Source organism: Halorubrum marinum, assembly GCF_048381195.1.
GTDB lineage: Archaea > Halobacteriota > Halobacteria > Halobacteriales > Haloferacaceae > Halorubrum.
On the sequence record NZ_JBLWMM010000003.1, the window covers coordinates 113,526 to 222,917 of the forward strand.

The following is a 109,392-nucleotide window of genomic DNA, read 5'->3' on the forward strand; positions in this document are numbered from 1 at the left end:
AGAGCCGAACGTGTACGGCGGGCTCGCGGTCGCGTCCGCGCTGTCGACCCATCGCGAGCGGAAGTTCGGTGAGATCATGGGCGAACTGCTCTTCTGGCTCGGTGAGGACCGGCTCCTGTTCGGCTCCGACTACGCCCTGTGGAACCCCGACTGGCTCGTCGACCAGCTGATGAACGCGGAGCTCACCGACGAGCAGAGAGACGAGTACGGCGTCGAGCTCGACGTCGACACGATGAAGAAGGTTATGGGCGAGAACGCCGCGGAGCTGTACGACATCGACATCGAGGAGAAGAAGCGGCAGTTCCGCGACGACGACATCACCCGGGAGTTCGACCTGGCCGACCACTACGGCGGCGACGCGGGGGCCGCGGCGGACTGATGTCTGGGAGCCGAACAGACGCGGGCGGCGACCCGACCGGCCGGTCGGCGGTCCGCGATCGACTCGACCGGGTGGAGGACCCGGAGCTGGCCCGCTCCATCGTCGAGCTCGACTACATCGACGCGATCGAGATCGAGGGCGGACGCGTCGACGTGCAGTTCACGCTGCCCACGGCGTGGTGCTCGCCCGCGTTCGCGTGGATGATGGCGACCGACGCCCGCGACGAGGTGGAGGGACTCGACTGGGTGCGGGAGGCCCGGATCGAGCTGTGCGATCACATGCACGGCGAGGAGATCACGACCGGCGTCACCGCCCGCGACACCTTCGGCGAGACGTTCCCGGACGCCGACGGCGACGTCGCGGCGGTCCGCGCCGCCATCGCCGACAAGGCCCGCGTCTCGCGACAGCGCGAGGCGGTCGCAACGCTGCTCGACGCGGGCGTCGACCCCGAACAGGTCGTGTCGCTCGACCGTTCGGACCTGACGGTCGCCGGGGACGAGGCGCACGTCGACGTCGGCGGGCTCTCGATCGTCGTCGACGCCGCACCGATCGCCGACTACCTCGACCGCGCCGCGACGAGCGGCCACGTGACGGCGGGGGAGGACCCGCTGTTCCTGACTCCGGAGGGCGACTCGATCCCGGCGGACCAACTGGACGTGGTTCAGAAGCGGTCCCGGCTCGCCACGGTGAACATGGGCGGGCAGGGCGCGGTGTGTGACGCGCTTCACCGGGCACGCCACGGGCCGAACGGGCCCGACGGATCCGGTCCGTCGTCCGATCGGGCGTCGTCCGACCGGTCGACGTACGACGGCGACGTCGACGAGTTCACCTCGACGTGGACGGTCACCACCGACGACTGAGCCTCGGCCGATCGCTTCGTCTCCTCTCCGTCGCGTGGTCCCGACCTCAGCGGATCGGACCGAGTCCGCCGATACCGCCGCCGCCGACCCCGCCCGAACTGCCGTCCTCCTCGGGCTCGCCGTGTCCCTCCTTCTCCAGTCCGTGTCGCCCCTGAGCGGCCCACTCACTGCGACGCCAGCCGCACTCGGGACACTCGTCGTCCTCCAATCGAACGGCTCGCCGCAGCCGAGACAGGCGGTGTCCGTGTTCACGGCTCACAGTAGTCGCGATCCGACATAAGCGTTCACAACAGCCCGCGGCACTCGCCGAGCGGTGGGAACCGCAGGGGCTCGCGGCCTACCGAATCGCCGCTCCCCGCGTCGTACACGATCGGCGCGAGCCGATCTGCGTCGGTGACGAGCGGAGAGGCGAACGCCGCCGTGCGCATGCCGTTGACGACGACGCCGGGAGCGAGCCGCGTGAAGGCGGGCAAGACGAGGAGGTCGCCCGCGCGGTAGACGCCGTCGCCGCGCAGGAAACACGGGTGCCGCGCGCCCTCGATCTCGATCGTCGGGTGAACGTGGCCGATCACGTACCGCTCCGCCGGAATCGACGGCCGCTCGTGCCCGTGACAGACCACGGTCCGGCGGGCGTCGGGGGCCGCCGTATCCTCCGGGTCGAGAACCACGGCCTCGTGGACCGGTCCGTCCCACGCGTTCGGGAGGGTCGTGTCGTGGTTGCCAGCGACGAGTTCGAGCGCGGTGCCGTTCGCTTCGCACGTCTCGCGAATCGCGTCGAGCGCGTCCCGACTCCGGTCGCTCACGCGGTCGAAGGTGTGTACCACGTCGCCTGCGACGACGAGCGTCTCGGGGTCGAACCGCGACAGCAGTCGGGTGAGCCGGTCGACGAGATCCTCGCGCTCGCCGAGCGGGAACGAGACCGCGGAGGCCTCCGCGCGGCCGACGTGGGTATCGGCGACGACGAGCGCGTCGTACGCGCCCAGATAGACCGCGCGCTCGGCGAAGGCGACGCGGCTCACCGGCCGAAGCCGGTCGGGGGCGACGAGCGCTCTGTCCCGTCGATACGGTCCCCCGGGGGAGACCCCTCGCTAGCGTGATTCTGCGCCGTCGCGTACGCTTCGCGGACGCGACGGAACGCCTCCTCGTCGCCGCCCTGATCGGGGTGCGTCTCTTTCGCGCGCTCGCGATAGGCCCGTTTCACCTCGCCGGCGTCGGCGTCGCGAGCGACGTCGAGCTCGGCGAACGCCGCGGCGACGGGGTCAGGTCCGAGCCCACCGGTCGACCGGCCGTGGGACGGTCCCCAGTCCGGTTCGTCGACGTCGAACGGGAGCCGACGGCCGAGCCCGCGGCCGGGCATCTCGTGCTCACAGAGGACCGTGTAGATCCCCTCGCCCTCCAGCTGGAAGTAGTCGTGCGCGTCGAAGGTGATGGCGACCTCGCGATCGGGTAGGTAAAAGGGGACGGTCACCCCGTCGAACGCGTGGTTCTCGCGGAATCGCTCGTCGATCGCCGTCAGATACTCGCGGATCTCGCCCCGGCGCCGCTCGTCGCCCGCGGACTCCCATCGCCCGTCGGATTCGGGGCCGCCCGGCCCGAGGAAGTGGTCCCCGAGGTAGAAGGCGAGTGCGACGAGCGCCGACGCGACGGCTCCGAGGGCGACGCCCAAGAGAATCCACGGCGGCACGAGACTGATCAGATCGGCGACCACGACGACCATTGCGGTTCCGAACCTATCAACCCCTCGGCGACCCGGCGGCTCCTCGCTGGACACGCGTCTCCTCGGCGAGTACGTCACTTCCGAAACATAGCGGATCGAGATGAGAGGCCGCGTACCGAGCTCAGATCATGCCTTTCGCTTCGAGCCCGTCGAGGATGTCGTCGACGAGTGAGTCGGCATCGTCGTACGGGAACTCCTGTTCGCTGCCGAGCTTCGCGGCGAGCTCCATCGCCGTGAGGCTCACGTCACCGGCCTCGAACTTCGTCGCCGGGCCGTCCGGGAGCGCGGGGACCAGGTCCATCTGGTTTTCGACGGGGTAGTCGGCGCCGCCGAACGCGTCCATGAACTGTTCGCGGAGTTCAGCTCGTACGTCACTCATACACTCACATCCCGTGAGTGGCCGCAAAAGCGTTGCGGAACAACGGTAAACTTCGGTCGAATTTATCGCAGGCGATGACGGTTCCGGAACCTGCGGACCTTTGTCGCTGGGGCCGCCAGCACGACCCATGTCGTTCGACTTCGACTACGACCTGCTGTGTGAGTTGACCGAGGCGCGCGGCGTTCCCGGCTACGAGGACGACGTGCGAGAGATCGTTCGCCGCGAGTTCGCCGAGCGCGTCGACCGCGTGCGCACCGACGCGATGGGCAACGTCGTCGGGACGATCGAGGGCGACTCGGCGTACTCCGTCGCCGTCGCTGCCCACATGGACGAGATCGGATTCATGGTCCGGCACGTCACCGACGAGGGGTTCGTGCAGGTCGATCCGCTCGGGGGGTTCGACGCCCGAGTGTTGCGCGCCCAGCGCGTCACCCTCCACGGCGACGAGGACCTCACCGGCGTCATCGGCTCCGTCCCGCCGCACACGCTCACGGACGAACAGAAGGAGACGGCCGACGAGGTGAAAGACGTCTACATCGACCTCGGACGGAATGCCGAAGAAGTGGACGAGCTCGTGAGCGTCGGCGATCTGGTCACGCTCGACCAGACGACGACCCGCATGGGCGACCGGATCACGGGGAAGGCGCTCGACGACCGGGTCTGTCTGTTCGCGATGCTCGAAGCGGCCGACCGCATCGACGATCCCGACGTGACGGTCCACCTCGCGGCGACCGTCCAAGAGGAGGTCGGCCTTCGCGGGGCGCAGGCGCTCGGCGTCGACATCGACCCCGACCTCGCCGTCGCCCTCGACGTCACCGTCGCAAACGACGTGCCCCAGATCGGCGAGGCGGCCGATGCCGTGACGGAACTGGGCGAGGGAACCGCGATCAAGCTCAAAGACTCCTCGGTGATCACCAGTCCGAAGGTCCACCGACGACTGACCGATCTGGCCGAGACCGAGGGGATCGACCACCAGCACGAGGTGTTGCCCGCGGGCGGCACCGACACCGCGGGGTTCCAGAACACCGCCGGCGCGAAGCCGGTCGGCGCGATCTCGATCCCGACGCGGTACCTCCACACCGTCACCGAGACCGCCGACGGCGACGACGTGGCCGCCACCATCGACCTGCTGACGGCGTTCTTGGAATCAGAAACGGGCGAACACGACTATACCTTATAAACTGAGTCGACTCTATCGAGAAAATCCGCTATGGGGCGTTACCACGACCGTTGCTACCGGCGCACACCGAGCGGGTTCTTACAGTTTTTACAGAGAAAGAGGTCCTTGTTCTCGAAGAGGTTGAACCCGCCGTCCTCCTCCTCGAACTCTGGGACTTCGTGTTTGTGCGCCTCGTTGAGTTCCTCCATCGATTCGGCCGTGTCACCGCATTCCGAGCATGTGATTGTGTCACTCATACACGTGAAATACGCCGGGAAACCATATAAGAATGGTCACGCGGTACGGGCCGGATACGCACAGCGTGACACGCCGAATCCGTGTCCGACCGGCATCTTGAACGCCCCGACTACCCCGACCTAATCGTGCCGGAAGCAGCGCGATCCGGTGAACGCCATCGCCATGTCGCTCTCGTCGGCGGCGGCGATCACGTCCTCGTCGTTGACGGAGCCGCCGGGCTGGATCACGGCCTCGATCCCGGCCTCTGCGGCCTCCTCGATCGCGTCCGGGAACGGGAAGAAGGCGTCCGAGGCCATCACGGCGCCCTCGGCGGACTTCCCCTCGGCGTCCTTCTCGGCTTTCATCGCCGCGAGGGTCACGGCGTCGACGCGTGACACCTGGCCCATCCCGACGCCGACCGTCTCGGTGCCGGTCGCGAACAGGATTCCGTTCGATTTGACGTGTTTGAGCGTCTTCCAGGCGAACAGCATCGTCTCGATCTGCTCGTCGGTCGGCTCGCGCTCGGTGACGACCTCGAGGTCCGCCGGAGTCGGCGACTGCCGGTCGCGCTCCTGCACGAGTCGCCCGCCGACGATCGGCTTCTCGGTGAATCGCTCCGAAAAGCGGTCGTCGCCCTCGCCGAGCGGGCCGACGTCGAGCACGCGGAGGTTCTTCTTCTCGCGGAGCACGTCGAGCGCGCTGTCGGTGTAGCCGGGCGCGACGACGACCTCCTTGAACGAGTCGACGATCGCGTCGGCGGTGTCGGCGTCGCACTCGCGGTTCAGCGCGACGATCCCGCCGAACGCGGACTTCGCGTCGGTGCGGAGCGCGCTGTCGTACGCGTCCGCGAGCGAGTCCGCCGTCGCGCACCCGGCCGGGTTCGTGTGCTTGATCACGGCGGCCGCGGGCTCGTCGAACTCCTTGACCAGATCGAGGGCGCCGTCCGCGTCGTTGTAGTTGTTGTAGCCCATCCCCTTCGCGCCGGGATTCAGCTGGGCCGCCCCGACGACGCTCGCCTCCTCGCAGCCGTCGTCGGCGTAAAGCGCGGCGTCTTGGTGGGGGTTCTCTCCGTACCGGAGCGTCTCGGTTCGCTCCTCGGAGACGAACCGTCGCTCGGGGAACTCCCCGCCGGTGTCGCCGTCGACCGCGACCCCGGTTGCCGCGCCGTCGGCGTCCCGCTCGACGGTCACGCGGTCCTCGGCGAACCACCGCACCGCCCGCGGGTACGCCGTGAACTCGGCGTCATAGAGCACGCGAGATTTCAGCGCGTCGGCGTCGTCGTCGGCGTAGACGGGCACCGGCTCCTGGGTCACGATGGGGCCGTCGTCGACGGCCTCGGTAACGACGTGCACCGTGCAGCCGGTAGTGCGAACTCCCGATTCCAGCACCTGTTCGTGAGCGTCCATCCCGGGGAACGACGGCAGCAGCGACGGGTGAACGTTCAGCGTCGTCGGGGCCGCATCGAGGAACTCGGTAGTCAACACGCGCATGTACCCGTCCAGACAGACCAGGTCGAAGTCGTAACCGGCGAGTCGGTCGAGGATCCGGCGTTCGTGGGCCGCGCGTGACTCGCCCGTTTCGCGCTCGACGACCTCGGTCGGAATCCGGCGTTCCGTCGCCGCCTCCAACACGGGCGCGCTCTCCCGGTTCGTCAGGACGACCGACAGCTCCGCGCCGCCCGGCGCGACGTCGGCGATGTGTCTGAGGTTCCGTCCCCGGTTGCTCGCGAGTCCGGCGATCTTCATACACGGTGACACCGACCGATCGGGTATATCGATTGCGGTCCGTCGCGGGGATGGATCCATGTTTGCGGATACAATCTCGGTATCGCCCCCGACACAAGGCCATACATATCCACACCCGTGCAACTTCTCATCGACACGCTTTTGCCGATTCCGAGGGCAGTCGCGAGCATGACGGACGACTCCGCGTCGACGGTCGCCGCGATCGACGGGCTCTCTCGGTCGGACCCGCTCGCGGCGGTCTCGCCGCTCGACGGTCGATACGCCTCCCGGACCGCGCCGCTGTCGCCGTACGCGAGCGAGGCCGCGCTCATGCGCGCCCGGACCCGCGTCGAGGTCGAGTACCTGATCGAACTCGCCGCGCTCGACGCGACCCCCTTCGTGCTCGACGACGAGACTGCGGCCGCCCTGCGGGCGATATATGCGGATTTCGACGCCGAGGACGCCCGACTCGTCAAGGCGCTGGAGGTCGAGGGCGCGGCGGGGTACGCCGCGACCAACCACGACGTGAAGGCGGTCGAGTACTTCCTCCGCGTGCGTCTGGACGAACTGGCCGACGCGGGGACGATCGCGGACGGCTCGGGAACGGTCGCGGACGCCGAGGCGCTCTACCCGTGGATCCACTTCGGGCTCACGAGCGAGGACGTGAACAACCTCGCGAACCGCCTGCTGGTCAAACCCGCCGTGAGCGAGGTGATACTCCCCGCGGCCCGCGAGGTCCGCGACGCCCTCGTCGACCTGGCACAGGAGCACCGCGACACGCCGATGCTCGCGCGGACCCACGGGCAGCCGGCGACGCCGACGACGTTCGGGAAGGAGATGGCGGTGTACGCCGCCCGGCTCGGTCGCGCGCTCGGCCGCGTCGCCGTCGCGAACGGCGACCTCTCCGGGAAGCTCGCCGGGGCCTCGGGTACCTACGCCGCCCACGAGGCTGCGTACCCCGACGTCGACTGGCAGGCGTTCTCGGCGTCGTTCGTGCGCGGGCTCGATCTGGAGCACACCCCGCTCGCGACGCAGGTGAACCCCTGTGACGACCTCTCGGCGCTGTTCGACGCGCTCCGCGGCGTCAACAACGTCCTCCTCGATTTAGACGTGGACGCGTGGCTCTACGTCTCCGACCGCTATCTCGGCCAGGAGGCGGTCGAGGGCGAGACCGGCTCCTCGACGATGCCGCACAAGGTGAACCCGATCGACTTCGAGAACAGCGAGGGGAACCTCTCGAAGGCGAACAGCGACCTCGCGTTCCTCGGCGACTACGTGACGAGCTCCCGGCTCCAGCGCGACCTCTCCGACTCGACGGTCAAGCGCAACGTCGGCGCCGCGCTGGCGCACTGCCTCATCGGCTACGGGAAGGCCGAGAACGGCCTCGCGAAGGTCGTTCCGAACGAGACCGTCATGCGCGAGGAGCTGGCGGCGACGCCCGAGGTCATCGGCGAGGCCGTCCAGACGATCCTCCGCCGCGAGGGCGACACCGACGCCTACGAGCGCGTGAAGGAGCTCACCCGCGGACGCTCGGTCACCCTCGACGACTTCCGTGACCTCTTCGACGAACTCGACGTCGACGAGGACGTTCGCGAGGAGCTGAAGGCGTTGACGCCCGCGGGGTACACCGGCGTCGCCGACGAGCTCGTCGACGATATCGACGAGTAGGGTCACGCGGGGTGCGGTTGACGTTTTCAGTTTTTCGAGCCGAAGTTCCGGAACTCGTAGGTCTCCGAATCGGAGTCGTCTGGTCGGCGATCAGCCGCTCCCTGTCTACCCTCGGTGACGACGTACGTGTCTGCGAAGATATCGAAGTTTCGCTGACGGAGATCGGTCGTCACCATCGCCCAGAGCGCTGCGAAGATCCCTAGCGTCCCCGCGATTGGGAAGCCTGCTGGGACGTTCCGAATCAGCGCCTCTTTGAGCGACGGATCGGCCCCGTCCCGGTCGACGACTCTAATACCAGTGACTCGTTTTCCGATCGTCTGGCCGTTCCAGTACGCTTCGAAGAGCGTGTTGTACGCCAGGTACGATAGAACAATAGGAGCCGTTATCCATACCGAGTCTCTCGCGGGGTTCACCGCCAGAACATATGTGTAAAGAACAGGGAATATTACGATAAACGAAGCGAAATAATCGATCAGATGTGCGATTCCTCTGGCGACAACTACATCGGTTGTCTCTTCGGTCGGCTCGATCTTCCCACCGACATCCATACTAAGATACATCGAGGTCGATCCGTTAATGCTGTTGAAGTCCTATAGAGTCGACACTGGGACCGATATTGTTCTCCACGTTCTTTGCGGGTCCCATGTACCACTGCTTCTCAGGAAACCGAAAGACGTGACGTGGGTTTTAACAGAGCCGCCACAGCCCGATCCGCCACAAGAAGTTTATCAGTCGCGAACGCACCGACGACCGATGCCCTCCGACGACACCGAGTACTCCGTGTTCGGCAACGACGCGGCCAACGATCTCGACGAATCGCCAGGTGACTCCCGAACCGATCCCGACAAAGTAGGTTCCGGAGCCGGTGAATCGGGCCTCGGCTCCGACGACAACGGCTGTCCGAAGTGCGGCGGGACTGCGACCGAGACGGACGAGATCGCGACGAGCGGCACCGGACTGACGAAGCTGTTCGACGTCCAGAACCGTAAGTTCGTCGTCGTCTCGTGTGCGAACTGCGGCTACTCCGAGCTGTATAAGGGGCAGTCGACGGGGAACGCGATCGACTTCTTCATCGGGTAAAACCGACACCGTTGCGGTCCGAGTACCGTCGGCAGCTCCGTCGATGACGACCGATTTATGTCGACGGCACAACTCGTGTCGAGCGCGTATGGTCTCCCTTCGACCCCTCTCTGACCTCCCGGTCGTCGGCGTCCTCGTCGACGGTCGAACGTATCGGCACCTCCTGTACGTCCTGCTCGCGATCCCGCTCGGGTTCATCTACTCGGCGCTGTTCTCGTTCGGGGTCGCCTTCGGGCTCCTGCTGTCGGTCGTGCTGGTCGGTCTCGTGGTCCTGTTCGCGACGCTTCTCGGTGCACGCCTCCTCGCGGGGTTCGAGCGCTGGCTCGCCAACCGGCTGTTGGCCGCCGATCTCGACCCGTACGACGACCTGCCAACGGACCTCGACGGAAGGCTCGCGGGCGTGCGGAAGTACGTCGACGCGGCCTCGACGTGGCGGGGCGTCGGGTTCCTCTCGGTGAAATTCGCGGTCACGGTCGCCGCGCTCGTTCCCCTGTTCGCGCTCGCGAACGGGCTCCCGCTGGTGGCCGCGCCGCTCCGGTACCCGTTCGTGGCGGAGTTCGGCGAGTCGAACGGCGAGCCGGTGACGTGGGCGATCGAGACGCTCCCGGAGGCGCTGCTCGCGGTTCCGATCGGGATCGTCGGCGTCTTAGTGGCGTTACACCTCACGAATTTCATCGCGTACGTCTCCCGGCAGATGGCGGCCGCGCTGCTCGGCGTCCCGGCGGGCGTCGATGTCGACGGCGCCGACGATAACGACTCACCTGCACCGTCGCACGATCCGATCGCAGCCGACGGAGAACGGGGAGACGAGGCGGTCCGCTCTGACGCGTCGGACGCGGCGAGGTCTCCGTCGGAATCGACCGGCTCCGGCGACACCGACCCGTTCGTTCCGGCCGACGCCGTCGAGCCGAAGTCGAGAGACGGGCGCGATTCGGGTCACGACTTCGACCGCTGACCCCGGAGCGCTTATTCTCGTGGACGCGTCAGGGTCGATATGGCCCCGACGCTGGTCAACGCCGCCGTCGGCGCGATACTCGCGGCGGCCCTGCTGGGCGCGGCGTTCGACCGGCGCTCGGTCGCGATCGTCGTCGCCGCCGCGATGCTCCCCGATCTCGACGCGGTCGCGAGCCTCGCGATTTCCGGCGCGACGAACGCGCTCTTTCACGCGGTCTGGATTCCCCTGTTCGTCGGCGCGGCGCTGTACTGGGACACCGCAGTTCGGGAGACATCGTGGCTCTACGAGCGAACCGGCTGGTACGGGGCCCGAGTCGCGTGGGTCGCGCTGGCGGCGTTCGTCGTCGCGGGCGTCGGCCCGGAGCTGTTCGGTCGCGAGGGCGTGAATCTCCTGTACCCGGTCCACGACGCGTACTACCACGTCCGCGGGCGGCTCGTCTTCTCGACGCAGGAGGGCGTCGTCCAGACGTTCGTCGCCCTGTCCGCGCAGGGTCCGGGGATACTCCCGCTGCAGAGCCCCGGCACGACCGCCTCGTACGCGATCCCGACGTGGGTGAACCCCGACGGTCGCCCCGGCCTCTCGCTCGACGCGGACCGGGAGCTGTACCTCGTTCGGCGCGGCTGGCAGCTGGTCGTCGTCGCCGCGGCGACGGCCCTGCTCGCGGTGCGATTCGCGCGGCTTCGTCGCGGGGGTGCCGGAAGCGTCGACGGCGACACCGCCGACGGCGACGCCGCCGAGAGCGACCAGACGGAGGTGACCCGATAGATGGTCTCGACGATCGTCCACGCGGGGTTCGCGCTCGCGCTCGCGGTCGGGCTGCTCGGCGACCACTACGACCGTCGGGCGCTCGCGGTTATCCTCGCGATCGTCGTGCTGCCGGAGGTCGACAGCTTCCTCGGCCCGATCATGCCGGGAGCACACCGGACGGTCGGTCACAACCTCGTGATTCCCGCGGCGGTCGCGGTGCTCCTCTACTACGACACGCGGCTGCGGGACCGGTCGGCGCTGCGCGGCCTGCTCGCCGACCGGTTCTCGGAGCGCGGCGCGGAGCGGTGGATCGCGGTCGCGTGGGTCGGGCTGTTCGTGCACGTGTTCGCGCACGTCGCGCTCGACTGGACCCACCTCGACGGGGTGAACGCGCTCTGGCCGCTCCGCGACCGCTTCTACGCCCTGAGCGGCGAGATATTCTTCTCGTCGGCGGACGGGTTCGTTCAGACGTTCGTCGACGTCCAGATCGACCCGGAGACGGGGGGCCGGCGGGTCGACGCGGGCGAGGGCGGCACCACGGAGACGGTCCACGTGAACAATCCGGTCGAGCCGCGCGACCCGCGGGAGGTCACCGACGAGCCGATCGAGAGGCGGTTTCCGATCGCGAACGCGGGCTGGCGGCTGTACCTGATCGGGCTTGGGCTGTTCACGCTCGGGGCTCGTCGGCTGCAAGGGGCGGACCCGCGTCAGTAGTACTGAAACCGCGTTAAATGTCGGGAGAGGGAGATACCAACATAGTATGGTGCGGGAGTAAACGCCTCTGAGCCCGTACCGTCGACCGATGAGCACCACGCCACGCGACGAGCGTCGCTTCCCCGACGATGCCCTCGCAGACGGGACCATCGCGATCGTCGGCGCGGGGTTCGGCGGACTCTCCGCGGCCTGTTACCTCGCCGACGCCGGCGCCGACGTGACGGTGTTCGAGCGCAACGCGCACCCCGGCGGATACGCGGGGCGGATCGAGCGCGACGGGTTCCGAATCGACACCGGCCCCTCGTGGTACCTCATGCCCGAGGTGTTCGACCGTTTTTTCCACCACTTCGGACGCTCGACCGACGAGTTCTACGAGCTGACGGAGCTGGATCCGCTGTACGAGCTGATCTGGAAGGACGGCGACCGCGCGACGATGCCCGCGGACCGCGCCGGACAGAAGGAGCTGTTCGAATCGTACGAGGCGGGTGCGGGCGACCGCCTCGACGATTACCTCGCCGACGCTGCGGAGGCGTACGAGCTGGGGATGGACCGGTTCGTCTACCCGAGTCGGTCGCGGCTGCGGGACATGGTCGATACCGACGTGCTGCGGTCGGCCCGCGCGCTGCCGAAGCTCCGGTCGATGGACGACTACGTCGGCGACTACTTCGACCACGAGAAGCTGCGGCAGATCGCCGAGTACAAGCTCGTCTTCCTCGGTGGCTCGCCGTACAACACCCCCGCGATCTACACGCTGATGAGCCACGTCGACATGAACCTCGGCGTCTACCACCCCCTCGGCGGGATCGCGAGCGTCGTCGACGGGATGGCGGAACTCGCGACCGACCTCGGGGTCGAGATCCGCACGAACGCGCCGGTGACCGCGATCGAACCCTCCATCGCGGCGGCGACGTCGGCGTTCGAGGTACGAGTGAGCGAGGGCGCGGGCGCAAACGGAAACGCCGACGCGACCGACCTCGGCGGGCGATTCGATCGCGTCGTCGCCAACGCGGCGCCCCCCCACGTCGAACGCGACCTCCTCCCGGACGAGTACGCTCGCCGCGAGTCGTACTGGGAGTCGCGGACGTACGCCCCCTCCGCGTTCCTGCTGTACGCGGGCGTGAAAGGCGATGTCGACCTGGACCACCACGCGCTCGTTCTCCCGACCGACTGGCGCCCGCACTTCGAGACGATCTTCGATGAGCCGGCGTGGCCCGACGACCCCGCCTACTACGTCCACGTCCCGTCGAAGACCGACCCGGAGGCGGCGCCCGAGGGCCACGAAGCGGTGTTCGTCCTCGTCCCGCTCGCGGCCGGGATCGACGACGACCCGGAGACCCGCGAGCGGTTCCGCGAGCAGGTGCTGGACGACCTCGCCGAACAGACGGGGGTCGACTTCCGCGACCGGATCGCCTTCGAGGAATCGGCGTGCGTCTCCAACTTCAAGCGGCACTTCAACGCACCGAGGGGAACCGCCCTCGCGCTCTCGCACACGCTCGATCAGACCGGTCCGCTCCGTCCCGCCCACCGCGCGCCGGGCGTCGACGGGCTCTATTACGTCGGCGCGTACACGAACCCCGGAATCGGGATGCCGATGTGTCTGCTCAGCGGGGAGCACGTCGCCGAGGCCGTCGTCGAGGACGCGACCGGTGGGGGGATCGTTCCCTCCGTCGTTCCCACGTCGACGTGGCGGTGAGCCCGGTCGTGAAACCGGGGACAGTCAGTCGATCAGTCGGTCGATCGGACAGCCGGCTCCCTCGACCGGATCCTGCACGGCGGCCCAGTGGGTGACCGTCCCGTCCACGCCGGGAAGCGGGCGGAGCGAGACGCGGTTTAAAAAGGGCGTCCCGTCGCGTCGGTGGTTCCACACCTCGACGGTGACGGGCTCCCAGATGGACACCGCCTCGCGCAGCTTCGCGACGGCCTCCGAGCCGGTTCGGGGGCCCTGGAGCAACCGTGGGTTGCGGCCGCGGAGTTCGTCGGTCGAGTAGCCCGTGACCTCGCGAAACGTCCGGTTCGCGTACAGTATCGGCGTGTCGCGGTACGCCGGACCGCACAGCGTGACGCCGACGGGGGCGGTGTCGAGGAGGCGAACCCGGTCGACGAGGCGGCGACCGCGGTCGGTGAGTTCCGGACGATCGCTCCGATCCGCGCGGTCGGTCTCGGCGGAGACGCCGCGGTGCGACGCGAATTCGTCGAACCGGGTGCGAACGGCCTCGTCGTCATCGGCGTCAGCGTCGTTACACGCGAGGAAGTCGAGCACGTCTGCCCTGAGGCCCATATGACGACCGATCGGAGTGCCCGCCGCGACAAGTGGCTGTCGCCCGCACTCGCGCTCGCGATGGCGACGTAGTCGGGCGACTCTCCGACCGACTGACAACCGTACAGGAGATTTATTTACGTCAATCGTGGTCTCGCATACGATGTACGTCACTGTTGCCTGCAGACGACGAGAACGCGGTGTCCCGATGGACGGTCCCGTCGGGCGTCGTGAACCGCCGTTGGCACCGACGGGTCGGACGCGCGCGAACTCGCGTCGGATCGAGCCGCGTCCGAACGGACCGTGTCGGCACGGGGTGTGTCGATGACGCTCTCGGCGAGCGCACCGCTGGCGCTCGTCCCGCTGATCGTCGTCGCCGCGCTGCTGGTCGGGCTGCTGTGGCCCGCCTCACGGGCGATGCCCGTCGCGTGGCTGGCGGCCGCCGCCGTCGCGTTCCTCGCTTGGGACATGCCAGCGACGTGGATCCTCGCGGCGTCGATCGACGGGGCGATGGCGGCGGTCGAGATCCTCTGGATCGTTCTCGGCGCGCTCGTGTTGTTGTACACGCTGATGAACTCCGGGGCCGTCGATCGGATCAACGCGGGGTTCGCCTCGATCAGCGACGACCGTCGAGTGCAAGTCGTCTTACTCGGGTTCTTCCTCGCGACGTTCATCGAGGGAGTCGCCGGGTTCGGCACTCCCGCGGCGGTGGTCGCCCCGCTCCTTCTGGCGCTCGGGTTCCCGGCGCTGGCGGCGGTCGTCGCCGCGCTCGTCGGGCACGCGGTCGCGACGGTGTTCGGCGCGGTCGGTACCCCCGTCATCGTGGGGTTCGAACAACCCTTGGAGGCCGTCGCCGACCCCATCGCCGCAGGCGGATTCGAGTCGGTCGCGGCCTATGCGAGTGCGGCCGGCGCGTGGAGCGCGGTCCTCAACGGGATTCTCGGGACGCTGATGCCGCTCTTCGCCGTGGGGATGGTCGTGTATTTCTTCGGCGACGCGAAGCCGAGCGAGCGATCTCTCGCGGGACTCCGTCCGGTGGTCCCGCTCTGTCTGTTCGCGGGGGTCGCGTTCGCGGTGCCGTACGTCGCCGCGGCGTGGCTGGTCGGACCGGAGCTCCCGTCGCTCATCGCGGCCATGGTCGGCGGCGGAGTCGTCGTCGCGACGCTCAAAGCGGGGTACCTCCTGCCCGAGGAGGAGTGGGAGTTCCCGCCGCGTGAGGACTGGCCCGATCACTGGGTCGGGAGTATCGAGCCCGGCAGCACGGACGCGGGTCCCGGCGGCGCGGACGGCGCTCCCTCGATGTCGCTGGTTCGGGCGTGGTCGCCCTACCTCGTGCTCGTCGCCCTGCTCGTCGGGACGCGGGTGATCGATCCCGTCGCGACGTTCCTTCAGGATGGGCCGGGTATGACGCTCGCGTGGACCGGCATCGCCGGCACCGACATCGGCGGTGCGATCGGGTGGGCGTACGTGCCCGGGACGTGGCTGATCGCGAGCGCGTTGCTCGCGGTGCCGATCTTCGGGATGCCCGCGACCGAGGTGACGGCCGCGTGGCGCGAGGCGGGCGCGAAGATCGTCTCGCCGGCGGTCGCGTTGGTCTTCGTCATCGCGATGGTGGAGATCATGTTGCAGACCGCGGCGCATCCGGGTGCGGCCGTCGAAGGGAGCATGATCGTCGTGCTCGCGAGCGCGACGGCGTCGCTGCTCGGCGCGGCGTACCCCTTCTTCGCTCCGGTCGTCGGCGCGCTCGGGGCGTTCATCGCCGGGTCGATCACCGTGAGCAACATCACGTTCACGGCGTTCCAGTTCGAGATCGCTCAGGAGCTCGGGCTGTCGACGCAGCTGATCGTCGGCGCCCAAACCGTCGGCGCGTCGATCGGGAACGTGATGGCGATCCACAACGTGATCGCGGCGCTGGCGACGGTCGGACTCGTCGGGGAGGCCGGGCGCGTGATCCGGCTGAACCTCCTCCCGCTGACGTACTACCTCGTCGGCGGCGGGCTGGTGACGTCGGCGTTCGTGTACGTCGTGTTCCCCGGCGTGTTCTGATCGCGGCGGGGGCGAGAAGTAGGTCGCCCGAGTCGACCGGGACGCCTTACTTCGCTGCCCCGATCGCCACGAGATGGTTGGTAGCGATATCGGTCCGGCGGTCGTCGCCGACCGATGTCGCACAACGTGTGAAACCCAACAATACGGTCATCTGTTGCCCAAACCCTTCTTTTGCTCTCATCACGCACGGTACACGTGGTGGCCACGTCGACGAGAGACGGTGACGACCACGGAGGACGAGATCGTTCGGCACGGACCTTGTACGTGAACGTATCACCGGAAGCGACCGGGTATTGCGTTACGTTCGGCACCCCCTCGACCGGATTCGGGACGGGAACTCCATGCCAGTGAATCGTCGTCTCCTCTCGGAGGTCGTTCGTTAGTTCGACGCTGAGCACGTCACCCTCCTGAACGCGTAGCTCCGGTCCCGGAAATTGACCCTCGTACATCCAGTTGGTCGTCGACGTCTCGGGGCTGGTCGAATACTCCCGGACGCCGCAGTGAGGCTGACGGCTGTATCTGGCTCGGCCGTAACTGGTGAGCGGGGCGTCACCTCACGATTCCCACCGTCGTCGGAGCCCGGTAGCTGACCGGCACAGCCCGCGAGTGCGCCGAGGCTGGTCGCTCCCGTCAACTGGAGGAGTCTGCGACGGGAGAGCGGGCGCTGTCCGCTAGGCGGCACAGTTGTTCGGTCCCAGTTCGAGTTCAGTCGCCTCGCTTTCGTCGCCGACGGTCTCTTTGCCGGTGTTGATGGCGATAACGGTCTCGTAGTTCGGGGGTTTCTCCGGCGCGTCTTCGGTCAACCGCTCCACGAACGCGTCGCGGTCGAGTCCGAGGAAGTCGAGCTCGTCGCGGAGGTCCCCGAGCCGGGCCTCGAGGGGGTCGCCCGGCGAGCCGTTCTCGTAGCGGCCGTCGCTCGTGACGGTGAGGTGGCCCGGAAGGATCGTCGTGTCGTCCGGGAGGTCGAGGATCCTCTCGTGGAGCGAGTCGTACAGCAGTTCCGCTCCGCGGGAGGCGTCGTCCTCGCCGAACTGGAGTTCCGTCCGCCCGACGGAGTCGACGAACAGCGTATCGCCCGTCAACAGGAGCTCGCCGTCGACGAGGTAGTTCATCATCTCCGAGGTGTGGCCGGGCGTGTGGAGCGCCTCGATCTCGACGTCGCCGACGTCGATGACGTCTCCGTCCGACAGCGGTTCGTACTCGTACTCGACACCGCGCTCGCTGGCTGTGTCGCCGAGGTGGTAGGACACGCCGACCTCGTCGGCGAGTGTCGGACTGCCCGAGATGTGGTCGGCGTGGACGTGCGTATCGAACACGCGCGCTATGGAGAGCCCGGCGTCCTGAGCAGCGACTTTGAACTGGTCGGTCTGTCTGGTCGCATCGACCACGACGGCCTCCTCCGCTCCCTTCGAGCCGACGACGTAGCCGAGACAGCCCTTCGCTCGGCGCTGGACCTGCCGAACGACGAGGTCGTCGCTGGACGTCTCGATGGGGACGACCTCGTAGAGTTTGCTCCACGCCTCCATCCCGCCAGTGATGACCGAGACGTCGTCGTAGCCGTGCTCTTCGAGGTCGAACGCGAACGGCGTCGACGAGATACCGCTCCCGCAGATAGCGGCGACCGGCCCCCCGTCGACCAGCGTGTTCACCTCGTTCAGTTGGTCCTCGCTCAACCCCTCGTCAGGGTCATACAGAACGTTCTCCGCGTCGCGCACGTGCCAGGCCTCGAAGCTGTCTTCGGGACGCACGTCGATGAGCGTGAACTGTTCGTCGTCGTCGATCTTCTCCGCGAGTTGTTCCGCAGTGATGTTGTTAACCATTGTATCTGACCTGTGTGATGCCGTGTTGATTGTTGTTCGTCGGCTCTGTCGTCGTTCGTCGTCGACTAACGCTTTCGATTACGCCCTTCTTCGGGGAACGCGTTCCCGCGCGGAATCATGGACGTCTCGCAGTACGCCTCGCCGGCCGTGTAGTCGACGCCGGGCTGGATGAAGGGATACGGCCCGTCTGCGGGCGTGTTCTGGACTCGGCCGCCGTCGTCGCCGGTCTCGATCAGCCCCGTCACCTCGTAGTCGACCGGCGAGTGCTCCTCGAGGTACTCGACGATGACGTCGACCGGTATCGTCTCGTCGTCGACCTCGACGTCCTGGAACGGGAACCCGCAGTTGCCGAGGTCGCGTTCGGGATCGCCGGGGCGGCGGAACGTCGCCACCGAGTACGTCTCCTCCGGGTCGACCGTCTCGCCGTCGATGTGCATCTCGACGAGGCGACGGCCGCGCTTGGCCGTTGGGTCGACGGCCACCTCGACGTTTGAGGAGAAGTTGCGGACGCGACCGTCCTCTTGATCGTAGGGGTAGGGAGTGAAGTTGTCCTCGAGGAACCGCTCCATGTGGCTCGTGAGTTGCTGGCCGTAGGCGACGCCGCGAGCGACGGGCGTCGCCATCGGGAAGAACGTGTACAGTTCACCGAGCGTGATCGCTCCGGGCGGGATAGCTGTCCCGTACCGGAACCCGTGCGAGACCGCGAGGTCCGTGTCGAAGTGCGCCTGAAGCGCGTCGTTGAACAGCGTGTTCCACGCACTTTCGAGGAACGACTGCCGGTAGAGTGGTTCTTCTGTCCGGCCGACGACCGTATCGAGGGACTTCCCGAGCGTACCGGCCCCTCGCTCGAACCCCGGGTTATCCTCGAAGAAGGGCGCACGCACGGATTCGACCGTCTCCGCCGCGTCGGCGTTCGGTTCCGGCGTGTGCTCGCCGTCCTCGGTCAGACAGTAGAGGTGGTGGCGGAACTGTAGTTCCCCGTCCTGAACGCGGAGGTCCACGCGGCCGAGCGCCTCGCCCATGCCGGACTCGACGACGACCGTCTCGGTTTCCTCGACGACGATCGGGTCGTAGGTGTACTCGTGGGTGTGTGCGCTGAACATCAGGTCCACGCTCGCACAGTCCTTGGCGGCCTGGACCATCCACCGCAGGCCGATCTCGGTGACCGCGACCACGACCTCCGCGCCGTCCTCGCGGGCGACCTGTGCGGACTCCTCGAGGAGCGAGGGATGCTTGCCGAAGCGGTACTTCCCCTCGGAGAACGCGGGCGCCATCCGGTCGACGTAGACGTTCGTCATCCCGACGACGCCCACGGAGAGCCCGCCGACGTCGAGGATCCGATAGGCGTCGTACAGTCGCTCGTCAGTCTCCCAGTCGTAGAGGTTGTTCGCGAGGACGGGCGCGTCGAGTGCGTCCATCAGTTCCACGAAGCTGCCGTCCTCGGCGGCCTCGTTCGAGTAGTCCCAGTTCCCCGGGACGTAGATATCGGGCGCGACGTGGTCGTTGACGGGGTCGAGCATCGCTCGTCCGTCGGTGTAGGTGGTCACGGCGGAGCCGTGGAACGTGTCCCCGCTCATGAGCGTACACACGTCGTGGTCCTCGCGGAGTTTGTCGAGTTTCGCTGCGAGTAGGGGAATTCCGCCGCCGCGCTCGATGACGCGGTCGTCGTCTCCGAAGTCGAAGTCCGGCTTCGACGTCGGGTTGTCGTAGTAGACCTGGTAGCGCGGCGTCAGCTGCCCGTGGAGGTCGCTGACGTGGGCGAAGACGGCGTCGGCGTCGCCGTCTCCGACAGGGGCGCCGTCGAGGGACCGCCACTCGCCGATACCCGTATCATGCTCGTTCATCGTGATGTGACTGTCGTTACATATCTCGAATACCCGGTTATAATTACTAAGACAATAATTAAAATATAGGGTTCACTTACTGTTTCAGAGTTGAGTATCACGATACGGGATGCAGTCGATGTGTCGCCATTCAGACGCGTGATCTCCGGGGGAATGGAGGTAGTACCGCTGACGAGCGACTGGGTAACGACGGGGCTGTCTGCGGTCGTTATCCTCGTCGCGTCAGTCATTCACGGCGTTTCTGAGTTCGGCCTCACGCAGGTATCGATGAGCATAACCCCGCTGTTTCGGTCGCCCTCGAGCGCGCGGTACAGAGTTTCTACCGTGTATTTGAGATTGACATCCTCTCGCGCCTGAAGACGCGGGAATCCCCCGGCACCGCACCGCTGAATTAAGATATGACGGTTCGCGGTTCACGACCTGTTCTCGCGGGGCGAAACTGCCCTCGCTACGGTCGAACAGGCGAGCCGCTGGCTGTGCCAACCAGTCGTCATCCCTATCTCCATCTCCAGAACGCTTCGCGTTCCGGTGTGCGGACGAGACACTATGCGTCTCGTCAACGCCATCCGTGGCGAGACTTGGGAGCACCTCTTGCCGAATATTCTCCCAACGAACGGGACCACGCGAGAGAACGAGACGAACGAAGTGAGTGAAGAAGTGGACTCGCGGGGATTTGAACCCCGGGCCTTCCCCGTGCCAGGGGGATGATCTACCACTGATCTACGAGCCCTCGTACGCATCCCATCGTTCCCGGCTGGATATATTAAGGCCTTCGACTCAGCGACGATAGCGGTACCGACTCACAGCGACGATCGCGTGCTCAGATCCGTTCGGAATCGACGTACACGTCGAGGTCGACGTCGCGCGTCGATCCTTCCAAGTCACGGACCGCGCGTTCGACGACCCGTTCGGCCTCCTTCCTGATGAGCGGGACGGCCTTTTTTACCACCCAGTCGAAGGAGACGAGCCGCGGGATGTTGAGCGCGTCGGGGCTGGCCGACCCCGGATCGAACTCGACTTCGAGTGCGACCTCACACGTCGGAGTCTCCTCTTCTCCGCCGTCGGTCTCGACGGGCGTCACTCGCCAACACCCGCCGGCGTCGATGTCCTTCGTGATCTCCCAGTCGATCCGCTCCGGCGGCTCGACCCCGGTCACCCGCGAGTGAGCGGTGTAGGTGATCTTCCACCACGCGAACGTCAGCGCGTACCGGGTTCCGGGACCGCCTTCACCCTCCAGCGTCCGCACCTCGCGGAGGTACTCCGAGTAGCGCGCGTACCGCGGGAAATCGAGTAGAAACGCGTACACCTCCTCGGGGTCGGCGTACACCTTCGTGCTCACGACGAGTTCGTCCACGCGGTCAGATTTGGGCGGCGCCTAATAAGCGGTCCGGCGAGGCGTTCGTTGCGCTGGCGGCCACCGTCTTCCCGACGGCTCACTCCGCAGGATCGACTTCCAGCCGCAGGGTCATCGGTGCGCCGTCGGCGAGGGCGGCCACGAGGTCGCGATCGAGGTCGGCGGCCGCGCCGTCCCCGTCGACGAGGATCGTCCGCTCGTCGTCGGTGTACGCGCTCGTCCGCCCGACCATCGAGCGGTCGTCGAGGAGAGTGAGGTCGGGATCGCCGCGGCCGACGATCTCCGCCGTGTGCTCGGCGTCGGCCCCGTCGCCATCGACACTTCCATCGGCGCCTCCCACCGCGATCGTCGCCGTGATCGTCGCGCTTGCGTCTCGACACGCCTCGCGAAAGGCCGCGCCGAAGTCGCGAGGCGTGCGGTCGGCCTCGGTCCCGACGATACAGTCGCCTGCGGGGGTGAGCCAGTCGTCGGTCGTGATCTCAACGGTGCTCGCGTGCTCGGCGGTGACGTGCTCGTGGCCGACCGCGTGCACGACTTCGACGAGGGGGTCGTCGGCGTCGGAACCGGCTGCGGTGTCCGTCTCGCCGTCGCTCGTGTTCGGCGCCTCAACGTCGCTCATATCCGATGTCTCGACGGCGGCAAGGCAAGTGGCCGTCGGTTCAGACGTCGGCGCCCTCGGCGAGCGCCGGAATCAGCCGCGCCGGGTTCTTCGCGAACACGCGCCGCATCAGGTCCTCGGAGACGTCGAGGGTGAGCACCTCCATCACGCCGACGTTCGGGTGCACGTCGGGCGCGCCGGAGCCGAAGAGGACCCGATCGGGGTGTTCTAACACGCCGCGTTCGAGCACCTCGCGGTAGCGCACCGCGCTCGTGTCGACGTACAGGCGGTCGTACTCGTCGAGCAGGTCGAGCGTCTGATTCATCAGGTCGGCATCGAGCGGGTAGCCGCCGAAGCTCGCGAGCACGACCGGGAGGTCGTACTGGAGCAGCTCGCGCTCGACCGCCTCCGGCGGGAACCGTCTGCCGGCGTGAACGATGAGGGGGAGATCGGCGTCCTCCAACCGTGAGAGCACGTCTTCGTTCGGGAGACCGTCCGCGTGCGGGACCAGCGTGAACCCGTGGAACCGGTCGTCGTAGGAGTACTGCTCGACGTCGTCCGGTCGGGCGTGGTGGTCGTCGCGCTCGGCACGGATGTTGCGGACCGCGGCGACCGGTCCCGTTCCCGGATCGCGGGGGCCGTTGAGCCGGGCGAACGCGACGAACGGGCGGTCGATAGAGAGGCGCGCGACCGCGTTGTTCGCCCGGAGGTAGCTCTGTCCCGAGGCGCGCCGGCCGGGGCTCGCGACCGCTCGGACGACACCGGCTTGGAGCATCTCCCGCTCCAGTCGCTCGGGGGAGATGTCTCGGCCGTGAGTAGCGACGGAGGACTCGTCGGGATCGAGCGTCGCGCGGGTGTCGACGATCCGGAAGTCGTGTTCGAGCCCCAGCATCTACCGGCTCGTCTCAGGCGACCCGCATGTGCCTATCGGTCGGTGTTCGATCGACTCTACCGCGGGCGGAAGGGCTCACGGCCCCGCGGTCGAGACGATCTTGACGACGTCGCCCTCGCTCAATTCGCGGCTCTCGCCGATGCGCCGCGACGCCCGCGCGTCGACCGCGTGGAGGTACCCGTCGCCGATGTCGGTGTGGACCGCGTACGCCATATCGGGAGGCGTCGAGCCCGCGGGGAGGAGAAACGCGTCCGGAAGCACGTTGCCGGTGCCGTCGGTCCACTTCGAGGCGTCCTGTACCGGGTACACCGTGATCCGGTCGAGGAGGTCGTACACCGCCGCGTTCAGCGCGGTTTGAACCCCCGTTCCGCCGTGTGTCGTCATCACGTCGCGGATCGCGTCGAGGCCCGCGCGCTGTCCGTCCGACACCTCGCCGAGGATCTCGAAGTCGGCGTCGCCGGGGTCGTAGTCGACGACGCCCGCTTCCGCCGCGCGACGCAGGCCGAGTTCGCCGTCGGCGGTCGCCGGAATCACCGGTTTGTCCGTCCCCTCGCGGATCCGATCGAGCGCTCCCTCCGGTGCGGCGTCGATCTTGTTGGCGACAACGACGAACGGCTTGGTCCGTCGGCGGATCGCTCGCGCCAGCGCCTCGCGGTCGGCGTCGGTCCACGCCTGCGGGTCGTCCGGGTACTCCAGCTCGCGGAGGACCGCGGTCACGTCGTGTTCGCTCGCGCCGAACCCCGTCAGCAGGTCGGTGACAGCGGCCTCCAAGTCGAAGTCGGGCGAGCGCGACTGGCGTTCGACGCCCTCCCAGTTGCGGTCGACGATCCCCGTGAGCCACAGGTCCATCTCCTCCTCGATGAAGTCCACGTCGTCGAGGGGGTCGTGGCTCCCTCGCTCCACCGGTTCGCCCTCGGCGTTCGTCGCGCCCGAGGCGTCGACGACGTTCAACACCACGTCCGCGTTCGTCAGTTCGTCGAGGAACTGATTTCCCAGTCCCTTCCCCTCGTGAGCGCCCGGGACGAGCCCGGCCACGTCGAGGAGTTCGACGGGGACGTAGCGCTTGCCGCCTCGACAGTTCTCCGCCCCGCAGCGCTCGTCGCGGTCGAGACAGGGGCACTCGGTCCGGACGTGTGTCACTCCGCGGTTCGCGTCGATGGTCGTGAACGGGTAGTTCGCGACGTCGACGTCGGCCATCGTGGCGGCGGTATAAAAGGTGGACTTGCCGGCGTTCGGCTTGCCCGCGAGCGCGACCGTGATCATACGCGAGGGTCACGCCGCGCCGAAAAGCGCCTTTCGGTCGGACTCGGTGAGGCGTGGGAGACGCGAGGAAGAGGGTCCGCCATAGAGACGATGCAGTGGCGCACGCCTCCGAGCGTCCGAAGGGCGCGAGGAGCCCGTGCGAGGGAGTCGGTGGTCCGGAGCGAAGCGGAGGACCACCGACGAGGCTGGGGAGGCGTGAGGCTGTGGTTGCGGTGCGGGGCTTTGACGGTGTTCACCGCGGTATCAACGAGTTATAAGCGAGCGGCTGGGGATTTGGAGGAGTTCACCGCGAGGTTACTGGCAACAACTTATAAACTCACTTTCGCGCGACGATACGAAGAACGTCCTCGTCAGCCAATTCATGGCTCTTCCCGACCTGTTGATCGTCGTGTTTCGCGCTCGGGCCCGAGACGCGCGCGAACTTGAACCGCTCCTCGAACTCGCCGCCGATCTTCGTGCACGCGTCGCCGACGGTGTCGCCCTCGAAGAGGATCAGCGGCTCCTCGTAGTCGACGCCGCGTCCCGGCTTGTCCATGTAGATACGGATCACGCCGAGCTCCTTCCAGAGCCGCTCTTTGAGCCCGTCGAGGCCGAGCTCCTCCTCCGCGGACATGAAGATGACGTCGTCCGGGTCGAGGCCGCGCTCGCGCAGTTCCCCCTTGACCGTCGGGAGATAGCTCTTGTCGATGAGGTCCGCCTTGTTGACGGTGACCATCGACGGGAGGTACACCCGGTTGTCCATGACGGCGTCGACCAGCTCGTCGATCGTGAGGTCGTGCGGGATCGTCACCTTGGCGTTGACGTAGCCGTACTCGCGGAGCACCTGCTTGACGGTGTTCTCGTCCAGGCTCACGTCGTCGCTCATCGTCACCCCGATCCCGTCTTTGTGCGTCTTCCGGACGTTGATGTTCGGCGGATCGGTGTCGAGTCGGATGTTCGTGTTGTACAGCTCCTCGCGGAGCCGATCGTACTGCTCGATTTCGAAGACGGAGAGCATGAACACGACGAGATCCGCCGTTCGCACGACCGAGAGCACTTCCTTCCCGCCGCCGCGGCCGCCCGCGGCCCCCTCGATCAGCCCCGGCACGTCGAGGATCTGGATGTTCGCGCCGCGGTACTTCAGCATTCCCGGGTTGACGTCGAGCGTGGTGAACTCGTAGGAGCCGACCTTGCTGTCGGCGTTCGTGAGCGCGTTGATGAGGGTCGACTTGCCGACGCTCGGGAACCCGACGAGCGCGACGGTGGCGTCGCCGTGTTTCTCCACGGCGTATCCGTGGCCGCCGCCGGCGGAGGACTGGTTCTCCAGTTTCTCCTTTTTTTCCGCGAGCTTCGCCTTCAGACGCCCGATGTGGGCCTCTGTGGCCTTATTGTAAGGCGTGCTGGAGATCTCCTCGCGGAGGTCGTCTATCTCTTCCTCCAGTCCCATTGGCGTACAGTCGGCCGTTCGGCTCGTTAAAGGTGTTCCTTCGAACCGACCGCGACTCTGACCGTCGATCGCTCGATCTCGACGCTGGAGAGCCTGGTTGAGCGATACGCTCCCGGGCAGTCGCCAACGCGGTCCCCGAAGACTCGCCGCCGCTCCCTGGAGACTCGCCGCCGCTCCCCGGAGACTCGCCGCCGCTCCCGGTACCACCACCGACACGTCCCAGCGCGGACGCCCTGTTGGCACTTCGACATCATTAAATTCCGGGTCGCGTGATCGAATGTACGTCGTATGCCTGACCCGTCGAGGCTCCGTGACAGCACACAGATCGTTCTCCCGTGTCACGTGCTCGATAGTCTCCACGATCGGATTCACGACCGGTTCACGGTGACGGTCGTCGAGAGTGACGGGTACTATCGCATCATCGGGAGTCCGGTCGAAATCAAGGCCGCGAGCGACTACCTGGCTCGGAACGGCGTCGCGGTCGACTGACGTGGAGAGCGTTCGATCAGACCGTTTTCGCGCTACCCGATGACGCCGACGAGCAGCTGCACCGCGATGAGGACGAGGAACAAGAGTCCGGCCGCGAAGGATCCGGCTGCAACTCCGTGGGCGTTACCGAGGCCGCGCCCGCGGGCGGCGAGATAGGCGCCGAGAAAGACGAAGCTCGTCAACAGCAGGGCAACTGCGGCGTACGCAACGGTGAGCAGCGTTCCAGAGAGCCCTTCCGGGAGGCCGAAATCTCCGACCGCCAGGACAGCCACGCCGGTGACGCCGAGCGCGATGACGATGAATCCGACGGCCCAGACGACGGGTTTTTGCGAGATATCACGTAGGGACGCGGTGACTGCGGTGTACGCGTCCGCCGACCCCTCCTGACCGGGTGCAACGCGCTTTCCGCCGATCTGTGCGACAGCGACGAAGGTGGCCACGACGAGCAGCCCCATTAGTGCCGTGCTCAAGAGCGTGAGTGAGACCATGATGGGTTCGTTATTAGCCGGTCCGTTCGCGTGCACAAATAGCCTTCGTATACGCGTCCGATACATTCCTTCCAGGCGCGCCTAGGTCCAACCTTCCAAGCGCACCCAGGTCCAACCTTCCAAGCGCGTCCGGGGCTCGCTACCGCACGCGCGCCCGAAATACTCACGATATCCTCCGCCATGGACTCAAATCCCGCGATGTAGCCCTCGAAATACGCATGTACGGTTCGATATCGTATCGCCTGTGACGCCCTCAGTTCGGACACGCCGTGGGTTGCTTTTTCGACCCGCTACACAAGAGCTAAGTGCGCCTTCGCTAAGGAGGATACAAGAGCAGAGTGACGAACATGATAGATTCACTTATCCTGCAACAAGGGAGCGGCTGGCGCGCGCAGGCGGAGGTCTTCGACGAGATTTTCTTCGTCTTTCTCGCGCTGGGTACGCTCGTCGGAACCATCGTCGTCGCGTACATGCTGTGGAACGTGTACAAGTACCGCGACGACGGCAGCGAACCCAAAGAGAGCTTCGACGCGCCGACGGTCGGCGAGCTCCCGACGGGACAGGGCGGTCCAAAAGCGAAGAAGCTCTTCCTCTCGTTCGGGTTGAGCGCGATCGTCGTCATTAGTCTCGTCGTGTACGCGTACGGGCTCCTCCTCTACGTTGAGGACGGTCCGGATACCGGCGACGAAGGCGACATCGAAATTCTCGTCGAGGGATACCAGTACGGCTGGGACTACGAGTATCCGAACGGCCACTCCGAAACTGGCGAGCTGATCGTACCCGCTGACCAGCGCATCGACATTCAGGTGACTTCACGAGACGTATGGCATAACTTCGGATCCTCAGAGTTACGGATAAAATCCGATGCGATCCCCGGAGAGACATCTACCAACTGGTTCTCCGTGAGCTCCGAGGAAGTCGAAGCACAGGGGGGCGAAGCGACGTTCCTCGTGGAGTGTTTCGAACTCTGTGGATCCGGCCACTCGGCGATGAAGGGACAGATCACGGTCATCCCGCAGGACGAGTGGGAGGAGTGGTACGAGAACACCGAGGGTGACGACGCCGCCAGCGTCGATGGCGGTGCCGCCAGTCTCGACGCGACCGCTATCGGAGGTGTCACCGCATGAGCGAACTCCCGCCGACGACCTCGGTCAAACGGTGGCTCGTCACGACGAACCACAAGGACATCGGTATTCTGTACACGATTACCGCGTTGTTCTTCCTGCTGTTCGGCGGTGTGCTGGCACTGCTGATTCGCCTGCAACTGTGGGACCCGACGAGCCACGTGCTCTCCGGGCTGGCGTACAACGAAGCCGTCACCGCACACGGGCTGATAATGGTGTTCTGGTTCCTCTCACCGTTCGCCTTCGGCTTCGCGAACTACTTCGTCCCGCTTCAGATCGGAGCTGACGACCTCGCGTTCCCGCGGCTGAACGCGCTCTCGTACTGGATGTACCTGTTCTCCGGCGTGTTGCTCGGGATCAGCTTCTTCCAGGGCGGCACGCTCGACGCCGGCTGGACGATGTACGCGCCGCTCAACGTCCCGATGTACACGCCGAGTATCGGGTCGACCGGTGCGGTACTGGCGCTGTTCATGTTCGTCGTCGGCGTCACCGCGTCGACGGTGAACTTCCTCACGTCCATCCATCACTCCCGCGCCGAAGGGATGGGAATCATGGACATGCCGATGTTCACCTGGTCCATGCTCGCGACGGTGTGGATGATGCTGTTCGCGTTCGCGGCGCTGCTCGCCGTCGGACTCATACTCGCGTCTGACCGCGTTCTCGGGAGCGTCTACTTCTCGGCGACCGAGGGCGGCTCGCTGCTATGGGGACACCTCTTCTGGTTCTTCGGCCACCCGGAGGTGTACATCGTGTTCTTCCCCGCGCTCGGGGTCATGCTCGAGCTGTTCCAGACGTTCTCCGGACGGCGACTGGTCGGTCGGAAGTGGGTGATTATCTCTATCTGTCTGATCGCGGTTCAGTCGTTCCTCGTGTGGATGCACCACATGTTCCTGACGACGATCAACCTGGAGATCAAGACGCTGATGATGGCGACTACCATCGGCATCTCGCTTCCGTTCGACCTCGTCGTCTTCGCGCTTATCTACACCCTGATCAAGGGCCGGATCCAGTTCACGACGCCGTTCCTCTTCGCGTTCGGCGCGTTGCTACTGTTCATCCTCGGCGGCATCACCGGCGTGTTCCTCGGCGCGATCGTTCTCGATTACGAGTTCCGTGGCACGTACTGGGTTGTCGCTCACTTCCACTACGTCATGTTCGGGGGCGCGACCGCGTTGTTCGGCGGGGCGTACTACTGGTTCCCGAAGATGACGGGGAAGATGTACGACGAGTTCCTCGGGAAGGTTCACTTCGTGATCTTCTTCATCAGCTTCAATCTGGTGTACTTCTCGATGTTCCTCGCGTGGGAGACCCCGCGCCGGGTGTTCGAGTACAACCCCGCGTTCCAAGGCATGCACCAGGCGGGGACTATCGGGGCGTTCATCCTCGGGTTCTCGTTTTTCATCATGTTCTACAACTTCGCCAAGTCGTACGTCTCAGGGCCGGATGCCGGCGACAACCCGTGGGATTACTCGCGGACGGCGGAGTGGGCGACTTCCTCCCCACCGCCGCTTGAGAACTGGCCGAACCGCCCCTCGTACGCGTCCGGGAAACTCGAGTTCGTGAAAGACTACGTGCCGGACGGCGGCCCGGCAGTCAAGACCGACGAGAACGGTGACGCCGTCACCGACGGCGGTGACAGCCACTCCGACCACATCCGCAGCTACCCGTACTGGGACAAACACCCGAGCCACGCGAGCATCTGGCCGTTCGCCCTTTCGCTCGCGACCGGCCTGATGCTGCTCGGGCTGTCCGGGTTCAACGACTCGATGGAGTTCTCCATCGGTGAGACGCTTGCGGCGACGACCGTCACGGTCGCGAACCCGGTGTACCCGGTGCTCGCCGTGCTTGGGCTCCTCGGATTGGTCTGGACCGGTGTGAAGTGGGGGCTCGAAGACTTCTACGCCCCGCCGAGCGAGTTCGCCGAGCGGTGGCCCTTCGAGGGCATCGAGAAGGTGAAGCTGGGGATGTGGTTCTTCCTCGCGTCCGACGTGATCGTCTTCGGAGCGTTCATCTCGGCGGCCGTGTTCATCCGATACAACGCCGGCTGGATGTCGTGGCAGCCCCTCGCGGACTCGCTGCCCGGGCTCATTAACACGTTCGTGCTGCTCACCTCCTCGTTCACGGTGATTCTCGCGCTCGTGGCTGCTCACCGGAATAGCCGTCAGGGTGTGCTCGCGTCGCTCGGTGCGACGATCCTGCTCGGCCTGACCTTCCTCGGGATCAAGATGTGGGAGTGGCACCACGAGATCTACGATGTCGGCGTGACGCTGTCACAGAACGCGTACGGCGACCCGATCCAGGCGTCGATCTACTACGTGACGACCGGACTGCACGGAATCCACGTCGTCGGTGGACTGCTGATCGCCGGGTTCCTGTTCTACCGGGCGTACCAGGGTCACTACTTAGACGACGAGCGGCCGATCGAGTACTTCGGCCTCTATTGGCACTTCGTCGACATCGTCTGGGTGTTCATCTTCCCGCTGTTCTACCTCTTCTGAGGAAGGACGGCGGTCGGTGTTTTTTCCCTAATCGATCAGCCGTGGGTGGGTGTTTCCTCGTCGAGCGGCGCCGCACACCGCTCACTCGTCGAGCGGCGCCGCACACCACTCACTCGTCGAGCGGCGCCGCACACCACTCACTCGTCGAGCGGCGCCGCACACCACTCACTCGTCGAGCGGCGCCGCACACCACTGACAGAAGTCGAGTTCCGAGTCGACATCGCGACCGCACTCCGGGCAGGTGGCGGCGTCAGCCGTGTTCTTCGCGTCGGGCGCTGTCTCCTGTGTAGCCGCGCTCGATAGCGTGTTCGCCCCCGCTTCTCTCTCGGCCGTTTTCTTTTGTGCGGCGACGTCGACCGCCGCGGCCCCCTCCGGTGCGTTGTGATCGGCCGTCTCGCGCTCGTATGCACGATTATTCCGGAGCGCGAGGACGTACGCGTCGATAACGCTGGCTGCGACGACGAGGAGCACCGGTGCGAGGTCGATGAGTGGCGGACGATCGCCGGCAAACAGGCTGTCGACCGCCGCGTCAGGAACGAGGAGGACGACAGTTGCGGTGATCAGAACGTACCAGCCAAGGGCACGCGCCCAGCGCCGCAGATACGCGTGGCCGAGCCCGGATATCACGAGCGCGAGCACGGCTGCGAGCCACGGTCGCCGTCGACTGCGGTCGGTCATGGCTCGTCGTACGACCTCCGGGATTGAGTAACTGCCCCCTCGCTCGGAGCGCTTATTTGTTTGAGCCGCGGACTAACTGTATGCTCGGCATCGGATCCGTAGACCTCCTCACGGGAATCGGATACGGCCTCGTCGGTGTCGCCGTCTGGGTGGTCCCGTTTCTTATCGCGTACTACCTCCACGAACGGTGGCGCGGCGACGGGCCGCGCGGAGAGAACTGAGCGTCGACGGCCGAACCGTCTCGCCTGACGCGGAACGCGTCGAACTGCCGCGCCCGCCGCGGGGCGCGCCGTGCCGCTTCGGTCACGCTTTTGGCTGTGGTGTACCGATGACCGATATGACCCACACGGCGCTCGTTATTGGCGGCACGAGATTTATCGGCCGCCACACTGTCACAGAACTGCTCGCGAACGACTACGAGGTCGCGATGGTGAACCGGGGGAACCACGAGAATCCCTTCGCCGACGACGACCGGGTGACCCGCATCGAGGGCGACCGTAAGGACAGACAGACCCTCCGAACGGCGAAGCTCTCGGTCGATCCCGATATCGTTATCGACTGCGTGGCCTACCAGCCGATCGACGTGGAGACGGCGACCGAGGTGTTCGCGGACGTCGACGGCTACGTCTACATCTCGTCGGGCTCCAGTTACAGTGCCGAAGCGATCCCGAAACGCGAGGGCGAGACGCCGCTGTGTCCCTGCACGCCAGCGCAGGCGACTGACGACTCCGCGGAGACCTACGGGAACCGCAAAGCCGAGGGCGATCGCGCGGTCTTTGCTGCTGCCGAGGACGGAGTCAACGCGATGGCGGTCCGCCCCTGTATCGTCTACGGCCCGCACGACTACACGGAACGGCTCGACTACTGGATCGACCGCGTGCTCTCACACGATCGGGTCGTCGTTCCGGGCGACGGGCAGAACCTCTGGCAACGGGCGTACGTCGAGGACGTCGCAAGCGCGCTCCGGATCGTCGCGGAGCGCGGCGAGCCCGGGGCGGCGTACAACGTTGGAGACCGCCGGGCGCTGACGCTGGCTGAGACCGTCGAGACGATCGCGCACGCCGTCGACACCGACTGCACGGTCGTGACCGCTTCCGACGACGCGCTCGCGGCTGGTGACCTGTCTCCGGACGACTTCGTGCTGTACCGCGAGTATCCGCACCTGCTCGACACCTGTGCGCTCGCCGACCTTGGATGGGAGTCCACGCCCGTCGAGGAGGCGATGGGGAAAACGGTGGCCGAACACCGCGAATCGGACCGAGACGGAAGCGAGTGGGATCCGGGACGCGAGGCGGAAGAGCGCGTGATCGGTATTAAAGAGACGCTGTAAGTCGATTGCGTTGGTCGGTCCGGTCGCCTCTTTCTAGTACGCGGCGTCCCACCGCGACGGCTTCCGTCGGTTTCCGCAGTCGCCGCACTCCATCCGGTCCATCGTGTCGATAGCGATGTTGGTCCCCTCGCAGTTCCCACAGAAGTAGCCGTAGCGCCGTTCGCGGTCGGGGTCGCTGTACGCGACGTAGAAGGGCGCCCGCGACCCCCGCTCGACCTCGTCGAAGGCGACGTAGACGGTCTCGCCGGTCTCGGTTTCGACGGTTCCGTCGGAGATGCCGGTCAGTCGACTGATCTGCTTTCGGTACGCGAGCTCATCGAACGTCTCGTCGCCGATGTCGACCGTGCGCTCGCCGATCAGCTCGTACCCCTCCGCCTCGTAGAACGCGGTACCGGCCTCGTTGGCGACGAGCACGCGCGCTTCGATGCGGTCGACGTCCGCGGAGCGAAGCTCCGCCTCGACGTGTGCCAGCAGCGCGGAGCCGATCCCCGACCCGCGGTGGTCCGGATGCACGTGAAGCCAGTCGATCTCGCCGACGCGTTCGCGCCGACCGACGATGTAGCTCTCGGCGAAGCCGACGACTGTCCCGTCGACGACGGCGACGGGACACACGGTCTCCGCGTCGTCGATATCCGCGGCGAGATCGGCGGGATCGTACCACTCGTCGACCGCCGCCTCGAGCAGCGCCTCGTCGACGGCGTGCCCGTAGGAGGCGATCAGCGACTCGTGTGCGACCGATCGGATCGCATCGATATCGTCGGCGGCTGCGGCTCGGAGTTCCATGGCTGTACGTTTACCCGAGACTACAAAAAAACACAGCAGAATCGTCGCGGTGAGGGCAGCGGAGAACGAGAGGCGAGCGGGAGGCGAGCGAGAGGCGAGCGGGAGGCGGGCGAGAGGCGGGTGAAACGATCAGAGCAGACTACGAAATGGAGTACGTCGCGGCCGCCATCAGGAGCATCGCGAGTCCGAGCGCGAGCGCCATCACGTAGGTAAGCGAACGGTTCTCCCACCGGAGGTGCTGGTAGTAGCCGACGATCAGGGCGGACTTGATCGCTGCGGCGATCATCGTTCCGGCGAACGCCTGCTCGTAGGTAAAGAACTGGTCGAACTCGAAGAAGATGAACTTCGAGGCCGCCAGTCCGAGAAGCGCGACGTAGATCGCGCCGTACAGTTTGACGGAGTCGGACGCCATTGCTGAGTGTACCTTCGTTCGCGTGCTTAAAGAACTAACCATCTGAAGGGGGTCTCCCCAGCGGTGTCGAGGGCCGACCGGAGCCCCGGCGTCGAAACGCCTATGGCCGTGACCGGCCGAGTTCGGGGCAGTCAGAGACCCTGACGGACTGACCCGTGGATCCGCTCGAACCGACGGAAGACCTGCTCGAATCGCTGTACGTCGTCAACAAGGTCGCAAAGCGGCTCGCCGACGAGGCGACCGCCGCGTACGATCGCGGCGACGTCACGGAGAGTAACGTACAGTCAGCGCGAAAGGACGCGCTGTACCGAACGAAGACGGCGGTCCTCTCTCGGATCGTCGCGAACGATCCGACGAGCGTGGTCGGCGAGTACCACTCGGTCCACGGCGACACGTGGCTTCTGCTTACGGTGAACGGGTGGGAGTTCCATCAGCCGCCGTACGCCTTCGGGAGCGAACTCACGGATCGGATCGAGACGGCGAACGACCGCGAGAATCCGCGGGATGTCCCGTACGTTCGCGACGCTGCGGTCGAACGCTCGGACCGGTCACTCGAGGAGGCGCTCGTCGACCTCGCGGACCGAGGAGTGAACGCCAACGACCACCTCGCCCGCCCGACCGTCAGCGGCGCGCGCGATCAGCTCGTCGACGTGCGTTGGTCGTGTCTCCGCTGATAGCGGACCACTCGCTCCCGCGCTGAATCCGGCCGCTACTCGGCCGCTGGGGTCGCCGTCTCCAACTCGGGGAGGCCCGCTTCGATCTCCTCACGACGCCCTTCGAGCCACTCCGGGAGCACGAGCGACTCGCCGAGCGACGACTGCGGCTCGTCGACGTCGTAGCCGGGTTCCGCCGTAGCGAACTCGAAGAGCACGCCGCCGGGGGTCCGCGCGTACACCGAGCGGAACCATTTCCGGTCGATCACTTGGCTCGGGCGAAGCCCGCGCGATTGAAGGAGCTCGCGCCACGACTCCTGTTCCGCGTCCGTAACGCGATAGGCGACGTGGTGGACGGTGCCCGCACCGGGCGTCCCCTGGGGCGTCGCGGGGTCGGACACGACGTCGACGACGAAGCCGACGTCGCCGTCGGTCTCGAACCGGCTCCGGTGGTTAGCCTCGTCGGACGCCGTCTGCTCGTACCCCATCTCCCGCAGCAGATCGACCGTGGAGCCCGGCTCGGACAGCGACAGTTCGACGGCGAAGAAACCGCGGATCGCGTGCGCCTCCGGCACCGGTCCCGCGGGCGGGTCACCGGCGGGTGCGTCCTCGCGCGCGACGAGTTCGAGCGGGAGTCCATCGGGGTCCGCGAAGGCGACGACCGCGTCGCCGAACCGCTCGAACGTCTCGACGTCGAGCCCGCGGTCCGTCAGCCGATCGGTCCAGTAGTCGAGTGAGCCGGCGGGGACGGTGAACGAGACGGTCGACGCCTGCCCGTCACCGACGCGGCCGGGTCGCGCCCCCACGTACGGGAAGAAGGTCACGCTCGTACCGGGCGTGCCTTGGTCGTCGGCGTAGAAGAGGTGGTAGACGCCGACGTCGTCTTGATTGACGCTGCGCTTGACCATGCGGAGTCCGAGCGTTTCGGTGTAAAACGCGTGGTTGGCGCTCGGGTCGCTCGCGATGGCCGTCACGTGGTGGAGCCCGGGCGTACCGAGTGAGTTCGACATGCCCGAACGGACGCGTCACAGCTACTTGTACCCGCGCGAACACGAACGGCACCGGCTGACACGAGTGTTACCGGTCTGGTGAAACTGTTAGGATCCGCTCGTGTGCGGACGGTATTCGGCGATTACTCGACGACTTCGATCGCGCCGAGCATCCCGTTCGCTTCGTGGGGAGTACAGAGGTACAGCTGGATCCCGGCGTCGTCGAAGGACTGCTCGAACGTCTCGTCGGGGTCGTCGACCGGTTCTCCGCTGCTGAAGTCGGACGCGGAGCCCTCGGCGGACTCGACGTTGTGGGCGCCGCCCTCGCCGGTCCACTCCCAGCGAACGGTCGTTCCGGCGTCGATCCGGATCGCGGCCGGCTCGAACGCGAAGCCGATGTCGCCGGCGCCGACGTCGACGACGACCTCGTCCGCTCCCGTGTAGTCCGCGATCGTTCCGTCGTACCCGTCGGCGTCCGCGAGGTAGTCGTCGATCTCCTCCGGCACGTCGTCGGAAGGGGCCCCGGGGGTACTGCCGCCGTTGCCGCCGTCGTCGCCGCCATTGCCGCCGTCGTCGCCGCCATTGCCGCCGTCGTCCATGCCGTCGTCGCCACTCCCACCGTCGTCGTCAGCGCAGCCAGCGAGCGCGCCGAGCGCAACTGCGGCTCCGGCTCCGACGATGTACCGCCGTCTGGACAGTCTTTGAGACATCAATATCTCGTAGGGGCTCTACACTTACAAACCCCTTGACGAATGGATATATATGAGAATAATCTCGCCGGAGTCCGTCGGATCTGTATGATAAATGATCCAGAAAGAAACCATCCCGCCACCTATTTTGGTCCCGTTTCGAGACGCTGTTGCTTTCGCTGATGTCGTTCCTCGTCGCCACCGCGAACATGTGTGATGTAGAATTTCACGAAGATTTATACAGTGTCCGCCGAACGGATCGATACCACCCAATGACAGGGGATCTCACACATGTACGACGCACATGACGATCCGCAAGACGGCACGGACCGACCCGGGGGAGACCGCAACGCGTACGCTGGCAAGCGAACGGTCCGCCGGCGAACGGTTCTCGGGGGACTCGCCGGGCTCGGTGTACTCGGTGCAGCCGGCGGGGCAGGCGAGGCGGGCGCGACGACCGATGGGGAGCCCGACCCGCGACGGCAGACGACTGACCGAACGCCGACGGGAACGGGCTCGTACCACCCCGGACAGCCGCTGTTCGTCTCCGTCGGCGAACGGCTCTGGAACACCGCGTGGGTCGGCCCCGAGTACATCGGCGACCGCGACAACCTCGCGCCCGGAGTCCCGGAACCCGACGCGGACCCCGAGAACTACGCCGCGGACGACTTCGCGTGGCGGGTCGTCGACGCGCCCGCCGACAGCGACGTCGCCCTGACGTACGCCTCCTCGCTGTTCGAGGACCGTCCGCGCTACGACGAGGGCCGGGAGAACGTCGCGGAGTTCGAGGCCGACGTCCCCGGGACCTACGCGCTCCAACTCGACGCTCCCGACGGCACGCACCGACTCACGATCGAGGCGCTCCCCGACGACGAGGACGGGTCGGCCGGGCCGCCGCGGCTCGAACTCGACGGGACACACGAGCACGGGCGCTTCGAGATCGACGCCGACGCGCGGCCGGCGCCCGACGCCGCGGTCTCGGCGGACGACCTTCGGCTCCACGTGCTCGTCGACGACCGCGACGCCCTCGACGCGGCCGACGTCAACGTGGACGGGACGACGGCGACCGTCGACGACGCGGTGCTCGGCGGCGAGTCGGCCCGCGTGCACGCGGTCGTCCACGACGGCCGACGCCGATCGGTCGCCGACGTGATCGAACTCCATCCGGACGGCGAGGTCTCCCTACCGAACCGCGCGCCGGAGTGGATCGAAGAAGGCGTCATGTATCAGATATTCACCCGATCGTGGGCCGGAGAGCGCGGTGCGACGACGTTCGACACGCTGATCGACGGGACCGTCGAGGGCGACGGTGGCGACGACAGCGAACGCTCGACCAACGCGCGAGCGGCCCGAGGCGTCGACTACCTCGACGAGCTCGGGATCGACGTCGTCTGGCTCACGCCGATCCATCCGGCGGTGAGCGCGGAGCGAACGTTCCCCGGCGGCGGCCCGCACGGGTACGACATCACCGACTACTTCGGCGTCGCCGAAGATCTCGCTCCCGACGGGACAGAGCCGCTGGAGGCGTACGAGGCGTTCGTCGACGCGTGCCACGAGCGCGACATCCGCGTCTGTCTCGACCTCGTCGTCAACCACGGCGGGCGGTCGATGCGGGAGTTCCAAGACACGATCGCGAGCCGGACCGACGAGCCGGAGTACTGGCCGATCGTCGAGGCGTGGGACCGCGACTCGAAGCACTTCGACTGGTTCGACCGGATCGAGGCCGAGCGGACGTGGGACGGACGGACGCTGGAGCCGGAGCCGTTCGTCACCGGCTTCTGGAACCTGCAGCTCCATCCGAACTTCAACTTCGACAACGTCGCGCTCCGCGAGTACATGCTCGCCGTCGCCGACTTCTGGTCCGGCGTCGTCGGCGTCGACGGCTTCCGGTGTGACATCGCGTGGGGCGTTCCGCACAGCTTCTGGAAGGACGTCCGCGAGGTGTGTCGAGCGAACGACAGCGAGTTCCTGCTCCTCGACGAGGCCATCCCGAACGACCCGGCGTTCTCCGAGAGCGAGTTCGACATGCACTTCGACACGGAGGGATTCACCGTGCCCGCCCACGGCGTCGCGAACGGGGACACGTCCCCCGACGAGCTGTTCGACTCGGTCCGCGCGCGGGCTGAACAGGGGTTCCCGGACTACTCGCTGATCCTCAACGCGATCGAGAACCACGACGAGGAGCGCACGCTCAACCAAGCGCTCGACGGCACGCGCGGCGACCCCCGGAAGGCGCAGCGCGCGACCTGGGCCGCCGGCGTGACGCTGCCGGGCGTGCCGCACGTGTACTACGGGCAGGAGCGCGCGATCTCCGCGTTCGGCGAGGGGCGACACCGCGGCGAGGACGACCCGCGCGACGAGGGCGACGTGAACCCCGGCGGCAGACAGCGGGCGTTCATGAACTGGGAGGCGTACGACGCCGAGCACCTGGCGTTCTACCGCGAGCTTATCGACGCGTACCACGAGCTCGACGCGCTCAAGCCGCGAGCGGCACTCTCCGGCGCGTGGCACAACGCCGTCTCCGGCGACCTCCTCGTGTTCGGCCGCGACGCCTCGGCCCTCGACGACGTCGCGGGACCGGAGCGCGTGGTCGTCGCGATCAACGTCGACCCCGGTACCGCGGAGGTGTACCTCCGTCCGGGCGTCGGCGGCACCGACCTGATCTCGGGCGACGACGTGAGCTTCGAGACGCCGTCGAACGCTCGCGCGGTCGAGGTCGACACGGTCGCCGTGCTGGAGGCGCCCGACCTCCTCGAGATCGGGTCGCCGGTCGCCGAGTTCGACGCCGACAGCAACACCGACCACGGCCCCGGCGGGTACGTGTACCCGACCGACGACGCCTACGCCGACGGGGCGTTCGACCTCTCGGCGTTCTCGATCCACGAGACGCCGACCGACGTGCAGTTCCGCGCGCGGATCGACGGCGACCTCGAGAACCCGTGGGACCTCCCCGAGGGGTTCTCCGTGCAACACCTGCAGGTGTACATGCGCGAGGACGGTGGTGACGGCGAAGACTCCGACGCTGGCGGCCCGAGTTCGACGGAGCCCCGCCCCGGCGTCAACGCCGCTCTCGCGGAGCCGCACACCCATCGACTCGTCGTCGACGGCGAGAACGGTGCCCGCGTCGAGGACGCCGACGGCTCGGTCGTCACCGAGGGCACCGTGCGAGTCAACGAGGTGACCGACGCGATCATCGCGGAGGTTCCGAAGGGAGCGTTCCCGATCGACCTCGAAGGTGCCTCGGTCGCCCCTCTTCTGCTCGGCTACGCGCCCGACCGCCCCGGGAACGCCACTCCGGTCGACGCCGAGGCGGGCGCTCACGCGTTCGGCGGCGGCCGCGACGACGACGCGAACCCGAACGTGATCGACCTGCTCGTCGACGCCACCGTCGACCGCGACGAGGCGCTCGCGTACGACGCGGACGGGCCCGCCGAGATCGGGTACGTCCCGCTCGTCACCCCGTACGCGGAGGTCGCGGCCTTCGACGCGCCGACCGGCGAGGCGCCCGGGCCGGGGACCTACGAGACGCCCCTGTCCGACGACTACTACGAGGGGGCGTGGGACCTCGACGGACTCACCGTTCACCAGTCGCGGGACCGGGTCCGGTTCGAGTATCACTTCGCCGAGCCCTTACAGAACCCGTGGGGATTCGACCCCGGATTCAGCCACCAGCTCCCGCAGATCTACGTCAACGACCCGGCGACGGACGACCCCGAGACGACGGCCGGCCGCACCGGCACCAACGTCGCCTTCGAGGCGCCGTACAACTACCGCGTCAACGTCAACCCCGAGACGGGATCCGGTATCGAGGACGCGAATGGCGACGCGGTGTCGCGCGACGTCGAAGTCGACGGGGACGGCGACACGATCACGGTCAGCGTGCCGCGGCGGGCGATCGGCTGGAACGCGGAGCGAGGCGTCGCGTTCGCCGCCGTGGTCTGCCCGTTCGACGGGTTCGGCGACGGGGGACTCCGCACGATCGAGGCCGAGGCCGACGAGCACGTCATCGGCGGCGGCAACGACGGCGACTGGGACCCGCGGGTGATGGACATGATCACGCCGGAGGGGATCGACAGAGCCGAGACGCTCGCCGCGTACGACGAGGAGTCGCCCGCGGTGCTCCCGTACGTCACGATCGGGGACCTCTCGCGCGACGACCTCGAGACCGACGAGACGGACGGTGGCGACGACAGAAGCGGTAACGACGGCACAGACGACGGCGACACGGCCGACGGCGACGACGGAGGTGTCGAGAGCACCACGGACGACAGCGTCCCCGGACTCGGCGTCGCCGCCGGTGCGGTCGGCGTCGGCGGCGCGGCGCTCGCGGCGAAACGACTCGCCGACGAGACGGACACGGTCGACGAGACGGACGTGACCGACGACCGGCCGTAACGAGCGCGGAGCAGCCGGCGGTCGGCGACTTTATTCGCGACCCCGCCCGTGTTCCGCCATATGCGGGAAGACGAGCTGGCGACGCGCGTCGTCGACCACTACGCGGCCGTCCACGACGACCCGGAGATTCGGCTCGAAGAGCCGTACGACGCCGAGGGACGGCGGGGTATCGTCGACGTCTACGTCCGGCTCCGAGCGCGCCATCGCGTCGATCACGTCATCGAACTCAAGGGCGACGCGGCCGTCCGCGGCGCGACCGGCGCGAACGAGATCCTCCGCCAGTACCGGCGGATGGAGCGGTACTTCCACGCCGATTCGGCCCACGCGCTTCGACCGAAGCTGGGGCGGACGGAGCCCGGCGCACGCTTCCTGCTGTGTTTCGCGCCCACGCCGACGTGCGTGTACCACGTCGCGACCCACCGCTCGCTGTACGGCTCCGTCGAGTCGGCGGCGCGCGTCGACGACGTGCCCGCGGTCCGGACCGTGGCGTTTCTGACCGGGCTCGACGCCCACCCCCGCGACCTCGGGATGGTCTCCGTGAACGGTGACGCGCCGTTCGGCTCTCCGTCCTTTTTGAACGCCGTTCCCGACGGCTCCCGGCTGGCCGAGAGCCTTCGCCGCGTGGACGACGACCTCGTGGAGTTCTGACGCGAGCTATCGACTGACGCCCGTTGCTGGCGTCGAGAGCTATAACCCCAGTTCGCGCCCGAGCACGACGTGCTGGATCTCGCTCGTTCCCTCGCCGATCTCCATCAGTTTCGCGTCGCGGTAGAAGCGCTGCGGCGCGAAGTCGGTGGTGTATCCGTAGCCACCGAGCGTCTGGACCGCCTCCTCGGCGACCTCGCGGGCCGCTTCGCTGGCGTCGAGCTTCGCGAGCGCGGACTCGCGAGTGACGGACTCACCGGCGTCGTACGTCGTGGCCGCCTTATGAGTGAGCAGCCGGGCTCGCTCCGTCTGTCGGTGCATGTGGACGACCTTGTCGCGGATCGCGTCGAACTTCGCGATCGGCTTGCCGAACTGCTCGCGCTCGCCGGCGTACTCCTTCGCGGCCTCGTACGCGCCCTGCGCCAGTCCGACCGAGAGCGCGGCGATCGAGATCCGGCCGCCGTCTAGGGTCTTCATCGTCTGCGTCCACCCGTCGCCCTCCTGACCGAGCAGCCGGGTTTCAGGGATCCGCACGTCGTCAAGCGCAATCTCGCAGGTCGGCGAGCAGTTGAGTCCCATCTTGTCCCAGACGGTGGTTACCTCGAACCCGTCGTCCGCGTCCGGGTCGACGATGAACGTCGAGATGCCGCCGTAGCCCGCTTCCGAGTCGGTGACGGCCTTCACCAGCACGCTATTGGCGACGTTGGCGTTCGTGATGAACTGCTTCGTGCCGTTCAGCACGTACTCACCGGCGTCGGCGTCGTACTCGGCGGTGGTGTCCATGTTGGAGGCGTCCGAACCGCTGCTCGGTTCGGTGAGCGCCCACGCGCCGATCTCTCCGCCCGCCGCGAGCGGGCGGAGCCACTCCTCCTTCTGTTCGGGAGTACCGAACAGCTCTATCGGCTTCGCCCCGAGCGAGGTGTGTGCGGCGTACGAGAGCCCGATACCGCCGGAGACCCGACCCAGCTCCTCGGTGACGAGGGCGTACATGAGCTGATCGCCGCCGAGCCCGCCGTACTCCTCCGAGAGCGGGACGCCCATCACGTCGAGGTCGTTCAGCTCCGCGAACACCTCGTCGGGGAAGCGGTGGTCGTCCTCGATCTCCTGTGCGATGGGCCGGATCTCCTCTTCACAGAACTCCCGGACCGTGTCGCGTATCATCCGGTGTTCGGCGGGCAGCTCGAAGTCCATGGGCAAGAATTGCGACCCGCGAGCATAAACGATGCGAACGACCGTGAGGGTTCCGCGCGAGGAGCGCAGTCGGCCGACCGGTCGACACCGTTCCGTTTCGCGAGGATATCACTTATGAGTCATCGCCGCGTTCGACCGGTACATGGAACTCCGTCAGCTCGTCCGCGGCCGCGTGGACTGGTCCGACATCGAACGGGTCGTCCGCGAGCTGGCGGACCGCTACGACCGGGAGACGATGCGAGTGCGGTTTCTCGACGCCGACAACTGGCTGTCGACGCCGATGGTGATCGACGACGACCTCTTCGTGAAGGTGATCACTCGGCAGAACACGCTCGTCCACACGCTGTTCACCACCGGGCGGAACCTCGGCGCCTTCTCGGCCGGGACGGAGGGCTTTTTCGAGCGGTACGAGACGCCCTACGAGATGGCCCGCCACGAGCTGGAGGCGACTCGAAAGGTCCGCGAACTCGGCGTCAACGCTCCGGAGCCGATCGAGGCGCTGGAGGTGGGCGGCCTCGGCGTCGTCGTGTTGGAGTACCTCCCCGAGTTCCGGACGCTCGACGACCTCCCCCGCGAGGACGTCGAGGCGCTTGCCCCCGCGCTGTTCTCGACGCTCCGGACGGTCCACGACGCCGGGCTCGCCCACGGCGATCTCCGCGCCGAGAACGTCCTCGTCCGCGACGGCGACCTCTACGTCATCGACGCGACGAGCGTGAGCGAGGACGGCCGCGAGGCCGCACGCTCGTACGATCTCGCGAGCGCGCTCGCGGCGCTTGAGCCCCTCATCGGCCCCGCAGAAACGGTGTGTGCCGCGCTCACGAGCTATTCGACGGACGAGCTGTTGGGCGCGCGCCACTTCCTCGATTTCGTCGCGATCCGTCCGGACCACGAGTTCGACGCCACCGGACTCAAAGGCGAATTGGAGAAGCGAGCGACCTGAGGCGAGAGCGCAGCCGACGTCGGGCGCCGGTCCTGCGCCGAGGCTGGATCCCCCTACCCGCCGAGGTACAGCTGCGAGACTTCGTCGTCGTTCAACAGCGCCTCGGGAGTGCCCTCGAACCGGACGGTCCCCTGGTCGAGGACGTAGCCGCGGTCGGAGATGCCGAGCCCCTTCGTCACGTTCTGCTCGACCATCAGGATCGCGGTGTCCATGTCGTTGACCTCCTGCACGTCCGCGAACACGTCGTCGGCGGTGTTGGGCGCGAGTCCCGCCGACGGCTCGTCGATGAGGAGCACGTCGGGCTCCATCACGAGCGCTCGGGCGAACGCGAGCACCTGCCGCTGGCCGCCGGAGAGCGTCCGGGCCTTCGCGCTGCGCTTCTCGTCGATGATCGGGAACCGATCGTACAGCGTCTCGATCACGTCGTCGAGGCTGCCCTCGCGAGCGACCCCGCCCATCCGAAGGTTCTCCTCTATCGTGAGTGAGCCGAACACGTTGTCCGTCTGGGGGACGTATCCGATTCCCTCTCGAACGATATCCTCCGGTGCCATACCGCCGATATCGCGACCGTAGTACTCGACGGAGCCGGTCCACGGCGTCAGCATGCCGAACGCGGTCTTGAGGACGGTCGACTTCCCGGCGCCGTTCGGCCCGACGAGACAGACGATCTCGCCCGGGTCGAGGTGGAGCGTGAGGTCGTCGAGCACCTGCACCTCGCCGTAGCCGCTGTCGACGCCCGTGAGCGCGAGGACCGCGTCGTCGGCGTCGCCGGCGTCGGTGGGTGCGGTGGGACCGGTCGCCGCGGTGTCAGGGGACGCGGCCACGTCCGGGTCGGCTCCGTCGATCGCCTCGCCTTCGCCGGGCCGTGCCGCGGGGTCGCCGCTCATGTGCCACCCCCGAGATACGCCTTGATAACGCGGTCGTCGCTGCGGACCCCGTCGGGCGTGCCCTCCGTGAGAACGCTCCCCTGATCCAGGACGACTATCGGGTCGGCCAGATCCATCACGAACTCCATGTCGTGTTCGATAAGCACGAACGTCGTGCCCCGTTCGTTCAGGCGTCTGATCTGCGTCTTCAGCTTCTTCGCGAGCGTCGGGTTCACCCCCGCCACCGGCTCGTCGAGAAGCAGCACCTCGGGTTCGGCGAGCATCGCGCGCGCCAGTTCGACGAGTTTCATCTGTCCGCCGGAAATATCCGTCGCGGGTTGGGTGGCGAGGTGATCGATCTCGAACTCCTCCAGTATCTGCTCGGCGTCGGCGAGGTTCGCCGATTCGCTCTCCCCCACCGTCGACGGCGAGGTGAACAGCGTCAGGAACGACTCGCCGGGCTGGTTCCGCGGGCCGACGAGCATCGCCTCTCGAACGGTCATCCCCTCCAGCTTCCGCGGAGTCTGGAACGTCCGAACGAGGCCGTGTTCGGCGACCTCGTACGGCTCCATGCCGGTCACGTCGGTACCGTTCACCGTGACGGTGCCGCCGTCGGGCTCGTAGAACCCGGAGATCAGGTTGAACAGCGTCGACTTCCCGGCGCCGTTGGGTCCGATGAGCCCCGTGATCGTTCCGCGTTCCACCTCGAAGGTCGCGTGGTCCGTCGCGGTGAGGCCGCCGAACGACTTCTGGAGGTCGTCGACGCGGAGAACGACGTCGTCCTTACCGGTGACGGCGCCGATCTGTCGGTTCTCGGCGCCGACCGGTCGGTTCCCAGCCGCGTTCGATTCGTTCGGCACTGTCTCGTCTGCCGTCGCGTTCGGTGAGTCACTCATCTATCGTCGCCTCCGTTCGGTTCGGTTCCGTCGCGGTCGCCGCCTCTGTTCGATTCCGTCTCGGGCTTCGCCTCGGCGTCGTCGCCGCGTCCTCCGCGGTCGTCGCTGGTCTCGTCGCCGCGTCCTCCGCGGTCGTCGCTAGTCTTCTGTTCGCGGACGCCGCGCGCGGGCCGCTGAGCGGCCCCCGAATCACCGACCGCGCTCGGCCAGATGAGTTCCCGCTGCGGCGGGAGGATCCCCTGCGGTCGGTACCGCATCACGACCACGATCAGGACGCCGATCAGCAGCAGTCGGAGCGGCGCCGGATCGATCGGGACCGCGAAGTCGTTCAGGAACCGCGTCCCCTCGCGGATCGTGACGATCACGATTCCGCCGAACAGCGCGCCCCGGTTGGAGCCGCTACCGCCGAGAATCACCGCGACCCACACGTAAAACGTCGTGATCGGGTCGAGGTCACCGGGACCCACGTACAGGTTGAGATGCGTGTAGAACACGCCCGCCAGCGCCATGATCAGGCTCCCGAGGACGAACGACTGCATCTTGAACGAGTAGGTGTTCTTTCCGAGCGCTCGCGCCAGATCCTCGTCGGAGCGGATCGTCCGGAGCACGCGCCCCCACGGCGACTGGTGTGCGCGTCGCAGGACGACGTAGGTGCCGCCCACGAACCCGAGCACCAGCAGGACGTTCAGCGACGCCCGCCAGAACGGCGCTTCGAGGAAGATCGGCGAACCGGGGATGATCTCCAGTCTGAGCCCCGGCATCGTCTGCGGCAACGTCGACAGCACCGGCCAGCCCTCGAAGAAGCTGGGGATCCCGCGCAGCCCGGCGCTCCCGTTCGTCAGCCACCGCTCGTTGAGCACGATCAGTCGAATGACCTCCGCGAGGCCCAGCGAGGCGATCGCGAGGTAGTCGGCGCGCAGTCGTAGGGTGGGGATCCCGATCAGAAGCGCCAGCACGAACGCGACCACGAGGGCGACGACGAGCCCGACGATCGGGTTGAATCCCCCCGCGATCGGCGAGCTGTCGGCGGTCATCAGCGCCGCGCCGTACGCGCCGACGCCGAAGAACGCGGCCACGCTGAAGTTGATCAGCCCGGTGAACCCCCACTGGGAGTTGAGTCCGAACGACAACAGCGCGTACATCCCCGCCAGTCCGACGAGGAACATGAAGTACGTCGCGCCGAGCGCGCCGACCAGCAGCGCGGCGACGAGGAGCGCGATGAACGCGACGCTGACACCGAGTACCCACGCTTCGGGGCGACTCAGGTCCGCCAGCGCACCCCGCGGATCGGTGAGGAAGCTCATGTCGCCGCCTCCCCGGCGATGCCGTTCGGCCGGACGAGCAGCACGGCGACCATGATCACGAACGCGATCGCGTTCGCGTACTCGATACCTATCGGGATCCCGAATCCATCGGGAACGAGCGGCAGCACCTCGCCCAGACGGGAGAGAAGCGGCGTCAACTGATTGATCATCCCGATGAGGAAGCCGCCCGCCATCGCACCGTAGACGGAGCCGATGCCGCCGAGGATCACCGCAGCGAAGATCACGAGGAGGAGGTTAAAGCCCATCCGCGGCGAGAGCTGGTTGAACAGCCCGAGGAACACGCCGCCGGCACCGGCGAGTCCGGCGCCGATGACCCACGTCCACAGCTTCACGCGCCTCGTGCGGATGCCGCTCACCCGCGCGAGGTCTGGGTTGTCGGCCATCGCGCGCATCTTCCGTCCGAGATCGGTGTACTGCAACAGGACGTGGAGGCCGACGACGAGAACCGCCGCCGACGCGACGATCGCGACGTCGTGGAGCGTCACGCGGATCCCGTACGGGACCAGCCACCCGATCGGCCGAAGCGGCTCGACGCCGAACCGCGTGAAGTCGGCGCCGAATCGGATCTGGATGACCGCGCGGTAGATGAACGCGATACCGATCGACGTGATCAGCAGCCCGATCGAACTGACGTCGAGCGACTCGTAGATGAACTTCTCCGTGAGCACTGCCACCGCCGCGGCGACCGCGATCCCGACGACGAGCGCGAGAAAGAACCCGTACGGGAGCCCCAGCACCGCGCCGCCGAGCCCGCCGACGGCCCCGAACGTCACGAGCGCCGAGTACGCGCCGACGGTCATCGTGTCTCCGTGCGCGAAGTTGGCGAAGTCCGCGATGCTGTACACGAGCGAGAGCCCGATGCTCCCGAGGACGATGATGCTACTGAATATCAGGCCGTTAGCCACATATCCGAGGACGGTCATCGGTCGAAGTTAGCCTTCGATGAAGCCGATGCCCTCGTAGTCGTGGTCCTGTACTTCGAGAATCTGCAGGAACCCGACCGGGTCCCCGTTCTCGTCGAAGTCGATGGGGCCGCTGACCCCCTGGTAGTCGACGTCGTCCGGACCGCCGCCGTCCGCGAGGATCTGGCTCGCTGCCGCGAACGTCGTCGCCTCTTCGCCCTCCGGACCGGAGACGCGTCGCACGGTGTCCTGCAGCGCCGAGCCGGTGAACTCGTCGGCCGCTTGGATCGCGAGGGCGGCGTTCATCACGCAGTCGTAGGCGTACGCCGACCACGAGGTCGGCTGCTGGTCGTACTCGTCCTCGAACTCCGCGGCGAACGTCTGGTAGTTCTCCTCCTCGACCGGCGCCGAGGGGACGACGATCTTCATTCCGTCCATGCTCCCATCCGGCGTGTTCTCCAACACGTTGTCGCCGGAGACCGAGTCGGCGCCGTAGAACTGCGCCTCGTAGCCGGACGAGAAGACCTCGTTGACCATCGTCGCGAACTCCGCCTGGTAGGTGATGAACAGCCACGCGTCCGCTCCGGACCCGTTCATCTCGGAAACGATCCCCGAGTAGGACTGCTGTTCTTGGTCGTGCGGGTTGTTGTACGCGACGTCCCCGTCCCACGCCTCGACGAACGCGTCGGTGAGGCTCTGTCCGTAGTCGTTGTTGACGTAGGTGATCGCGACTTCATCGTAGCCGTCGTCGGCGATGAGGTCGGCGAGCGCGAGCGACTGGGTCCGACCGGACGGGGACATCCGGAGCAGTCCCGGGAAGTCGGTGAGGTTGAGTCCGGTGGAGTTCTGGCTGAGCTGGACGACGTCCGTGTCTTGGACGACGCTCTCGTAAATCGCCAGCGAGACGCCGGAGCCGACCGCCCCGATGAGGAACGGGACGCCGTCCTGATTGACGAGCTTCTGCGCGGCGGCGATGCCGCCCTGGTTCTCGCTCTCGGAGTCCTCGACGATCAGTTCGAGGTCCCGGTCGTCGATACCGACCTCGTTGACGCGCTGTAAGGCGAGGTCGACGCCGCGTTGGTTCCGCTCGCCGAACGCCGACAGCGACCCGGTCAGCGAGTCGACCATGCCGATCTCGTAGGCGTCGGTCGAGTCGTCCCCGGATCCGTCGTCCCCGGATCCGTCACCCGAGCCGTCGTCGCCCGAGCCGTCGTCTCCCGAGCCGTCGCCGTCGTCGTCGGTCGTGCTCAGACAGCCCGACAGCGCGGCGATGCCCGCACCGCCGGTCAGCTTTAGCAACGTTCGCCGGTCCGCCACGTCCGTGGTATCTCGTGACATATGTTACCTGTAATCTCCGTGGATGTATGGGTATCTGAAACCCTGCCCGTCCATGGTCGGTTCGCGCGTATATCAGCCACAGGTGTCGCAATACTTGCCGATCCGTATTTATTTCAATAATTTAGAATAGATATAATTGGTCGGGTGGCCATATATACCGGTGTGGATCCGCCGTCGATACATGCTACCGCCCATCGCGAGTAGTTTCGTCGCCGGGGAGACGCCGGAGGCGGCGCTCGCTCACGTCGAGACGCTCAACCGCCGCGGCGTGGCCGGCATCCTGAACCTTCTCGGCGAACACTACGACGAGCGCGCGCCCGCAGACGCCGACGCCGACGCCTACGTCGACCTCGTGGAGGCGATCGCCGACCGCGGCGTCGACGCCTGCGTCTCCGTGAAGCCGAGCCAGATCGGTCTCGACGTCGGCGACGACGTCTTCCAGGAGAACCTCGCGCGGGTCGTCGAGGCGGCCGACGCGAGCGGGGAGACCTTCGTCTGGATCGACATGGAGGACCACGAGACGACCGACGTCACCCTCGACGCCTTCGAGCGGCACGCGCTCGCGACCGACGGCAACGTCGGCGTCTGCACGCAGGCGAACCTCAAGCGCACCCGCGAGGACCTCGAACGCCTCGCCGACCTACCGGGGAAGGTCCGGCTGGTGAAGGGCGCGTACGACGAGTCCGCCGCGATCGCGCACACAGAGAAGAGTCGAGTCGACGAGTCGTACCGCGACTGTCTGGCGTACATGTTCGAGGCGTTCGACGACGGCGTCGCGGTCGGGAGCCACGATCCGGCGATGATCGAACACGCGGCCGAGTTGCACGCCGAGCACGGCACGCCCTACGAGGTCCAGATGCTGACCGGCGTTCGGGAGGCGGCGCAGTTCGAGCTCGCTAGCGACCCAGGCGTCGACGCCGAGGTGTATCAGTACATCCCGTACGGCTCGAAGTGGTTCTCGTACTTTTATCGGCGTATCCGCGAGCGCAAGTCGAACGCGCTGTTCGCGCTGCGGGCGATCGTCGGAAACTGAGTGGTTCCGGCCAGAGATCGGTGATTAGCGGGTAGATATCGGGCTCTGTCGGCGTTCGATCTTTTAGAGAGGTTCTCGTCTGGAGCCGCTTGTCGCTGGACGATGGGTCTTGACTGTTATAAGAGACAGTCGCCGTCGCCCTCGGTTGTTTAAATACCGTGTCGTCACCACCGTACTGCGACACTCACTCCCGCGATCGCCCGCCGCCGCTCCCGTACCGATCGCGTCGGACTCGGAATCTCGCTTTCGCTGGGGAATTAACAGCGACGGCGATCACGGATCCAGCAGCTTCGACTCCGCCTTGCGGAGGTGTTCGAGGAGCGTCGTCTTCGAGACGTCGAGGTCGTCGGCGAGCTCGCGCGTGGACGCCTCCCGGGGCCACTCGTAGTACCCCGCCTCGCGGGCGTGCTCGTACACCTCTCGCTGGGTCGTCGTGAGGGTGTCGAGGCGCTGTTCGCGGGCGGTCCGTCCGGCGTAGCCCGTCGAGGACATCGACTCGACGCTCACCTCGGCGCCGGAGTCGACCTCCACGGCGTCGAGCGACTCGCGGATCTCCGTGCGCTCGCCGACGAAACACACCTGCCACTCCTCGCGACCGTCCTCGATTCGAACCGGAGCGCTGTGGACGAACCCGTGTTTCAACAGCGTCGGACACACCATGTCGCCCGGGTCGTACTCCAAGAAGAACTCGCGGACGACGTTGCCCGGCGCGTCGCGGGCGCGACCGAACCGCTCCTGCAGTTCGTGAAGTTCGCCCGCGCGATCGGACTCCCGTATCGCGTCGAGTAGCGCCTCGACCTCGTCGTTCGTGTCCGCGAACGCGGTGAACAGCCCGTTCACCGAGTTCGGCGTGTTCCCTTCGGTCTTCGGCGTGTTATAGATCGCGTGAGCGAGGACCCCGCCGCCGGTTCGCTTCGTCGCGTCGATGGCCCAGCAGTTCGGGTGCCACAAGTCGAGCGTGAGCCGAGTGCCCGCCCACCCGTCGATCCCATTTGCGTCGGACGTAGCCATTACGACTACTTCTGTGGTACCCCATGACAAAGACTCTGCCGACCATGGTCGGGTGGGATATTTGGCCGGGCGGGCGAAAACGACCGACCATGGCAGACGCCTATACGCACTACATCGACGGCGAGTGGGTCTCCGGCGACGGGGACGACACCTTCGAGAGCGTGAGCCCCGCGACCGGCGAGTCTCTCGGTGAATTCGAGCAGGGGACGCCCGCCGACGTCGACCGCGCGGTCGACGCCGCAGACGAGGCGTTCGAGGAGTGGCGCGAGCTCTCCCGGATCCAGCGCGCCGAGTACCTCTGGGACGTGTACCACGAGCTCCGCGAGCGCACCGACGAGCTCGGCGAGATCGTCTCGAAGGAGTGCGGTAAGGAGATAAGCGAGGGGAAAGCCGACGTGGTCGAGGCCGCCCACATGGTCGAGTGGGCCGCCGGCGACGCCCGCCACCCCAAAGGCGACATCGTTCCCTCGGAGATCCCGGCGAAGGACGCGTACATGCGCCGGAGCCCCCGCGGTGTCACCGGCTGTATCACCCCGTGGAACTTCCCGGTCGCCATTCCGTACTGGCACATGGCCATCGCGCTCGTCGAGGGCAACACCGTCGTGTTCAAGCCCGCCGAGCAGACCCCGTGGTGCGCGCAGGTCGTCGCCGAGATGTTCGACGACGCCGGGCTCCCCGACGGCGTCTTTAACATGGTCCAAGGGTTCGGCAACGCCGGCAACGCGATCGTCGAACACGACGACGTCTCGACGGTCCTCTTCACGGGCTCCGCCGAAGTCGGCCACATGATTCAGGAGAAGCTCGGCGGCGTCGCCGGCAAGCGCGTCGCCTGCGAGATGGGCGGCAAGAACGCGATCGTCGTGACCGAGAACGCGGACCTCGACGTCGCGGTCCACTCGGCGGTCATGTCCTCGTTCAAGACCACCGGCCAGCGCTGCGTCTCCTCCGAGCGCCTCATCGTCCACACCGACGTGTACGACGAGTTCACGGAGCGTTTCGTCGATATCGCCGAGGACGTCGCGGTCGGCGACCCGCTGGACGAGAACACGTTCATGGGACCGCTCATCGAGCCCGAACACTTCGAGAAGGTGTCGGAGTACAACCAGCTCGCCCGCGACGAGGGCGTGAACGTGCTCGTCGACCGAACGGAACTCGACGACGACGAGATCCCCGACGGCCACGAGCAGGGCAACTGGATCGGGCCGTTCGTCTACGAGGCCGACCCCGACGACGACCTCCGATGCACCCACGAAGAGGTGTTCGGGCCGCACGTCGCCCTCCTCGAATACGACGGCGACATCGAGCGCGCGGTCGATATCCAGAACGACACGGCCTACGGGCTCGCCGGAGCGATCATCTCCGAGGACTACCGACAGATCAACTACTACCGCGACCGCGCCGAGATCGGACTGGCGTACGGTAACCTCCCCTGTATCGGTGCCGAGGTCCAGCTCCCGTTCGGCGGCGTCAAGAAGTCGGGCAACGGCTACCCCTCCGCCCGCGAGGCGATCGAAGCGGTCACCGACCGCACCGCGTGGACCCTGAACAACTCGAAGGACATCGAGATGGCACAGGGGCTCTCGGCCGACATCAAAACCTCGAAGGACTAGCTCATTCGAGCTCCGATCGAATCGCCGTAACGACCGCCTCCGGATCCTCCGCCACGGCGAGCGCGCCGCGGGCGACGAGTCGCTCTCGCGGCCGACCGACCGGCTGCGGAACCGCCTCCGTTTCGAGGAGGTCGGCTTCGCGAAGCTCCCGTTTGATCCGCGTGAACGTCGCCCGACTGCCGAGCCCGGCGTCCTCGCAGGCCCGCCGGAGCGCGTGATCGAGCGCGCCGTGACGGACTCCTACCGCGTAGGCACGCGTCCGGGCGTCTGCCGCGTCATCGACGCTCGGGTCGGGACGGGCGTCGATCGCGCGAACCACGGCCGCCGCGACCGCCTCACCGCACCGGTCTCGGAACGCGTCGAACGCCCGGTGCCTGCTCGGGGTCCGCAGCAGTCGTTCCTCGCTCGCGTCGGCGAGGTGCGCGTACCGCTCGCGGAGCGTGGGATCGGAACCGATTCGGATCACCGATCCGACGCCGGTATCGTCGCCGCGCGCTCGCGGCGGTCCCGGTTCGACGAGCACGCATCCCGCGTCCCGCCCGGCGAGGACGGCGGCCGGTTGCGGTTCGACGCCCGTGCGGAGCCGACAGCACCCGGACTCGACGAGCGCGGCGAGCCGACTCGCCGAGACGAAGCGCTCCGTGACCGCGTCGACGACCCGATCGTCCGCGAGGACGGTGAGCGTCGGCAGATCTGAGAATCGCTCGAGAGGGCCCTCGTCGTCCGCTGCGGCCGCCCGTAGCTCGTCGATGTCGGGATCGACGAGGGTGGGGGCGGCTCCGCGGTACGCGTCGATCACGGCCGAGAGCAGCGCCGGGCCGGGATCGACGAGCAGCGGATCGGTGAACGTATCGAGCGCGACCGACCCGTTCACGGCGGACAACGTCGGGTCGGTTCCCATGGCTGGTCTCTCCCGCGCGGCCGGATTAAGCGTGGCGGGGGAGCCCTCGGTTATGACATAGCGGGCGAGCTCTCGGTAATGACATAGCGGGCGAGTCCGCCGAGGTGCTCCACCGACCGGTCGGCCGAACTCACTCGACCTGCACTCGGGTGACGTGGCCGCCGCAGCCGCACTGCTCGACGTACTCCGGGTCGAGGCCGTCGTCCTCGTCGGTTATCGCGTCGTACAGGAACGACGCGGGGTGCCCGAGGTCGCCGTGGGTGACCAGGTTGACGTGGTTGCCCGGTGCGGTGTGATCGATCGCCGCGAGCGCGTCGCGAACCGCCAGTTCGGGATCGTCGGCGTAGCGCGGTTTCTCGAGGTTTGCGGACCAGGAATTGTCGTGGACCTCGTCGGTGATCGGTTCGGCCGTCTCGTCGTGATCGTGGTCGTCGTGGTCGTGGTCGTCGTGGTCGTGGTCGTCAGTGGTGCTCATGATGAGTGATGGTGGTTTTATTATGCGATCGGCGCGTCGCCTGCGTCGCGCTACGTGTCTGTCGTTACCGGGTTCCGGGTCGCTGACGCCGTTGCGTCGCTTTCAGTCGGAGGCGCCTCCTCGGACGCGGAGTCGTTCCTCGACCCAGTCTCGGCGTCGTCTCCGGAGTCGAGCCGGCGCGGGAGGCCGTCGACGAACTCGTGGACGACCGCGCGTTCGACGCGCTGGAGTAGCTCGCTGCACGTCGACTTCGCGATGCCGACGTGGTCTGCGACTTCGGTCAGGGTGGCTCGCCGCGGCACGTCGTAGTAGCCGAGGTCGACGGCAGCGAACAGGAGCTCCCGCTGACGGTCCGTCAGCAACCGTCGGGGATCGACGCGCTGCCGGACGCGTTCCACGTCGAACGTCAGTCCGAGCTCGTCGAGCTGTCGACCGAGCGCCGCGACCCGGCCGTGTTCGCCGGTGACCTCGACCTGTGCGACGCCAGCCTCGACGTCGAGCGGCATCTCGATCGGGAGGCCGGAACGCCTCGCGGCGAGCAGCAACAGCGGGGCGTCGGTCTCGATTCTCACGGTCGCAACATCTCCGTCTGCCGCCATCACCGACACGCTGGCGAGCGTCCCGTGCTCCCGCATCCGCGCCAGCACCTCGTCGACGTCGCGTGCGGTGATCCTGACGAGCGCGAAGCCGGCGCCCTCACCGGGGACGGCGGTGAGTACGCGGAACCCGGCGTCGGGGAACTCGCGTGAGATGTCGGCTATCCACGGTCCGTCGGGCAGGTCAACGAGGAGGCGTGCGTGTGGCATGGGGTCGTTGGTCTTACGTCCGTCTTGCGTTCGTCGGTGCGTCAGGATTGTTCGCCGTCGGGGCTACTCCACGTAGACGGCGCCCTTCATGCCGACAGCCTCGTGGGGCGTGCAGACGTACTCGTGGACGCCGGATTCCTCGAACGTGTACTCGAAGGTGTGACCGGCCTCGGAGACGGTCTCGCTGGTGAACGCGCCGTCCTCGGCGGCGACGTTGTGGTCGCCGCCCTCGCCGGTCCACTCCCAGACGACGGTCGTGCCGGGCGAGACGGCCACCGCGGCCGGTCCGAACGACAGTCCGCTCCCGCTCCCCACCTGAATCGTAACCCCGTCGGAGCCGGTCCGGTCAACGGTCCCCTCGTAGTTATCGACGTCGTCGAACCAGCCGTCGTAGTCGGGTTCCTCTGCGAGGAACTCCCCGTCGTCGCTCCCGTTGTCGTCTCCGCCGCCGTCGCCGCTCCCGTCGTCTCCGCTCCCGTCATCTCCGCTCCCGTTATCTCCGCTCCCGCCACAGCCAGCGAGGGCGGTCGTGGCGCCGAGCGCCACAGCCGTCTGAACGAATGATCGCCGGTCGAGCGTGGGTCGTGTCATGCATGTCGGCGTAGGGGTGAGAGGGGAATATCTTCGGCGAGGATTCCCGTGTTGCGGGGCGATCGACCGAACTGTTCGGCCCGATGTATAAAAGGGACCGAGGGGGGTGCTCGCCGTTCGGCGCTCACGCCGATTCGACGATGACGTGCCACTCGTCGGCGCTGACGCGCTCGGTCTCGTGGTCGTACCCGCGCTCGGCCAGCACGTCGTAGAGCGGCACCGGTTCGAAGTCGTTGACGAGCCGGAGGGTCTCGCGGGGATCGAGGTCGTCGAGCGCGTCGCTGATCGCCGGAAACGGCGGCTCGTCGAGTTCTCGCACGTCGAGTACAGACTCGGGTTCGGTCATGCGTGATCGGATTCGATCCGCGTCGGCATCCCGTTTCGCCGGAACATGTTCGGTCGCTCTATCGGTCCACGTTCGGGGACCGCGCGCTGTCATCGGAGGCGCTGCCGTCGAGTTCCTCGGTTCCGGATTCGAGACGTTCGAGCCGGTCGTTAACGACCTCGCTCCCGTTGAGCGAGGGATCGACGCGCACGCGGACGCGGTCGTACCCGGGGACTCCCTCGGCGTCGAGGGCGCGGAGGGCGCCGACCGCGAGCGGTTCGGCCTGCGGGCAGAAGGCCGTCGTGGGGGTGAACTCCGCGCGGAGCGTCGCCGGCGCGTCGCGTTCCTGCGCGTACCGGAACCCGGCGTCGGGGTGTCGCGGGTCGTGGTTCAGTCGCGCGAGGTTGTACCCGAACGTGGCGTCGTACACGCCGTGCTCCTCGAAGGCGGTCGCGGCTCGCTCGTGGACCGCGACGTGGCCCTCGCCGGTGAGCACGTCGTGCTCGCTGAGGAACGATCCCGGTGTCGGGACATGCTCCGGAACGAACGCGTCGGAGTCGTCGAAATCGGGCTCGGAACCGCCGAAAAAGCTCATCGGTCCTCCCCACCGTCGCCGCCGGCGTTCCAGATCGCCGTTACCACCGCGCCGTCGGTCTCGCTCTCGACCGTGTCGTAGGCGTACCCGCGGTCCTCGAGCTTGGGGTAGAGGAACTGCGGCGCGCGGTCGTTCCGCTGGACGAGCACGGCCTCCTCGGGGAGCGATTCCAGCAGTTCGAGCGTTCGGCGAAGCGGTTCCGGCGGGCCGAGATCCCGCACGTCGAGCGTCTCGGCCGGGCGATCTGTCGGCGCGTCGGTCCGCTGGAGAACGGCCGTCCCGGTCGTCTCGCGTGACATGAGCGTGCGTTTGGTCCGGACCGGCCCGTAGCTTGTCCCGAACGTGTTCGCATCGTTTGTCCCGAACGTGTTCGCGTACAGCCATAGGGACGCGCGGACCGTACCTACGTTTATGCGAGGCGTTCCCGGCGATCTCACGGCGTCGACGCGTCCGCCGACCACGATTCCGCTCCGGCACTTCCTCGTCGGGCTGGCCTTCCTCCTCGCGGGCGGGACGCTCGGGCTCCTCCGCGTCGCGGGGCTGGCGGGAGCGGGCCCCGCGCTCGGCGGTGTCGCGGTCGCGCACCTGCTGCTCGTCGGCTGGGTCTGTCTCACGATCCTCGGCGCGATGACGCAGTTCGTCCCGGTCTGGTCGGGCGTCCAACTCCACTCGGAACGACTGGCGACGCTTCAGCTGACCTGCGTCGCCGTCGGGGTGACGGGCTTCGCCGGCGGTCTCTGGTTCGGTCGCCCGGCCGACGCCGCGCTCTTCGCGGCGGTCATGGTCGCCGGGATCGGGGTCTTCGCGTACAACCTCGGGCGGACGCTGTGGCTGGCTCGCCCGTTGGACCGGACCGAGGCGCACTTCGCGCTCGGGGTCGCGTTCCTCGCGGCCGCCGTCGGGCTCGGCGGCGCGCTCGCGGCGGACTACCGGTGGGGCGTGTTAGCCGCGGTCGGCGTCACCCGACCCGCGGTCGTCGACGCGCACGTCACCCTCGCCGTTCTCGGCGGGGTGATGACGACCGTGATCGGCGCGCTGTACCAGCTCGGTCCGATGTTCACGCAGACGGACGCGCTCCCGGTCGAGGACCGGCTGGCCCGAATCGAGACCGCGGCGTTCCCCGTCGGCGTCGCTGCGCTCGCCGCGGGACGGCTGGGCGAGACCCCTCTGCTCGCGGCCGTGGGCGGGCTCTTCGCCGCTGGCGGCGCGGCGATCGCGGGCGGGATCCTCCTCCGTCGACTCCGGGACGCGACCGCGACCGCGACGCCGATGCAGTCGCGGTACGCGGTCGTCGCCCTCGCCGCGCTCGCGTGGAGCCTCACCGCGGCCGCGACGTGGGTCGGCGAGCCGCTCGGACCCGCCGTGCGGTTCGGGCACCCCGGAGTCGGCGCCGGGCTGCTCGGGGCGTTCATCGGGTTCGTGGTCGTCGGGAGCCTCTATCACATCGTCCCGTTCATCGTTTGGCTCGATCGGTACGCCGACCGCGTCGGCCTCGAACGCGTGCCCGCGATCGACGACCTGTACGACGCCCGCGCCGCCCGCGTCGATCTCGCGGCGACCGTTCTCGGCGCGAGCGCGTGGCTCGCTGCGAGCGCTGCTCCGTATATAAGTGTACACGGATTAATCCCGCCAGTCGATGATCGGACGATCGCGCTCGTTCGCCTCGGCGGCGGAGCGGTAACGGTCGTCGGGATCGGTCTCGTCGCCGGGACGCTGACCGCGACGGTGGCCCGTCACGGCGGCCGCGAGCTGCTCGGCGGAACGGCGTCGACGTCGACGGAGACGAGCGCGGGGACAGGGGCGTCTGACGCGTCCGAGCGCTGAGCAGTCCGAGCGCTGAGCACGCCGGGACCGCACGTATCGCCCCGATATATAAGCGAGCGTCGGCGACGACGCTCGCGATGCAGTATCTCTGTGAGGAACGAGCCGACGGCGGTGACGCCGTCCCGATCACTCGTGCGTCCGTGTCGTTCCCGCGGAGCGAGCCTTATCGGGACGAAACGAGTTCGACCGTCACCGCGTCCGGCTCGACGACCCGCCCGCCTTCGGCGTCGACGAACGACTCGGCGGCGGGACGCTCGGAGAAGGGGATCGCGTCCGGACCCATCGCGCCGACCACGCCGGTCTCGACGGCGAAGACGGCGTCGTCCCAGTCGACGAACGACGCGGCTGCGACGTGCGAGGAGATCACTCGGCCGCCGCCCGCCTCCGTGATCTCGTACTCCACCGCGGCGTAGTCGGTGACGTACGTCGCCACCGGATCGCGGCCTCGATCGACCGCCATGGCGCGGTCGGTCACCAGTTCGGTCAGGCTGTCGTACCACGCGGGCCCGTCGCGGTCCGGCGGGTGATCTCCGGCGTAGAACACCTGTCCGTTCGGCCCGCCGTGGTCCGCGATCACCATCCCGCACGCGTCGCAGGCCCTCCCGTCGCCGAGCGCGACCGGATCCGGCGGCTCCGTCGGCGCCGACGCCTCGTCGTCGTCGAGACAGCCGGCCAGCCCGCCGACTCCGACGGTCACTGCGGTCGCAACGCCACCGAGGACGGCCCTGCGGGAGGTCCGACCGTCACCGGTGTTCGCGTCGTCAGGGGCGTCGACGGCCGATCGGTCGTGCTCGATTCGCGCGGTCGCTTCGTGATGGACGTGGCAGTTGGTACACATTGATGGTGAGTGTCGCGTGGACGAGGACGGTGAGTGTCGCGTGGACGAGCGGGTGAGCACGCGGCCGACGGCGACAGATCGGTCCGCGGTTCCGGTCAGAGCCGACGGCGGCGGACGAGCCGCGCCGCGGCGGCGACCGGGAGGAGACACCACGCGGTCAACGCGACCGCGAGGGACGCCGTCGAGAGGGCGCTACCGGCGAGCACGGCGGTGAAGCCGCCGGAGGCGGTGGTCCCGAGCCCGCTCAACACGAGCACCCGGAACGCGCCCACCGGATTCGAGAGCACGAGCGCGGAGAGGGCGGCGTCGGGCAGCTCGAACGCGGCGACGACGCCGAGCGAGACCAGGTCGTGGATCAGGACGAACCAGACCCACACGAGCAGCGCCGCGCCGAGCGCGTGCGTCTTCTCGCGAGCGACGGTCGACAGCAGCACCGCGATCGCGAGGAACGCGGCCCCGACGGCGACGGCGCCGACGAGGAAGCCGAGGAACGACGTCCACTCGCCGATGCCGAACTCGCGGACGAGCAGGACGCCGCTGAAGCCGAACCCGAGGACCGTCGCGGCCGCGAGCACCGCCAACCGGCCGAGGTACGTCCCGGCGACGACCTCGCTACGGCGGACGGGCAGCGAGAACACGACCGCGAGCCAGCCCTCCTCCTCGCGGCCGACGACCGCGTCGTACCCGAGCGCGAGCGCCGCGAGCGGGACGAGGTAGGCGGCGAGACTCGTCAGCGACGCCACGACGCGCTCGGCGCCTTCCGGTCCGACCGCGGACCCGCTGAACGTCATCATCATCGCGCCGAAGACGACGAACAGACCGGTCAACGCGAGCGCCCAACGGCTCCGAACCGCGAGCCGGTACTCCGTGGCGGCGACGACGAAGACGTGACGGAACGCACCGCGAACCCCGTCGCCGGTTTCGGTCGCGGTCGAGCGCGAGGTCGACGCGACCGCTCGGGTCTCGCCGTCGCCGCCCGACCCCGCGTCTCCGACGTCGAGCACCGCGGCGTCCGGGTGGCCGCCGTCCGGTCGCGTCTCGGAGGCGTCCGGTCGCGTCTCAGTGGCGTCTCGCTCGCTCATGGCGCCACCTCCTCGCGGTCGGCCGTCGACCCTCTGGCGGGCTCGTCGGTGACCGCCTCGCGGAACACCGCTCGGAGACCGGAAGGCCGGTCGAGCGCGACGGGCGTCCCCTCGGGACCCCGGCTGTCCTCGGCCCCTCGGTCCGTCTCGCCCCCCGCGTCTGTGACGGCTGCCGCGAGGTCCTCGATGGTGCCAGACGCGCGCACTCGGCCGTCGTGGAGCACGGCCGCGCGGTCACAGAGCCGCTCGACCTCGGGGAGGACGTGGGAGCAGAACACCACCGTCGCGTCCGTCTCCGCGGTGATCTCCTCGACGATCGCGTGGAACTCGTCCACGCCGCGGGGGTCGAGCCCCGCCGTCGGCTCGTCCAGGATCAGGACGCGGGGGTCCGGCAGCAGCACCGTCGCCAGTCCGAGCCGCCGTTGCATCCCGTTCGAGTAGCCCGAGACGCGGCGGTCGGCCTCGTCCGGGGTCAGTCCGACCCGCTCGACGGCGCGAGCGATCCGCCCGTCGCTCGGGAGCCCGCGGATCGCCGCGTGGACGCCGAGCACCTCCCGACCGGTGAGCCCGTCGGGGAATCCGACGTGCTCGGGGAGGTAGCCGACCCGCTCGCGGATCCGCCGCCCGTCCTCGGTCACGTCGGTGCCGCCGACGGCGACGGTTCCCGCGTCCGGGCGGTCGTGGCCGACGAGCAGCCTGAACAGGGTCGACTTCCCGGCCCCGTTGGTGCCCAAGATCCCGAACGTCGATCCGCTCGGGATCGTAAGCGAGAGCCCGTCGAGGGCAGTCACGTCTCCGTACGCCTTCCGAACGTCGCTCGCGTCGATTCTCATGATGTGGCCTCCGTGTCGATCGCCGGGTCTCGATCCGCCTCCGTCGACTCCTCGTCGCGGTCCGTCTCCGCGGGTTCTCCCTTCCCGTCCGTCTCCGCCGATTCCGCCGGCTCGTAGGCGCCCCAGTCGTGGTTCGGCTCGGCGAGCGGACGGCGGTCGACGACGCCGGGCGCCTCGATGACCGGGAAGGAGCTCTCGGCCAACCGAACCGCCTCGAACGCCGGGCTGTTCGCGAACACCGCCGCTTGCGGGCTGTCGGCGACGAGGTTCTCGACGAGTCCGACCGGGCGGTGGCGGATCTCGCTCACCCCGTCGCCGTCGCGGTCGGCGATCCGCGCGCCGGACCAGTAGTTGCCGCGGTGGGTGTCGTTCCACTCGACGAGCGAGTTCCGCGGCGTCCGGACCGCGCGGTCGTTACGGACGAAGCTGTTGCCCGCGACGACCTCGCTCTCGCTGTCGGCGGAGCTGTGGACACCGACCGCGTTTCGGTACAGCAGGTTGTCGACGACTCGGTTGTCCTGCGAGTTGTGCATGTACAGCCCGGCGCGGTTCGCGACGAGGTGGTTGCCGGCGATCGTCGAGTCCTCGATGTCCCTCGCGAGGATGCCGTGGCCGCTGGTGTCGTCGCTCCGCAGGGCGGTGTTGTTCCGGACGGTCAGTCCCTCGCTCACCATCAGGGCGTAGCCGACGCCGTTGTCCGCGGCGACGTTGTCGACGAGCTCGTTGTCGTCCGAGTACATGTAGTGGACGCCGTACCGCGTCTGTCGGAACGTGTTGCCCTCGGCGAGCACGTCCGTCGACCACGAGAAGTAGATCCCGTCGCGGGCGTTCGCGACCTCGCTGTCGCGGACGACGGTCCCGCTCGTCTCGAACAGATGGATCCCGTTGCCGCGGTCGGTCACCGGGTACACGTCCTCGCGGCCGTCGACCCGCACGTCCTCGATCACGGCGTCGTCGACCCCGTCGACCCAGATCCCGTACGCCGTGTCGGTTATCCGGACCGTTTCGATCCGAGCGTCCGCGCCGGCGACGAACACGCCCGCGTCCTCGGTGCCGAGGTCGCTTCCGGAGCCGCGGATCCAGACCCCGGAGACGGTGACGTGCTCGCCGCTCACCGTGAGCACGCGACCCTCGCCGCCGCCGTCGATCACGGCGCCGTCCTCGCTCGCGACCAGCCGGAGGTCGTCGACGCTCGCGTTCACGCGCTCGTCGAATCGACCGTCGAGGACGACCGTGTCGCCGGGGTCGGCGGCGTCGATCGCCGCCTGCGCCGACGCGAACGACTCGCCGTCGACGGTCGCCGTTCCGCCGCGTTCGGGCGCGGTTACCGTGGTCGCCGCGACCTCCGTCGCGACGTCGAACCCGGGAGCACCGGAGCCGTTCGACGGGATACCGGTTCCGGCGGCGTCCGCCCCGCCGGCGTCGGCCGTCGGCGAGCCGCCGAGAGCTCCGACCGACCCGATTCCCTCGACCGCACCGGCCCCCGCGCCGGCGAGGACCGGGAGCGCGATCGCGAGCGCGGCGACGACGACGGCGGCCGCGAGGAACTCGTTTTCGAGTCGGAACGCAGACGCGTCGTGTCGGTCACTGAACATGGTCGCCCCCGCCGATCTCCGGGTCTCGATCGGCGCCTCGGTTCGCGTCGGACGCGTCGCCGTCGGTACGATCGCCTCCGTTACCGCGACGTGCGACATACTCGCGGACGTTCCCGGGAAGCGCCGAGGTCAACGCGGGAAGTTCGGTGAGGGACGCGTCGACGTCCCGCGCGAGGTACGCGGCCGCGAGCAGCGTGACCGCGATAACGGTCATGTAGCCGCCCGGGCCGAACCACGCGAATCCGCTGATGTTGGCCACCTCGTAGGGGCCCAAAAGCGGCGGCGTGAACGAGTCGATACCGCGCAGCGGCGCGTCCGGGTCCAGCGAGTGCCCGGCTTGGTGGAGCCGGAACTGGATGAACGCGAACATGCCGACGAAGACCGCTATCGTTCCGGCGAGCTGTGCGGTGAGTCCGGCCTTGAGCTTCCGGACGGTCGGTGCGAACGCGACGAAGACGCCGGTGAGTGCGAGGCCGACGAAGACGACCGGGCCGAGCAGCCACTCGGGCGTCTTGATGGCCCGCTCGTGGACCGCGTAGTTCGGATCGACGTACACCGGGTCGGGGTAGTAGAATCCGGCGTAGCTGTTGAGTCCCTGTACCTCGGCGAAGTCGCCGCCCAGACGCGGGTACGCGTACAGCTCGATGAGCAGCTCTTGACCGGGGTACTGTGGCGCCGTGAGCGTGATCCGCCACATCGGGACCAACAGCGCGCCGACGAGCAGCACCGCGGCCGCCAGCGGAAGCGCGCGCCGGATCTCGGTCAACCGCGCGAGCGACGATCGCATGGGCTTACGCCTCCGGTTCGACGATGAGCCGCGAGCGCATTTCGAGGTGTAGCGCGCTACAGAAGAACGCGCAGTAGATCCAGTAGACGCCCGGATCGTCGGCCTCGAACGTCACCTTGCGGGTCTCCTGTGGAGCGATCTTGACGTTGACGTCGTGCTCGGGGATCGCGACCGAGTGGAGCAGGTCGCTCGTCGTCTCGATGTTCGTCACCTTCATCTCGACGGTGTCGCCCTCTTGTACCGTCATCTCCTGGAAGCCGTAGTGGTTCCGCGTCGAGTACATGTCTATCTCGACGCGGTCGTCGCCGACGCGCTCCATCGTCTCCTCGCCGGAGGCGGTGTACTCCAGATCGAGGTCGTCCGGGTCGTAGACGTCGGCCGGATCGAGCTTCGAGCGGTGACAGATCGACGCGTCGTGCGGCTCGGCGTACGCCGGCGAGTCCTTCACGTGCTGCATCCCGGCCTCGTCGTCGCCGATGTAGATCAGCTGGTCGTTCTCCGGGTGGTGCGGACCGACCGGCAGGAACCGGTCCTTCGAGAGCTTGTTCAGCGAGATGAGCCAGTCGCCGGCGGGGTCTTCCGTGTACGACTCCGCGGCGATCAGGTGGCCGGGGTTGTAGTGGACGTCGATCTTCTCGATGACGGGACTCTCCGACTCCGGCTCGGCCTCGACGGCCGCCTCGATGTCCCACTTGACGACTTGCGAGTCGATGAACAGCGTTGTGTACGCGTGCCCCCGACCGTCGTACGCGGTGTGGAGCGGGCCGAGCCCGAGCTGCGGCCGTCCGACGACCGCGTCGGTCGGGTCGTCGACCTCGTCGATCAGGTCGATGTCGATGACCGACGCGGTCGGATCGAGCTTCCCGCTGGCGATCGCGTACTCGTTGTCGGGCGTCACGCTGACGCCGTGCGGGCTCTTCGGAATCGGGATGTAGTGAACGATCGGGTCGTCGCCCCGGTTGAGCGGGCTGTCCTTCCGGCCGTCGACGACGGGCACGTTGTTGATCTCCTCGTACTCGCCGGACTCGACCGCGGACTCGATCCGCGGGATGTCGAACGCCTTCACGCTGTCCCGGTCCGCACGGGTCATCCCCTGTTCGGTGACGCCGCCCTCGCTGTTGTAGCCGGTCGCGAAGAAGTAGCGACCCTCCTTGCCCCCGTCGCCGTTGTCCATGTTGCCGTCGATGCGCACCTGCCACTCGACGTTCATCGATTCGGGATCGATCGCGGCGAGCACGGACTCGTAGGCGTCCGGGTCGTGGAGGTCGCGGCCGTCGTTCGGCATCGGCACGCGGAACTCGCCGACGCCGAAGATGAGGTCGGTGTCGGGGAGCTGCGCACAGGCGCCGTGAGTCCCCTGTTGGTTCGGGATGTTACAGATCGCGTCCGTCTCGAAGTACTTCAGATCGATCCGGGCCATCCGGCCGTTCGCCTTGTCGTTGACGTACGCGAACCGGCCGTCGTAGTCGCCGTCGGTCTGGCTGAGCCGCGGGTGGTGGGTGTCGCCCCACGTGTAGCCGCCCGCCTCCTCCAGCATCTCACGGCTCTCGTCGTCGTACCCGTATCCGCGGGCGCTCTCGCGGTTGAACACCGGGATCCGCATGATCTCCCGCATCGAGGGGAGGCCGTACACGCGGATGTCGCCAGCGTGACCGCCACTGAGGAACGCGTAGTACTCGTCGTGGTCGCCGGGCGGGACCGAGTGGTCGGGGGCGGCCGAGACGGTTCCGTCGTCGTCGTCGCTGAGCAGGCTAGTACAGCCGGCGAGTCCGCTGAGTCCGCCGACCGCGGCCCCGGCTTTCATGAAGTCCCGCCGACGGAGTCCCGGAAGCAGCGAGTCGAATTCGCCGCCGGATTCGGTCGGCTGTTCGTCTGGATCCTCGTCGCTCGTCGACCGCTGAGTATGTCGTGTCATGGGCGTTTGTCGGTGTCGTCGGTATCGCGGGCAGTTCGGACCCCGAGCCGCTCGACCGCCGCGTCGCCGAGAACGGTCCGGAGCTCGTCGACGAACTCCGGGATCAACCGCCGTCGGGCGGCCTCGACGTCGAATCGGTAGCGGTGACGCGTCGCGCCGCGGTGGCGTTCGGGCTCGCGTTCGACGAGCCCCTTCTCGACGAGTCGGTCGGCGGTTCGTTTGACCGTCGAGTAGGCGACGTCGTCGCCGCGGTCACGGATCGCGTCGAGCAGGTCTCGGGCCGTGAGCGAGTCGTCCGCGCGTCGCAGGACGGCGAGTACGTCGCGTTCTCGCGGTCCGAGCTGTGTCCACTGGGTCATGGGTCTCGGAGCCGAACCGATGGGTTCGACCCCGCTGGTGATCACTACGATACACCCACCCGCGTACCTACCGGCGAACTGTTCGGGGGTTTAAGTACGGTCCCCGTCGCCGAACAGCTGGGAAAAGAGCGCGCTCGTCACCGCGCGGAGGTGCTCGGAGACGGTCGACTTCGCGAGACCGAGTTCGTCGGCGATCGCTTCGGCGGAGGCGCCGTCGCCGTCGAAGTAGCCCATCTCGGCGGCGACCGTCGCGACCTCCGCTTGGCGGTCCGTCACGCCCGCGAGATCGACGGGGACGACGGATGGACGGCCGTCGTCATCGCTTCGGGCGCCGTCACCCCTATCCACGCAGAGCCGACGGAGTTCGACGCTGAGGCCGGACGCCTCGCACTCGTCGACGATCGCCGAGAGCTCGTCGTGGCCGCTCAGCACGAACGAGACGAGGAGCTCGCCGTCCACCATTTCGGTCCGCCGCGGCGACACCGGGAAGTTCGAGAACGCCGCCGGGAGTCCACCGCACGAGCAGCCGCCGCACATCCCGTCGCCGCCGAGTGCCTCGCCGTCGAGTGTCTCACTGCTATCGGGTGATTCGACGCTTGCGGCGCCGGAGGCGTCGAGTGCCGCGGCGTCGGGAGCGCCCACTGCCACTCCGCCGTCGGTCGCGGCTCGATCGCAGACGATCTCGTACCGACCGTGTGCCTGTCCGGCGAATTCCACGAGATCCAGTCCGCTCGGCGGGTCCGAAGGCGGGTCGGCGGCGACGAACTCGACCCGATCGTCACCGGCGTCGACGCGGAGCTCCTCGACCCGGGTGCTCGAAGAGAGCGCGGCGACGGGACAGCCCTCGCAGGCCGACATCACCAGCTCGACGTGGATCCCGTTGCTCATGTCCGACCGTACGCCCTCCCCGATTCAAATAACATGGACCGGTTTCCAGCGGGGTGAAAACACCGTGGTAGGGCCCTGATTCCGGTGCAAACCCGTCCGTCGGCCTCGCAGAGCGCCGCGCACCGCGGAGCGCCGCGCACCGCAGAGAGGCGCGCACCGCGGAATCCTGCGATCCGTTCCGGCTCGCGCGTCCTTTTACCCCTCCGACCGAAACCCCCGAGTATGCCGCCACTCGACCTCGATATCGGCCTCGGTACGTCCGGCCTCGACGACCCCGATGAGTGTACCGACACCGTCGCCGCCGCGCTGGCGGCCGGATACCGCCACGTCGACACCGCACAGATGTACGACAACGAGGCGGCCGTCGGCGAGGGGTTGGCCCGCGTCTTCGCGGATCCGAACCGCGACGTCGACCGCGAGGACGTGGTCGTCGCCACGAAGGTCCACCCGGACAACCTCGCTCCCGACGACGTCCGCGAGACCGCCCGCGAGAGCCTCGACCGGCTCGGGCTCGACCGCGTCGACCTGCTGTACGTCCACTGGCCGATCCGGACGTACGACGCCGCCGAGACCCTGCCGGTCTTCGACGAACTGCGCGAGGCGGGCCTCACCGACCACGTCGGCGTCTCGAATTTCACGCCCGATCTGCTCCGGGAGGCCCGAGAGATCCTCGACTCGCCGATCGCGGCCCATCAGGTCGAGTGTCACCCTCGGTTCCAACAGCCCGAACTGCGCGAGCTCGCGGCCGACTTCGACCATCGCCTCGTCGGCTACTCGCCGCTCGGTCGCGGTGAGATCCTCGACGACCCCGCGCTCGTCGAGATCGCCGAGCGCAACGACACCGCTCCGGCGGTCGTCGCGCTCGCGTGGTCCCTCGCACGCGACGTGGTCCCCATTCCGAAGGCGACCGGCGACCACGTGCGGGAGAACCTCCAGGCGCGCGAGTTCGAGTTGTCCGCGTCCGACCTCGACGCGATCGACGCGCTCGAACCGGGCGACCGGAAGATCGACCCGGACGACGCCGCCTGGAACCGCTGAGCCGGGAGTAATTGCCGGGTGTTCCCTATTCCTCGAACCGCACCGCGTCCAGCCGCGCCTCCAGCTCCGCGTCGGCCCGCGAGACGAGCGACTCCAGCGGCTCGTCGAGGTACGTCGCCCACTGGTCGACGAATCCCGACCGACCGAGCATCCGCACCGCCCGATAGATCGGTCGTCGCTCCTCGAACCCCGGCGGCAGGCCCCCGAAACGATCGCGGTACCCCGCGTACAGCGCCTCGGAGAACCGCTCCGGGCCGGTGCTGTCGAACCCGTTGAGCAGCTGGTCTTCCGCCCGGACGAGGTCGCGGGCGGGGTCGCCGACGTGCGCCAGCTCCCAGTCGATGAACGCGACGCTGTCGCGGTCGTCGTCGTCGTCGCCGATGCTGTCGCCGTCGCCGTCGTCGTCGTCGCCGATGCTGTCGCCGTCGCCGTCGTCGTCGTCGCCCACGGAACCAGCGGCAACAAACAGGTTCGGCTTCGCCACGTCGCCGTGCAGCAGCGCCGCCGGCGCGTCGGTGAGTCGGTCGCGGTTCGCCTCGACGCAGTCGATCACTGCAGTGTAGTGGTCGGCGAGTCGCTCCGAGGTACCGATCTCGCGAGTTCGCTCGATGGTCGACAGCAGCACGTCCGGCCACGGCGCGGAGTCGAGCGCGAGGCCGACGCTCTCGTCGGCGGCGGTCGCTCCGTACCTCCCTGTCTCCGCCCGTTCCAGCCCGAGGATCTCTCCGTGACGTTCGAAGCGCTCGGCGTGCAGCGTCGCGAGCGTCGACCCCACCCGGCGAAGGAGCGCCCGTCGCTCCGCGTCGACGACCTCGTCCCAGACGTCGAGCAGCTCGCGGCCCGGCGCCGGCCCCGTGACGAGGTACGGGACCGTCGCGTCGGGGTCGGCCGCGAGCACCGTCGGAACTCCGATCGGTCGCTCGGCGGCGACGTAGCGCAACACGCCCCGCTCACGGGCGATACGGCTTCCGTCGCCGTCGAGGGCGACCTTACAGAACGCCCGGCTCCCGTCCGCGAAGACGACACCGACCGTCTCGTTGCCGCCGTTCCACGACGGACCGACGTCGGTTATCCGCTCGACCCTGCGGTCGGGAAACGCGTCGCGGAGGGCGGTCGCCACGGGTTCGTTCACGGTACTCACACCGTATCGTTCGGATGTTAAGACTGTTGTCACACCCGCTAACACGGCGCGGTAATATCTGTTTTATATAGGCCGATGATGTCGAACGCGGAGAAACACCGACACCCTCATATCTGTTGCAGATCCATCAGGTTACGTTGATAGACAGTACGCCGGACGGACGAATCCGATTCGAGGTCGATGAGGCGTGTCTCTGCGTCTGCGACGCGCTGGAGGGCGAGAAGCTCCCGCTCTACGCGGACCGCGAAATCGACTCGCAGCCGGCGCTGCCGGAGCTGTTCCCGTTTCCGGTCGACCGCGCGATCAGCTTCGAAACGGAATCTATCTCGATCCCGTCGTACGCCGGCGTCGGGATCCGTTCCGACACCGGTGAGTTCATCGCACAGCTCGACGAGCCGATGGAGCTCCCGCGCGGGTCGTACTGCGTCGATATTAGCGGGGTGACGAAGGTGTACGTCCGCGCGACGGACGTCGCGGTCGAGGCGACGGGGGCGGCCGGTCCCGACCCGGTCGACTTGCAGTTCGACCGACCGACGACGGTGACGGTCGGTGCTCGCTCGCTGCACAGCACCCCTGAGGCGACGATGACCGTTCCGGACGACCCGGGTGCGCTCGCGGAAGCCGTCTCCGTGCTCGGGTCGTCGATCAAGGAGTTCTCCCCGGAGCGTTCGTGGCCCACCCTCCGCGGGTACCCGCCGCGGATCGAGCGAGGCGAGGAGCTGGACGTGCCGAGTCCGCTCGTGCAGCCGGAGACGGGCGTCGAAGTCGTCGTCAGACCCACCTACGAGGACGTGTACCGGCTCTCGACGCTCGCGTACTACCTCGGTGCCCGGATGGTGACCGGCGACGCGCCAGCGGTCCGACTCGACACCGGCTACGTCGAGCGTCTGCCGACCGACGGGATTGCCCTAGAGGAGCGGGCCGAGGAGCTGCTGCGGACGTGGTTCTTCCTCGACACGCTCGCCCGAACGGAAGGGTACGTCCCCTCCGACCGATACGAGTACGAGCAGGTCGGTCCGAAGCTCCCTTTTTACCCGCCGAACCTCGCCGACCTGTCGATGAGCGAGCGACTGATGGAGTACCTCGAAGTCAATCCCGATATCGTGGCTCCGTACGTGCCCGACTGGCCGACCGAAGCGGTTCTCCGCCCGGTTCCGGAGGCCATGGAGCTGCTCCCGCACCTCGCACACGTGCTCGCACCGGTGCGCGTCCGCGGGAGCGCGGAGCCGGCCGATCCCGACGCGCCGGTCGCGGTGGCCACTTCGACTTGGCTCGCCCCCGACGACGGCGCGGACAGCCGGGATCGAGTTCCGAACCCCGACGCGGACCCGCTCCCGCCGGGAACCGCGGTCCTGACGCCGGAGGCGTACGAGAACGGGCTCCGCCGCCCCACCACGGCACGGGGCGACGTCCGCCTCGTCGCCTTAGCCGGCTCCGCGGACCGCGCCGAGGTGATCCGCCGCGCGCTCTCCGAGCCTGCAGTCCCCGACGGAATCGGCTCGTGGGAAGTCCTCGAGCGACCCGACAGCGAGACGGTCTCGAGGGTGCTCTCGGACCCCGACGTCGACCTCGCGTACTGCGGGCTTCCGGTCGACGGTACCGGTGTCGTCGCCGCGGACGGGCGCGTCGACCTCAGCGGACTCGACGACGGACCGACGATGATCGTGTTCGAGGAGACGGATCGGACACGGATCGGGGTTGAGACGGTTCGAAACGGTACGCTCTCTGCTATCTGTAGTGCGGGACAGCTGTCGCCGTGCTCAGTTCGGACGTTGCTCGGAGGGCTCTCGTTTGACCTCTCTGTTTCGTCCGTAGTCTGGCTACTACCCGATAGTGTGGCAGGCGCTATTCGAACGGTCGGAGATCCGAGCACGTCGCTCACTAGTGATCAGGGACTTCCGGTAAAAGTTATTTCCGTACGTTCCGTCAGTCCGGAGTCTCACCAAGTAACCCGAATGACGGGGTTCACGATGACGTACCGCATCGGATCCGAACAGAGTCTGCTAGGGAAGGAATACACCGAAAAAGTGGATCTCATCGGTGATCCTGAAAAAAAGATGATGGCCTTTGACACCGTGTCGCTATTGGAATTCATCGCGGAGCCGGATATAATCCTCAAACTCAACGGAGAGGTGTTCTTCACCACCGACACCCTCACGGAAGAGCGAATACGTGAATCGGCCTGCCGCGCGCTCGCTACAGAGTCAGACACCGAGCCGCCGGATCTCTCTGATCACCCGTGGATCGACTGAATCCGTCGACTTTCGCAGCTCCCACGACCCCCACGACCGTCTTCCCGTTTTCTGAGCGCTACTCCTGATACGCGACGCGCACCTGCTCCCACTTACCGACTTCCACTAAGTGCGCCTGTAGCTCGTCGGCGTACTCTTGGACGAGTCGCTCGGCGGCCTCGAGCTCCTCGTCGTCGACGCCACCGCCTCCGCCGCCTCCACCGCCCAGCCCGAGCGCGTTCTTAATCGAGCCGAGAATACCGCCGCCGGAGCCGCCGGAGCTCCCGCCCTGTTGTGCCGGAGCCCCGCCCATCGCCGCGACCTGCGATCGGACGTTCTCCAGCTCCGGCATGATCGCCGGGAGGCTGGAGGTGTCGGCGACGATCCGGGCCTCCTCCGGGTCGGCGGCGTTCTCGATCTCGAACTCGGTCGCGGTCATGATGAGCCCCCACTCCTGGCTGGAGAACTGAGAGCCCGCCACGCGGTCGTTGAACTGGTTGTCGACGGCCATGCGCTCGCCGACGATCGCGTCTGTCCACTCGCTCATACCCGGTGTTCGACGGTGGCGGATAAAAGCCGTTCCCACCGCCGTGGCATTCGCGAGAGGCTTTATACCGCTCACCGCCACGATCCGAACATGACCGACCGAACGCGGCGCGACGTGCTCGCGGCCGGCGGGGTCGCGGCGACCGTTCTGCTGGCTGGCTGTGGCGACTCCTCCGGACTGCCCGGCGGCGGCCCCGACTCCGAGCCCGTCGACGGAACCGGCGAGGAGACCGTCGACGTGCTCGTCGGTACCGACGGCGGGTTCGCGTACGCGCCCGAACACGTCGTCGTCGACGTCGACACGACCGTCGTCTGGGAGTGGACCGGCGAGGGAGGCGGCCACAACGTGTACGAGGTGAACGAGCGGTTCGAGTCCGAACTCACCGCGGAGGCGGGGTTCGTCTTCGAGCACACGTTCGCGGAGCCGGGGACGTACGAGTACGTCTGTACCCCCCACCAGACGCAGGGGATGGTCGGGATCGTCGAAGTGGTCGAGTGACCGCTCAGTTTCGTAGGCCGTCGAACGCGTCGCCAGCGAGCCCGGGCCCCACCGGGACCGGCGCGCGACCGGCTTCGATCTGACACGGATCGGCTGCGAGGTCCTCGTCGAGGAGCGAGCCGGTCGCGAGTCCGCACGGGCGGATATCGGGCACCGCGGCCGCGACGTGAACCGCCGCGGTCCGCGCGACGACGGCGTCGATCGTCGTGGTGACGACCGGCTCGACGCCCGCGGATTGGGCCTGCAGCGCGGCGGCGAGCGCGCGGTCCGGTCCGCCGAGCGCCATCGGCTTCAGAACCACGACATCGGCGGCGTCGGCGGCGAGAACCTCGTCGAGGCCGCAGACGGCGAGGGATTCGTCGAGCGCGATCGGCGGAGTCCCGTCGGCGAGCTCGCGGAGCGCGGCGGCGCCTTCGATCTCGTCCGCCGAGAGCGGCTGCTCGACGTACGCGAGGTCGAGCGGTGCCAGTCGCGCTACGGCGCGCTCCGCGGTCGCGCGGTCCCACGCGCCGTTCGCGTCCGCCCGGAGCGCGACCTCTGAGCCGACCGCCCGGCGAACGGTCCGAAGACGGGCGATATCGGCGTCGAGGGTCCGCACGCCGACCTTTATTTTGAGACACTCGAACCCCGCGTCGACGGCCTCCGTTGCGGCCCGGGCGGTCGCTCCGGGGTCGCCGTCGCCGATCGTGGCGTTGACCGGGACAGATTCGGCGGGCTCCCGGACATCGTGACGAGCGGCGAGGTGAGCCCCAAGCGAGCGGTCGGCCGCTCGAGCCCTGACACCGTCGAGCGCCAGCGAGAGGCCGTGTCGCGCGGCTGGAGGCAGTTCCGGATCGAGCGCGTCGGCACGCCTCGCTTCGACCGGATCGCCGTCGAGGTCCGACTGGAATTCGCGAAGCGCCGCCTCGCAGGCCGACAGCGACTCGGTCCACCCCGGAAGCGGAGTCGACTCGCCGATCCCCGTCAGCGACGTGTCGCCGCCAGTCCCATCGACATCGGAAGCGATCGAGACGAGAAACCCCTCTCGTCTGCGTATCTCTCCGTTTGCAGTCCCGAGTGGCGTCGCCAAGCCGAGCGAAAATCGACGGAGCTGCACTGCGCTCGTATCGGCCATTTATATGGCGAGCCCGACGGCGAACGCGACGGCGTACGCCGCGAGGAGCTTACCGGTCGATTCGAGCGCCGGGTTCAGCGCGTCGCCAGCGGTCTCGGTGAGCACCGTTCGAGCGACCGCGGCCGCAAGCGGGAGCGTCACGAGCGGGAGGAGGGTCGCGAGCCCGTACCCCCGCGCGAGGAACCAGAACGGCGTGAGGTACGCGAGCGCGAGCAGCGCGAGGTACTCGACACGGGCGAACCGGTAGCCGAACCGGACCGCAAGGGTGCGTTTGCCCGTCTGGGCGTCCTCCTCGCGGTCGCGGACGTTGTTGACGACGAGGATGTTCGTCGACAGCGCGGCGATCGGGAGGCTGGCCACGACGGCCGCGAGGGTGACGGTCCCGGACGGAATCCACAGCGGGAACGCACCGCCGACGAGCGCGGCCGCCTGCACGTAGTACGTGCCGGTGACCGCGACCACGCCGAAGAAGACGAACACGAACAGGTCACCGAGGCCGTGATAGCCGAGGGGGTACGGCCCGCCCGTGTAGGCGATCCCCGCGGCGACGCTCGCGAGTCCGATCACGAGGATGGGGACGCCGCCGACGGAGACGAGGTAGGTCCCGACGAGGATCGCGGCCGCGAACGTGAGCCACATCGCTCGCTTGACCTCGCCGGGCTCGATGAGACCGCTGGCGACGACGCGAGTGAACCCCTCGCGGTCGTCGGTGTCCGCGCCTTGAATGGCGTCGTAGTAGTCGTTCGCGAAGTTCGTTCCGATCTGGATCAGCGCCGCGCCGACGAACGCCGCGAGCGCGGGCAGCGGCGCGAACGCACCGGCCTCGATCGCGAGCCCGACGCCGACGATCACCGGTGCGGCCGCCGCGGGCAGCGTCTGCGGTCGCGCGGCGATCATCCACGCCCGTCGTCGCGACACGTCGACACTCATTACGTCGCGTACGGCCGTGGCGTCCCTTAACCTTACCATCGATCGCGGCCGTCCGGAGTCTCGGTTCCCTCGATTCGGGTTTCCTTCCGGGACGCCGCCTCCGCGACAGCGACTGCGACGGCCCGCGCTGATCCCGGCGAACGCTACCGAGGCACGTATACCTAACCGCAGGGGGAGCGAACGGCCGCCTATGGCTCGTGTACCTTACGTCGACGCGTCGGATGTACCGGACGAGTACGAGGATCTGCTGGAGTCGTCGCTGCAGGGCAAGCCGCTGCACGTCTACCAGTCGATCGGCAACAACCCCGAGGTGCTCGCAGGGCTGCGGTCGTTCCTCGGATCGCTGTGGACCGACAGCGGACTCTCCGACCGTGAGCGAGAGCTCGTGATCCTCGCGAGCGCTCGCGAGGCGGGGAACCGATACGAGTGGCACCAGCACGTGAACATCGCCCGTGGTGTCGGCATCGACGACGACGAGATCGCCGCGGTCGGAACCGGTGACCTCGACCCGCTCAGCGAGGATGAAACCACGCTTATCGAGTACGCGCACGCCGTCATCCGCGGCGAGGTCGACGCGATCGCTCACGACGAGATCGCCGGGGTGTACGACGACGAGACGATCGTCGGGATCGCTGCGGCTGCCCAGGGATACGATGCGCTCGCCGGAGTGATAGACGCGTTCGATCTCGAACTCGAAGCAGGGACCGAGTTCCACGGCTGGGACCCGCGGTAACGCGGGTTCGATCGCAGGGACCACGGGTTCGATCGCAGGGACCACGGGTTCGATCGCAGGGACCGACAGATACGACACGGGTCGGTCCCTGTGATCGGTATGAGCGACGCGAGGGAGAACGAGGCGGCGACGGAATCGGAGACGGAAGCGGAACGGAGCGGAATCGCCGCGCGCTATGAGGAAGCCGACGGCGAGCGACTGCTCACGTTCTCCGCGGACGGCCGCGACGCGACAGTCGCACAGAATATCGACGGCTACGCGATGCTGAAGGTCCGACAGGGGCCGACCGGCGACGAACTGGAGCGCTACTACGGCTTCGACATGGCGCTCGACCACGCCGCGGAGCTGCTCGGCGTCGACGTCGGCGATCTTCCGGTCCCCGACGCCGCGGTCGACATGGGAATGTGAGGGCGCCGGTCGACCGGTCTCATCGCCTGTCGGAATCCGTACCGTCCATCGGAGAAACCAGCAATCGGTTCCGGTATCGGGAACGGAGGCTCAGCGGCTCCATGGCGCCTCCAGTTCCTCCCAGAGCGCTATATCCGCGGTAGCACCCTCGGAGCGCTCGTTTATTCCCTGTGTACATCTCTCACACCGCTAAATCAATTACTGCGAAACATCATAGCCGTCGCTGAATATTCTCCATAGCCATATTCCCTTATCAGTGGGACCGGTACGGGATGGTACGATGGAGCGAAGACAGTTCCTCAGCGGCACCGGCGCGGCGATCGGCGGCTCGTTGCTCGCCGGCTGTGTCGGCGGGAACGGCGGTCGGACGGTGACAGTCGACTACGCCTACTACAACCCCGTCAGTCTCGTGTTGCGCGAGAAGGGGTGGATGGCGGAGGCGTTCGCGGACACCGACGTCGACATCGAGTGGGTGTTGAGCCTCGGCAGTAACCAGGCAAACGAGTACTCGCAGGGCGGGCAGGCGGAGGTCGCTTCGACCGCCGGGGTCGCAGCGCTGATGGCCCGCTCGAACGGCGTCCCGATCACGACGCCGTACATCTACTCGGAGCCCGAGTGGACCGCCCTCGTCGCCTTCGAGGACGGCGGCATCGAAACCGTCTCCGACCTCGAAGGGAAGCAGGTCGCGGCGACGCGCGGCACCGACCCGTACTTCTTCCTCCTGCAGGCGCTCGACGACGCAGGGCTGAGCGAGGAGGACATCGAGGTCGTTCACCTCCAACATCCCGAGGGCCAGTCCTCGTTGGTACAGGAGAACGTCGACGCGTGGGCCGGGCTCGATCCGCACATGGCGGAGCTGGAGTTGGAACACGACGGCGCGGAGCTGTTCTTCCGCGAACCGGCGTACAACACGTACGGGTTCTTGAACTTCCTCGACGAGTTCGTCGCGGACCACCCCGAGGACGCGCGCCGCGTCATCGAGGCGTACGAACGCGGCCGGGAGTGGGCGCTCGCGAATCCCGCGGAGACCGCGGGGATCCTCGCGAGCGAGTCGGACATGTCCGAACCGGTCGCCGAGCGCGTGTTCACCGAGCGGAACGACCTCTCCGAGCCGATTCCCGGCGACGCACATCGCGACCTGCTCGCCGACCTCGCGCCGATCCTCGAGCGCGAGGGGCTCGTCGCGGACGACGCCGACCCGGCAGGCAGCATCGACGACCTCCTCGACGGCTCGTTCGCGTCCGACCTCGTCGCGGGGGGCGAGTGAGATGGCGACCGGGAACGAAGCCGCGAGGGATCGATTCGGGGTCGGCGGCGTCGCACGCGTCTTCCCGGACGCGGACCGGTTCCGCTGGCTGCTCGGACTGGTCGTGCCCGCGACGCTCGTCGTCGTCTGGCATCTGCTCGTCGCGAGCGGCGTCTTCGCCGCCCATCAGCTCCCGGCACCGCTCCGAGTCGTCGGAACCCTCTACGGGATGGGCGTCTCCGGCGAGCTGTGGGGGCACATCGCGATCACGCTGCAGCGGGTGTTCTTCGGCGTCGCGCTCGGCGCGTCCGTGGGGATCGTGCTCGGCACGCTCACCGGCCTCTACGGACTCGCGAGCGACCTGCTCGACCCCCTTCTGCAGAGCCTCAAGAACATTCCGTCGCTCGCGTGGGTGCCGCTGTTCCTGCTGTGGTTCGGGATCGGCGAGGGCGCGAAGGTGCTGCTCATCGCCGTGGGCGCCTTCTTCCCCGTCTATCTCAACCTCTCGACGGGCATCGCCGCGGTGAGCGAGGACCTGATCGAGGTCGCCGAGGTGTACGACCTCGGACGAGTCGAGTCGCTGCGACGCGTCGTGTTCCCCGCTGCGGTGCCGAGCCTGCTCGTGGGGCTTCGCGGCGGCGTCGGCCTCGCGTGGATGTTCGTCGTGGCCGCGGAGCTGATCGCGGCGAGTCAGGGGATCGGCTTCCTGATGAGCGACGGGCGGGTGCTCGCCCGCCCCGACATCATCGTCGGCTCGATCCTGTTGTTCGCCTTCTTCGGGAACCTGTCGGACCTCGCCGTCAAGGGGGTGGAACGACGTGCCGTCGACTGGTGAGAAACTCGAATCCGGCACGAACCGGCACGCGGCCGAGTGCGACGCGAACCGGCACGCGACCGAGTGCGACACGAGCGGAACCGCCTCCGACCCCGCGCTCTCCGTCAGCGGACTCACGAAGCGGTACGGGGACACCGTCGCGCTCGAAGATGTCGACCTCGCGGTCGCGGACGGGGAGTTCGTCGCCGTCGTCGGTCCCTCGGGCTGCGGCAAGTCGACGCTGCTGCGCGTGCTCTCCGGCCTCGAAGCGGAGTTCGAGGGAACGGCCGCGGTCGACGGGCGGGACGTCCGTGAGGGCGGCAGCGACGCGGTGGGGATGGTGTTCCAGGAGCCGCGCCTGCTCGCGTGGGCGGACGTTCGAGAGAACGTCGCCGTCGGGCTTCCGGCCGACGTGGACCCGAGCGACCCCGCGGCGCGCGAGCGGATCGACGACCTGATCGAGACGGTCGGGCTCGGCGGATTCGCGGGGCATCGCCCCGGCGAGCTGTCGGGCGGGATGGCCCAGCGCGTCTCGCTCGCCCGCGGGCTCGCATACGAGCCGGAGGTACTGCTGCTCGACGAGCCGTTCTCCGCGCTCGACCAACTGACGAAACACGAACAGCAGGACAACCTGCTCGACGTTTGGACCGAGCAGGAGACGACGGTCGCGCTCGTCACGCACGACGTCGAGGAGGCGGCGTACCTCGCGGACCGCGTCGTCGTGCTCGGCGGCCAGCCCGGGACCGTCGAGGCCGTGATCGACATCGACGCCGATCGACCCCGAGAGCGGACCGATCCGGACCTGTTGGCGGCTCGCGAGACGATCACGACCGCGCTCGGAGTGTGATCTAGTTGGCTGACTGGTAGAGATCCAGTTGGCTGACTGGTAGAGATCCAGTTGGCTGAGTCGCAGAGGTCCCGCCCAGCGTGGAGCGCTCGCCCGACGTCGGCGGCGCGCGCTGGCCGTGGCCGGAACAAAACGAACGTCGATCCCTCTTATTAATCGGGTTCCGAAACCACATAACCGCCCAGCAGTCAGTGTGTGTATAAGGTGTATAAACACATACAGTCGCGTTGAGGTCATGCGATTTCGATCAATCACGTTCCCGTCATACCGCGAACCCGACTTGTCGTTTTTGTGAACGGCACAAGGGTTAAGTTCTCAACCGTATTGTCGTCAGTCGATGACAGACATCACGGAGGCTTCGTCGGACACCCCGGCGGATCGAGTTCTTCCAGGGCACGATAGCTTCTAACATCGAAATCGGTCCTGTACGGATCTTCGACACGACGTTACGAGACGGAGAACAGTCACCACGGACGTCGTTCAGCTACGACGAGAAACGCCGCATAGCGGCGACGCTGGACGACATGAACACCCACGTCATCGAGGCGGGGTTCCCGGTGAACTCGGACGCGGAGTTCGAGGCCGTGAGCGACATCGCCGCCGCGACGGACACCACCGTCTGCGGGCTCGCCCGGGTCGTCGAGGGCGACATCGACGCCGCGATAGATTCCGGCGTCGAGATGGTCCACGTGTTCGTCTCCACCAGCGACGTACAGCTGGAGGACTCGATGCACGCGACCCGCGAGGAGGCGAAAGAACGCGCGGTCGACGCCGTCAACCAGGTGAAAGACGCAGGCGTCGAGTGCATGTTCTCGCCGATGGACGCCACCCGGACCGATCCCGAGTACCTGATCGACATCGTCGAGGCGGTCTCCGACGCGGGGACCGACTGGATCAACATCCCCGACACCTGCGGCGTCGGGATGCCGACCAGCTTCGGGCAGACGGTGAAAGCCGTCGTCGAGGCGACCGACGCGCGCGTCGACGTCCACACCCACGACGACTTCGGGATGGCCGCCGCGAACGCGATCATGGGCTTCGAGAACGGCGCGGAGCAGGCGCAGGTGTCGGTCAACGGGATCGGCGAGCGCGCCGGCAACGCCGCCTACGAGGAGGTCGTGATGGCGGTCGAGTCGGTGTACGGCGTCGACACCGGGATCGACACGACGCAGATCACCAAGCTGGCCCGGATCGTCGAGGAGGCCTCGGACATCCCGGTACCGGCGAACAAGCCAATCACCGGCCGGAACGCGTTCGCCCACGAGTCGGGCATCCACGCGGCCGGCGTCATCGAGAACGCCGACACGTTCGAGACCGGCGTGATGACCCCGGAGATGGTCGGTGCCGAGCGGGAGTTCGTGCTCGGGAAACACACCGGCACTCACAGCGTGCGCAAGCACCTCGTTGAGGCCGGTTTCGACCCGACCGACAGCGAGGTCCGACGCCTCACCAAACGGGTCAAAGAGTACGGCGCCGGTAAGCGGCAGGTGACCGCAGGCGACGTCGAGCGATTCGCGGAAGAGGCCGGTATCGACCGCGAGGAGGAGGAGGTCCGGATCTGATGGCCGCGTCCCTGTTCGAGGAGCCCGCCGAGCGACCGCCGGCGTCGCGCGAACGAGGTCGGGTATCGCGCCCCCTCTCCGTCCGCACGGGTTTCCGTGCGGGCCGCGCTCCCCGACGGGGAGACCACGCTTCCCGACAGGGATTTATACTGCGCCCACATTGGTCCGACCGAGATGCGACGGCACACCACGCTTTCGTCGACCGCCGACGTCGCCGGAGCCGTCGCGCCGATTATTGTAGGGGTATAACCCCCTACATCACCCCTTCCTCACCGATACGACGCATCGACGAACGCCAGTCGGCGGGCCGCGGTTCGCCCGTCCGCTCGGCGTTCCGAGCGACCGAGTCTCACATCCGCGAGATGCCACACCAAACACCACCACGACAATGAGCGACACAGCAGCACAGCCACGAGAGGACGAAACAGAGGAGCCCACGGAGCGCGCACAGTCGTCCGAGCCGCCGGCCGAAGAACCCGACACGGGATCGGTGTCGACCGGGGCCGACTCGGTCGTCGCCGCGCTCGAGGCGGCCGGTGCCCAGACGGCCTTCGGGGTGCAGGGCGGCGCGATCATGCCCGTCTACGACGCGCTGTACGGCTCGTCGATCACTCACGTCACGATGGCGCACGAACAGGGAGCCGCGCACGCGGCAGACGCCTACGGCGTCGTCGCCGGCGACCCCGGTCTCTGTCTGGCCACGTCCGGACCGGGAGCGACGAACCTCGTCACGGGGATCGCCGACGCCGACATGGACTCCGACGCGATGTTAGCGCTGACCGGGCAGGTGCCGACGGAGTTCGTCGGTAACGACGCGTTCCAAGAGACCGATACGATCGGCGTCACCCGCCCCATCACGAAGCACAACTACTTCGCGGGCGGCGCCGACACGGTCGGCGACACGGTCGGCGAGGCGTTCGAGCTCTCGCGGGCCGGTCGTCCCGGGCCGACGCTCGTCGACCTGCCGAAAGACGTCACTCAGGACGAGACCGACCGCACGCCCGGTCCCGCGTCGCCGCCGCCGGGGAGCGCCCCCGACCCGAACGCCGACGCCGAGGCGGTCCAAGAGGCCGCCCGGGCCATCGAGAACGCGGAGCGCCCGCTGTGTCTGTTCGGCGGCGGCGTGATCAAAGCCGAAGCGAGCGGCGCCGCGCGGACGTTCGCGCGAAACTACGGCGTTCCGGTGACGACCACGATGCCCGGCATCGGTTCGTTCCCCGAGGACGACGAACTGTGTCTCTCGTGGGCCGGGATGCACGGGACCGGCTACGCCAACATGGCGATCACGCACACCGATTGCCTGATCGCGGTCGGCACCCGGTTCGACGACCGGCTCACCGGCGGGATCGACACGTTCGCGCCCGAGGCCGAGGTCGTTCACATCGACATCGATCCGGCGGAGATATCGAAGAACGTCCACGCGGACTACCCGCTCATCGGCGACGCGAAGCGCGTCCTCGATCAACTGACCGCGGCGGTCCGTGAGGCCCCCGACGCCGAGGCGTGGCGCGACCAGTGCGCCGAGTGGAAGGAGACGTATCCGCTCACGTACGCGACGCCGGACGACGAGCCGCTGAAGCCGCAGTTCGTCGTCGAGGCGTTCGACGAGGCGACCGACGACGACACCATCGTGACCACCGGCGTCGGCCAACACCAGATGTGGGCCTCCCAGTTCTGGACGTACTCGGAGCCCCGGACGTGGGTCTCCTCGCACGGGCTCGGGACGATGGGATACGGCGTTCCGGCGGCGATCGGCGCGCGCGTCGCGGCCAACAACATGGGCGAGACGGACCGCGACGTGGTGTGTTTCGACGGTGACGGCTCCTTCCTGATGACGATGCAGGAGCTGTCCGTGGCCGTCCGCGAAGACCTCGATATCACGATCGCCGTGCTCAACAACGAGTACATCGGGATGGTCCGACAGTGGCAGGACGCGTTCTACGAGGGCCGCCACATGGCCTCGGACTACACGTGGATGCCCGAGTTCGACAAGCTCGCCGAGGCGTTCGGCGCTCTGGGCCTCCGCGTCGACGACTACGACGAGGTCGCGCCCGCGGTCGAAGAGGCGCTCGCGTACGACGGTCCCGCCGTGATCGACTTCCACGTCGACCCGGCGGAGAACGTCCTACCGATGGTTCCGAGCGGCGGTGCGAACGGGCAGTTCGCCACCGCGGAGGACCAGCTATGAGCGGCGATTCGTCTGCGTCCGGGTCCGACGGGAGCCCCGTGCCTGACTCTCGACCCCTGCCCGGCGAACAGCCGGCTCCCGAGGAGCGCCCCCATCCAGAGGGACGCCGAAACCTCGAAGGGATCCGGATCGATCCCGTCCTGGAGGCGGAACACGACTCCCGTCGCGCGGTCATCTCCGCGCTGGTGGAGGACGAACCGGGGGTGCTCGCGCGCGTCTCCGGGCTCGTCTCCCGTCGCCAGTTCAACATCGAGAGTCTCACCGTCGGCCCCACGACCGTCGACGGCCACTCGCGGATCACGATGGTCGTCGAGGAGACCGATCCCGGCATCGACCAGATCGAAAAGCAGATGGCGAAGCTGAAGCCCGTCATCTCCGTCGGCGAGGTCGCGGGCAACGCGGTCACCTCGGAGCTCGTCCTCCTCAAGGTGGAGGGCGACGAACCGGCCGAGGTACACGCGATCACGGAGATGTACGACGGTCGGACCGTCGACGCCGGCCCCGAGACGATCACCGTCGAACTCACCGGCGACAAGTCCCGGATCGACAACGCGATCGGCGCCTTCGACCGGTTCGGGATCGTCGAAATCGCGCGGACGGGTCCGACGGCCCTCGCGCGCGGCGACACCCCCACGGCACCTGGAGAGAAACCCGGAACGGCCGGTGAACCGACACCGCACAACAGTAGCTAACGACAGCTACCGACACCCAACTTCACTACACATGACCGAAGACGACACGCAGACGTTCGATTCGACAGTATACTACGACGACGACGCCGACGGCGAGGCGATCGCCCACAAGACCGTGGCGGTCCTCGGCTACGGCTCGCAGGGACACGCCCACGCGCAGAACCTGAACGACAGCGGGGTTGACGTGATCGTCGGCCTCCGCGAGGACAGCTCCTCGTGGGACGCCGCCGAGAGCGACGGGCTCCGCGTCGAGACGCCCGCCGACGCCGTCGCCGAGGCCGACATCGTGAGCGTTCTCGTCCCCGACACGGTCCAGCCGGACGTGTACGAGAACGCCATCGAGCCGAACCTGGAGGCGGGCGACACGCTGCAGTTCGCCCACGGGTTCAACATCCACTACAACCAGATTCAGCCGCCCGAAGACGTCGACGTGACGATGGTCGCGCCGAAGTCGCCGGGACACCTCGTCCGCCGGAACTACGAGAACGACGAGGGGACTCCCGGGCTGCTCGCCGTCTACCAGGACGCCACGGGCGAGGCCCACGAGGAGGGACTCGCGTACGCGGCCGCCATCGGTTGCGCTCGCGCGGGCGTCGTCGAGACGTCCTTCCGCGAGGAGACCGAGACCGACCTCTTCGGCGAGCAGGCCGTCCTCTGTGGCGGCGTCACCTCGCTGATCAAGCAGGGGTACGAGACGCTCGTCGACGCCGGCTACTCGCCGGAGATGGCGTATTTCGAGGTGCTCAACGAGATGAAGCTCATCGTCGACCTGATGTACGAGGACGGGCTCGGCGGTATGTGGGACTCCGTCTCAGACACCGCCGAGTACGGCGGGCTGACGCAGGGGGACGTCGTCGTCGACGAGCACGCCCGCGAGAATATGGAAGCGGTGCTGGAGAAGGTTCAGGACGGAACGTTCGCCCGCGAGTGGATCGTCGAGAACCAGGCGGGCCGCCCGAACTTCGAGCAGCTCCGTACCGCGGAAAAGAACCACGAGATCGAGGCGGTCGGCGAGGAGCTCCGCGGGCTGTTCGCGTGGCAGGACGAGTCGGAAGACGACGAGGAGGAGTCGGCCGAGGTGACGGCCTGATGGGCGCTGACAGCGGGGCGAATCGGGAACGATATGCCGTGCGACCCGCGGGTGATCCCCGATGAGTACGGGGACTCTGTACGACAAGGTGTGGGACCGCCACACGGTGACGCGGTTGCCGACCGGACAGGACCAGCTGTTCGTCGGGCTCCACCTCGTCCACGAGGTCACCAGCCCGCAGGCGTTCGGCATGCTGAAGGAGCGCGATCAGGAGGTCGCGTTCCCCAAACGCACGCACGCGACGGTCGATCACATCGTTCCGACCGGGAACCGCGATCGACCCTACCGCGACGAGGCCGCAGAGGAGATGATGGCGGAGCTCGAAGCGAACGTCCGCGGGTCCGGCATCGACTTTTCCGATCCGGACTCCGGCAATCAGGGGATCGTCCACGTTATCGGACCGGAGCAGGGGCTCACACAGCCCGGCATGACGATCGTCTGTGGCGACTCGCACACGTCGACGCACGGCGCGTTCGGCGCGCTGGCGTTCGGTATCGGCACCTCGCAGATCCGCGACGTGCTGGCGACGGGCTGTGTCGCGATGGAGAAACAGAAAGTCCGCAAGATCGAGGTCACGGGCGAGCTCGGCGAGGGCGTCACCGCGAAGGACGTCATCCTGACGATCATCGGGGAGCTCGGCACCGACGGCGGCGTCGGCTACGTGTACGAGTACGCCGGCGAAGCCGTCGAGAAGCTGGGCATGGAGGGGCGGATGTCCATCTGTAACATGTCCATCGAGGGCGGCGCCCGCGCGGGCTACGTCAACCCCGACGAGACCACCTACGAGTGGCTGAAAGAGACGGACGCGTTCGCAGATAACCCCGAGGAGTTCGAGCGGCTGAAACCCTACTGGGAGTCGATCCGGACCGACGACGACGCCGAGTACGACGACGTCGTCACCATCGACGGCTCCGCCATCGAGCCGACGGTGACGTGGGGGACCACGCCCGGACAGACCGCGGGTATCACCGAGCCGATTCCGGACCCCGACGATCTGCCTCCGGAGGACCGCGACACCGCCCGCCGCGCGCAGAAACACATGCGCGTCGAGCCGGGCGACACGATGGAGGGCTACGAGATCGACGTGGCGTTCCTCGGTTCCTGCACGAACGCGCGCCTGAAGGACCTCCGCGAGGCCGCCGCGTTCGTCGAGGGCCGCGAGGTCGACGACGACGTTCGCGCGATGGTCGTCCCCGGCAGCCAGCGCGTCCGGGACGCCGCCGAAGCGGAAGGGCTCGACGAGATATTCACCGACGCGGGCTTCGACTGGCGCGAGCCCGGCTGTTCGATGTGTCTGGGGATGAACGACGATCAGCTGGAGGGCGACGAGGCGAGCGCCTCGTCGTCGAACCGGAACTTCGTGGGCCGGCAGGGCTCGAAGGACGGCCGCACCGTGCTGATGAGTCCGATCATGGTCGCGGCCGCGGCGGTGACCGGCGAGGTCACCGACGTCCGCGAACTCGAGGAGGTGGCGACCGTATGAGCACCCCCGAGTTCAGCGCCGGCGAGGCGCCGGCGGAGAAGGTCACCGAGGTCTCCGGCACCGGGATTCCGGTCCGCGGCAACGACATCGACACCGACCAGATCATCCCGGCTCGGTTCATGAAGGTCGTCACCTTCGACGGGCTGGGGCAGTTCGCCTTCTTCGACCAGCGGTTCGACGACGCGGACAACGAGAAGGAGCACCCGTTCAACGAGGACCAGTATCAGGGCGCGAACGTGCTCGTCGTCAACGCGAACTTCGGCTGCGGCTCCTCGCGCGAACACGCGCCGCAGGCGCTGATGCGCTGGGGAATCGACGCCGTCGTCGGCGAGTCGTTCGCGGAGATCTTCGCGGGCAACTGCCTCGCGCTCGGCATCCCGACGGTCACCGCCGATCAGGAGTCGATCGAGGCGCTTCAAGACTACGTCGAGGCCAATCCCGACGCCGACGTCGACATCGACGTGGCCGCGGAGACGATCACGTACGGCGACACCGTGATCGACGCGGCGGTCCACGACGCACAGCGGAAGGCGCTCGTCGAGGGCGTCTGGGACACCACGGCGCTGATGGGCGCGAACCCGAGCGCGGTCCGCGAGACCGCTCGGTCGCTGCCGTACGTCCCCGAGGAGCACATCCCGGAGGATACGGCGTGAGCTACGAAGTCGTCGTCATCGAGGGCGACGGTATCGGACGGGAGGTCGTTCCGGCCGCCCTGGAGGTGCTCGACGCGCTCGACGTCGACTTCGAGTTCGTCGAGGCGGACGCCGGCGACGCGGTAAAGGAAGCGACCGGCGAGGCGCTCCCCGCCGAGACGTACGAGGCGGCCGCGAACGCCGACGCGACGCTCTTCGGTGCGGCCGGCGAGACCGCAGCCGACGTTATCCTTCCACTGCGGGACGCCGTCGAGTCGTTCGTCAACATCCGGCCCGCGAAGGCGTACCCGGGCGTGGACGCGCTTCGCCCGGAGACGGACGTCGTCTTCCTTCGAGAGAACACCGAGGGCGTGTACTCGGGGCACGAGAACCGACTCAGCGACGACCTCTCGACGCTGACCCGAGTCGTCACCTCGTCGGCCTCGCGCGAGCTCGCCGAGTACGCCTGCCAGTTCGTCGCCGACGGGCGCGGCCCCGTCGGTGACGCTGACGAGGGGTTCACCGTCGCTCACAAGGCGAACGTGATGCGCGAGACGGACGGTCGGTTCCGCGAAGCGGTGCTCGCGGTCGCGGACGAACACGGCGTCGACGCCGACGAGGAGCTAATGGACGCGTTCGCGACGAAGATCGCGCTCGATCCGACGCAGTACGGCGTCGTCGTCTGCCCGAACCTCGCCGGGGACGTGCTCTCGGATCTCGCCGCGGGACTCGTCGGCGGGCTCGGGCTGCTCCCCTCGGCGAACGTCGGTCACGACAACGCGCTGTTCGAGCCGGTCCACGGTACCGCCCCGGACATCGCCGGCGAGGGGACCGCGAACCCGACGGCGGCGGTTCTGTCCGCCGCCATGCTGTTAGAGTACCTCGGTCACGTCGAAGAGGGTCAGCGCGTCCGGGACGCCGTTGAGGGCGTGCTCTCGGACGGACCGCGTACCGGCGACCTCGGCGGCGACGCGACGACAGAAGAAGTCACGGCCGCGATCGTCGGTCGATTGTAGGGCACGGACGAACCACAAGAAACGAAACCCTGCGGCCCCTCCGTCAGCGTATGAGCAACTACTCGGTCGCGCTGGAAGCTGCTTGGTTGGTCCGTGATGTCGAGGAGACCGACGACGCCATCGGCGTCGCGGTCAGCGAAGCCGGCAAGCGACTCAACGAGACGGACAAACAGTACGTCGAAGTCGAACCCGGCGTCACTGGCTGTCCCGCCTGCGGAGAGCCGTTCGACGCCGCGTTCCTGGCCGCGAACACGGCCCTCGTCGGACTCCTCTTGGAGATCGATATCTTCAATGCGGACAGCGAAGAGCACGCCGAACGGATCGCGAAAAGCGAGGTCGGCGGCGCGCTGCGCGACGTCCCGCTCGAAGTCATCGAGATCATCGAAACGGAAAGCGACGAAGACGACGACGAGTAACGTCTCGGATTTCGTCCGGCAACGACCTCGCCATATCGGTCGTCGCCGAAACCTTTTCTAATAACCCGGAGTTATCCCTCCTATGGAACTCCCGACGCCACAGGACCTCCGCGAGCGCCGGACGACGCTCGAACTGACGCAAAGCGAACTCGCGGACGCGGCCGACGTCTCACAGCCGCTTATCGCTCGAATAGAGGGCGGTGACGTCGACCCGCGGCTTTCGACGCTCCGCCGCATCGTCAACGCGCTCGAAGAGGCGAAAGGCGAAGTCGTCCGTGCGACCGATCTCATGAACGAGACGGTGATCAGCGTCGCACCCGACGACGCGGTGCGCGAGGCAGTTGCGCTGATGGAGGAAGAGGCGTACTCCCAGCTGCCGGTGCTCCAGAACGGCGTGCCGGTCGGTTCGATCAGTCAGGGAGACGTGATCCACGCGGGCGAGAACGTCGGCGATCACCCGGTCAGCGAGGTGATGAGCGAGTCGTTCCCGACGGTCGCACCCGGCGCCACGGTGGACGAAGTCCGGAATCTGCTCGACCACTACAAGGCCGTGATGGTCACCGACGGCGGCGAAACGGTCGGGATCATCACCGAGGCAGACATCGCAGCGCATCTGTCGTAATACGACTGCTGAACCTTTTGTAGCATACCGCGGCCAGACCGCGCGTGGCCTGAATACGGCCCGCGACGGTCGAGGCGGGAGCCCGGTGCGCCGTCGCGGCGATATCTCACGCGCCGGCTGTTCGCCATCTCTCGACAGCGGTCGGTGCGGCGCGAGTAAGAGAAGAGACCCTCTTACAGCTCCAATCCGCGGATCGCGACGCTGGCCGCGCCGTCTGCTGTCTCGACGCGACCGATCACGCGGCCGTCCGTCTCGGCCGCCAGCGACTCGGCTGCCTCGGAGTCGACCGCCGCGACGAATCCGGTTCCCATGTTGAACGTGCGGTGCATCTCCTCGTCGGACACGTTCCCCTCCGACTGTACGAACTCGAAGACGGAGTGCGGATCGAAGGCGTCCTCGACCACGTATCGGTGGTCGCCGAGGCGTTCGAGGTTCGTCCACCCACCGCCGGTGACGTGGGCCGCGGCCCGCACGCCGTGCTCGCGCATCGGGTCGAGGAGGTCCGTGTATATCCGCGTGGGTTCGAGGAGCGCCGCTCCGACGGAATCGTAGCCGTCGAACGGGCACGCGTCCGTGTACGCGTGGTTCCGCGTGGCGGCCTCGCGGGCGAGCGTCAACCCGTTCGAGTGAATCCCGGAGGAGCGCCATCCCACGAGTGCGTCGCCCGGCTGCGCCTCGCCCTCGAACACCGCGTCCTTCGCGGCGAGCCCGGCGCAGGTCCCGGCCAGATCGAGACCGCGGATCACCTCCGGCATCACGGCGGTTTCACCTCCGACGAGTTCCATGTCCGCCAATTCCGCGCCGCGGGCGAGCCCGTCGCCGACCTGCTTCGCGAAGCGCTCGTCCGGTTCGTCGACCGCGAGGTAGTCCACGAACGCCACCGGTCGGACGCCTGCAGCGACGAGATCGTTGACGTTCATCGCGATACAGTCGATGCCGACCGTCGAGTAGTCGCCGAGTGCCTCGGCGACGAGCAGCTTCGTCCCGACGCCGTCGGTGGCCAACGCGAGGTAGCGGTCGCCGATATCGAGGAGCCCGGCGTAGTCGCCTTCGCTCTCGCCGACCGCGCCGATCAGAGCCGCGGTCGCCGCCTCGCTGGCGTCGATGTCGACGCCGGCGTCCGCGTACGTCAGCTCATCGTCTTCGGTCGATTCCTCGCTCGTGTCGTCACGGCCGATGTCCCCGGCGTCGCCCTCGGTCATAGTACGTGAGGGACGCTCGCGGAGCAAAAGCGCACCGTTCCCTGCGAGATGAGTGTGCGGTGTTCATCGCATCACGACCGGACCCGTGAGGCGTCAGGGTGTATCGCCGGTCAGGACGCGTACCTCCGGTCAGAACGGCCCGCCGAATCCGAGTCCGCCGACGAACACTAATCCGACCGAGAGCAGCACCGACGGAACGAAGATCGCCGCCCACACCACCTTGCTCCACCCGATTACGGTCTTGCCGTCAAGCGGGCCGTAGGGGATCAGGTTGAACGCTGCCAGAAACACGTTGATCGCGATCCCCCGGGATCCGATCAGGGTGAGGACGCCGCTACCGACGATCGGCCCGACGAGGAGCGCCGGCAGGAAGACGAGGGTGAGCAGCAGGTTCACGACGGGCCCCGCGAGCGCGATGTGTCCGTGCTCTCGGTCGGTCAACCGACCCCGGTGGTGGACCGCCCCCGGAGCGGCGAAAATGAACCCCAGAAGCGAGCTCATCACGGCGAGAAACAGCATGCTGTTGTCCGCGCGGAACTCGGCGATCTGGTCGTAGTGGACCGCCACCACCTTGTGGGCGATCTCGTGGAGCAGGAAGGCGACGCCCGCGGTGAGGAGGCTGACGAGCAGCGGTAACACGACTCCGGCCGCGAGTAGCCGGTCGAAGCCGGCGGTGCCACCGACGAAGAAGAACGTGAACGCGACGCCAAGCGCGAGCCACGCGACCAGCAGGTCGCGGAGTTCGACGCCGCTGAAGTAGAGGCTCCCGATTCGTCGCCCTTGGAATCCACCGCTCATGCCGTCCCCACGATCGCGTTTCGGATCAGTTCGGCACCACTCCGAGCGCCGTCGATCATCAGTTTACCGACCTCATCGACGCCGCCGACCTCGGCGCCGAACATCGCCGGGATGACGTACACCGCGAACAGGAAGCTCGCGACGATGCTCCCGACGTTCGTCATGGCGACGATAACGATGAGCTTGAACAGCGGCACGTCGAGCATCGCGGAGACGAGCTCGGACGGCGACTTGGTCTCGTCGGACAGCAGATCGTTTAACGCTCCGATGTCGCCCACGTTTACCGTCAGGCTGCGCAGTTCGACGTAGCCGGTGAACCACCCGGGTGCGAGCATCGGATTGATCGACGTCATCCACGCGACGGCGCCGCCGACGCTCGCGGAGGTCCAGCGGGCGCCAGCGGCCTTCGCGAACGCGAACGCGAACACGGCGTTGATGAGGAACCACGCGCCGAACAGCCGGAAGAGGAAGGCGTTCTCCACGCCTGCCAGCGCCAAGAGGACAAAGAAGGCGACGAACGCGATCGTGATCCCGTAGCCGATCGCTTTCTTCCACGGGAGCCCACGACCGGACTCCCGTCCGACGAGGGTCTCCATCGGGGGAAGCGTCGCCGGGTTCGCGAGATACCCCTCGATCCCGGCTCGGTGACCGGCACCGACCACGGCGACCACGTCGTGGCCGGCGTCGCGCAGCGCGACGAGTCGGTGCGCGATGAACGCGTCGCGCTCGTCGATGAGCGCCTCTGCGCCGCCCGGTGAAAACTGACGGAACTCCTCCATCATCATCGTCACCACGTCGGTGTCGGTGAGCTCCTCCATTCTGAGCTCCTCGATGCCGCCGTGGTCCGGGTCACCGCCTCGCCCGACGAGCCCGAGAAGCAGCGCGACGACGACACCCAGAGTTAGTCCGAACGAAAGGCCGAGCCCGAGGCTTCCGACAGCACGTACGGTGAATCCGCCCAGATACGCCGAGACGAGCCCGTTAGCGGCACCGAACGCCGCGACGGTGATCCCGGAACTGACGCCGAGGACGGCCGCGGCGTAGAGCCGGGCGTCGGGCGAGAGTCCGATCTTCCCGATCTGGTCGACGACGACGGCGACGGCGATCCCCGCGAGAACGCCGCCGGTGACGCTCGTCAACAGCGCGTCCGTGACGCCGATACTCCCGCCGAAGAGGCCGATCGCCGGACCGGCGAGGATCCCGACGAACAGGCCGACGACGACGCCGACGATCCGAGAGTCAGTGACGCCGAACGCGAGGCCCCCGACCATCCGGAGCTTCTCCGTCAGCGACATCCGGGCCCAGAACCGCTGGATCGTCGTCTGAATATCTCGGTCGACCAAGGCAACGTCGATTCCGAGCGCCTCGGCGACATCGATTGCCGCCTTCATGTCGGCACCGGGCTCAATGTCGAATCGGTCTCCGAGCTGGGTCTGGACGTACGAGAGCATCCAGTACGCGAGGAACTGGAAGACCGTGTTTCCCTTCAGGAGGTCGCCAGCGTCGAGGTCGCCAGGGGTCTCACCTTGCAGCTGCCGGTATCGCCCCTCGTCCAGCTCGACTGCAACGACATCGGGGCGCTCTCGTTCGATCGTCTCTTCGACCTCATCTACCGACTGTTCCGAGATGTGTGCGGTTCCGACAACGTTGACTGAGCCGGACGTGGCTGCCACACCGCCCGACTCCGCACCGCCTCCACTACTGCCCCCGGTGTTGGCGTCCGCCGTCGGAGGTGGCGACCCGCCCGCCGATCCTCCTGGCGTTTCTGTCATTGCCACGACCTACTCCGTCGCCGCGTTTAGGGTTTGTGAGTCGAGATCGGATGCGGGCGAGCTGCGCTGCGTCGCGAGTCGACAGCGGATACTGACGAAATGCGACGGCGTGATCCAATAAATTTGTATTCTCACGTGGTAGAGACACGCGTATGTCTCGGCTGCTCCCCTCCCTGCCGGACGCGACGCCCGACGATCGGGAGCCCCGAGTCGTCGGTGTCGACGAGGAGGACGCGGACGACCTCATCGCCGCGCTCGGGTCCGAAACGGCGCGCGAGATTCTCACCCATCTCCACGACGAACCGGCGACGAAATCGGAGCTCGCCGCCGCGGTCGACACGTCGCTCCAGAACGTCCAATACCATCTCTCGAAGCTCGACGGCGCGGATCTCGTCGACGTCGTCGATACGACGTACTCAGAGAAGGGCCGCGAGATGGACGTGTACGCGGCCGCCGACGAGCCGCTCGTGCTGTTCGCTGGTAGCTCAGAGGCGTCTCACGGCATCAAGTCGGCGCTATTGCGCCTTCTCGGCGGGTACGGCCTCATCGGATTGGGGGCTCTCGCGGCCCAACGATTGCTCTCCGTGAGTCCGGTGACGCCGTATCAGTCGGCCGCTGACGGTGGCGACGCGGGGGTCGCGACGGACGACGCCGTCGCCGAGGACGCTGATGGCGGCGCGAGCGAGTTCGATACCGCGGTCGAGCTGGTCGCCGATCCGCTGGCCGACACCGCTCTCTCGCTTCTCGAACCCGGCGTCGTGTTCTTTCTCGGAGCTGCGCTCGTGTTCACACTCGCGTGGGCGTACTGGTATCGGACGGCGAAGTGACCGGTCGGACAGATCGGACAGCGAAGTGACCGGTCGGACGGCGACGTGACGGATATCGAGGCGCGTCTTCCCGGCGGCCCCGACGACCGCGCTCGGGCACGACGCGGATCGGTGGGACAGCTATTCATGCCGCCGCCACTACGATCCGATATGAACCACGAAGCCGAGGTCGTCGGAGTCGGGGCGGGCTCTGCGCCCGGCGGCGACGTGCCGGCGGTCATCCTCTCCGTGCGCGGGGAGTACGTCCCGATATTCGTCAGCGCCGACCAGGCGCAGTCGATAGGAATGGCACTGGAAGGCGAACCGTTCGACCGCCCGCTCACACACGATCTCCTCCTGGAAGTGCTCACCGAGTTCGGCGGCGCTATCGACCGCGTCCGAATCGACGACCTCCGAGAGGGAACGTTCTACGCGAAGGTCGACGCCGAGCGCTACGAGGACGGCGAGCCCGATCAATTCGTCTTCGACGCGCGGCCCTCCGACGCGCTCGCGCTCGCCGTCCGAATCGACTGCCCCATCAGCGTCTCAGACGACGTGATCGACGAAGCCGGTCGTTCCCCAGATTCCGTCCACTTCGACGAGGGACCCCACGACGGTTCTTGACCTGATCGCACCGTCTCCCACCGCGTACGCTCGGACGACCGGAGGCCGATTACGGGACGAACGCGTCCGCAGTCTTGACCGAAGTCCCGAGCTTCAAGTCATCTCGTTACGGACCGCTGGTATGGACGAGACGGCCACGGTCGCCGAGTCGCACACCGAGATGACCGAGCTTCTGTTACCGAACGACACCAACAATCTCGGTCGGGCGCTCGGCGGTGCCGTGTTACACTGGATGGACATCTGCGGCGCGATCGCTGGGATGCGCTTCGCGAACCGACAGGTAGTCACCGCCTCGATGGACCACGTCGATTTCATCGCACCGATAGAGATGGGCGAGGTGGTCGTCGTCGAGGGGTACGTGTTCAACGTCGGACGGACGAGCCTCGACGTGAAAGTCGAGGTTCGCGCCGAAAATCCGAAAACGGACGAGCGGCGACGCACGACGACCTCGTATTTCACCTTCGTCGCCCTCGACGGGGAGGGTCGACCGGCACCCGTTCCGGAACTGACGTGTCCCACGGCCGAAGAGGCGGCGCTGCGCGAGGAAGCGGTCGAGGGACGGCGCGAGCAGCTCCGCGAGGTCGTCGACAGGTACGATCTGTAATCCGGAGGCGTCGAACTGCCCGCGAGAGGGAACGTGCCCCTCCGCGGTGAACTCGATCGGGGCTTCGAAACCGGTTACCACGTCAACTGCGTCGATCTGAGCCGGCCACCACGTCAACTGCGTGGCTGTCGTCGCCCGCCGACTCGTGTGCGGCTCGAACGCGCTCGGTGAGCCGGTCGATACTCTCACCCGCCGCCAGATGGCACCGACAGTCGCAGTCGGACGAGCCGAACCCGTCGACCGGGCCCGCTGGCAGTCGATCGGCAACGGCGCATTCTACGTCGACGCTGACGCTCCTGACGACGCGATCGAGGTCGGTCTGAGGGTGTCCGAGCACGTAGTCGATGTGCCAGTGGCGTACGTCGTGGTCGCCGCGCGCGACGCGCCTGTGTCTGTTGACACGGGAGAATCCACCGCTCCCGAGTGCACTCCCCGTATACGCGTACGCACCGTCGGGGAGATCGTGGCTTCCGAGCGCGCCGATCTCCACGCGGATCGGGGACGGGACATCGAGGAGGAGCGTGTACGTTCCGCTCGCGTCGGACTGACGCGGCTCGCGGTCGTTGCTCGCTCCCGTCACAGGTACGGGGCCGGTGTGGGTGGTTCGCTCGCCACGGGTCGGAGAGCGCCGACCGGCGTCGCCGCCTCGTCGGTCAGATCGCAGGTCTCGTGAAAATCGTTCGGGTCGCGTCCCCGACCGGACAGGGTCCCCACCACGCTCGGGGTCCGGTCGTAGTTGTCGCGGACGAGGCCGCCAACGGTCCCGAGCGTTCCGGCGCGGTCGGCGAGTCCTTCCGCGGCGATCGAGCAGTGCGGACAATCGCCGCCGAAGACCGACATCGGCGTGTCCGTCGTGTCACTCATGAGCTACAGTACGCGTCGGTGCGTTTTAAACGACTGGCCGCCGCGGCTCAGTGCGAGTGGCCGAGCGCGTCGGAGAGGGACTGACCGAATCGTTCCTCGAACAGCTCTTCGGCCGTCTCGTTCATCGTCGCGATGTCTTCCGGCACCTCGCCCTCGCTATGATGCGCGATGACGTGGGCCTGTTGGGCCATCGCCTGCACGATGACGTCGCTGACGACGCGGGTCGGCTGCTCGCCCTGTTCGCTGAGGAGGTCGACGAGACCGGCGGGCAGTTCGAACGACTCTTCGTCACCGTCTGGACCGGTGACCGTGTAGGTTTCTGTCTCTCCCATACACGATGGTGATCGCCGGGACATAAGGGTCTGTGGAAAACGTCCACGTCGCGCGTGCGTCAAAAGCGGTGACCGCCGTAACGGCTAGCCGTGTGTCGAGATCGCCTTTACCGAAAAGCCGGACCCGACGATGCTCGCGAGGTATATCGCGATCGCGGTGACGACGATCGATCCGCCGGACGGGAACCCGAAGCCGATCGATACCGCGAATCCACCGACGACCGACAGCTGGCCGAAGATCACCGAGAGATACGTCGTCTCGCGGAAGCTCCGAGCCATCTGCGAGGCCGCCGCGACGGGCACGACGAGCATCGCCGCGACGAGAATGACGCCGAGCACCTGCATCGCACCGACGACGACCACCGCCGTCATCACCACGAGCAGGGTGTTATAGCCGGTGACGTTCAGCTGTGCGACCCGCGCGGCCTGCTCGTCGAACGTGATGAAGAGGAGCTGTTTGTACGTCAGCGCGACCGCCGCGATGACCGCGATCGACAGCGCACCCATAAGTCGGGCGCCCTCGATGGTGACCACCGCGAGGCTGCCGAACAGGTATCCCTCGATATTGATCCCCGTGAGACCACGTCCGTAGCTGATGATCAGCGTGCCGACCGCGAAGCTCCCGCTGAGCATGATCGCGATCGGGACGTCGCCGTACGTGTCGGTGTGAGCCGTGAGCCACTGGACGCCGAGCGCGCCGAGGATTCCGACGACGAGCGCGACCAGTAGCAGCGATCCGTCCCAGCCGGTTGATGCGGTGACGAGGAGACCGATCGCGACGCCCGCAAAGGCCGTATGCGCGAGCGTTTCGCCGATCAACGCCATCTCCCGGTGGACGAGGAACGTTCCGACGAGGGGTGCGACGACCCCGATGAACACGCCCGTCGCCATCGACTGCCACATGAACGGGTGCCGGAACACGTTCGTGCCGAACACGGCGTCCATCGCCAGGCCGAACGCCCGGAACTCGGCGTACAGTCCGCTTGCGACCGGGAGGTCTTGTGCCCAGTAGAGGACGATGAAGCCGAGCATCGCGACCGAGACGGTCGCCGTGATCGCGACGCCGATCAGCTCCGCGGTGTACCGTGCATCTCGTCGGCTCACCGGTCGTCGCGACGCTTCCGTCTCGCTCGAATCGGGGTGCTGCTCATCGCTCATCAGTGGTGGTGGTGGACGACCTGTCCGGTCGCGCCGTAGGCTTCGGAGAGCGCATCGCTTTCGACGAACGACTCGGTGTCCCCGTGATGGTACAGCTCGGTGTTGATGCAGGCGACTCGACTCGCGCGGTCGGTGACGACTCCGATGTCGTGTTCGATGAGGATGATGGTGATCCCGTCGCCGTTCAGCTCGTCGAGGAGGGTGTAGAAGGCGTCTCGCGACTCCGCGTCGACGCCCACGGTGGGCTCGTCGAGCGCGAGGAGGTCGGCGTCGCTCGCGAGTGCACGGGCGATGTACGCCCGCTGCTTCTGTCCGCCTGAAAGTTCGGTGATCAGTCGGTCGGCGAGCGACTCGATCCCCACCGTCTCAATCGCGTCGGCGACGGCGGCCCGATCGGTTTCGGAGAGTCGCCCCCGTCCGGCGTGTGCGAACCGTCCCATGGTGACGCACTCGCGCACCGTGACCGGCATCGTGCCACCACGACTCGTGGCCTGTTGAGAGACGTAGCCGATCCGGCCGCCGTCCCCGAAATCGTCGACAGGGCGTCCGAACAGCTTCACGGTCCCTTCGTCGGGCTCGTGCAGCCCGAGCATGAGGTGCAACAGCGTGGTCTTGCCTGAGCCGTTGGGGCCGACGAGCCCGAGGAACTCTCCCTCCTCAACCGTCAGAGAGACGTCGCTCACGGCGACCGTGTCGCCGTAGGAGAACGTGACGCCGTCGAGTTCGACTATCGCGGACACTGCTTGTGAGCCATCTCCGTCGTCCGGACGTTTAGCTCTTTTATTCCGTCGGCGGTCGGAGGTCGATGCGGACACGCCGCGTTCGGAGCGGGCCGTCGCTCCGAGTACTCCGAACAGCGTCGTCGCCCCCTGAACGTGGAACGAGTCAGCCGCCGGAGGGAGGGCCGAAGCGAGGGACCGGTTCACTGGACGCCGAACGCCCGCTCGAACGCGGGGACGTTGATCTCGGTCATCTGTTCGACGTACCCGTAGCCCGCGTCATTCCACTCGCGAATCGTGCCGCCAGCCGGCGTGATCGCCATCGTTTCGGTCGCGTCGCTGTTCTCGACGATGGTCTCGGCGAGTGTCGGCGACTCGAACCGGTCGTAGAGGATCACGTCGATGCCCTCCTCGTTTACGAGGTCGATGGTGTCCGCGATCTCGCTCTGGCTGGGCTCGTTCTGCGGCGAGACGCCCACGGGCGAGTGAAGCCGGAAGCCGTAGCGAGCCTCGAGGTACTGGAACGAGTCGTGACCGGCGAGGACCGCGACGTCACGGTCCGCGCGCTCGAAGATCGACTCGAAGGCCTCGTCGACCGCGTCGAGCTCGTCGGCGTACGCGGTCGCGTTCGCCGCGTAGTCGTCGGCGTTGTCGGGGTCAGACTCTGCCAACCCGTCGGCGATGGTACTGACGACGCCCTTCGCGAGGACGGGGTCGACCCAGACGTGCGGATCGTACTGTCCGTGATCGTGGTCGTCGTGGTCGTCGTCGTGTTCGTCTTCGTGTTCGTCGTGGTCGTCGTGTTCGTCTTCGTGTTCGTCGTGGTCGTCGTGTTCGTCTTCGTGTTCGTCGTGGTCGTCTTCGTGGTCGTCGTGGTCGTCTTCGTGGTCGTCGTGGTCGTCTTCGTGGTCGTCGTGGTCGTCTTCGTGTTCGTCGTGGTCGTCGTGTTCGTCTTCGTGGTCGTCGTGCGACTGATCCCAGTCGAGCAGCTGGTCTTCCATCCCGGACAGCGCGTCGATCACCGCGACGTGGTCGTAGTCGGCGTCGAGCGTCGCCGCGAGGTCCTGTGCCCACGGGAACTCCGGGCTGTCGAGGTAGACGAACGCGTCCGTCGACGCCACTTCGGCCGCGAGATTACCGTCCGGCTCCCACCCGTGGCCCAGCTGACCGACGTCGACGGGATCCTCGAAGTCCGCGTGGTCCCCCGCGACCTCGTTCGCCCAGTCGTTGAGCGTGAAGAACGCGGCGTACCCCGAATCGAACTCCCCGGATCCGAGGTCGGCAGCACCGGAACAGCCGGCGAGCGACGTCGCCGTTCCCGCAGCGACCAGTCCCGCGCTCCGCTTCAGAATCGATCGACGTGAGTGAGTCATACTACTACGTACCGCTGTTTAACAGAAAAGTATTGTTATTTCATAATGGCTATTTAATAACTTAGGGTGTCAGATAGGGGTGATATTAACAACGGCGCTGTCGGCGACCGACGTGAACCGAGTGTCGCTCACTCGGTGAGGTCGACGACGGTCGCTCCGGCGAGGTCCACGAGGACCGTCGGTTCGATCGCGAACACCGCGCTCGGTGTCCCCGCCGCACCGTAGACCGTCTCGTACTCGGTAAGCGTCGGATCGAAGACGGTCGGGACTGCGGTGTCGTGACAGAGCGGCGGGACGCCCCCGATACTCCATCCGACGGTGTCGCGGATCCGGTCCGGGTCGGCCATCGACGCTTCCGACGCACCGAAGCGACGAGCCACGGCGTCGAGATCCAGGCGATTCGCCCCGCTCGTGATCGCGGCCACGAGCTCGCCGTCGCGGTCGCCGCCAGAGAGCGACACCACGATCGTCGAGGCGATCGCGGCGGTGTCACACCCGACGGCGTCGGCCGCGGCGGCCGCCGTCTTCGTCCCCGCGTCGAACTCCAGTACCTCGACGTCGATGTCGTATCGTTCTCGTGCCCGCTCCGAGAACTCGACCGCGCGTTCGTGCATGCGTGAGAGTACGGGCGGTCGCGACGCGATATCAACGTCCCGAATGCGGTAGCATATCGGACGAGCGGAAGCGGCGACTCGCTGCCGGTCGAACCAACGGTCGGCTATCGCGTCCGAAGCTCGTCTTTATCCTTGATCACGCGAGCGTCGCCTTCACCGGAGGTGACCTCGTTGACGAGGTCGTATAGGTCGTTCTGAAGACCGGCCGGGAAGGTGAGGACGCCGACCCATCCGCCGTCGTTCTGCCACTCCTCGCGTTCGAGATCGCCGAACTCTCGCACCTGCGCCTGACCCGATCCCGCGTAGTCCGCCGGGAGCTTGACCGCCATCGTCACCTCTTCGAACCGGATCGGGATAACGGGTCGAAGCGCCTCGAGCGCGTCGTCGACCTGGTTCTCGACCGGCTCCATCGGATCGACTTGGAACCCGGCCTCCTCCAGGGCGCGCTCGATCCGCTCCGGGGGGTGCGGCGAGTCGTCCATCTGCGGGTTCACGGCGTTGCGCGTGATCGTCGTTACCAGCTGGTTGTGCTTCCGTTCGAGCATCTCCGCACGCTGTTCGGCGGTGATCTGAATCTCCCCGCGCTCGACGACCTCGGGGATTATCTCGAGCGGATCCGTCGTGCCGAACACGGTCTCGAGATCCTCCTCAGCGGGACGGTCGCCACGAGAGGCGTTCTCGAACACGTCCTCGGCGGCAATAACGTCCTCCAACTCTCCGTCGAACTCGCCGCGTTTCATCGCGAGCGCGGCGTCCGGATCGATGAGTACCTCGAACCGTTCGCCGTGCGACTCCAATCGAGCGGTGACGGCTTCGTCGAGTGAGATCATATCGAGTTGTACCACCCCCGCAGTAAAAAAGCCTCCCGCGCCCGTTCGCGGGGGACGCCGCGTCGTCGCCTACGAATCCCGCGTCGTCGCCTGCGAATCCCGCGTCGTCGCCGGTCAGTCCCCAGCGCGCGGTCGTTCGCCCGTCCACTCGTCCCGACAGGCCTGCGTACAGAAGTGTCGCTTGTGCATCTCGTCGCCGTCGATCCACGTCACGATTCGACGCCCAGCGCCGAACGCCGGCTTCCCACAGGCGTCACAGCGCGGCGCGGACTCCTCGTCGACGTCCTCCTCGAGGTCGGAAGTCGGATCTACCATACCCGTGGGTACACCCCCGGATACTTGAACCCGCGAAGGGCGGCAGTTCTGGCCGCGGCGGCGGCTCCGTGTTCGCCGGCTACCGCCCGATCGAGCGGTCCCGTCGCTGGCCGCGGTTTCCTGGCTCCATCGCTCGCCGTCGAGAGGGATGGTCGACGGTCATTTCGGTTCGGGAGTGGACATCCGTCAGCGTCCGCTCGCGCCCATCTGGCCACTGGACGTCGACGCGGACCGGTTCGGCCTCCCCGAGCCCGAAGTGCGCGACCGGCTCCGTCTGACAGAGGCACCCTCCGCCGGCGTCGATGGCCCGTTTCTGGACGCCTGTCGTCGTCTCGAGCCGAACCACCGCGCCGCGAGCCGGGGATCCGTGACGCGTCGTCGGACGGATCCGAAGCCACCCGGCCGCCGCCGCAGCCGCCGACTTGTACACTGAGAGCGGTTGCGCGGCGACCTCGCCGTGGACGACGAGGAGTTCGAGGACGCCGTCGCCGTCGAGGTCGGCCGCGACCCCGCCCGTTCCGAATCCGTTCGGCTCTGCCGCGTCTCCGGGGTCCACCTGCTGCCATCGCGCACCGTGTTCCGCGACGTCTCCGTCGTCGGTCTCCGCGACGCCCGCGCCACCCGCGTCGTCAGCGCCGCTGGTGTCGCTGGCGCCACCGGTGCCACCGGGGTCGTCGACCTGTTCGAACAGGCGGTTCCGACCACCGAGGATATTGTAAAACAGCTCCTCGCGGCCGTCGTTGTCGAAGTCGGCCGCGACGACGGTCCGAACGCGGCCCGGAGCGCGAAGTGACGGCGGTGCGGCGTCGACGAATCTGCAGTCCGCAGCGCGGCGGAGCAGCCGGTTCGGCGCGTCCTCGTTGCCCACCGCGAGCGCGAAGGAACCGCCCTCGTCGACGAGTGCTGCCCCGCGCGTGTCGCCGGTCGGATCGGCCAGTTCCGGGCCGCCGTCGGTCCGATCGTAGTGGCCTCCGTTGTTCCGAAACAGGTAGTTCGGCCCCCGCTCGACGCCGGCGAACAGATCGCCTTGGCCGGTACAGGGCGGGACCGCGAGCAACGACCGACAGCCCCCGTCGACTTCGAGTCCGACCGCGTCGGCCATATCGGTGATCTCGCCGTCGTCGCCGAGTTCGTAGAACGCGAGCGGTGCGGCATATCCGGAGACCGCAACCCCGTACCGCCCCGTTCCCAACCGATCGAGCGCGGTCACCGACCGGCCCGCACGGACGTCCAGCCGGTCGGTGTTCACGTCGAGCGCGAACACGTCGGTCCAGCGGTACCGCTCGGACTCCAGTCGGTTCAGTAGAAGGTCGGGATCGCCGCCGCCGTCCGCGCCGCGCGCGCAGTTGTGAACGTACACCTCCTCACAGCCGTCCGCGTCGAGGTCCGCGGCGCACACCCCCATCCCGTGACGCGTGCCGTCGGCGACGATGCCACAGGCGGTGTCGACGAACCGGTCGCCGTCACGGGCGTACAGGCGGTTCGGCTCGCCGTAACCGGCGACGAACACGAGCGGCCCCTCTCTCCCCGGCGTCACCGCGGCGCCGTACCCTCGAATCGGGTCGGCGTCGGCGAGGATGTCGGACCGCTCGGTAAACATGACCGTCCGTCACCGCTCCGAGAATATGAACGCACGGGTTGAATTCACGCGGCGAGTGTGTGATACGGGGTCACACAACCGATTCTGCCCTTCGTGCTCCGACGAGAGTGCCGCAACCGCTCGCGTACTCCGGCTGCGAAAATTCGAACGTATCCCCCGTTGACTGCCGACCGATCAGGCGACGACCGTCTCTTCGAGCAGCTGGAGCGGGTGTTTGATCTCGTAGCCGGTCCCGTGTTCCATCTGCATCGCGCAGGTGGGACACTCGGTCATCCCCACGTCGCCGTCGGCGTCCTCCATGTGCTCGAACATCTCCTCGCCGATCTTCATCGACTTCTCGTACTTCTCTTCCTTCCAGCCGTACGTCCCGGAGATACCCGAACAGGAGTCGCCGACGTCCTCCATATTCACGCCCTCGACGTCGCGGAAGGTCTCGACGGCCTGCCGAGAGAGGCCCTGGTTGCGAGCGTGACACGGCGCGTGGTACGCGAACGCCTGCTCGTCGGCGAGCTTGCTCCCCGCCAGTTCGCCCTCCAGATCCTCGTGGATCCGGAGGTACTCCAGCGCCTCGAAGGTGTGTTCGGAGACGTCTTCGATCCCGTGGATGTCGAACAGCTCGGGGTACTCCTGCCGAAGCGACATCGAGCACGAGGTACACGAGGCGATCACGTCGGCGCCGTCGCCGATCGCCTCGATGAGGCTCTCGACGTTCGTCTCCGCGTGTCGCCGGGCGTCTTTGAGCATGCCGTTGGCGAACATCGGCGTTCCCGAGCACTTCTGGGGCGGCACCATGACCTCGTAGCCGAACTGCTCGTACACCCGTACCATCGCCTTTCCGACCTCCGGGGTGTTGTAATTAGAGTAACAGCCGTGGAAGTACGCCACGCGCTTGTCGGGGTTCTGGACCTGTGCGCCGCCGCGCGCCTTCCACCACTCGCGGAACGTCTCGGTGGCGAACTCGGGGAAGTCGCGCTCTTTGGGGATGCCGAGCGTCTTCTCCATCGCCCAGCGGACCGGGCCGAAGTTCATCACGAACGAGGAGGTGCGCGGGAAGACGCTGGCGAGCTGCGCCGACGTCCGGTAGTTGGCGAGGATCCGGTTGCGGACGTACGTCAGTGAGAGCTTCTCCATCTGCTCTTCGACGAACTGCCCGCGCGCCTCGTTGTGCATCTGCGAGAGCGGCACCGACGAGGGGCAGGCGTCGTCACACCGCATGCAGTTCGAACAGGAGTCGATCGACGGGTCGATGTCGTGGTCGTCCTTCCGCTTGAGCCGCCACTGCTCCGGCCCTTGGAACTTCGGCCCCGGGAACTCCTCGTCGACTTCGGCGACCGGACACGAAGTGTCACAGCTCGTGCACTTATAACAGGAGTCGGCGCCCTCGCGCAAGTCGAGGTCGCCGCCCGGGAACACGTCGACCGGGTCGTACGCGTCGGGGTCGAGCTCCGTGGAATCGGAGCCGCCGGTCGCGCTTTCGACCCCACCGTCCGTGGCGGTTCGGGGGCTCTCAGTTGACGCAGAAGGCTCGCCTTCGTCACCGACTTCGCCGTCGTCGGGAACGAAAATCGACGGCTGTTCGTCGCGTCCCGCCTCCGGGACGCCCGGGCTGGGGGGTCCGGTTCGCTCTCCGTCCGTCCGTTCGTTCGTCTCGCTCGACTCCCCGCGCTCGTCGTCGTCCGTGTGTCGTGTCATTGGTTCGCCTCCGTCGCCGCCTGCCGCCCGGCCACGAGGCCGGTCGCGAGCGACACCCCGCTCGCGGATTTTTCCCTCGCCACGTCCGGGCCGCCGACGACCCCCCCGGCCGCGAAGACGTTCTCGTACTGTGCCTCGCCGTCGGCGTCGAGCGGTCGCCCGCGCTCGTCCGGTCGCACGCCGAACCGCGCGTACGGTTGGTCCCCGAACGCGTCGTCGACGAACCACTCGTAGCGGTCCGTCGGCTGTTCGACGTGGAGACCGAACGCTCGCTCACGGACCCCGTCGCGGTCGGAGTCGAGCCCTTTCCCGACGAGTCCGCCCGTCGCCAGCACGAACGCGTCGGCACTGTACGGCACCTCGCGTCCCTTCCGATCGACCGACACCCTCTCGATCCGTCCGTCGGACGCGGCCTCGATCCCGACGACGGGGTTGCCGGTCTCGAACCGGACGCCTTCGGCGTCGAGCGCGTCGAACAGCCGGTCCTCCAGCCTGAGCCCCGGGAGACTCGGCGGTCCCATCGGGATCTCGAACACGTCCGCGCCGAGTCGGTCAGCCAGCTCGGCCCGGACCTCGTCGCCCCGTTGGTCGCCGAGGAACGCCGGGAAGCCGACGCGCTCGACGCGGTCCACGCCTCCCTCCTCGTCGATCACGTCGTGGAGGTGCGGGCTCACCGCCTTCGCCAACGCCTCGCGGGCCGGCGTCCCGTCTATCGGCTCGTTGTGATCGAGCGCCTTCGCGAGACGCGTGACCTTCGCGTCGGCGCGGAACGCCTCCGCGAACTCCACCTCCGCCCCCGCGACGTCGAAGGGGACGCCCGCGGCCTCCAGTCGCCCCGCGAACGCCCGCGCGTCGTACTCGGTCAGCGACCGAAACCCGACGATGAGCGTCGGGCGGTCGTCGCTCGCGAGCCCCGCCTCCGCGGCGGCCGGGTAGCGCGCGGTCGGCTTCACGCTTCCGCCGAACGTCGGGACGAGCGCGTTGCGGTCGGTGTGCCCGCCGCGGTACGCGTCCCCCGCCAGCTCGTCGAACAGATCCAGCCCCTCGCGGAGCGCGTCGCTCCCGACGATCCGGTACGGGTGCGTCTCCGGGAGTCGCTCGATCGCCTCGAACGGGTCCGCGAGCGGCCCTTCCGGGTCCGGCCACTCGTCGCGGTCGAGTTCGCGTCCGGCCGTCGGCGGCCCCTCGCGCAGCGGTTTCGCCGGCTCCGTCGCGGGGACGTACCCGAGCGCGTCGATCAGTCCCGACGCCTGTCGGAGCGTGCTCGCTTTGTGCGAGACGAGGCGCACGTCGGCCCCCTCGCGCGACGCCGAAATCGCCGCCGTGACAGCCGCCAGCCCGCCGCCGACGACGAGAACCTCGCTATCTATCGCCATCGATCCCTCCGTCGGTCTCAACCGATCTATCGACTCCGCCGTCGGCGGCCGCCGTCCCGCTACCGCCCTCGTCGCCGTCGGCGGCGGTCGACACGTCCGCGCCCGCGTCGAAGGCTCCGAAGTCGACCCCGCCGTCGAGGCTCGCCGGGTCGCCGTCGCGGTTCATCGTCGTCGCGTGGAGCAGGTGATTCAACATCGCCTGCGAGAGCTGTCGCCCCCACAGCGCGTGTCGCTGCCCCTTCCAACGCTCCTGATACAGCTCGTCCTCCGAATCGCGGACGACCGGTTCCGGATACTCCTGTGCCAGCTCCGAGGCGATCCGATGGGTGCAGAACCCGCCCTGACAGTTCCCCATCGAGGCGCGGGTGCGGAGCCGGACCGCGTTGAGGTCGCTGCCCGCCTCGTCGATCGCGTTTTGTATCTCCGCGCGCGTCACGCCCTCGCATTCGCAGACGACCGGATTCGGGTCACTTCCAGCGAGCACGTCGTCGGCCTTCGAGCCGAGCCGCTGACCGGATCGGCGGGCCACCGGAGAGCGGAGCCCGAAGTCGTCCATGAGCTCTTCCATCCGTGCGGGGCTCTCAGAGCCCGGTAGCGGTGCGCTCGCGGTGTCACAGGTCGCGTCGTGGCCGAGCAGATCGCAGACGTGGTCCGAGATGGACTCCGCCATCATCCGGTAGGTGGTGAGCTTTCCGCCGACGATAGTCGTCATCCCGGGGAGGTCGTCGCGCTCGTCGTGGTTTAACAGGAAGTAGTCGCGGGTGATGTCAGTCGGGTCCTCGGTACCGGTTCCCGGCGGCTCGTAGAGGGGTCGAACGCCCCAGAACGACCGGAGCGTTCGGGCGTCTTTCAGCGTCGGGATCAGCTCCGAGAGCGTCTCGATCATGAGGTCGACCTCCCACTCCTCTTCGGGGTAGTCCTCGGGGTCGTCGACCTCCTCGTCCGTCGTGCCGAGGATGCAGGCGGTCTCGTGGGGGACGACGATATCCGCGTCGCCCTTCGGTCGGCAGCGGTTGATGACGGTGTCGACCTGCCGGGTGTTCATCACCGTCATCACGCCTTTCGACGGGCGAACCTCGACGTCGACCCCGGCCATTTCGCCGACGTTACCGGCCCACGCGCCGGTCGCGTTGACCACGTGACGCGCGCGGATCTCCTCGGTCGTCCCGGGGTTGTGGTGAACCCGCTTTCCGGGGCCGGACTCGTGTTCGACCTCGACGCCGACGATCTCGCCGTCCTCGACGAGCACGTCGGTCACCTTGGCGTGCGTCTCGATGCGCGCGCCGTGCTCGCGCGCGTCGGCGGCGTTCGCGACGCAGAGCCGGAACGGGTCGACCGCGCCGTCCGGCAGCGCGATCGCCTTGTCGATGTCGCGTGCGAGGTACGGCTCACGACGGCGGGCCTCTTCCCCGTCGAGCACCTCAACCGGGATGTCGCACGCGCGACACCCCTCCAGCTTCTCCTGGAAGTACTCCTCGGAGTCCTCGGGACGCTTGACGAACATCCCGCCGGTCTCCTCGACGCAGTGTCCCGCGATGTCGCGAAGTACGCGGTTCTCCTCGATGCACTCCTTCGCGCTCTTCTGGTCCGAGACCGCGTAGCGCCCACCGCTGTGGAGCAGTCCGTGCATCCGTCCGGTCGTCCCGTGCGTCAGGTTCCCCTTTTCGACGAGCACCGTGTCGAGCCCTCGGCGCGCTAGGTCCCTGACGACGCCGCAGCCCGTCGATCCCCCACCGACGACGACGACGTCCACCTGATGGTCCATATCAACCCGCTAGAACCCCGCCCACTTTACTTTACCTCTCATCCCGGATCGCTCATAACTATCAGAGTCATTCAAGTAGTACAACGGTAGCCTAATGCGTGAATTATATATACTGTCTCTTTTTCACTCGCGCTCGAATCGGGATTTTAACAGGAAGATTATTATGGTAGTACATTATGTTCACGAACGGCGTGGTAGCTTCCGTGAAGATATACCGCGACGACGGCGACGACGGCTCCCGACTCCCGATCGCTGTGCCGGTGTGCGGACCGCACACGGCGTCTGGAGGGGAGGCGACTGACGGAACCGATTCGAGTGTCGGCCGGGGTGCGGACGGTGACCCGATCGACGCTCGGAACGCGACCGCCGCCGTCAACGCGGACGGACCAGCGCCACAGGAGGGATCCAAAACATGACACAGTATGTCGGTGCGATAGACCAGGGGACGACCGGGACTCGCTTTATGGTGTTCGACCACGGCGGGCAGGTCGTCGCGAACGCGTACGAACAGCACGAACAGATATACCCGAACCCGGGGTGGGTCGAGCACGACCCGATCGAGATCTGGGAGAACACACAACAGGTCGTCCTCGACGGGCTCGCGGACGCTGACCTCGAGGCGAGCCAACTCGACGCGATCGGAATCACCAACCAGCGCGAGACGACGATCGTCTGGGACAAGGACTCCGGGAAGCCGGTCCACAACGCCCTCGTGTGGCAGGACCGACGGACGACGGACCGCGTCGAGGAGATCCAGGAGGCTGGCAAAGTCGAGGAGATCCGCGAGAAGACGGGACTGGAGTGTGACGCGTACTTCTCCGCGACCAAGACCGAGTGGATCCTCGACAACGCCGAGCCGCTCAAGATGCAGAGCTCCCGCGGCGGCGACCTCCGTGACCGCGCTCGCGAGGGCGAACTCATCATGGGCACGATCGACTCGTGGCTCATCTACAACCTGACGGGCAACCACATCACGGACGTCACCAACGCGTCCCGGACGATGCTGTACAACATTCGGGACCTGGAGTGGGACGACGAGCTCTTGGACGAGTTCGGCGTGCCGAAGGAGATGGTGCCCGAGGTACGGCCGTCCTCCGACGAGGACTACTACGGTCACACCGACGCCGACGGGTTCCTCGGCGAGGAGGTCCCCGTCGCCGGCGCGCTCGGCGACCAGCAGGCCGCGCTGTTCGGACAGACCTGCTTCGACGAGGGCGACGCGAAGAACACCTACGGCACCGGCTCCTTCTACCTGATGAACACCGGTACCGAGGCCGTCGCCTCCGACCACGGACTGCTGACGACCATCGGCTTCCAGATGTCCGGCGAGCCCGTGCAGTACGCGCTCGAAGGGTCCATCTTCATCACCGGTGCCGCGATCGAGTGGCTCGAAGACGTCGACCTGATCAACAACGCCGCACAGACCGCGGAACTCGCTCGGTCGGTCGACTCGACCGACGGCGTCTACATGGTCCCGGCGTTCACGGGACTCGGTGCGCCCCACTGGGACGGGCGCGCTCGCGGCACCATCGTCGGGATGACCCGCGGGACGGGTAAAGAGCACATCGTGCGCGCGACGCTCGAGAGTATCGCCTACCAGACCCGCGACGTTGCCGAGGCCATGGAGGCCGACTCCGGCGTCGAGACGACGAGTCTCCGCGTCGACGGCGGCGCGGTCAAGAACAACTTCCTCTGTCAGCTCCAGTCGGACATCCTTCAGACGGAGATCGCGCGGCCGGAAGTCGACGAGACGACGGCGCTCGGCTCGGCGTACGCCGCCGGTCTCGCCGTCGGCTACTGGGACACCGTCGACGAGCTCCGCGACAACTGGCAGATCGACCGCGAGTTCTCGCCCGAGAAAGGGCAAGCGGATGTCGACAAACAGTACAGTCGCTGGGACGACGCGGTAGACCGGTCCCGGAACTGGGCGCAGGAGGAGGAGGAGGAATAGATGAGCGCCGTAATGGCCGCCGACGTCCTCGCACAGGGCGGGTGGAGCGCTGGCTCCATCGACGCGGTGCTCGAAATCCTGCTGGATCCGACCATCTGGCTCGGCGCGGCGGCCGGCGGGGCGTTCGGCGCCGCACTCGGTGCGCTTCCGGCGTTCGTCTTCACCGGATTCCTCGTCATCGCCGGCGTCTTCGGCGGCGACGCGGCCGGTGGCGTCGGTGTCGACGTCGGGTTCGGTCCCGTCTTCGGTCCGCACATCTCCTTCGCCGGCGGTGCGGCGGCGGCGGCGTACGCGGCGAAGAAGGGCGACATCGAGTCCGGTTTCGACTACCACAACGGGAAGGACATCACCGTCGCGCTGGGGAGCCGCCCGGACATCCTCGCGGTCGGTGCCGCCTTCGGTGTCATCGGCATCCTGCTCGAACAGGTGCTCCGTAACCTCGCGATCCCGACCGACCCGATCGCGTTCACCGTCGTCGCCAGCGCGCTCCTGCACCGCGCGGTGTTCGGCTACTCCGTCATCGGCGTCGTCAGCGACAAGGCGAACGGGTACATGGACATGGGGCCGTTCGAGCGCGAGGAGATGCGCGAGCCGGGTGAGGTCCCGGGCGACGGCGAGAAAGCCAGCGAGGACCGTCTCGCGGTCGAGCCGTGGCTGCCGAACATGTACAAGTGGTCACACGTTGCGGCGATCGGTCTCGCCGCCGGTCTCGCGGCGGCCTATGCGGCGATTCAGACCGGAAGCCCGTTCCTCGGGTTCGGGATCAGCGCGGCGACGCTGTTGTTCTTGAACCTCGGAATCGGGAAGATTCCGGTCACACACCACATGACGCTCCCGGCCGCGACTGCCTACCTCGCGACGGCGGGAACCGGATACAGTCCGATCGCCGCGTTGGTGATCGCCGGGATCTTCGGCGTTCTCGGGGCGCTCGTCGGTGAGGCGTTCCAGCGCGTGTTCTACGCGCACGGCGACACGCACGTGGACCCGCCGGCCGCCTCGATCGCGATCACCCACACGTTCATCGCGATCCTCTCGATCGTCGGGATCCTCGGATCGGCCGTCTGGGTGCCCGGAGCGGTCTAATCTCCGCACTGCGGCGACTTTTTATCCAGAGGAAAGCACGGACGACAACACGACGTACGCAAGCGCTCCCGATATGACCCCAACACCGACGGCGGTAAGGAAGGCATGAAGCACCAGATACGTGACGAACGCGACGGCCGAGGACGCGATCAGTGCCAAGCCCGCCGCGCCGTGGTGGTAGTTTCCGGTGACCGGGTGGTCGTGGAGCGGCATGCGGTCCGCGTCCGGGACTCGGGTGCTCGCGTAGTGCGGGATGTACAGCCGAACGCCGATAGCGGCGGTCGCGGCGATGATCGAGACGAACTGCACATCGGCGACGACTTCGCGGGCGAGCAGGAATACGCCGATCGCGACGAACAGCGCGATGACCTTGCTCCACTTGTCGGCCTTGACGACCGAGTCGTGGAACTGTTGTTCCGACATACCCCCGGAGAAGCGGTCGGATCGGTTAAGTGTGTGGACACCGCCGCAACCCGGGCAGACGCGCCGCCAACCGATCGAAGGCGTGCTCGCCGCTTCGGGATGGATTTAACCGCACCCGGGGCGACGCGCGGGTATGAACATGGGACTCGAGAGACGCGACGGGAGAAATATGCTCGTCATCGCGGCCATCGTCGCGGTGCTCGTCGTCGTGATCGCAGAGGGAGCGCTCGGCGTCCGCGTCGTCGCCGGCGCAATCGCCGGCAGCATCAGCGCCGTCGTGTTCGTCGTCTCAACGCTGCTCATCAATCGGTTCAAACCGGACCACTGGTAACGACCGAGGTGCCGGAGACGCCGTCTCCACGCCGGTCGATCGAACCCCCGGCCACGGCCGACTCTCGCTGGCTGACCAAGCCGCCGACCGTCCGGGGTTCGTATCAGTTTTATTCGCCCACCGCGGAGGATCGATCGTGAACATCGACGACCGAATCGAACGACGGCTCGGGTACGACGCCGGTGCGGGCGTCCTCGTCGACTTGGACGCCGTCTCTCCGGTGTCACAGCCCGAGTCGCCGGTCGGTCGCGGGCCGTCGTTCGAACGGCTTCTCGACGTCTTCAGCCCGGCCTTTTCGGGGTCGCTTCCACCGAGCGCCTACGTCCACGGTCCGAAGGGGAGCGGCAAGTCCGCAGTCGTCTCGGCGCTGTTCGACCGGCTCGCCGCTCACAGCGGCCCCCGCCGTGCGATACAGACGGCGACCCGAGCGGTGGAGCCGACACTTCCCGGATTCGTCTACGTCGACGCCCGTCAGGCGTCGACACGGTTCAGACTGTATCACCACCTGCTCGCGGACGTCAGCGACGATCCGGTCCCCGAACACGGGATCGGAACGGACGAACTCGCCGACACGTTGCGGAGGGCCATCACGAGGGGCCCCGACGTCGTCGTCGCGGTCGATCACATCAACGAGCCGGAGACGCCGGACGGGACGACTATCGTGGATTGGCTCGCCGACGTAAGCGGCCATATC

The 109,392-nt window shown here is 67.4% G+C and carries 112 protein-coding genes, 1 tRNA gene and 1 pseudogene (2 of these 114 running past the window's edge); 47 read left to right on the forward strand and 67 right to left on the reverse strand.

What is annotated here, in order from left to right; genetic code table 11:
• Together ACNSN4_RS04355 and ACNSN4_RS04360 are read left to right on the forward strand one after the other, a co-directional pair.
• Positions 1-379 carry the 3' portion of an amidohydrolase family protein gene (locus tag ACNSN4_RS04355; protein WP_418284557.1) on the forward strand. It extends 683 nt beyond the left edge of the window, so only the last 379 of its 1,062 coding nucleotides appear in the window; its start codon lies beyond the left edge, outside the window; its stop codon occupies positions 377-379.
• Positions 379-1,239: an iron-sulfur cluster assembly protein gene (locus ACNSN4_RS04360; protein WP_418284558.1), complete on the forward strand. Its 861-nt coding sequence runs from the start codon at positions 379-381 to the stop codon at positions 1,237-1,239. Before ACNSN4_RS04355 ends, ACNSN4_RS04360 begins: the two co-directional genes overlap by 1 nt.
• 46 nt (positions 1,240-1,285) lie before the next feature.
• Here ACNSN4_RS04360 and ACNSN4_RS04365 read toward each other — a convergent pair whose 3' ends face one another.
• From ACNSN4_RS04365 to ACNSN4_RS04380, 4 genes are all read right to left on the reverse strand, one after another.
• Entirely contained in the window at positions 1,286-1,498 is a 213-nt protein-coding gene (locus ACNSN4_RS04365) for a hypothetical protein (RefSeq protein ID WP_418284559.1), read from the reverse strand.
• Positions 1,499-1,523: 25 nt separating this feature from the next.
• Positions 1,524-2,258: a metallophosphoesterase gene (locus tag ACNSN4_RS04370; RefSeq protein ID WP_418284560.1), complete on the reverse strand. Its 735-nt coding sequence runs from the start codon at positions 2,256-2,258 to the stop codon at positions 1,524-1,526.
• Positions 2,255-2,947 carry a J domain-containing protein gene (locus tag ACNSN4_RS04375; RefSeq protein ID WP_418284979.1) on the reverse strand — a complete coding sequence of 231 codons (693 nt, stop codon included), beginning with the start codon at positions 2,945-2,947 and terminating at the stop codon, positions 2,255-2,257. The genes ACNSN4_RS04370 and ACNSN4_RS04375 overlap by 4 nt, the downstream gene beginning before the upstream one ends.
• Positions 2,948-3,077: 130 nt before the next feature.
• Positions 3,078-3,335, reverse strand: coding sequence for an MTH865 family protein (locus ACNSN4_RS04380; protein ID WP_418284561.1), 258 nt, complete (start codon positions 3,333-3,335; stop codon positions 3,078-3,080).
• Positions 3,336-3,462: 127 nt separating this feature from the next.
• Here ACNSN4_RS04380 and ACNSN4_RS04385 point away from each other — a divergent pair, with 127 nt between their 5' ends.
• Positions 3,463-4,515, forward strand: coding sequence for a M42 family metallopeptidase (locus ACNSN4_RS04385; protein ID WP_418284562.1), 1,053 nt, complete (start codon positions 3,463-3,465; stop codon positions 4,513-4,515).
• Between the two features lie 53 nt (positions 4,516-4,568).
• On the opposite strand, the gene ACNSN4_RS04390 is transcribed toward ACNSN4_RS04385, so the two are convergent.
• Both ACNSN4_RS04390 and purN read right to left on the reverse strand, forming a co-directional pair.
• Positions 4,569-4,751 (reverse strand): hypothetical protein, encoded by a 183-nt coding sequence (locus ACNSN4_RS04390; RefSeq protein ID WP_418284563.1) that lies wholly within the window; start codon positions 4,749-4,751, stop codon positions 4,569-4,571.
• A 120-nt stretch (positions 4,752-4,871) separates the two neighbouring features.
• On the reverse strand, positions 4,872-6,476 hold the full coding sequence (gene purN, locus ACNSN4_RS04395) for a phosphoribosylglycinamide formyltransferase (RefSeq protein ID WP_418284564.1): 1,605 nt from the start codon (positions 6,474-6,476) through the stop codon (positions 4,872-4,874).
• Between the two features lie 168 nt (positions 6,477-6,644).
• Here purN and purB point away from each other — a divergent pair, with 168 nt between their 5' ends.
• Entirely contained in the window at positions 6,645-8,123 is a 1,479-nt protein-coding gene (gene purB, locus ACNSN4_RS04400; RefSeq protein WP_418284565.1) for an adenylosuccinate lyase, read from the forward strand.
• Between the two features lie 26 nt (positions 8,124-8,149).
• On the opposite strand, the gene ACNSN4_RS04405 is transcribed toward purB, so the two are convergent.
• Positions 8,150-8,671 (reverse strand): RDD family protein, encoded by a 522-nt coding sequence (locus tag ACNSN4_RS04405; RefSeq protein WP_418284566.1) that lies wholly within the window; start codon positions 8,669-8,671, stop codon positions 8,150-8,152.
• Between the two features lie 205 nt (positions 8,672-8,876).
• Here ACNSN4_RS04405 and ACNSN4_RS04410 point away from each other — a divergent pair, with 205 nt between their 5' ends.
• From ACNSN4_RS04410 to crtID, 5 genes are all read left to right on the forward strand, one after another.
• Positions 8,877-9,203: a zinc ribbon domain-containing protein gene (locus tag ACNSN4_RS04410; RefSeq protein ID WP_418284567.1), complete on the forward strand. Its 327-nt coding sequence runs from the start codon at positions 8,877-8,879 to the stop codon at positions 9,201-9,203.
• 88 nt (positions 9,204-9,291) lie between these two features.
• Positions 9,292-10,158, forward strand: coding sequence for a sensor domain-containing protein (locus ACNSN4_RS04415; protein ID WP_418284568.1), 867 nt, complete (start codon positions 9,292-9,294; stop codon positions 10,156-10,158).
• Between the two features lie 39 nt (positions 10,159-10,197).
• Entirely contained in the window at positions 10,198-10,923 is a 726-nt protein-coding gene (locus tag ACNSN4_RS04420) for a metal-dependent hydrolase (RefSeq protein WP_418284569.1), read from the forward strand.
• Entirely contained in the window at positions 10,924-11,619 is a 696-nt protein-coding gene (locus tag ACNSN4_RS04425; RefSeq protein WP_418284570.1) for a metal-dependent hydrolase, read from the forward strand.
• 88 nt (positions 11,620-11,707) lie between these two features.
• Positions 11,708-13,312, forward strand: a complete 1,605-nt coding sequence (gene crtID / locus ACNSN4_RS04430) for a bifunctional phytoene desaturase/3,4-desaturase (RefSeq protein WP_418284571.1) — start codon at positions 11,708-11,710, stop codon at positions 13,310-13,312.
• Between the two features lie 24 nt (positions 13,313-13,336).
• Here crtID and ACNSN4_RS04435 read toward each other — a convergent pair whose 3' ends face one another.
• A complete protein-coding gene (locus ACNSN4_RS04435) occupies positions 13,337-13,897 on the reverse strand; it encodes a PAS domain-containing protein (protein WP_418284572.1) in 561 nt (186 codons plus the stop codon).
• Positions 13,898-14,200: 303 nt separating this feature from the next.
• On the opposite strand from ACNSN4_RS04435, the gene ACNSN4_RS04440 reads away from it, so the two are divergent.
• Positions 14,201-15,922, forward strand: coding sequence for an L-lactate permease (locus ACNSN4_RS04440; RefSeq protein ID WP_418284573.1), 1,722 nt, complete (start codon positions 14,201-14,203; stop codon positions 15,920-15,922).
• On the opposite strand, the gene ACNSN4_RS04445 is transcribed toward ACNSN4_RS04440, so the two are convergent.
• The 10 genes and pseudogenes from ACNSN4_RS04445 to ACNSN4_RS04490 form a co-directional block, all read right to left on the reverse strand.
• A complete protein-coding gene (locus ACNSN4_RS04445) occupies positions 15,856-16,371 on the reverse strand; it encodes a multicopper oxidase domain-containing protein (RefSeq protein WP_418284574.1) in 516 nt (171 codons plus the stop codon). The two genes, ACNSN4_RS04440 and ACNSN4_RS04445, sit on opposite strands and share 67 nt — an antisense overlap.
• A gap of 222 nt (positions 16,372-16,593) precedes the next feature.
• Positions 16,594-17,742: an MBL fold metallo-hydrolase gene (locus ACNSN4_RS04450; protein ID WP_418284575.1), complete on the reverse strand. Its 1,149-nt coding sequence runs from the start codon at positions 17,740-17,742 to the stop codon at positions 16,594-16,596.
• Between the two features lie 65 nt (positions 17,743-17,807).
• Positions 17,808-19,586: a bifunctional metallophosphatase/5'-nucleotidase gene (locus ACNSN4_RS04455; protein WP_418284576.1), complete on the reverse strand. Its 1,779-nt coding sequence runs from the start codon at positions 19,584-19,586 to the stop codon at positions 17,808-17,810.
• Between the two features lie 402 nt (positions 19,587-19,988).
• A pseudogene (locus tag ACNSN4_RS04460) lies at positions 19,989-20,192 on the reverse strand (RNA-guided endonuclease InsQ/TnpB family protein); the annotation flags it as partial.
• Positions 20,193-20,244: 52 nt separating this feature from the next.
• Positions 20,245-20,316, reverse strand: a tRNA-Ala gene (locus tag ACNSN4_RS04465).
• Positions 20,317-20,406: 90 nt separating this feature from the next.
• Positions 20,407-20,940: a type II toxin-antitoxin system RatA family toxin gene (locus tag ACNSN4_RS04470; RefSeq protein WP_418284577.1), complete on the reverse strand. Its 534-nt coding sequence runs from the start codon at positions 20,938-20,940 to the stop codon at positions 20,407-20,409.
• Positions 20,941-21,019: 79 nt separating this feature from the next.
• Positions 21,020-21,559, reverse strand: coding sequence for a DUF371 domain-containing protein (locus ACNSN4_RS04475; RefSeq protein WP_418284578.1), 540 nt, complete (start codon positions 21,557-21,559; stop codon positions 21,020-21,022).
• A gap of 40 nt (positions 21,560-21,599) precedes the next feature.
• A complete protein-coding gene (locus ACNSN4_RS04480; RefSeq protein WP_418284579.1) occupies positions 21,600-22,430 on the reverse strand; it encodes an amidohydrolase family protein in 831 nt (276 codons plus the stop codon).
• A 75-nt stretch (positions 22,431-22,505) separates the two neighbouring features.
• Positions 22,506-23,693, reverse strand: a complete 1,188-nt coding sequence (locus ACNSN4_RS04485; RefSeq protein ID WP_418284580.1) for a redox-regulated ATPase YchF — start codon at positions 23,691-23,693, stop codon at positions 22,506-22,508.
• A gap of 316 nt (positions 23,694-24,009) precedes the next feature.
• Positions 24,010-25,119 carry an OBG GTPase family GTP-binding protein gene (locus tag ACNSN4_RS04490; RefSeq protein ID WP_418284581.1) on the reverse strand — a complete coding sequence of 370 codons (1,110 nt, stop codon included), beginning with the start codon at positions 25,117-25,119 and terminating at the stop codon, positions 24,010-24,012.
• Positions 25,120-25,407: 288 nt separating this feature from the next.
• Here ACNSN4_RS04490 and ACNSN4_RS04495 point away from each other — a divergent pair, with 288 nt between their 5' ends.
• Positions 25,408-25,608: a VNG_1110C family protein gene (locus ACNSN4_RS04495; RefSeq protein ID WP_418284582.1), complete on the forward strand. Its 201-nt coding sequence runs from the start codon at positions 25,408-25,410 to the stop codon at positions 25,606-25,608.
• Between the two features lie 32 nt (positions 25,609-25,640).
• On the opposite strand, the gene ACNSN4_RS04500 is transcribed toward ACNSN4_RS04495, so the two are convergent.
• The gene (locus ACNSN4_RS04500) at positions 25,641-26,096 is read right to left on the reverse strand and encodes a hypothetical protein (RefSeq protein WP_418284583.1); all 456 of its coding nucleotides are present in this window, start codon (positions 26,094-26,096) and stop codon (positions 25,641-25,643) included.
• A gap of 347 nt (positions 26,097-26,443) precedes the next feature.
• Here ACNSN4_RS04500 and coxB point away from each other — a divergent pair, with 347 nt between their 5' ends.
• Together coxB and ACNSN4_RS04510 are read left to right on the forward strand one after the other, a co-directional pair.
• Positions 26,444-27,223 carry a cytochrome c oxidase subunit II gene (coxB, locus tag ACNSN4_RS04505; protein WP_418284584.1) on the forward strand — a complete coding sequence of 260 codons (780 nt, stop codon included), beginning with the start codon at positions 26,444-26,446 and terminating at the stop codon, positions 27,221-27,223.
• Positions 27,220-29,718, forward strand: coding sequence for a cbb3-type cytochrome c oxidase subunit I (locus tag ACNSN4_RS04510; protein ID WP_418284585.1), 2,499 nt, complete (start codon positions 27,220-27,222; stop codon positions 29,716-29,718). The genes coxB and ACNSN4_RS04510 overlap by 4 nt, the downstream gene beginning before the upstream one ends.
• Before the next feature lie 165 nt (positions 29,719-29,883).
• Here the strand turns inward: ACNSN4_RS04510 and ACNSN4_RS04515 are convergent, their stop codons facing one another.
• On the reverse strand, positions 29,884-30,396 hold the full coding sequence (locus ACNSN4_RS04515; RefSeq protein ID WP_418284586.1) for a DUF7575 domain-containing protein: 513 nt from the start codon (positions 30,394-30,396) through the stop codon (positions 29,884-29,886).
• Positions 30,397-30,476: 80 nt separating this feature from the next.
• On the opposite strand from ACNSN4_RS04515, the gene ACNSN4_RS04520 reads away from it, so the two are divergent.
• On the forward strand, positions 30,477-30,617 hold the full coding sequence (locus tag ACNSN4_RS04520; RefSeq protein ID WP_418284587.1) for a hypothetical protein: 141 nt from the start codon (positions 30,477-30,479) through the stop codon (positions 30,615-30,617).
• Positions 30,618-30,733: 116 nt separating this feature from the next.
• Positions 30,734-31,726, forward strand: a complete 993-nt coding sequence (locus tag ACNSN4_RS04525) for an NAD-dependent epimerase/dehydratase family protein (protein WP_418284588.1) — start codon at positions 30,734-30,736, stop codon at positions 31,724-31,726.
• A 33-nt stretch (positions 31,727-31,759) separates the two neighbouring features.
• On the opposite strand, the gene ACNSN4_RS04530 is transcribed toward ACNSN4_RS04525, so the two are convergent.
• Together ACNSN4_RS04530 and ACNSN4_RS04535 are read right to left on the reverse strand one after the other, a co-directional pair.
• Complete coding sequence (locus ACNSN4_RS04530; protein ID WP_418284589.1) at positions 31,760-32,509, reverse strand: GNAT family N-acetyltransferase; 750 nt, start codon at positions 32,507-32,509, stop codon at positions 31,760-31,762.
• 139 nt (positions 32,510-32,648) lie between these two features.
• The gene (locus ACNSN4_RS04535; RefSeq protein WP_418284590.1) at positions 32,649-32,921 is read right to left on the reverse strand and encodes a cytochrome C oxidase subunit IV family protein; all 273 of its coding nucleotides are present in this window, start codon (positions 32,919-32,921) and stop codon (positions 32,649-32,651) included.
• A gap of 155 nt (positions 32,922-33,076) precedes the next feature.
• Here ACNSN4_RS04535 and ACNSN4_RS04540 point away from each other — a divergent pair, with 155 nt between their 5' ends.
• Positions 33,077-33,595 carry a hypothetical protein gene (locus ACNSN4_RS04540; protein WP_418284591.1) on the forward strand — a complete coding sequence of 173 codons (519 nt, stop codon included), beginning with the start codon at positions 33,077-33,079 and terminating at the stop codon, positions 33,593-33,595.
• A gap of 35 nt (positions 33,596-33,630) precedes the next feature.
• Here the strand turns inward: ACNSN4_RS04540 and ACNSN4_RS04545 are convergent, their stop codons facing one another.
• Both ACNSN4_RS04545 and ACNSN4_RS04550 read right to left on the reverse strand, forming a co-directional pair.
• Positions 33,631-34,584, reverse strand: coding sequence for a VOC family protein (locus ACNSN4_RS04545; RefSeq protein WP_418284592.1), 954 nt, complete (start codon positions 34,582-34,584; stop codon positions 33,631-33,633).
• Between the two features lie 122 nt (positions 34,585-34,706).
• Positions 34,707-35,273 carry a halocyanin domain-containing protein gene (locus tag ACNSN4_RS04550; RefSeq protein ID WP_418284593.1) on the reverse strand — a complete coding sequence of 189 codons (567 nt, stop codon included), beginning with the start codon at positions 35,271-35,273 and terminating at the stop codon, positions 34,707-34,709.
• A 270-nt stretch (positions 35,274-35,543) separates the two neighbouring features.
• On the opposite strand from ACNSN4_RS04550, the gene ACNSN4_RS04555 reads away from it, so the two are divergent.
• Both ACNSN4_RS04555 and ACNSN4_RS04560 read left to right on the forward strand, forming a co-directional pair.
• Positions 35,544-39,647: a glucodextranase DOMON-like domain-containing protein gene (locus tag ACNSN4_RS04555; RefSeq protein ID WP_418284594.1), complete on the forward strand. Its 4,104-nt coding sequence runs from the start codon at positions 35,544-35,546 to the stop codon at positions 39,645-39,647.
• A gap of 60 nt (positions 39,648-39,707) precedes the next feature.
• The gene (locus tag ACNSN4_RS04560) at positions 39,708-40,295 is read left to right on the forward strand and encodes a hypothetical protein (RefSeq protein WP_418284595.1); all 588 of its coding nucleotides are present in this window, start codon (positions 39,708-39,710) and stop codon (positions 40,293-40,295) included.
• A gap of 39 nt (positions 40,296-40,334) precedes the next feature.
• Here ACNSN4_RS04560 and ACNSN4_RS04565 read toward each other — a convergent pair whose 3' ends face one another.
• Positions 40,335-41,483 carry an acyl-CoA dehydrogenase family protein gene (locus tag ACNSN4_RS04565; RefSeq protein WP_418284596.1) on the reverse strand — a complete coding sequence of 383 codons (1,149 nt, stop codon included), beginning with the start codon at positions 41,481-41,483 and terminating at the stop codon, positions 40,335-40,337.
• A gap of 142 nt (positions 41,484-41,625) precedes the next feature.
• Between ACNSN4_RS04565 and ACNSN4_RS04570 the strand changes: the two genes are divergently transcribed.
• Positions 41,626-42,423, forward strand: a complete 798-nt coding sequence (locus tag ACNSN4_RS04570; protein ID WP_418284597.1) for an RIO1 family regulatory kinase/ATPase domain-containing protein — start codon at positions 41,626-41,628, stop codon at positions 42,421-42,423.
• Positions 42,424-42,476: 53 nt separating this feature from the next.
• Here the strand turns inward: ACNSN4_RS04570 and ACNSN4_RS04575 are convergent, their stop codons facing one another.
• Genes ACNSN4_RS04575 through ACNSN4_RS04595 form a run of 5 tightly spaced genes read right to left on the reverse strand, consistent with a single transcriptional unit; the run spans position 42,477 to position 47,750 of the window.
• On the reverse strand, positions 42,477-43,310 hold the full coding sequence (locus ACNSN4_RS04575) for an ABC transporter ATP-binding protein (RefSeq protein WP_418284598.1): 834 nt from the start codon (positions 43,308-43,310) through the stop codon (positions 42,477-42,479).
• Complete coding sequence (locus ACNSN4_RS04580) at positions 43,307-44,185, reverse strand: ABC transporter ATP-binding protein (RefSeq protein WP_418284599.1); 879 nt, start codon at positions 44,183-44,185, stop codon at positions 43,307-43,309. Before ACNSN4_RS04580 ends, ACNSN4_RS04575 begins: the two co-directional genes overlap by 4 nt.
• Entirely contained in the window at positions 44,182-45,489 is a 1,308-nt protein-coding gene (locus ACNSN4_RS04585) for a branched-chain amino acid ABC transporter permease (protein ID WP_418284600.1), read from the reverse strand. Before ACNSN4_RS04585 ends, ACNSN4_RS04580 begins: the two co-directional genes overlap by 4 nt.
• Positions 45,486-46,433, reverse strand: coding sequence for a branched-chain amino acid ABC transporter permease (locus ACNSN4_RS04590; protein ID WP_418284601.1), 948 nt, complete (start codon positions 46,431-46,433; stop codon positions 45,486-45,488). The genes ACNSN4_RS04585 and ACNSN4_RS04590 overlap by 4 nt, the downstream gene beginning before the upstream one ends.
• A gap of 9 nt (positions 46,434-46,442) precedes the next feature.
• A complete protein-coding gene (locus ACNSN4_RS04595; protein ID WP_418284602.1) occupies positions 46,443-47,750 on the reverse strand; it encodes an ABC transporter substrate-binding protein in 1,308 nt (435 codons plus the stop codon).
• A gap of 181 nt (positions 47,751-47,931) precedes the next feature.
• On the opposite strand from ACNSN4_RS04595, the gene ACNSN4_RS04600 reads away from it, so the two are divergent.
• Positions 47,932-48,783 carry a proline dehydrogenase family protein gene (locus tag ACNSN4_RS04600; RefSeq protein ID WP_418284603.1) on the forward strand — a complete coding sequence of 284 codons (852 nt, stop codon included), beginning with the start codon at positions 47,932-47,934 and terminating at the stop codon, positions 48,781-48,783.
• Between the two features lie 273 nt (positions 48,784-49,056).
• On the opposite strand, the gene ACNSN4_RS04605 is transcribed toward ACNSN4_RS04600, so the two are convergent.
• Complete coding sequence (locus ACNSN4_RS04605; RefSeq protein WP_418284604.1) at positions 49,057-49,794, reverse strand: helix-turn-helix domain-containing protein; 738 nt, start codon at positions 49,792-49,794, stop codon at positions 49,057-49,059.
• Between the two features lie 89 nt (positions 49,795-49,883).
• On the opposite strand from ACNSN4_RS04605, the gene ACNSN4_RS04610 reads away from it, so the two are divergent.
• Entirely contained in the window at positions 49,884-51,404 is a 1,521-nt protein-coding gene (locus ACNSN4_RS04610) for an aldehyde dehydrogenase family protein (RefSeq protein ID WP_418284605.1), read from the forward strand.
• Between the two features lies 1 nt (position 51,405).
• Here ACNSN4_RS04610 and ACNSN4_RS04615 read toward each other — a convergent pair whose 3' ends face one another.
• The 7 genes from ACNSN4_RS04615 to ACNSN4_RS04645 all read right to left on the reverse strand — a co-directional run bounded on the left by ACNSN4_RS04615 (position 51,406) and on the right by ACNSN4_RS04645 (position 55,396).
• Complete coding sequence (locus ACNSN4_RS04615; RefSeq protein WP_418284606.1) at positions 51,406-52,305, reverse strand: transcriptional regulator TbsP domain-containing protein; 900 nt, start codon at positions 52,303-52,305, stop codon at positions 51,406-51,408.
• Positions 52,306-52,435: 130 nt separating this feature from the next.
• A complete protein-coding gene (locus ACNSN4_RS04620; protein ID WP_418284607.1) occupies positions 52,436-52,780 on the reverse strand; it encodes a CGCGG family putative rSAM-modified RiPP protein in 345 nt (114 codons plus the stop codon).
• Positions 52,781-52,830: 50 nt separating this feature from the next.
• Complete coding sequence (locus tag ACNSN4_RS04625; RefSeq protein WP_418284608.1) at positions 52,831-53,586, reverse strand: helix-turn-helix domain-containing protein; 756 nt, start codon at positions 53,584-53,586, stop codon at positions 52,831-52,833.
• Positions 53,587-53,649: 63 nt separating this feature from the next.
• A complete protein-coding gene (locus tag ACNSN4_RS04630) occupies positions 53,650-54,177 on the reverse strand; it encodes a halocyanin domain-containing protein (RefSeq protein ID WP_418284609.1) in 528 nt (175 codons plus the stop codon).
• Between the two features lie 124 nt (positions 54,178-54,301).
• Positions 54,302-54,523 carry a DUF2249 domain-containing protein gene (locus ACNSN4_RS04635; protein ID WP_418284610.1) on the reverse strand — a complete coding sequence of 74 codons (222 nt, stop codon included), beginning with the start codon at positions 54,521-54,523 and terminating at the stop codon, positions 54,302-54,304.
• Between the two features lie 58 nt (positions 54,524-54,581).
• A complete protein-coding gene (locus ACNSN4_RS04640; RefSeq protein ID WP_418284611.1) occupies positions 54,582-55,097 on the reverse strand; it encodes a DUF7998 family protein in 516 nt (171 codons plus the stop codon).
• Complete coding sequence (locus ACNSN4_RS04645; protein ID WP_418284612.1) at positions 55,094-55,396, reverse strand: DUF2249 domain-containing protein; 303 nt, start codon at positions 55,394-55,396, stop codon at positions 55,094-55,096. Before ACNSN4_RS04645 ends, ACNSN4_RS04640 begins: the two co-directional genes overlap by 4 nt.
• A 112-nt stretch (positions 55,397-55,508) precedes the next feature.
• On the opposite strand from ACNSN4_RS04645, the gene ACNSN4_RS04650 reads away from it, so the two are divergent.
• On the forward strand, positions 55,509-56,921 hold the full coding sequence (locus ACNSN4_RS04650) for a hypothetical protein (RefSeq protein ID WP_418284613.1): 1,413 nt from the start codon (positions 55,509-55,511) through the stop codon (positions 56,919-56,921).
• A 163-nt stretch (positions 56,922-57,084) separates the two neighbouring features.
• Here the strand turns inward: ACNSN4_RS04650 and ACNSN4_RS04655 are convergent, their stop codons facing one another.
• The 8 genes from ACNSN4_RS04655 to ACNSN4_RS04690 form a co-directional block, all read right to left on the reverse strand.
• Positions 57,085-57,759 (reverse strand): nitrous oxide reductase accessory protein NosL, encoded by a 675-nt coding sequence (locus ACNSN4_RS04655; protein ID WP_418284614.1) that lies wholly within the window; start codon positions 57,757-57,759, stop codon positions 57,085-57,087.
• 95 nt (positions 57,760-57,854) lie between these two features.
• The gene (locus ACNSN4_RS04660) at positions 57,855-58,841 is read right to left on the reverse strand and encodes an ABC transporter permease (protein WP_418284615.1); all 987 of its coding nucleotides are present in this window, start codon (positions 58,839-58,841) and stop codon (positions 57,855-57,857) included.
• A complete protein-coding gene (locus tag ACNSN4_RS04665; RefSeq protein ID WP_418284616.1) occupies positions 58,838-59,674 on the reverse strand; it encodes an ABC transporter ATP-binding protein in 837 nt (278 codons plus the stop codon). The genes ACNSN4_RS04660 and ACNSN4_RS04665 overlap by 4 nt, the downstream gene beginning before the upstream one ends.
• The gene (gene nosD, locus ACNSN4_RS04670) at positions 59,671-61,269 is read right to left on the reverse strand and encodes a nitrous oxide reductase family maturation protein NosD (protein WP_418284617.1); all 1,599 of its coding nucleotides are present in this window, start codon (positions 61,267-61,269) and stop codon (positions 59,671-59,673) included. The genes ACNSN4_RS04665 and nosD overlap by 4 nt, the downstream gene beginning before the upstream one ends.
• Positions 61,259-62,056, reverse strand: a complete 798-nt coding sequence (locus ACNSN4_RS04675; RefSeq protein WP_418284618.1) for a hypothetical protein — start codon at positions 62,054-62,056, stop codon at positions 61,259-61,261. The genes nosD and ACNSN4_RS04675 overlap by 11 nt, the downstream gene beginning before the upstream one ends.
• A gap of 4 nt (positions 62,057-62,060) precedes the next feature.
• Positions 62,061-63,971, reverse strand: a complete 1,911-nt coding sequence (gene nosZ / locus ACNSN4_RS04680; protein WP_418284619.1) for a TAT-dependent nitrous-oxide reductase — start codon at positions 63,969-63,971, stop codon at positions 62,061-62,063.
• Positions 63,968-64,330 carry a BlaI/MecI/CopY family transcriptional regulator gene (locus ACNSN4_RS04685; RefSeq protein WP_418284620.1) on the reverse strand — a complete coding sequence of 121 codons (363 nt, stop codon included), beginning with the start codon at positions 64,328-64,330 and terminating at the stop codon, positions 63,968-63,970. The genes nosZ and ACNSN4_RS04685 overlap by 4 nt, the downstream gene beginning before the upstream one ends.
• Before the next feature lie 90 nt (positions 64,331-64,420).
• Entirely contained in the window at positions 64,421-65,218 is a 798-nt protein-coding gene (locus ACNSN4_RS04690) for a helix-turn-helix domain-containing protein (RefSeq protein WP_418284621.1), read from the reverse strand.
• A gap of 222 nt (positions 65,219-65,440) precedes the next feature.
• On the opposite strand from ACNSN4_RS04690, the gene ACNSN4_RS04695 reads away from it, so the two are divergent.
• The gene (locus ACNSN4_RS04695) at positions 65,441-66,256 is read left to right on the forward strand and encodes an aldo/keto reductase (RefSeq protein WP_418284622.1); all 816 of its coding nucleotides are present in this window, start codon (positions 65,441-65,443) and stop codon (positions 66,254-66,256) included.
• Positions 66,257-66,281: 25 nt separating this feature from the next.
• Here ACNSN4_RS04695 and ACNSN4_RS04700 read toward each other — a convergent pair whose 3' ends face one another.
• Positions 66,282-67,388: a phosphotransferase family protein gene (locus ACNSN4_RS04700; RefSeq protein ID WP_418284623.1), complete on the reverse strand. Its 1,107-nt coding sequence runs from the start codon at positions 67,386-67,388 to the stop codon at positions 66,282-66,284.
• A 146-nt stretch (positions 67,389-67,534) separates the two neighbouring features.
• On the opposite strand from ACNSN4_RS04700, the gene ACNSN4_RS04705 reads away from it, so the two are divergent.
• On the forward strand, positions 67,535-69,649 hold the full coding sequence (locus tag ACNSN4_RS04705; protein WP_418284624.1) for a hypothetical protein: 2,115 nt from the start codon (positions 67,535-67,537) through the stop codon (positions 69,647-69,649).
• A gap of 58 nt (positions 69,650-69,707) precedes the next feature.
• Here the strand turns inward: ACNSN4_RS04705 and ACNSN4_RS04710 are convergent, their stop codons facing one another.
• Complete coding sequence (locus ACNSN4_RS04710) at positions 69,708-70,175, reverse strand: DUF5799 family protein (RefSeq protein ID WP_418284625.1); 468 nt, start codon at positions 70,173-70,175, stop codon at positions 69,708-69,710.
• Between the two features lie 90 nt (positions 70,176-70,265).
• Between ACNSN4_RS04710 and ACNSN4_RS04715 the strand changes: the two genes are divergently transcribed.
• Positions 70,266-70,673, forward strand: a complete 408-nt coding sequence (locus tag ACNSN4_RS04715; RefSeq protein ID WP_418284626.1) for a halocyanin domain-containing protein — start codon at positions 70,266-70,268, stop codon at positions 70,671-70,673.
• Between the two features lie 4 nt (positions 70,674-70,677).
• Here ACNSN4_RS04715 and ACNSN4_RS04720 read toward each other — a convergent pair whose 3' ends face one another.
• Together ACNSN4_RS04720 and ACNSN4_RS04725 are read right to left on the reverse strand one after the other, a co-directional pair.
• Positions 70,678-71,787, reverse strand: a complete 1,110-nt coding sequence (locus ACNSN4_RS04720) for a mandelate racemase/muconate lactonizing enzyme family protein (RefSeq protein WP_418284627.1) — start codon at positions 71,785-71,787, stop codon at positions 70,678-70,680.
• Entirely contained in the window at positions 71,788-72,717 is a 930-nt protein-coding gene (locus ACNSN4_RS04725) for a 1,4-dihydroxy-2-naphthoate polyprenyltransferase (protein WP_418284628.1), read from the reverse strand. It abuts the gene before it with no gap.
• A gap of 190 nt (positions 72,718-72,907) precedes the next feature.
• Between ACNSN4_RS04725 and ACNSN4_RS04730 the strand changes: the two genes are divergently transcribed.
• From ACNSN4_RS04730 to ACNSN4_RS04795, 14 genes are all read left to right on the forward strand, one after another.
• Entirely contained in the window at positions 72,908-73,450 is a 543-nt protein-coding gene (locus ACNSN4_RS04730) for a carboxymuconolactone decarboxylase family protein (protein ID WP_418284629.1), read from the forward strand.
• Positions 73,451-73,549: 99 nt separating this feature from the next.
• A complete protein-coding gene (locus ACNSN4_RS04735; RefSeq protein WP_418284630.1) occupies positions 73,550-73,858 on the forward strand; it encodes a DUF7111 family protein in 309 nt (102 codons plus the stop codon).
• A 280-nt stretch (positions 73,859-74,138) separates the two neighbouring features.
• Entirely contained in the window at positions 74,139-75,125 is a 987-nt protein-coding gene (locus ACNSN4_RS04740; protein ID WP_418284631.1) for an aliphatic sulfonate ABC transporter substrate-binding protein, read from the forward strand.
• A 1-nt stretch (position 75,126) separates the two neighbouring features.
• Complete coding sequence (locus ACNSN4_RS04745; RefSeq protein ID WP_418284632.1) at positions 75,127-75,939, forward strand: ABC transporter permease; 813 nt, start codon at positions 75,127-75,129, stop codon at positions 75,937-75,939.
• Positions 75,923-76,765: an ABC transporter ATP-binding protein gene (locus tag ACNSN4_RS04750; protein WP_418284633.1), complete on the forward strand. Its 843-nt coding sequence runs from the start codon at positions 75,923-75,925 to the stop codon at positions 76,763-76,765. The genes ACNSN4_RS04745 and ACNSN4_RS04750 overlap by 17 nt, the downstream gene beginning before the upstream one ends.
• 377 nt (positions 76,766-77,142) lie before the next feature.
• Entirely contained in the window at positions 77,143-78,327 is a 1,185-nt protein-coding gene (locus tag ACNSN4_RS04755; RefSeq protein ID WP_496923287.1) for a LeuA family protein, read from the forward strand.
• 388 nt (positions 78,328-78,715) lie between these two features.
• Positions 78,716-80,515: a biosynthetic-type acetolactate synthase large subunit gene (ilvB, locus tag ACNSN4_RS04760; RefSeq protein WP_418284634.1), complete on the forward strand. Its 1,800-nt coding sequence runs from the start codon at positions 78,716-78,718 to the stop codon at positions 80,513-80,515.
• Entirely contained in the window at positions 80,512-81,207 is a 696-nt protein-coding gene (gene ilvN, locus ACNSN4_RS04765; protein ID WP_418284635.1) for an acetolactate synthase small subunit, read from the forward strand. Before ilvB ends, ilvN begins: the two co-directional genes overlap by 4 nt.
• 31 nt (positions 81,208-81,238) lie before the next feature.
• Positions 81,239-82,297, forward strand: a complete 1,059-nt coding sequence (gene ilvC, locus ACNSN4_RS04770) for a ketol-acid reductoisomerase (protein ID WP_418284636.1) — start codon at positions 81,239-81,241, stop codon at positions 82,295-82,297.
• Between the two features lie 61 nt (positions 82,298-82,358).
• Positions 82,359-83,780, forward strand: coding sequence for a 3-isopropylmalate dehydratase large subunit (gene leuC, locus ACNSN4_RS04775; RefSeq protein ID WP_418284637.1), 1,422 nt, complete (start codon positions 82,359-82,361; stop codon positions 83,778-83,780).
• Positions 83,777-84,433, forward strand: a complete 657-nt coding sequence (gene leuD, locus ACNSN4_RS04780; RefSeq protein WP_418284638.1) for a 3-isopropylmalate dehydratase small subunit — start codon at positions 83,777-83,779, stop codon at positions 84,431-84,433. The genes leuC and leuD overlap by 4 nt, the downstream gene beginning before the upstream one ends.
• On the forward strand, positions 84,430-85,428 hold the full coding sequence (locus ACNSN4_RS04785; RefSeq protein WP_418284639.1) for an isocitrate/isopropylmalate family dehydrogenase: 999 nt from the start codon (positions 84,430-84,432) through the stop codon (positions 85,426-85,428). Before leuD ends, ACNSN4_RS04785 begins: the two co-directional genes overlap by 4 nt.
• Positions 85,429-85,478: 50 nt before the next feature.
• Complete coding sequence (locus ACNSN4_RS04790; RefSeq protein WP_418284640.1) at positions 85,479-85,844, forward strand: DUF555 domain-containing protein; 366 nt, start codon at positions 85,479-85,481, stop codon at positions 85,842-85,844.
• Between the two features lie 82 nt (positions 85,845-85,926).
• Positions 85,927-86,466: a CBS domain-containing protein gene (locus tag ACNSN4_RS04795; RefSeq protein ID WP_418284641.1), complete on the forward strand. Its 540-nt coding sequence runs from the start codon at positions 85,927-85,929 to the stop codon at positions 86,464-86,466.
• A 173-nt stretch (positions 86,467-86,639) separates the two neighbouring features.
• On the opposite strand, the gene purM is transcribed toward ACNSN4_RS04795, so the two are convergent.
• The 3 genes from purM to ACNSN4_RS04810 all read right to left on the reverse strand — a co-directional run bounded on the left by purM (position 86,640) and on the right by ACNSN4_RS04810 (position 90,238).
• Positions 86,640-87,668 (reverse strand): phosphoribosylformylglycinamidine cyclo-ligase, encoded by a 1,029-nt coding sequence (gene purM / locus ACNSN4_RS04800; protein WP_418284642.1) that lies wholly within the window; start codon positions 87,666-87,668, stop codon positions 86,640-86,642.
• Between the two features lie 129 nt (positions 87,669-87,797).
• Complete coding sequence (locus ACNSN4_RS04805; protein WP_418284643.1) at positions 87,798-88,466, reverse strand: zinc metalloprotease; 669 nt, start codon at positions 88,464-88,466, stop codon at positions 87,798-87,800.
• Entirely contained in the window at positions 88,463-90,238 is a 1,776-nt protein-coding gene (locus ACNSN4_RS04810; RefSeq protein ID WP_418284644.1) for a TraB/GumN family protein, read from the reverse strand. Before ACNSN4_RS04810 ends, ACNSN4_RS04805 begins: the two co-directional genes overlap by 4 nt.
• Before the next feature lie 152 nt (positions 90,239-90,390).
• On the opposite strand from ACNSN4_RS04810, the gene ACNSN4_RS04815 reads away from it, so the two are divergent.
• The 3 genes from ACNSN4_RS04815 (at position 90,391) to ACNSN4_RS04825 (ending at position 92,272) form a co-directional block, all read left to right on the forward strand.
• Positions 90,391-91,065: an ArsR/SmtB family transcription factor gene (locus tag ACNSN4_RS04815; RefSeq protein WP_418284645.1), complete on the forward strand. Its 675-nt coding sequence runs from the start codon at positions 90,391-90,393 to the stop codon at positions 91,063-91,065.
• Positions 91,066-91,215: 150 nt separating this feature from the next.
• Entirely contained in the window at positions 91,216-91,668 is a 453-nt protein-coding gene (locus tag ACNSN4_RS04820) for a bifunctional nuclease family protein (protein WP_418284646.1), read from the forward strand.
• A 121-nt stretch (positions 91,669-91,789) separates the two neighbouring features.
• Positions 91,790-92,272, forward strand: coding sequence for an acyl-CoA thioesterase (locus ACNSN4_RS04825; protein WP_418284647.1), 483 nt, complete (start codon positions 91,790-91,792; stop codon positions 92,270-92,272).
• An 82-nt stretch (positions 92,273-92,354) separates the two neighbouring features.
• On the opposite strand, the gene ACNSN4_RS04830 is transcribed toward ACNSN4_RS04825, so the two are convergent.
• The 13 genes from ACNSN4_RS04830 to glpA all read right to left on the reverse strand — a co-directional run bounded on the left by ACNSN4_RS04830 (position 92,355) and on the right by glpA (position 104,910).
• On the reverse strand, positions 92,355-92,852 hold the full coding sequence (locus tag ACNSN4_RS04830; protein WP_418284648.1) for a GIY-YIG nuclease family protein: 498 nt from the start codon (positions 92,850-92,852) through the stop codon (positions 92,355-92,357).
• Positions 92,849-93,136: a hypothetical protein gene (locus tag ACNSN4_RS04835; protein ID WP_418284649.1), complete on the reverse strand. Its 288-nt coding sequence runs from the start codon at positions 93,134-93,136 to the stop codon at positions 92,849-92,851. Before ACNSN4_RS04835 ends, ACNSN4_RS04830 begins: the two co-directional genes overlap by 4 nt.
• 47 nt (positions 93,137-93,183) lie before the next feature.
• Complete coding sequence (locus ACNSN4_RS04840; RefSeq protein ID WP_418284650.1) at positions 93,184-93,468, reverse strand: DUF7545 family protein; 285 nt, start codon at positions 93,466-93,468, stop codon at positions 93,184-93,186.
• Positions 93,469-93,552: 84 nt separating this feature from the next.
• Positions 93,553-94,626: a metal ABC transporter permease gene (locus ACNSN4_RS04845; RefSeq protein WP_418284651.1), complete on the reverse strand. Its 1,074-nt coding sequence runs from the start codon at positions 94,624-94,626 to the stop codon at positions 93,553-93,555.
• Positions 94,626-95,366 (reverse strand): metal ABC transporter ATP-binding protein, encoded by a 741-nt coding sequence (locus ACNSN4_RS04850; RefSeq protein WP_418284652.1) that lies wholly within the window; start codon positions 95,364-95,366, stop codon positions 94,626-94,628. The genes ACNSN4_RS04845 and ACNSN4_RS04850 overlap by 1 nt, the downstream gene beginning before the upstream one ends.
• A 182-nt stretch (positions 95,367-95,548) precedes the next feature.
• Positions 95,549-96,718, reverse strand: coding sequence for a metal ABC transporter substrate-binding protein (locus ACNSN4_RS04855; RefSeq protein WP_418284653.1), 1,170 nt, complete (start codon positions 96,716-96,718; stop codon positions 95,549-95,551).
• A 128-nt stretch (positions 96,719-96,846) separates the two neighbouring features.
• Positions 96,847-97,332, reverse strand: a complete 486-nt coding sequence (locus ACNSN4_RS04860; protein WP_418284654.1) for an aminoacyl-tRNA deacylase — start codon at positions 97,330-97,332, stop codon at positions 96,847-96,849.
• A 104-nt stretch (positions 97,333-97,436) separates the two neighbouring features.
• Positions 97,437-98,162: a ribosome assembly factor SBDS gene (locus ACNSN4_RS04865; RefSeq protein WP_418284655.1), complete on the reverse strand. Its 726-nt coding sequence runs from the start codon at positions 98,160-98,162 to the stop codon at positions 97,437-97,439.
• 114 nt (positions 98,163-98,276) lie between these two features.
• The gene (locus ACNSN4_RS04870) at positions 98,277-98,477 is read right to left on the reverse strand and encodes a DUF7576 family protein (protein WP_418284656.1); all 201 of its coding nucleotides are present in this window, start codon (positions 98,475-98,477) and stop codon (positions 98,277-98,279) included.
• Positions 98,478-98,556: 79 nt separating this feature from the next.
• The gene (locus ACNSN4_RS04875; RefSeq protein WP_418284657.1) at positions 98,557-100,077 is read right to left on the reverse strand and encodes a CRTAC1 family protein; all 1,521 of its coding nucleotides are present in this window, start codon (positions 100,075-100,077) and stop codon (positions 98,557-98,559) included.
• Between the two features lie 174 nt (positions 100,078-100,251).
• Entirely contained in the window at positions 100,252-101,769 is a 1,518-nt protein-coding gene (locus ACNSN4_RS04880; RefSeq protein ID WP_418284658.1) for an anaerobic glycerol-3-phosphate dehydrogenase subunit C, read from the reverse strand.
• On the reverse strand, positions 101,766-103,145 hold the full coding sequence (gene glpB, locus ACNSN4_RS04885; protein ID WP_418284659.1) for a glycerol-3-phosphate dehydrogenase subunit GlpB: 1,380 nt from the start codon (positions 103,143-103,145) through the stop codon (positions 101,766-101,768). Before glpB ends, ACNSN4_RS04880 begins: the two co-directional genes overlap by 4 nt.
• Entirely contained in the window at positions 103,132-104,910 is a 1,779-nt protein-coding gene (gene glpA, locus ACNSN4_RS04890; RefSeq protein WP_418284660.1) for an anaerobic glycerol-3-phosphate dehydrogenase subunit GlpA, read from the reverse strand. The genes glpB and glpA overlap by 14 nt, the downstream gene beginning before the upstream one ends.
• A gap of 176 nt (positions 104,911-105,086) precedes the next feature.
• Between glpA and ACNSN4_RS04895 the strand changes: the two genes are divergently transcribed.
• From ACNSN4_RS04895 to ACNSN4_RS04905, 3 genes are read left to right on the forward strand one after another with little or no spacing between them, the layout of a single operon-like run.
• Positions 105,087-105,326, forward strand: a complete 240-nt coding sequence (locus tag ACNSN4_RS04895) for a hypothetical protein (protein WP_418284661.1) — start codon at positions 105,087-105,089, stop codon at positions 105,324-105,326.
• Positions 105,323-106,861 carry a glycerol kinase GlpK gene (gene glpK / locus ACNSN4_RS04900; RefSeq protein ID WP_418284662.1) on the forward strand — a complete coding sequence of 513 codons (1,539 nt, stop codon included), beginning with the start codon at positions 105,323-105,325 and terminating at the stop codon, positions 106,859-106,861. The genes ACNSN4_RS04895 and glpK overlap by 4 nt, the downstream gene beginning before the upstream one ends.
• Entirely contained in the window at positions 106,862-107,944 is a 1,083-nt protein-coding gene (locus ACNSN4_RS04905) for a DUF7973 family transport facilitator (protein WP_418284663.1), read from the forward strand. It abuts the gene before it with no gap.
• Positions 107,945-107,965: 21 nt separating this feature from the next.
• Here ACNSN4_RS04905 and ACNSN4_RS04910 read toward each other — a convergent pair whose 3' ends face one another.
• A complete protein-coding gene (locus ACNSN4_RS04910; protein WP_418284664.1) occupies positions 107,966-108,367 on the reverse strand; it encodes a hypothetical protein in 402 nt (133 codons plus the stop codon).
• 139 nt (positions 108,368-108,506) lie between these two features.
• On the opposite strand from ACNSN4_RS04910, the gene ACNSN4_RS04915 reads away from it, so the two are divergent.
• Both ACNSN4_RS04915 and ACNSN4_RS04920 read left to right on the forward strand, forming a co-directional pair.
• Positions 108,507-108,698 (forward strand): hypothetical protein, encoded by a 192-nt coding sequence (locus ACNSN4_RS04915; protein WP_418284665.1) that lies wholly within the window; start codon positions 108,507-108,509, stop codon positions 108,696-108,698.
• Positions 108,699-108,834: 136 nt separating this feature from the next.
• A protein-coding gene (locus ACNSN4_RS04920; RefSeq protein ID WP_418284666.1) for a Cdc6/Cdc18 family protein crosses the window boundary here: on the forward strand, positions 108,835-109,392 show its 5' portion. 615 nt of this gene lie beyond the right edge of the window; 558 of the gene's 1,173 nt are visible here — the first part of the coding sequence; its start codon is at positions 108,835-108,837; its stop codon lies off the right edge, out of view.

What these genes read in the sequence shown, in the direction of transcription:
- ACNSN4_RS04495 (WP_418284582.1), top strand. Translation starts at nt 25,408, where the DNA reads ATGCCTGACCCGTCGAGGCTCCGTGACAGCACACAGATCGTTCTCCCG.
- ACNSN4_RS04655 (WP_418284614.1), bottom strand. Translation starts at nt 57,759, where the DNA reads ATGTGTACCAACTGCCACGTCCATCACGAAGCGACCGCGCGAATCGAG.
- ACNSN4_RS04825 (WP_418284647.1), top strand. Translation starts at nt 91,790, where the DNA reads ATGGACGAGACGGCCACGGTCGCCGAGTCGCACACCGAGATGACCGAG.
- ACNSN4_RS04615 (WP_418284606.1), bottom strand. Translation starts at nt 52,305, where the DNA reads ATGGGAACCGACCCGACGTTGTCCGCCGTGAACGGGTCGGTCGCGCTC.
- ACNSN4_RS04720 (WP_418284627.1), bottom strand. Translation starts at nt 71,787, where the DNA reads ATGGCCGATACGAGCGCAGTGCAGCTCCGTCGATTTTCGCTCGGCTTG.
- ACNSN4_RS04450 (WP_418284575.1), bottom strand. Translation starts at nt 17,742, where the DNA reads ATGGTTAACAACATCACTGCGGAACAACTCGCGGAGAAGATCGACGAC.
- ACNSN4_RS04690 (WP_418284621.1), bottom strand. Translation starts at nt 65,218, where the DNA reads ATGAGCAACGGGATCCACGTCGAGCTGGTGATGTCGGCCTGCGAGGGC.
- ACNSN4_RS04640 (WP_418284611.1), bottom strand. Translation starts at nt 55,097, where the DNA reads ATGAGCTTTTTCGGCGGTTCCGAGCCCGATTTCGACGACTCCGACGCG.
- ACNSN4_RS04865 (WP_418284655.1), bottom strand. Translation starts at nt 98,162, where the DNA reads ATGATCTCACTCGACGAAGCCGTCACCGCTCGATTGGAGTCGCACGGC.
- ACNSN4_RS04585 (WP_418284600.1), bottom strand. Translation starts at nt 45,489, where the DNA reads ATGAGCTTCCTCACCGATCCGCGGGGTGCGCTGGCGGACCTGAGTCGC.
- ACNSN4_RS04545 (WP_418284592.1), bottom strand. Translation starts at nt 34,584, where the DNA reads ATGTCGAACTCACTCGGTACGCCCGGGCTCCACCACGTGACGGCCATC.
- ACNSN4_RS04880 (WP_418284658.1), bottom strand. Translation starts at nt 101,769, where the DNA reads ATGACACGACACACGGACGACGACGAGCGCGGGGAGTCGAGCGAGACG.
- ACNSN4_RS04620 (WP_418284607.1), bottom strand. Translation starts at nt 52,780, where the DNA reads ATGAGCACCACTGACGACCACGACCACGACGACCACGACCACGACGAC.
- ACNSN4_RS04560 (WP_418284595.1), top strand. Translation starts at nt 39,708, where the DNA reads ATGCGGGAAGACGAGCTGGCGACGCGCGTCGTCGACCACTACGCGGCC.
- ACNSN4_RS04635 (WP_418284610.1), bottom strand. Translation starts at nt 54,523, where the DNA reads ATGACCGAACCCGAGTCTGTACTCGACGTGCGAGAACTCGACGAGCCG.
- ACNSN4_RS04360 (WP_418284558.1), top strand. Translation starts at nt 379, where the DNA reads ATGTCTGGGAGCCGAACAGACGCGGGCGGCGACCCGACCGGCCGGTCG.
- ACNSN4_RS04595 (WP_418284602.1), bottom strand. Translation starts at nt 47,750, where the DNA reads ATGTCACGAGATACCACGGACGTGGCGGACCGGCGAACGTTGCTAAAG.
- ACNSN4_RS04455 (WP_418284576.1), bottom strand. Translation starts at nt 19,586, where the DNA reads ATGAACGAGCATGATACGGGTATCGGCGAGTGGCGGTCCCTCGACGGC.
- ACNSN4_RS04515 (WP_418284586.1), bottom strand. Translation starts at nt 30,396, where the DNA reads ATGACCGACCGCAGTCGACGGCGACCGTGGCTCGCAGCCGTGCTCGCG.
- leuD (WP_418284638.1), top strand. Translation starts at nt 83,777, where the DNA reads ATGAGCACCCCCGAGTTCAGCGCCGGCGAGGCGCCGGCGGAGAAGGTC.
- glpK (WP_418284662.1), top strand. Translation starts at nt 105,323, where the DNA reads ATGACACAGTATGTCGGTGCGATAGACCAGGGGACGACCGGGACTCGC.
- ACNSN4_RS04870 (WP_418284656.1), bottom strand. Translation starts at nt 98,477, where the DNA reads ATGGTAGATCCGACTTCCGACCTCGAGGAGGACGTCGACGAGGAGTCC.
- ACNSN4_RS04480 (WP_418284579.1), bottom strand. Translation starts at nt 22,430, where the DNA reads ATGCTGGGGCTCGAACACGACTTCCGGATCGTCGACACCCGCGCGACG.
- purB (WP_418284565.1), top strand. Translation starts at nt 6,645, where the DNA reads ATGACGGACGACTCCGCGTCGACGGTCGCCGCGATCGACGGGCTCTCT.
- ACNSN4_RS04405 (WP_418284566.1), bottom strand. Translation starts at nt 8,671, where the DNA reads ATGGATGTCGGTGGGAAGATCGAGCCGACCGAAGAGACAACCGATGTA.
- ACNSN4_RS04425 (WP_418284570.1), top strand. Translation starts at nt 10,924, where the DNA reads ATGGTCTCGACGATCGTCCACGCGGGGTTCGCGCTCGCGCTCGCGGTC.
- ACNSN4_RS04915 (WP_418284665.1), top strand. Translation starts at nt 108,507, where the DNA reads ATGGGACTCGAGAGACGCGACGGGAGAAATATGCTCGTCATCGCGGCC.
- ACNSN4_RS04905 (WP_418284663.1), top strand. Translation starts at nt 106,862, where the DNA reads ATGAGCGCCGTAATGGCCGCCGACGTCCTCGCACAGGGCGGGTGGAGC.
- ACNSN4_RS04805 (WP_418284643.1), bottom strand. Translation starts at nt 88,466, where the DNA reads ATGAGCGGTGGATTCCAAGGGCGACGAATCGGGAGCCTCTACTTCAGC.
- ACNSN4_RS04715 (WP_418284626.1), top strand. Translation starts at nt 70,266, where the DNA reads ATGACCGACCGAACGCGGCGCGACGTGCTCGCGGCCGGCGGGGTCGCG.
- ACNSN4_RS04835 (WP_418284649.1), bottom strand. Translation starts at nt 93,136, where the DNA reads ATGAGTGACACGACGGACACGCCGATGTCGGTCTTCGGCGGCGATTGT.
- ACNSN4_RS04475 (WP_418284578.1), bottom strand. Translation starts at nt 21,559, where the DNA reads ATGAGCGACGTTGAGGCGCCGAACACGAGCGACGGCGAGACGGACACC.
- ACNSN4_RS04630 (WP_418284609.1), bottom strand. Translation starts at nt 54,177, where the DNA reads ATGACACGACCCACGCTCGACCGGCGATCATTCGTTCAGACGGCTGTG.
- ACNSN4_RS04845 (WP_418284651.1), bottom strand. Translation starts at nt 94,626, where the DNA reads ATGAGCGATGAGCAGCACCCCGATTCGAGCGAGACGGAAGCGTCGCGA.
- ACNSN4_RS04520 (WP_418284587.1), top strand. Translation starts at nt 30,477, where the DNA reads ATGCTCGGCATCGGATCCGTAGACCTCCTCACGGGAATCGGATACGGC.
- ACNSN4_RS04580 (WP_418284599.1), bottom strand. Translation starts at nt 44,185, where the DNA reads ATGAGTGACTCACCGAACGCGACGGCAGACGAGACAGTGCCGAACGAA.
- ACNSN4_RS04725 (WP_418284628.1), bottom strand. Translation starts at nt 72,717, where the DNA reads ATGAGTGTCGACGTGTCGCGACGACGGGCGTGGATGATCGCCGCGCGA.
- ACNSN4_RS04550 (WP_418284593.1), bottom strand. Translation starts at nt 35,273, where the DNA reads ATGTCTCAAAGACTGTCCAGACGGCGGTACATCGTCGGAGCCGGAGCC.
- ACNSN4_RS04600 (WP_418284603.1), top strand. Translation starts at nt 47,932, where the DNA reads ATGCTACCGCCCATCGCGAGTAGTTTCGTCGCCGGGGAGACGCCGGAG.
- coxB (WP_418284584.1), top strand. Translation starts at nt 26,444, where the DNA reads ATGATAGATTCACTTATCCTGCAACAAGGGAGCGGCTGGCGCGCGCAG.
- ACNSN4_RS04380 (WP_418284561.1), bottom strand. Translation starts at nt 3,335, where the DNA reads ATGAGTGACGTACGAGCTGAACTCCGCGAACAGTTCATGGACGCGTTC.
- ACNSN4_RS04675 (WP_418284618.1), bottom strand. Translation starts at nt 62,056, where the DNA reads ATGCGATCGTCGCTCGCGCGGTTGACCGAGATCCGGCGCGCGCTTCCG.
- ACNSN4_RS04730 (WP_418284629.1), top strand. Translation starts at nt 72,908, where the DNA reads ATGGCTCGTGTACCTTACGTCGACGCGTCGGATGTACCGGACGAGTAC.
- ilvC (WP_418284636.1), top strand. Translation starts at nt 81,239, where the DNA reads ATGACCGAAGACGACACGCAGACGTTCGATTCGACAGTATACTACGAC.
- leuC (WP_418284637.1), top strand. Translation starts at nt 82,359, where the DNA reads ATGAGTACGGGGACTCTGTACGACAAGGTGTGGGACCGCCACACGGTG.
- ACNSN4_RS04440 (WP_418284573.1), top strand. Translation starts at nt 14,201, where the DNA reads ATGACGCTCTCGGCGAGCGCACCGCTGGCGCTCGTCCCGCTGATCGTC.
- ACNSN4_RS04645 (WP_418284612.1), bottom strand. Translation starts at nt 55,396, where the DNA reads ATGTCACGCGAGACGACCGGGACGGCCGTTCTCCAGCGGACCGACGCG.
- ACNSN4_RS04510 (WP_418284585.1), top strand. Translation starts at nt 27,220, where the DNA reads ATGAGCGAACTCCCGCCGACGACCTCGGTCAAACGGTGGCTCGTCACG.
- ACNSN4_RS04525 (WP_418284588.1), top strand. Translation starts at nt 30,734, where the DNA reads ATGACCCACACGGCGCTCGTTATTGGCGGCACGAGATTTATCGGCCGC.
- ACNSN4_RS04435 (WP_418284572.1), bottom strand. Translation starts at nt 13,897, where the DNA reads ATGGGCCTCAGGGCAGACGTGCTCGACTTCCTCGCGTGTAACGACGCT.
- ACNSN4_RS04535 (WP_418284590.1), bottom strand. Translation starts at nt 32,921, where the DNA reads ATGGCGTCCGACTCCGTCAAACTGTACGGCGCGATCTACGTCGCGCTT.
- ACNSN4_RS04685 (WP_418284620.1), bottom strand. Translation starts at nt 64,330, where the DNA reads ATGACCCAGTGGACACAGCTCGGACCGCGAGAACGCGACGTACTCGCC.
- glpB (WP_418284659.1), bottom strand. Translation starts at nt 103,145, where the DNA reads ATGGCGATAGATAGCGAGGTTCTCGTCGTCGGCGGCGGGCTGGCGGCT.
- ACNSN4_RS04820 (WP_418284646.1), top strand. Translation starts at nt 91,216, where the DNA reads ATGAACCACGAAGCCGAGGTCGTCGGAGTCGGGGCGGGCTCTGCGCCC.
- ilvN (WP_418284635.1), top strand. Translation starts at nt 80,512, where the DNA reads ATGAGCGGCGATTCGTCTGCGTCCGGGTCCGACGGGAGCCCCGTGCCT.
- ACNSN4_RS04810 (WP_418284644.1), bottom strand. Translation starts at nt 90,238, where the DNA reads ATGACAGAAACGCCAGGAGGATCGGCGGGCGGGTCGCCACCTCCGACG.
- ACNSN4_RS04695 (WP_418284622.1), top strand. Translation starts at nt 65,441, where the DNA reads ATGCCGCCACTCGACCTCGATATCGGCCTCGGTACGTCCGGCCTCGAC.
- ACNSN4_RS04555 (WP_418284594.1), top strand. Translation starts at nt 35,544, where the DNA reads ATGTACGACGCACATGACGATCCGCAAGACGGCACGGACCGACCCGGG.
- ACNSN4_RS04485 (WP_418284580.1), bottom strand. Translation starts at nt 23,693, where the DNA reads ATGATCACGGTCGCGCTCGCGGGCAAGCCGAACGCCGGCAAGTCCACC.
- ACNSN4_RS04795 (WP_418284641.1), top strand. Translation starts at nt 85,927, where the DNA reads ATGGAACTCCCGACGCCACAGGACCTCCGCGAGCGCCGGACGACGCTC.
- ACNSN4_RS04390 (WP_418284563.1), bottom strand. Translation starts at nt 4,751, where the DNA reads ATGAGTGACACAATCACATGCTCGGAATGCGGTGACACGGCCGAATCG.
- ACNSN4_RS04660 (WP_418284615.1), bottom strand. Translation starts at nt 58,841, where the DNA reads ATGAGCGAGCGAGACGCCACTGAGACGCGACCGGACGCCTCCGAGACG.
- ACNSN4_RS04605 (WP_418284604.1), bottom strand. Translation starts at nt 49,794, where the DNA reads ATGGCTACGTCCGACGCAAATGGGATCGACGGGTGGGCGGGCACTCGG.
- ACNSN4_RS04735 (WP_418284630.1), top strand. Translation starts at nt 73,550, where the DNA reads ATGAGCGACGCGAGGGAGAACGAGGCGGCGACGGAATCGGAGACGGAA.
- ACNSN4_RS04590 (WP_418284601.1), bottom strand. Translation starts at nt 46,433, where the DNA reads ATGACCGTCCTCGGATATGTGGCTAACGGCCTGATATTCAGTAGCATC.
- ACNSN4_RS04665 (WP_418284616.1), bottom strand. Translation starts at nt 59,674, where the DNA reads ATGAGAATCGACGCGAGCGACGTTCGGAAGGCGTACGGAGACGTGACT.
- ACNSN4_RS04625 (WP_418284608.1), bottom strand. Translation starts at nt 53,586, where the DNA reads ATGCCACACGCACGCCTCCTCGTTGACCTGCCCGACGGACCGTGGATA.
- nosD (WP_418284617.1), bottom strand. Translation starts at nt 61,269, where the DNA reads ATGTTCAGTGACCGACACGACGCGTCTGCGTTCCGACTCGAAAACGAG.
- ACNSN4_RS04575 (WP_418284598.1), bottom strand. Translation starts at nt 43,310, where the DNA reads ATGAGCGGCGACCCCGCGGCACGGCCCGGCGAAGGCGAGGCGATCGAC.
- ACNSN4_RS04385 (WP_418284562.1), top strand. Translation starts at nt 3,463, where the DNA reads ATGTCGTTCGACTTCGACTACGACCTGCTGTGTGAGTTGACCGAGGCG.
- ACNSN4_RS04860 (WP_418284654.1), bottom strand. Translation starts at nt 97,332, where the DNA reads ATGCACGAACGCGCGGTCGAGTTCTCGGAGCGGGCACGAGAACGATAC.
- ACNSN4_RS04650 (WP_418284613.1), top strand. Translation starts at nt 55,509, where the DNA reads ATGCGAGGCGTTCCCGGCGATCTCACGGCGTCGACGCGTCCGCCGACC.
- nosZ (WP_418284619.1), bottom strand. Translation starts at nt 63,971, where the DNA reads ATGACACGACATACTCAGCGGTCGACGAGCGACGAGGATCCAGACGAA.
- glpA (WP_418284660.1), bottom strand. Translation starts at nt 104,910, where the DNA reads ATGGACCATCAGGTGGACGTCGTCGTCGTCGGTGGGGGATCGACGGGC.
- purM (WP_418284642.1), bottom strand. Translation starts at nt 87,668, where the DNA reads ATGACCGAGGGCGACGCCGGGGACATCGGCCGTGACGACACGAGCGAG.
- purN (WP_418284564.1), bottom strand. Translation starts at nt 6,476, where the DNA reads ATGAAGATCGCCGGACTCGCGAGCAACCGGGGACGGAACCTCAGACAC.
- ACNSN4_RS04840 (WP_418284650.1), bottom strand. Translation starts at nt 93,468, where the DNA reads ATGGGAGAGACAGAAACCTACACGGTCACCGGTCCAGACGGTGACGAA.
- ACNSN4_RS04500 (WP_418284583.1), bottom strand. Translation starts at nt 26,096, where the DNA reads ATGGTCTCACTCACGCTCTTGAGCACGGCACTAATGGGGCTGCTCGTC.
- ACNSN4_RS04910 (WP_418284664.1), bottom strand. Translation starts at nt 108,367, where the DNA reads ATGTCGGAACAACAGTTCCACGACTCGGTCGTCAAGGCCGACAAGTGG.
- ACNSN4_RS04875 (WP_418284657.1), bottom strand. Translation starts at nt 100,077, where the DNA reads ATGTTTACCGAGCGGTCCGACATCCTCGCCGACGCCGACCCGATTCGA.
- ACNSN4_RS04570 (WP_418284597.1), top strand. Translation starts at nt 41,626, where the DNA reads ATGGAACTCCGTCAGCTCGTCCGCGGCCGCGTGGACTGGTCCGACATC.
- ACNSN4_RS04815 (WP_418284645.1), top strand. Translation starts at nt 90,391, where the DNA reads ATGTCTCGGCTGCTCCCCTCCCTGCCGGACGCGACGCCCGACGATCGG.
- crtID (WP_418284571.1), top strand. Translation starts at nt 11,708, where the DNA reads ATGAGCACCACGCCACGCGACGAGCGTCGCTTCCCCGACGATGCCCTC.
- ACNSN4_RS04420 (WP_418284569.1), top strand. Translation starts at nt 10,198, where the DNA reads ATGGCCCCGACGCTGGTCAACGCCGCCGTCGGCGCGATACTCGCGGCG.
- ACNSN4_RS04610 (WP_418284605.1), top strand. Translation starts at nt 49,884, where the DNA reads ATGGCAGACGCCTATACGCACTACATCGACGGCGAGTGGGTCTCCGGC.
- ACNSN4_RS04415 (WP_418284568.1), top strand. Translation starts at nt 9,292, where the DNA reads ATGGTCTCCCTTCGACCCCTCTCTGACCTCCCGGTCGTCGGCGTCCTC.
- ACNSN4_RS04895 (WP_418284661.1), top strand. Translation starts at nt 105,087, where the DNA reads ATGTTCACGAACGGCGTGGTAGCTTCCGTGAAGATATACCGCGACGAC.
- ACNSN4_RS04530 (WP_418284589.1), bottom strand. Translation starts at nt 32,509, where the DNA reads ATGGAACTCCGAGCCGCAGCCGCCGACGATATCGATGCGATCCGATCG.
- ACNSN4_RS04445 (WP_418284574.1), bottom strand. Translation starts at nt 16,371, where the DNA reads ATGTACGAGGGTCAATTTCCGGGACCGGAGCTACGCGTTCAGGAGGGT.
- ACNSN4_RS04710 (WP_418284625.1), bottom strand. Translation starts at nt 70,175, where the DNA reads ATGAGCGAGTGGACAGACGCGATCGTCGGCGAGCGCATGGCCGTCGAC.
- ACNSN4_RS04745 (WP_418284632.1), top strand. Translation starts at nt 75,127, where the DNA reads ATGGCGACCGGGAACGAAGCCGCGAGGGATCGATTCGGGGTCGGCGGC.
- ACNSN4_RS04855 (WP_418284653.1), bottom strand. Translation starts at nt 96,718, where the DNA reads ATGACTCACTCACGTCGATCGATTCTGAAGCGGAGCGCGGGACTGGTC.
- ilvB (WP_418284634.1), top strand. Translation starts at nt 78,716, where the DNA reads ATGAGCGACACAGCAGCACAGCCACGAGAGGACGAAACAGAGGAGCCC.
- ACNSN4_RS04410 (WP_418284567.1), top strand. Translation starts at nt 8,877, where the DNA reads ATGCCCTCCGACGACACCGAGTACTCCGTGTTCGGCAACGACGCGGCC.
- ACNSN4_RS04790 (WP_418284640.1), top strand. Translation starts at nt 85,479, where the DNA reads ATGAGCAACTACTCGGTCGCGCTGGAAGCTGCTTGGTTGGTCCGTGAT.
- ACNSN4_RS04490 (WP_418284581.1), bottom strand. Translation starts at nt 25,119, where the DNA reads ATGGGACTGGAGGAAGAGATAGACGACCTCCGCGAGGAGATCTCCAGC.
- ACNSN4_RS04565 (WP_418284596.1), bottom strand. Translation starts at nt 41,483, where the DNA reads ATGGACTTCGAGCTGCCCGCCGAACACCGGATGATACGCGACACGGTC.
- ACNSN4_RS04740 (WP_418284631.1), top strand. Translation starts at nt 74,139, where the DNA reads ATGGAGCGAAGACAGTTCCTCAGCGGCACCGGCGCGGCGATCGGCGGC.